This is a genomic window from Methylobacterium phyllostachyos, assembly GCF_900103445.1.
Classification (GTDB): Bacteria; Pseudomonadota; Alphaproteobacteria; order Rhizobiales; family Beijerinckiaceae; genus Methylobacterium; species Methylobacterium phyllostachyos.
The window spans coordinates 168,039-279,430 of the sequence record NZ_FNHS01000008.1; the positions used below are offsets into that span (position 1 = coordinate 168,039).

At 69.8% G+C, this 111,392-nt stretch carries 101 protein-coding genes (2 of these 101 cut by a window edge); 55 read left to right on the forward strand and 46 right to left on the reverse strand.

Translation table 11 applies throughout. The features are described from left to right. Nucleotides 1-131 carry the end of a hypothetical protein gene (locus BLQ49_RS14565; protein WP_143012260.1) on the forward strand. 412 nt of this gene lie to the left of the window's left edge, so 131 of the gene's 543 nt are visible here — the last part of the coding sequence; its start codon lies off the left edge, out of view; it ends in the stop codon at nucleotides 129-131. A gap of 9 nt (nucleotides 132-140) precedes the next feature. Here BLQ49_RS14565 and BLQ49_RS14570 read toward each other — a convergent pair whose 3' ends face one another. From BLQ49_RS14570 to BLQ49_RS14580, 3 genes are all read right to left on the reverse strand, one after another. Then, complete coding sequence (locus BLQ49_RS14570) at nucleotides 141-3,614, reverse strand: PAS domain S-box protein (protein ID WP_091716786.1); 3,474 nt, start codon at nucleotides 3,612-3,614, stop codon at nucleotides 141-143. A gap of 156 nt (nucleotides 3,615-3,770) precedes the next feature. Next, nucleotides 3,771-4,430, reverse strand: coding sequence for a hypothetical protein (locus BLQ49_RS14575; protein ID WP_091716788.1), 660 nt, complete (start codon nucleotides 4,428-4,430; stop codon nucleotides 3,771-3,773). A 118-nt stretch (nucleotides 4,431-4,548) separates the two neighbouring features. Continuing rightward, a complete protein-coding gene (locus BLQ49_RS14580) occupies nucleotides 4,549-6,288 on the reverse strand; it encodes an outer membrane beta-barrel protein (RefSeq protein ID WP_091716790.1) in 1,740 nt (579 codons plus the stop codon). 517 nt (nucleotides 6,289-6,805) lie between these two features. Between BLQ49_RS14580 and BLQ49_RS14585 the strand changes: the two genes are divergently transcribed. Next, the gene (locus BLQ49_RS14585; protein ID WP_091716792.1) at nucleotides 6,806-7,066 is read left to right on the forward strand and encodes a hypothetical protein; all 261 of its coding nucleotides are present in this window, start codon (nucleotides 6,806-6,808) and stop codon (nucleotides 7,064-7,066) included. 91 nt (nucleotides 7,067-7,157) lie between these two features. Here the strand turns inward: BLQ49_RS14585 and BLQ49_RS14590 are convergent, their stop codons facing one another. Then, complete coding sequence (locus BLQ49_RS14590) at nucleotides 7,158-9,359, reverse strand: TonB-dependent receptor (RefSeq protein WP_244507598.1); 2,202 nt, start codon at nucleotides 9,357-9,359, stop codon at nucleotides 7,158-7,160. A gap of 484 nt (nucleotides 9,360-9,843) precedes the next feature. Here BLQ49_RS14590 and BLQ49_RS14595 point away from each other — a divergent pair, with 484 nt between their 5' ends. From BLQ49_RS14595 to BLQ49_RS14615, 5 genes are all read left to right on the forward strand, one after another. Continuing rightward, nucleotides 9,844-10,167 (forward strand): hypothetical protein, encoded by a 324-nt coding sequence (locus tag BLQ49_RS14595; protein WP_091716796.1) that lies wholly within the window; start codon nucleotides 9,844-9,846, stop codon nucleotides 10,165-10,167. 104 nt (nucleotides 10,168-10,271) lie between these two features. Continuing rightward, the gene (locus BLQ49_RS14600) at nucleotides 10,272-11,168 is read left to right on the forward strand and encodes a LysR family transcriptional regulator (RefSeq protein WP_091716798.1); all 897 of its coding nucleotides are present in this window, start codon (nucleotides 10,272-10,274) and stop codon (nucleotides 11,166-11,168) included. 112 nt (nucleotides 11,169-11,280) lie between these two features. Further along, complete coding sequence (locus BLQ49_RS14605; RefSeq protein ID WP_091716800.1) at nucleotides 11,281-12,051, forward strand: HpcH/HpaI aldolase family protein; 771 nt, start codon at nucleotides 11,281-11,283, stop codon at nucleotides 12,049-12,051. An 11-nt stretch (nucleotides 12,052-12,062) separates the two neighbouring features. After that, nucleotides 12,063-13,631 (forward strand): galactarate dehydratase, encoded by a 1,569-nt coding sequence (gene garD, locus BLQ49_RS14610; RefSeq protein ID WP_091716802.1) that lies wholly within the window; start codon nucleotides 12,063-12,065, stop codon nucleotides 13,629-13,631. A 77-nt stretch (nucleotides 13,632-13,708) separates the two neighbouring features. Beyond that, nucleotides 13,709-14,899, forward strand: coding sequence for a PepSY-associated TM helix domain-containing protein (locus tag BLQ49_RS14615; RefSeq protein WP_091716804.1), 1,191 nt, complete (start codon nucleotides 13,709-13,711; stop codon nucleotides 14,897-14,899). A gap of 116 nt (nucleotides 14,900-15,015) precedes the next feature. Here the strand turns inward: BLQ49_RS14615 and BLQ49_RS14620 are convergent, their stop codons facing one another. The 4 genes from BLQ49_RS14620 to BLQ49_RS14635 all read right to left on the reverse strand — a co-directional run bounded on the left by BLQ49_RS14620 (nucleotide 15,016) and on the right by BLQ49_RS14635 (nucleotide 22,270). Beyond that, on the reverse strand, nucleotides 15,016-17,196 hold the full coding sequence (locus tag BLQ49_RS14620) for a TonB-dependent siderophore receptor (protein ID WP_091716806.1): 2,181 nt from the start codon (nucleotides 17,194-17,196) through the stop codon (nucleotides 15,016-15,018). A gap of 644 nt (nucleotides 17,197-17,840) precedes the next feature. Then, nucleotides 17,841-19,691, reverse strand: a complete 1,851-nt coding sequence (locus BLQ49_RS14625; protein ID WP_091716808.1) for an NADPH-dependent assimilatory sulfite reductase hemoprotein subunit — start codon at nucleotides 19,689-19,691, stop codon at nucleotides 17,841-17,843. Between the two features lie 182 nt (nucleotides 19,692-19,873). After that, entirely contained in the window at nucleotides 19,874-21,643 is a 1,770-nt protein-coding gene (locus BLQ49_RS14630) for a diflavin oxidoreductase (RefSeq protein ID WP_091716809.1), read from the reverse strand. A 111-nt stretch (nucleotides 21,644-21,754) separates the two neighbouring features. Further along, nucleotides 21,755-22,270: an Lrp/AsnC family transcriptional regulator gene (locus BLQ49_RS14635; RefSeq protein ID WP_091716811.1), complete on the reverse strand. Its 516-nt coding sequence runs from the start codon at nucleotides 22,268-22,270 to the stop codon at nucleotides 21,755-21,757. 264 nt (nucleotides 22,271-22,534) lie between these two features. On the opposite strand from BLQ49_RS14635, the gene BLQ49_RS14640 reads away from it, so the two are divergent. Genes BLQ49_RS14640 through cysN form a run of 3 tightly spaced genes read left to right on the forward strand, consistent with a single transcriptional unit; the run spans nucleotide 22,535 to nucleotide 25,724 of the window. Continuing rightward, the gene (locus BLQ49_RS14640) at nucleotides 22,535-23,371 is read left to right on the forward strand and encodes a phosphoadenylyl-sulfate reductase (protein WP_091716813.1); all 837 of its coding nucleotides are present in this window, start codon (nucleotides 22,535-22,537) and stop codon (nucleotides 23,369-23,371) included. After that, nucleotides 23,368-24,318: a sulfate adenylyltransferase subunit CysD gene (gene cysD / locus BLQ49_RS14645; RefSeq protein WP_091716815.1), complete on the forward strand. Its 951-nt coding sequence runs from the start codon at nucleotides 23,368-23,370 to the stop codon at nucleotides 24,316-24,318. The genes BLQ49_RS14640 and cysD overlap by 4 nt, the downstream gene beginning before the upstream one ends. Next, on the forward strand, nucleotides 24,318-25,724 hold the full coding sequence (cysN, locus tag BLQ49_RS14650; protein WP_091716817.1) for a sulfate adenylyltransferase subunit CysN: 1,407 nt from the start codon (nucleotides 24,318-24,320) through the stop codon (nucleotides 25,722-25,724). Before cysD ends, cysN begins: the two co-directional genes overlap by 1 nt. 163 nt (nucleotides 25,725-25,887) lie before the next feature. Here the strand turns inward: cysN and BLQ49_RS14655 are convergent, their stop codons facing one another. The 3 genes from BLQ49_RS14655 to BLQ49_RS14665 all read right to left on the reverse strand — a co-directional run bounded on the left by BLQ49_RS14655 (nucleotide 25,888) and on the right by BLQ49_RS14665 (nucleotide 27,592). Beyond that, on the reverse strand, nucleotides 25,888-26,913 hold the full coding sequence (locus BLQ49_RS14655; RefSeq protein WP_091717030.1) for an LLM class flavin-dependent oxidoreductase: 1,026 nt from the start codon (nucleotides 26,911-26,913) through the stop codon (nucleotides 25,888-25,890). A 67-nt stretch (nucleotides 26,914-26,980) separates the two neighbouring features. Continuing rightward, the gene (locus tag BLQ49_RS14660) at nucleotides 26,981-27,253 is read right to left on the reverse strand and encodes a type II toxin-antitoxin system RelE/ParE family toxin (protein ID WP_342028185.1); all 273 of its coding nucleotides are present in this window, start codon (nucleotides 27,251-27,253) and stop codon (nucleotides 26,981-26,983) included. 54 nt (nucleotides 27,254-27,307) lie between these two features. Continuing rightward, entirely contained in the window at nucleotides 27,308-27,592 is a 285-nt protein-coding gene (locus BLQ49_RS14665; protein WP_091717035.1) for a ribbon-helix-helix domain-containing protein, read from the reverse strand. A 160-nt stretch (nucleotides 27,593-27,752) separates the two neighbouring features. Here BLQ49_RS14665 and BLQ49_RS14670 point away from each other — a divergent pair, with 160 nt between their 5' ends. Beyond that, complete coding sequence (locus BLQ49_RS14670; protein ID WP_091716819.1) at nucleotides 27,753-28,955, forward strand: pyridoxal phosphate-dependent aminotransferase; 1,203 nt, start codon at nucleotides 27,753-27,755, stop codon at nucleotides 28,953-28,955. Between the two features lie 168 nt (nucleotides 28,956-29,123). Here BLQ49_RS14670 and BLQ49_RS14675 read toward each other — a convergent pair whose 3' ends face one another. Next, nucleotides 29,124-29,363, reverse strand: coding sequence for a type II toxin-antitoxin system PemK/MazF family toxin (locus tag BLQ49_RS14675; RefSeq protein WP_342028186.1), 240 nt, complete (start codon nucleotides 29,361-29,363; stop codon nucleotides 29,124-29,126). Continuing rightward, nucleotides 29,360-29,581, reverse strand: coding sequence for an antitoxin MazE-like protein (locus tag BLQ49_RS14680; RefSeq protein ID WP_091716821.1), 222 nt, complete (start codon nucleotides 29,579-29,581; stop codon nucleotides 29,360-29,362). Before BLQ49_RS14680 ends, BLQ49_RS14675 begins: the two co-directional genes overlap by 4 nt. 88 nt (nucleotides 29,582-29,669) lie before the next feature. Here BLQ49_RS14680 and BLQ49_RS14685 point away from each other — a divergent pair, with 88 nt between their 5' ends. The 3 genes from BLQ49_RS14685 to BLQ49_RS14695 all read left to right on the forward strand — a co-directional run bounded on the left by BLQ49_RS14685 (nucleotide 29,670) and on the right by BLQ49_RS14695 (nucleotide 32,362). Next, on the forward strand, nucleotides 29,670-30,512 hold the full coding sequence (locus BLQ49_RS14685; protein WP_091716823.1) for an NAD(P)-dependent oxidoreductase: 843 nt from the start codon (nucleotides 29,670-29,672) through the stop codon (nucleotides 30,510-30,512). 426 nt (nucleotides 30,513-30,938) lie between these two features. After that, the gene (locus tag BLQ49_RS14690; RefSeq protein WP_091716825.1) at nucleotides 30,939-31,295 is read left to right on the forward strand and encodes a hypothetical protein; all 357 of its coding nucleotides are present in this window, start codon (nucleotides 30,939-30,941) and stop codon (nucleotides 31,293-31,295) included. Between the two features lie 119 nt (nucleotides 31,296-31,414). Beyond that, a complete protein-coding gene (locus BLQ49_RS14695) occupies nucleotides 31,415-32,362 on the forward strand; it encodes a DMT family transporter (RefSeq protein ID WP_091716827.1) in 948 nt (315 codons plus the stop codon). A gap of 19 nt (nucleotides 32,363-32,381) precedes the next feature. On the opposite strand, the gene BLQ49_RS14700 is transcribed toward BLQ49_RS14695, so the two are convergent. Next, nucleotides 32,382-32,651: a hypothetical protein gene (locus tag BLQ49_RS14700; protein WP_091716829.1), complete on the reverse strand. Its 270-nt coding sequence runs from the start codon at nucleotides 32,649-32,651 to the stop codon at nucleotides 32,382-32,384. 335 nt (nucleotides 32,652-32,986) lie between these two features. On the opposite strand from BLQ49_RS14700, the gene ileS reads away from it, so the two are divergent. The 9 genes from ileS (at nucleotide 32,987) to BLQ49_RS14745 (ending at nucleotide 43,173) form a co-directional block, all read left to right on the forward strand. Beyond that, nucleotides 32,987-35,953, forward strand: coding sequence for an isoleucine--tRNA ligase (gene ileS, locus BLQ49_RS14705; protein ID WP_091716830.1), 2,967 nt, complete (start codon nucleotides 32,987-32,989; stop codon nucleotides 35,951-35,953). A 208-nt stretch (nucleotides 35,954-36,161) separates the two neighbouring features. Further along, nucleotides 36,162-36,674: a signal peptidase II gene (gene lspA / locus BLQ49_RS14710; protein WP_091716832.1), complete on the forward strand. Its 513-nt coding sequence runs from the start codon at nucleotides 36,162-36,164 to the stop codon at nucleotides 36,672-36,674. A 160-nt stretch (nucleotides 36,675-36,834) separates the two neighbouring features. Beyond that, nucleotides 36,835-37,497 (forward strand): hypothetical protein, encoded by a 663-nt coding sequence (locus BLQ49_RS14715; protein WP_091716834.1) that lies wholly within the window; start codon nucleotides 36,835-36,837, stop codon nucleotides 37,495-37,497. Nucleotides 37,498-37,656: 159 nt separating this feature from the next. Next, the gene (locus BLQ49_RS14720; protein ID WP_091716836.1) at nucleotides 37,657-39,066 is read left to right on the forward strand and encodes a M16 family metallopeptidase; all 1,410 of its coding nucleotides are present in this window, start codon (nucleotides 37,657-37,659) and stop codon (nucleotides 39,064-39,066) included. 104 nt (nucleotides 39,067-39,170) lie between these two features. After that, nucleotides 39,171-40,463, forward strand: coding sequence for a M16 family metallopeptidase (locus tag BLQ49_RS14725; protein ID WP_091716838.1), 1,293 nt, complete (start codon nucleotides 39,171-39,173; stop codon nucleotides 40,461-40,463). A gap of 70 nt (nucleotides 40,464-40,533) precedes the next feature. Further along, complete coding sequence (locus BLQ49_RS14730; RefSeq protein ID WP_425283999.1) at nucleotides 40,534-40,737, forward strand: hypothetical protein; 204 nt, start codon at nucleotides 40,534-40,536, stop codon at nucleotides 40,735-40,737. Beyond that, a complete protein-coding gene (locus tag BLQ49_RS14735) occupies nucleotides 40,734-41,006 on the forward strand; it encodes a type II toxin-antitoxin system RelE/ParE family toxin (RefSeq protein WP_244507600.1) in 273 nt (90 codons plus the stop codon). Before BLQ49_RS14730 ends, BLQ49_RS14735 begins: the two co-directional genes overlap by 4 nt. A 167-nt stretch (nucleotides 41,007-41,173) precedes the next feature. Continuing rightward, nucleotides 41,174-42,124, forward strand: coding sequence for a ring-cleaving dioxygenase (locus BLQ49_RS14740; RefSeq protein WP_091716844.1), 951 nt, complete (start codon nucleotides 41,174-41,176; stop codon nucleotides 42,122-42,124). 275 nt (nucleotides 42,125-42,399) lie between these two features. Further along, complete coding sequence (locus tag BLQ49_RS14745) at nucleotides 42,400-43,173, forward strand: ferredoxin--NADP reductase (RefSeq protein ID WP_091716847.1); 774 nt, start codon at nucleotides 42,400-42,402, stop codon at nucleotides 43,171-43,173. 96 nt (nucleotides 43,174-43,269) lie between these two features. On the opposite strand, the gene BLQ49_RS14750 is transcribed toward BLQ49_RS14745, so the two are convergent. After that, complete coding sequence (locus tag BLQ49_RS14750; RefSeq protein WP_425284000.1) at nucleotides 43,270-46,713, reverse strand: YhdP family protein; 3,444 nt, start codon at nucleotides 46,711-46,713, stop codon at nucleotides 43,270-43,272. A gap of 183 nt (nucleotides 46,714-46,896) precedes the next feature. Here BLQ49_RS14750 and BLQ49_RS14755 point away from each other — a divergent pair, with 183 nt between their 5' ends. The 8 genes from BLQ49_RS14755 (at nucleotide 46,897) to BLQ49_RS14785 (ending at nucleotide 53,542) form a co-directional block, all read left to right on the forward strand. Further along, a complete protein-coding gene (locus tag BLQ49_RS14755; RefSeq protein ID WP_091716852.1) occupies nucleotides 46,897-47,364 on the forward strand; it encodes a peroxiredoxin in 468 nt (155 codons plus the stop codon). 85 nt (nucleotides 47,365-47,449) lie between these two features. Next, entirely contained in the window at nucleotides 47,450-48,634 is a 1,185-nt protein-coding gene (locus BLQ49_RS14760; protein WP_091716854.1) for a M23 family metallopeptidase, read from the forward strand. Nucleotides 48,635-48,691: 57 nt separating this feature from the next. After that, nucleotides 48,692-49,252, forward strand: a complete 561-nt coding sequence (locus BLQ49_RS14765) for a Uma2 family endonuclease (protein ID WP_091716856.1) — start codon at nucleotides 48,692-48,694, stop codon at nucleotides 49,250-49,252. 60 nt (nucleotides 49,253-49,312) lie between these two features. Then, on the forward strand, nucleotides 49,313-49,876 hold the full coding sequence (locus BLQ49_RS14770; RefSeq protein WP_091716858.1) for a Uma2 family endonuclease: 564 nt from the start codon (nucleotides 49,313-49,315) through the stop codon (nucleotides 49,874-49,876). Nucleotides 49,877-49,932: 56 nt separating this feature from the next. Beyond that, nucleotides 49,933-50,274 (forward strand): hypothetical protein, encoded by a 342-nt coding sequence (locus BLQ49_RS14775; RefSeq protein ID WP_012318792.1) that lies wholly within the window; start codon nucleotides 49,933-49,935, stop codon nucleotides 50,272-50,274. Between the two features lie 91 nt (nucleotides 50,275-50,365). Then, nucleotides 50,366-51,217 carry a DUF1206 domain-containing protein gene (locus tag BLQ49_RS14780; protein ID WP_091716860.1) on the forward strand — a complete coding sequence of 284 codons (852 nt, stop codon included), beginning with the start codon at nucleotides 50,366-50,368 and terminating at the stop codon, nucleotides 51,215-51,217. Nucleotides 51,218-51,323: 106 nt separating this feature from the next. Further along, nucleotides 51,324-51,482, forward strand: coding sequence for a hypothetical protein (locus BLQ49_RS29705; protein WP_167627708.1), 159 nt, complete (start codon nucleotides 51,324-51,326; stop codon nucleotides 51,480-51,482). Between the two features lie 101 nt (nucleotides 51,483-51,583). Beyond that, nucleotides 51,584-53,542, forward strand: a complete 1,959-nt coding sequence (locus BLQ49_RS14785) for an SDR family NAD(P)-dependent oxidoreductase (RefSeq protein WP_091716862.1) — start codon at nucleotides 51,584-51,586, stop codon at nucleotides 53,540-53,542. Between the two features lie 114 nt (nucleotides 53,543-53,656). Here the strand turns inward: BLQ49_RS14785 and BLQ49_RS14790 are convergent, their stop codons facing one another. From BLQ49_RS14790 to BLQ49_RS14800, 3 genes are read right to left on the reverse strand one after another with little or no spacing between them, the layout of a single operon-like run. Continuing rightward, nucleotides 53,657-54,577: an NAD-dependent epimerase/dehydratase family protein gene (locus BLQ49_RS14790; protein ID WP_091716864.1), complete on the reverse strand. Its 921-nt coding sequence runs from the start codon at nucleotides 54,575-54,577 to the stop codon at nucleotides 53,657-53,659. Then, on the reverse strand, nucleotides 54,574-55,620 hold the full coding sequence (locus BLQ49_RS14795; RefSeq protein ID WP_091716866.1) for an MraY family glycosyltransferase: 1,047 nt from the start codon (nucleotides 55,618-55,620) through the stop codon (nucleotides 54,574-54,576). Before BLQ49_RS14795 ends, BLQ49_RS14790 begins: the two co-directional genes overlap by 4 nt. Before the next feature lie 47 nt (nucleotides 55,621-55,667). After that, nucleotides 55,668-57,710, reverse strand: a complete 2,043-nt coding sequence (locus BLQ49_RS14800; RefSeq protein ID WP_091716868.1) for a protein meaA — start codon at nucleotides 57,708-57,710, stop codon at nucleotides 55,668-55,670. A 450-nt stretch (nucleotides 57,711-58,160) separates the two neighbouring features. On the opposite strand from BLQ49_RS14800, the gene ccrA reads away from it, so the two are divergent. Both ccrA and BLQ49_RS14810 read left to right on the forward strand, forming a co-directional pair. Further along, entirely contained in the window at nucleotides 58,161-59,447 is a 1,287-nt protein-coding gene (ccrA, locus tag BLQ49_RS14805) for a crotonyl-CoA carboxylase/reductase (protein ID WP_091716870.1), read from the forward strand. Between the two features lie 127 nt (nucleotides 59,448-59,574). Beyond that, nucleotides 59,575-59,910: an alkylphosphonate utilization protein gene (locus tag BLQ49_RS14810; RefSeq protein WP_425284001.1), complete on the forward strand. Its 336-nt coding sequence runs from the start codon at nucleotides 59,575-59,577 to the stop codon at nucleotides 59,908-59,910. A gap of 21 nt (nucleotides 59,911-59,931) precedes the next feature. Here the strand turns inward: BLQ49_RS14810 and BLQ49_RS29710 are convergent, their stop codons facing one another. Then, entirely contained in the window at nucleotides 59,932-60,108 is a 177-nt protein-coding gene (locus tag BLQ49_RS29710; RefSeq protein ID WP_167627709.1) for a hypothetical protein, read from the reverse strand. A gap of 197 nt (nucleotides 60,109-60,305) precedes the next feature. Here BLQ49_RS29710 and BLQ49_RS14820 point away from each other — a divergent pair, with 197 nt between their 5' ends. Further along, nucleotides 60,306-61,721, forward strand: coding sequence for a serine protease (locus BLQ49_RS14820; protein ID WP_425284002.1), 1,416 nt, complete (start codon nucleotides 60,306-60,308; stop codon nucleotides 61,719-61,721). Between the two features lie 124 nt (nucleotides 61,722-61,845). Here the strand turns inward: BLQ49_RS14820 and BLQ49_RS14825 are convergent, their stop codons facing one another. From BLQ49_RS14825 to BLQ49_RS14835, 3 genes are all read right to left on the reverse strand, one after another. After that, nucleotides 61,846-62,001 carry a DUF3309 domain-containing protein gene (locus BLQ49_RS14825; RefSeq protein WP_091716874.1) on the reverse strand — a complete coding sequence of 52 codons (156 nt, stop codon included), beginning with the start codon at nucleotides 61,999-62,001 and terminating at the stop codon, nucleotides 61,846-61,848. A gap of 121 nt (nucleotides 62,002-62,122) precedes the next feature. After that, entirely contained in the window at nucleotides 62,123-63,172 is a 1,050-nt protein-coding gene (locus tag BLQ49_RS14830; RefSeq protein ID WP_091716876.1) for a cysteine synthase A, read from the reverse strand. A 29-nt stretch (nucleotides 63,173-63,201) separates the two neighbouring features. Next, nucleotides 63,202-63,930 carry an FMN-dependent NADH-azoreductase gene (locus BLQ49_RS14835; protein ID WP_091716878.1) on the reverse strand — a complete coding sequence of 243 codons (729 nt, stop codon included), beginning with the start codon at nucleotides 63,928-63,930 and terminating at the stop codon, nucleotides 63,202-63,204. 107 nt (nucleotides 63,931-64,037) lie between these two features. Here BLQ49_RS14835 and BLQ49_RS14840 point away from each other — a divergent pair, with 107 nt between their 5' ends. Then, the gene (locus BLQ49_RS14840) at nucleotides 64,038-64,925 is read left to right on the forward strand and encodes a LysR substrate-binding domain-containing protein (protein WP_244507602.1); all 888 of its coding nucleotides are present in this window, start codon (nucleotides 64,038-64,040) and stop codon (nucleotides 64,923-64,925) included. Between the two features lie 47 nt (nucleotides 64,926-64,972). On the opposite strand, the gene BLQ49_RS14845 is transcribed toward BLQ49_RS14840, so the two are convergent. The 5 genes from BLQ49_RS14845 to BLQ49_RS14865 form a co-directional block, all read right to left on the reverse strand. Continuing rightward, complete coding sequence (locus BLQ49_RS14845) at nucleotides 64,973-66,043, reverse strand: sulfate/molybdate ABC transporter ATP-binding protein (protein WP_244507603.1); 1,071 nt, start codon at nucleotides 66,041-66,043, stop codon at nucleotides 64,973-64,975. After that, entirely contained in the window at nucleotides 66,015-66,896 is an 882-nt protein-coding gene (gene cysW / locus BLQ49_RS14850; RefSeq protein ID WP_091716882.1) for a sulfate ABC transporter permease subunit CysW, read from the reverse strand. The genes BLQ49_RS14845 and cysW overlap by 29 nt, the downstream gene beginning before the upstream one ends. Then, nucleotides 66,889-67,755: a sulfate ABC transporter permease subunit CysT gene (gene cysT, locus BLQ49_RS14855; RefSeq protein WP_091716884.1), complete on the reverse strand. Its 867-nt coding sequence runs from the start codon at nucleotides 67,753-67,755 to the stop codon at nucleotides 66,889-66,891. Before cysT ends, cysW begins: the two co-directional genes overlap by 8 nt. Before the next feature lie 10 nt (nucleotides 67,756-67,765). Next, the gene (locus tag BLQ49_RS14860) at nucleotides 67,766-68,776 is read right to left on the reverse strand and encodes a sulfate ABC transporter substrate-binding protein (protein ID WP_091716886.1); all 1,011 of its coding nucleotides are present in this window, start codon (nucleotides 68,774-68,776) and stop codon (nucleotides 67,766-67,768) included. A 373-nt stretch (nucleotides 68,777-69,149) separates the two neighbouring features. Beyond that, nucleotides 69,150-69,335, reverse strand: coding sequence for a NepR family anti-sigma factor (locus BLQ49_RS14865; protein WP_091716888.1), 186 nt, complete (start codon nucleotides 69,333-69,335; stop codon nucleotides 69,150-69,152). Between the two features lie 183 nt (nucleotides 69,336-69,518). Here BLQ49_RS14865 and BLQ49_RS14870 point away from each other — a divergent pair, with 183 nt between their 5' ends. The 5 genes from BLQ49_RS14870 to fdhE all read left to right on the forward strand — a co-directional run bounded on the left by BLQ49_RS14870 (nucleotide 69,519) and on the right by fdhE (nucleotide 76,082). Then, on the forward strand, nucleotides 69,519-69,860 hold the full coding sequence (locus BLQ49_RS14870) for a hypothetical protein (RefSeq protein ID WP_091716890.1): 342 nt from the start codon (nucleotides 69,519-69,521) through the stop codon (nucleotides 69,858-69,860). 163 nt (nucleotides 69,861-70,023) lie between these two features. Beyond that, on the forward strand, nucleotides 70,024-73,104 hold the full coding sequence (fdnG, locus tag BLQ49_RS14880) for a formate dehydrogenase-N subunit alpha (protein ID WP_143012261.1): 3,081 nt from the start codon (nucleotides 70,024-70,026) through the stop codon (nucleotides 73,102-73,104). 15 nt (nucleotides 73,105-73,119) lie between these two features. Next, nucleotides 73,120-74,055, forward strand: coding sequence for a formate dehydrogenase subunit beta (gene fdxH / locus BLQ49_RS14885; protein WP_091716896.1), 936 nt, complete (start codon nucleotides 73,120-73,122; stop codon nucleotides 74,053-74,055). Nucleotides 74,056-74,360: 305 nt separating this feature from the next. Further along, a complete protein-coding gene (locus BLQ49_RS14890; protein ID WP_091716898.1) occupies nucleotides 74,361-75,083 on the forward strand; it encodes a formate dehydrogenase subunit gamma in 723 nt (240 codons plus the stop codon). Between the two features lie 3 nt (nucleotides 75,084-75,086). After that, nucleotides 75,087-76,082, forward strand: a complete 996-nt coding sequence (gene fdhE / locus BLQ49_RS14895) for a formate dehydrogenase accessory protein FdhE (RefSeq protein ID WP_091717041.1) — start codon at nucleotides 75,087-75,089, stop codon at nucleotides 76,080-76,082. A gap of 80 nt (nucleotides 76,083-76,162) precedes the next feature. On the opposite strand, the gene BLQ49_RS14900 is transcribed toward fdhE, so the two are convergent. From BLQ49_RS14900 to BLQ49_RS14910, 3 genes are all read right to left on the reverse strand, one after another. Beyond that, a complete protein-coding gene (locus BLQ49_RS14900; RefSeq protein WP_091716900.1) occupies nucleotides 76,163-76,507 on the reverse strand; it encodes a hypothetical protein in 345 nt (114 codons plus the stop codon). Nucleotides 76,508-76,691: 184 nt separating this feature from the next. Then, entirely contained in the window at nucleotides 76,692-77,177 is a 486-nt protein-coding gene (locus BLQ49_RS14905; protein WP_091716902.1) for an SRPBCC family protein, read from the reverse strand. A gap of 171 nt (nucleotides 77,178-77,348) precedes the next feature. After that, a complete protein-coding gene (locus BLQ49_RS14910) occupies nucleotides 77,349-77,972 on the reverse strand; it encodes a L,D-transpeptidase (RefSeq protein ID WP_091716904.1) in 624 nt (207 codons plus the stop codon). A 232-nt stretch (nucleotides 77,973-78,204) separates the two neighbouring features. On the opposite strand from BLQ49_RS14910, the gene BLQ49_RS14915 reads away from it, so the two are divergent. Beyond that, nucleotides 78,205-79,497, forward strand: coding sequence for an ArgE/DapE family deacylase (locus BLQ49_RS14915; protein ID WP_091716906.1), 1,293 nt, complete (start codon nucleotides 78,205-78,207; stop codon nucleotides 79,495-79,497). Nucleotides 79,498-79,590: 93 nt separating this feature from the next. Here BLQ49_RS14915 and BLQ49_RS14920 read toward each other — a convergent pair whose 3' ends face one another. Next, nucleotides 79,591-80,652 (reverse strand): SDR family oxidoreductase, encoded by a 1,062-nt coding sequence (locus tag BLQ49_RS14920; RefSeq protein WP_091716908.1) that lies wholly within the window; start codon nucleotides 80,650-80,652, stop codon nucleotides 79,591-79,593. A 224-nt stretch (nucleotides 80,653-80,876) separates the two neighbouring features. Beyond that, a complete protein-coding gene (aptA, locus tag BLQ49_RS14925) occupies nucleotides 80,877-82,211 on the reverse strand; it encodes an omega-aminotransferase AptA (RefSeq protein WP_091716910.1) in 1,335 nt (444 codons plus the stop codon). Between the two features lie 167 nt (nucleotides 82,212-82,378). Here aptA and BLQ49_RS14930 point away from each other — a divergent pair, with 167 nt between their 5' ends. Beyond that, complete coding sequence (locus BLQ49_RS14930) at nucleotides 82,379-82,939, forward strand: cupin domain-containing protein (protein WP_091716912.1); 561 nt, start codon at nucleotides 82,379-82,381, stop codon at nucleotides 82,937-82,939. 31 nt (nucleotides 82,940-82,970) lie between these two features. On the opposite strand, the gene BLQ49_RS14935 is transcribed toward BLQ49_RS14930, so the two are convergent. Further along, the gene (locus BLQ49_RS14935) at nucleotides 82,971-83,786 is read right to left on the reverse strand and encodes a trypsin-like serine peptidase (RefSeq protein ID WP_091716914.1); all 816 of its coding nucleotides are present in this window, start codon (nucleotides 83,784-83,786) and stop codon (nucleotides 82,971-82,973) included. Nucleotides 83,787-84,205: 419 nt separating this feature from the next. On the opposite strand from BLQ49_RS14935, the gene BLQ49_RS14940 reads away from it, so the two are divergent. Both BLQ49_RS14940 and BLQ49_RS14945 read left to right on the forward strand, forming a co-directional pair. Then, entirely contained in the window at nucleotides 84,206-85,525 is a 1,320-nt protein-coding gene (locus tag BLQ49_RS14940) for an MFS transporter (protein ID WP_091716916.1), read from the forward strand. A gap of 69 nt (nucleotides 85,526-85,594) precedes the next feature. Continuing rightward, entirely contained in the window at nucleotides 85,595-85,792 is a 198-nt protein-coding gene (locus BLQ49_RS14945) for a hypothetical protein (RefSeq protein ID WP_091716917.1), read from the forward strand. Nucleotides 85,793-85,833: 41 nt separating this feature from the next. Here BLQ49_RS14945 and BLQ49_RS14950 read toward each other — a convergent pair whose 3' ends face one another. The 3 genes from BLQ49_RS14950 to BLQ49_RS14960 all read right to left on the reverse strand — a co-directional run bounded on the left by BLQ49_RS14950 (nucleotide 85,834) and on the right by BLQ49_RS14960 (nucleotide 88,667). Then, the gene (locus BLQ49_RS14950; RefSeq protein WP_091716920.1) at nucleotides 85,834-86,703 is read right to left on the reverse strand and encodes an amidohydrolase family protein; all 870 of its coding nucleotides are present in this window, start codon (nucleotides 86,701-86,703) and stop codon (nucleotides 85,834-85,836) included. 2 nt (nucleotides 86,704-86,705) lie between these two features. Next, nucleotides 86,706-88,010: an MFS transporter gene (locus tag BLQ49_RS14955; RefSeq protein WP_091716922.1), complete on the reverse strand. Its 1,305-nt coding sequence runs from the start codon at nucleotides 88,008-88,010 to the stop codon at nucleotides 86,706-86,708. Nucleotides 88,011-88,142: 132 nt separating this feature from the next. After that, nucleotides 88,143-88,667 (reverse strand): hypothetical protein, encoded by a 525-nt coding sequence (locus tag BLQ49_RS14960; protein ID WP_091716924.1) that lies wholly within the window; start codon nucleotides 88,665-88,667, stop codon nucleotides 88,143-88,145. A 189-nt stretch (nucleotides 88,668-88,856) separates the two neighbouring features. On the opposite strand from BLQ49_RS14960, the gene BLQ49_RS14965 reads away from it, so the two are divergent. After that, entirely contained in the window at nucleotides 88,857-89,609 is a 753-nt protein-coding gene (locus BLQ49_RS14965; protein WP_091716926.1) for a phosphodiester glycosidase family protein, read from the forward strand. Between the two features lie 9 nt (nucleotides 89,610-89,618). On the opposite strand, the gene BLQ49_RS14970 is transcribed toward BLQ49_RS14965, so the two are convergent. Continuing rightward, nucleotides 89,619-90,737, reverse strand: coding sequence for an NADH:flavin oxidoreductase/NADH oxidase (locus BLQ49_RS14970; protein ID WP_091716927.1), 1,119 nt, complete (start codon nucleotides 90,735-90,737; stop codon nucleotides 89,619-89,621). 190 nt (nucleotides 90,738-90,927) lie between these two features. On the opposite strand from BLQ49_RS14970, the gene BLQ49_RS14975 reads away from it, so the two are divergent. Next, nucleotides 90,928-91,404, forward strand: coding sequence for a phospholipase A2 family protein (locus tag BLQ49_RS14975; RefSeq protein WP_244507604.1), 477 nt, complete (start codon nucleotides 90,928-90,930; stop codon nucleotides 91,402-91,404). Nucleotides 91,405-91,425: 21 nt separating this feature from the next. On the opposite strand, the gene BLQ49_RS14980 is transcribed toward BLQ49_RS14975, so the two are convergent. From BLQ49_RS14980 to BLQ49_RS14990, 3 genes are all read right to left on the reverse strand, one after another. Beyond that, a complete protein-coding gene (locus BLQ49_RS14980) occupies nucleotides 91,426-92,631 on the reverse strand; it encodes an extracellular catalytic domain type 1 short-chain-length polyhydroxyalkanoate depolymerase (protein WP_091716929.1) in 1,206 nt (401 codons plus the stop codon). Between the two features lie 72 nt (nucleotides 92,632-92,703). After that, nucleotides 92,704-93,123, reverse strand: coding sequence for a CopG family transcriptional regulator (locus BLQ49_RS14985; RefSeq protein WP_091716932.1), 420 nt, complete (start codon nucleotides 93,121-93,123; stop codon nucleotides 92,704-92,706). Between the two features lie 228 nt (nucleotides 93,124-93,351). Next, nucleotides 93,352-95,277, reverse strand: coding sequence for a propionyl-CoA synthetase (locus tag BLQ49_RS14990; RefSeq protein WP_091716934.1), 1,926 nt, complete (start codon nucleotides 95,275-95,277; stop codon nucleotides 93,352-93,354). Nucleotides 95,278-95,479: 202 nt separating this feature from the next. On the opposite strand from BLQ49_RS14990, the gene pip reads away from it, so the two are divergent. Further along, nucleotides 95,480-96,442, forward strand: a complete 963-nt coding sequence (gene pip, locus BLQ49_RS14995; protein WP_091716936.1) for a prolyl aminopeptidase — start codon at nucleotides 95,480-95,482, stop codon at nucleotides 96,440-96,442. A gap of 119 nt (nucleotides 96,443-96,561) precedes the next feature. Here pip and BLQ49_RS15000 read toward each other — a convergent pair whose 3' ends face one another. Next, nucleotides 96,562-96,744 carry a YdcH family protein gene (locus BLQ49_RS15000; protein WP_091716938.1) on the reverse strand — a complete coding sequence of 61 codons (183 nt, stop codon included), beginning with the start codon at nucleotides 96,742-96,744 and terminating at the stop codon, nucleotides 96,562-96,564. A 176-nt stretch (nucleotides 96,745-96,920) separates the two neighbouring features. On the opposite strand from BLQ49_RS15000, the gene BLQ49_RS15005 reads away from it, so the two are divergent. The 4 genes from BLQ49_RS15005 to BLQ49_RS15020 all read left to right on the forward strand — a co-directional run bounded on the left by BLQ49_RS15005 (nucleotide 96,921) and on the right by BLQ49_RS15020 (nucleotide 100,039). Then, nucleotides 96,921-97,139: a YdcH family protein gene (locus BLQ49_RS15005; protein WP_091716940.1), complete on the forward strand. Its 219-nt coding sequence runs from the start codon at nucleotides 96,921-96,923 to the stop codon at nucleotides 97,137-97,139. Between the two features lie 78 nt (nucleotides 97,140-97,217). Continuing rightward, complete coding sequence (purE, locus tag BLQ49_RS15010) at nucleotides 97,218-97,715, forward strand: 5-(carboxyamino)imidazole ribonucleotide mutase (protein ID WP_091716942.1); 498 nt, start codon at nucleotides 97,218-97,220, stop codon at nucleotides 97,713-97,715. 16 nt (nucleotides 97,716-97,731) lie between these two features. Continuing rightward, nucleotides 97,732-98,841, forward strand: coding sequence for a 5-(carboxyamino)imidazole ribonucleotide synthase (locus BLQ49_RS15015; protein ID WP_091716944.1), 1,110 nt, complete (start codon nucleotides 97,732-97,734; stop codon nucleotides 98,839-98,841). Between the two features lie 325 nt (nucleotides 98,842-99,166). Further along, nucleotides 99,167-100,039, forward strand: coding sequence for a tetratricopeptide repeat protein (locus BLQ49_RS15020; protein WP_091716946.1), 873 nt, complete (start codon nucleotides 99,167-99,169; stop codon nucleotides 100,037-100,039). A 178-nt stretch (nucleotides 100,040-100,217) separates the two neighbouring features. On the opposite strand, the gene BLQ49_RS15025 is transcribed toward BLQ49_RS15020, so the two are convergent. The 4 genes from BLQ49_RS15025 to BLQ49_RS15040 all read right to left on the reverse strand — a co-directional run bounded on the left by BLQ49_RS15025 (nucleotide 100,218) and on the right by BLQ49_RS15040 (nucleotide 106,064). Next, on the reverse strand, nucleotides 100,218-101,372 hold the full coding sequence (locus tag BLQ49_RS15025) for an acyl-CoA dehydrogenase family protein (RefSeq protein WP_091716948.1): 1,155 nt from the start codon (nucleotides 101,370-101,372) through the stop codon (nucleotides 100,218-100,220). A gap of 138 nt (nucleotides 101,373-101,510) precedes the next feature. Continuing rightward, on the reverse strand, nucleotides 101,511-102,707 hold the full coding sequence (locus BLQ49_RS15030) for an acyl-CoA dehydrogenase family protein (RefSeq protein WP_091716950.1): 1,197 nt from the start codon (nucleotides 102,705-102,707) through the stop codon (nucleotides 101,511-101,513). A 2-nt stretch (nucleotides 102,708-102,709) separates the two neighbouring features. Continuing rightward, the gene (locus BLQ49_RS15035; RefSeq protein ID WP_091716952.1) at nucleotides 102,710-103,894 is read right to left on the reverse strand and encodes an acetyl-CoA C-acyltransferase; all 1,185 of its coding nucleotides are present in this window, start codon (nucleotides 103,892-103,894) and stop codon (nucleotides 102,710-102,712) included. 100 nt (nucleotides 103,895-103,994) lie between these two features. Continuing rightward, entirely contained in the window at nucleotides 103,995-106,064 is a 2,070-nt protein-coding gene (locus tag BLQ49_RS15040; protein WP_091717043.1) for a 3-hydroxyacyl-CoA dehydrogenase NAD-binding domain-containing protein, read from the reverse strand. 323 nt (nucleotides 106,065-106,387) lie between these two features. On the opposite strand from BLQ49_RS15040, the gene BLQ49_RS15045 reads away from it, so the two are divergent. The 4 genes from BLQ49_RS15045 (at nucleotide 106,388) to BLQ49_RS15060 (ending at nucleotide 110,533) form a co-directional block, all read left to right on the forward strand. Beyond that, nucleotides 106,388-107,404 (forward strand): NAD(P)H-dependent flavin oxidoreductase, encoded by a 1,017-nt coding sequence (locus tag BLQ49_RS15045; RefSeq protein ID WP_208859062.1) that lies wholly within the window; start codon nucleotides 106,388-106,390, stop codon nucleotides 107,402-107,404. Between the two features lie 186 nt (nucleotides 107,405-107,590). After that, nucleotides 107,591-108,346 carry an enoyl-CoA hydratase-related protein gene (locus BLQ49_RS15050; protein ID WP_091716954.1) on the forward strand — a complete coding sequence of 252 codons (756 nt, stop codon included), beginning with the start codon at nucleotides 107,591-107,593 and terminating at the stop codon, nucleotides 108,344-108,346. Continuing rightward, complete coding sequence (locus BLQ49_RS15055) at nucleotides 108,343-109,158, forward strand: IclR family transcriptional regulator (protein ID WP_091716957.1); 816 nt, start codon at nucleotides 108,343-108,345, stop codon at nucleotides 109,156-109,158. The genes BLQ49_RS15050 and BLQ49_RS15055 overlap by 4 nt, the downstream gene beginning before the upstream one ends. 172 nt (nucleotides 109,159-109,330) lie before the next feature. Continuing rightward, on the forward strand, nucleotides 109,331-110,533 hold the full coding sequence (locus BLQ49_RS15060) for a CaiB/BaiF CoA transferase family protein (RefSeq protein WP_091716959.1): 1,203 nt from the start codon (nucleotides 109,331-109,333) through the stop codon (nucleotides 110,531-110,533). A gap of 9 nt (nucleotides 110,534-110,542) precedes the next feature. On the opposite strand, the gene BLQ49_RS15065 is transcribed toward BLQ49_RS15060, so the two are convergent. Continuing rightward, nucleotides 110,543-111,392, reverse strand: partial view of an NAD-dependent epimerase/dehydratase family protein gene (locus BLQ49_RS15065; RefSeq protein ID WP_091716961.1) — the 3' portion only. It continues 116 nt past the right edge of the window; 850 of the gene's 966 nt are visible here — the last part of the coding sequence; its start codon lies off the right edge, out of view; its stop codon occupies nucleotides 110,543-110,545.

Below are 111,392 nucleotides of genomic sequence, written 5' to 3' on the forward strand. Positions count from 1 at the left end.
ACCGGCACCACCACAGATCGCGCCTCTACGCCTATTACAGCCGGCTGCGCTATGCCGTCCTGAAATGGCGCCGGCATCACCCCCGCCGCCGGGTCCGCGCCGTCCAGCACGTCCCGGCATCGCCCGCGTAGGGAGAGGCATCAGGCCGCCCGAAGGGCCTCGATCTCGGCGATCGTGATCGCCGTGCGGTCCCGGAGCGTCCTGAGCATCGGGGCGACATCCGCCCCTGCCCGGCAGGCGGCCTCGACCGCCCGGCAGGTCTCGGCCAGAGCCCCGAAGCCGACCATGCTGGCCGCCGACACCATCGCGTGAGCGTCGAGCATCAGCCGGTCGCGGCTTGTCTCCGGCGCGGCAGGGCCGAACCGCTGGGTGAGTTCCTTCGCCAGCATGGCGAGCAGGTCGTTCATCCGCGCGCGGCCGATCATCTCGATCATCTCGTCGAGGACCGCACGGTCGATCGTGCCGGCGGGGCGCGGCGGCTCCGCGGGGGTGCCGGTCCAGCGGTCGATCACGGCGAGCAGGGCCTGGGCGCGGAACGGCTTGCCGACATGGTCGTCGAGGCCGGCGTCGCGGAGTTCGGCCACCTGCTCCGGCAGGACGTTCGCCGTCATCGCCACGATAGGCAGGCGGCCCCGTGGGTCGTCCAGCGCGCGGATCCGCCGGGTCGCCGCGATCCCGTCCATCACGGGCATCTGCACGTCCATCAGGACGAGGTCGTAGGCCCGGGTCTGGACGGCCGCCACGGCGGCGACCCCGTCGCCGACCACGTCCACCGCGTGGCCGGCCCGTTCGAGGATCGTTCGGGCGAGATCCTGGTTCAGCGGCACGTCCTCGGCGAGGAGCAGACGCTTGCCGGTCGCGCGGACCGTCGCGGCGGCGGGGACCGTGACGGCCGTCTCCGGCGCAGCCTCGGGCAAGGCGGCCTCGAACCAGAAGATCGAGCCGCACCCCACCGCGCTCGCGACGCCGATCGTTCCGCCCATCAGCTCGACCAGCGACTTCGAGATGGCGAGCCCCAGGCCCGTCCCACCGTATTCGCGGCTGATGGAGCCGTCCACCTGCGAGAACCGCCGGAACAGCCGGTCGCACTTGTCCGCCGGGATGCCGATCCCGGTATCGTGGATCTCGAAGCGCAGGGCTCGCGTCCGGACCCCGCCGGGGACGGGTAGGACCGTCAGGCCGATGCGTCCGGCCGGCGTGAACTTCACCGCGTTGGTGAGCAGGTTGAGGAGCACTTGACGGAGGCGGTCCTCGTCGCCCTCGATCCAGTCCGGCAGGTCCGCCCCGCGGGTGACGGCGAGCGCGAGACCCTTGCGTTCGGCCGAGGGGCGCACGATCGAGACCGCGTTGTCGATCAGCGCCTCCAGGGCGAAGGGCCGGGGCACGATCTCGACCTGCCCGGCCTCGACCTTCGAGAAGTCGAGGACGTCGTTGACCACCGTCAGGAGCGCCGCCCCGGCGGTGCGGATGCGGTCGGCGTGCCGGCGGGCCGCCGGCCCGAGATCGGGCTCGTCGAGGAGCAGGTCGGCGTAGCCGATCACCCCGTTGAGCGGCGTGCGGATCTCGTGGCTCATGGCGGCCAGGAACTCGCTCTTGGCCGCGCTCGCCCGCTCGGCCTCCAGCCGCGCCGCGTCCGCCACGGCCTTGGCGGCGCGGAGGTCCGCCTCGGCGGCCTTGCGGGCGGTGACGTCGATGTTGAGGCCGATGACCCGCCGCGACCGCCCGTCCGGTTCGGGGGCGGCGCGCCCGACGCCGTTGATCCAGCGCACGCCGCCCGCCGGATCCGGGACCCGGAACTCGATCGAGAAGGTCTCGCCCGTCTCGGCCGCCGCCGCGGCGGCTTCGAGGGCACGCGTGCCGTCCTCGCGGTCGATCAGGGTCAGCCAGGTCTGCGCATCGAGCTCGTATTCTCGATCGGTCCCGATTCCGTGCAGGCGCGCGCTCTCGGCCGACCACGTGATCCGGCCGCTGTCGAGGTCGAGGTGCCAGGTACCCGCCTTGGCGGCCTGCTGGGCGAGGCGCAGCAGGCCGCTCGCCTCCTCGACCGCGCGCCGGGCCGTCACGATCTCGTCGATGTCGAGGGCGGTGCCGAGCATCCCGACCATGGCGTCGCCCTGCCAGATCGGCAGGACCACGAGCTTGTGCCAGCGATAGGCGCCGTCGTGGCACCGCAGCCGCCCCTCGACCTCGTAGCCGGTCCGCTGCGCGCGCGCCGTGCGCCACAGCTGCTCCATCCGCTCCGCATCCTCCGGGTGGTTGCGGGCGAGGCGCGCGGCCCGGGACGGGCCGATCGGGCCGTAGTAATCCTCGAAGCGCCGGTTGACGTAAGTCGCCTCCCCGGTCTCCACGGAGGCGATCCAGACGAGCTGCGGCAGCGCATCCGCCAGCGCCCGGTAGCGCGCCTCGCTCAGGCGCAGGGCCTCCTCGGCCGCCTTGCGGGCGCTCACGTCGCGCAGGGTGGCGACGTAGCCGTCGGCCACCCCGGTCGACCGGTCGTGGGTCAGGCTGAAGGAGATTTCCAGCCAGACCCAATGGCCATCCCGGTGCCGGTAGCGCTGGCAGGTCAGGGCCTGCGCGGTGCGGCCGCTCGTCAGGTCCTCGAGAACGGCGCGATAGGCCGCTAGGTCGTCGGGATGGACGAAGTCGAGGGGCTGTGTGCCGATCAGGTCGTCCGGATCGTAGCCCAGGACGGCGCGCATGGCGGGCGAGACGTAGCGCCGGCAGGTCGTCAGGTCGGACCAGATGACGATGTCGGTGCTGTTCTCGGTGAGCAGCCGATAGCGGCGCTCGCTCTCCTCCACCGCCCGCTCGGCGATCCGGTTCTGCGTCACGTCGGTGACGGTCAGGATCGCGCCGCCATCCGCTAGGGGTGAGCGGCGAACCTCCAGGATGATCCCGGTGGGCAGGCGCCAGTCGAACAGGGGCGGAAGCGCCCCTGGGTCGCGGCCGGCAATCCCGAGCCGCAGGTCGGATTCGGCGGCCGCGAAGTCGCCCCGGGCGCGCTGGTAGGCGTGGATGTCCGGGAAGGCGACGCCCGCCCGCAGCACATCGTCCGGCAGATCGAGCAGCTCCGCGGCGCTGCGGTTGAATACGCGGACCCGTTGGGCGGCGTCGAGCACCACGAGGCCCTGGTCCATGCTGTCCAGCATCCCGCGCAGGAGCTGGTCGGTCTCGTGGGCCCGCCGCTCGGACCGGACGAGATCGCTCACGTCGAGGAGCATGCCGTGCAGGGCGACAAGCGCGCCGTCGGGCCCGAATTCCGGGACGCCCTGGATGATCGCGTCGAGGCCGGTGCCGTCCGGGCGCACGATGCGCGCCCGCCCCTGATAGGGGTCCGCCGGCCGGTCCCCGGACAGGATTCCCTCCACCCGCGCGGTCACGCCGGGGCGGTCGTCCGGATGATAGCAGGCGAAATGGTCCGCAAAGGCGAGGTCGCGCGCGTCCGGCGCCCCGAGGAGGCGTGCGAGCCCGGCCGAGCGGGTGACGCGGCGGGTCGACGGGTCGAGGCGCCACTGGCCGAAGCCGGCGGCGCCGTCCCAGCCCTCCGGAACGCCCACGGCCGCGGGAACGGCGGGGCTCGGCGGCGCGGCCGGGGGAGGCGCGTCTGTCTGCATCGGCGCGGGCGGATCCGTTCGACCGGCGCGAACCGCGCCCCGAAAGCACCAGCGGTGCTGTTGGATCGCAGCTTTCTCATCCGATGGTTGCGGATTCCTTGCCGCCCGCCTGCGGCATGGACGCCTCGGGTTACGACCGCCCGGCCATTCTCCGTGTTACTGCCGCGCCGTACACCGCCGCGTGCCGCTCCCCTCCACCTTGCGGGTCACGAACGTGAACACCGATCGCTCCTCAAGGGCGGCCGCGCCGGTGGTCTTCATGAAGCCAGCATAGCCCGGACAATTCTTGGGTGTCGGCTTGTCCTTGAGCTGCCGCCAGAAGGTGAGCTCCTTGTCGTCGAACCGGAACTCCTCGCTCTGGCAGCCGGAACTCGGGCCGCAGCCATCCTGCACCGAATAGCCGACATCGAGGAGCTTGCGGCCGGCCGGCACCTCGACGATCACGAGGTTCCGGTCCGGGCTGGTGCCCTCGTCGAGGATCAGGAGGTTCTTGACGAGGCCGACGACGGTGTAGGCGCTCCAGCCCTTCGCGTCGTTCGGGTCGTCCTCGCCCAGGACGCGGTCGCTCGGCCGCTGCTCCACGGCGCAGTCGGCCTTGAGGTCGGCGGTGGTCTTGCGCAGCAGGAGCTTGCTGCCGACGGAGTCGGTCTTCTCGGTCGCCAGCACCGTCGCGGCAGCGTTGCGGTAGCAGTGCCACGCCACCGTGGTGTCGGAGGCGGGCTCTGCCAGGGCCGGGGCAAGGCCTGCGATCAGGCCGAGCCCGATCACGATTGCGACAGGGGCGGCGCGCAGCCGCGACGGGCGGTGGAACGGCATCCTCGCCTCCTCGGATCGGGTCTCGGCGCGCTCACGCGCCGCGCCCCAGCGGTCGGGATCCTCCGAGCCGCCGGGATCAGGGGTCGGTGACCCGCAGGGGCCCCCGACCGGTGCGGCCTCAATCCTTGCGGATCAGGACCGGCTGGGTGCCCGCTTCGCCGAGGCCGAAATCCGCCAGCCTGTAGGAGAGCTGCACGAAGCCGCCGTAGCGGTTGGTCTCGAACTTGATCGGGCTCGGCGGCGACAATGGGAATGCCGCCTGCGCCTTGTCGGCCTGCATCCGCCAGTAGCGGCCACCGACGCCGACGCTCACGGACGGCGTCAGGTCGTAGGAGACGATGCCCTCCAGGAAGTAGCCGTCGCCCCGCCCGCCCTCCGGGCCCGGGTTGATGTGCGGCCGCAGCCAGTGGCGATCGACGCCGTCCACGGCCACGACCGGCAGGTAAGCACCTTCCAGGCTCAGCCGGACCCGGTCGAACCGCGCCTCGCCGATCAGGCCGACCCGCAGGGCGTTCCACTGCATGTTCTCGCCGAGGCCTTTGAGGTCGGCCGGGTATGTGGGGACGCAGAGCCCGCTCCCGGCGACCTGCCGGCAGCCATACCCGTTATACAGCTCGGAGAAGGACTGGTAGCCGAAGAAGCCCCCGAGCTTGAAACCGTCCCGGCGCAGCAGATCGTAGCCGAAATCGACGACTCCGTAGCTGATGTCGCCGTCCTTGATCGTCGAGAACGTCTTGGAATACGGATTGACAGCGGGCGGGAAATCCTCGTCCGAGAGCCGCCCGTCCGTGACGCCGCCCGTTCCGAGGAAGCCCTTGACGAACAGGCCCGTGGGATTGTGCTCCAGCCGGGCGAAGCTCTCGCCGGCATGGGCCTGCGCGCCGCCGTAGATCAGGCGGGAATTCACCTGCGTCGGCTGGTAGTTGCTGTTCAGCGTCTCACGCGGGCTGCCTGAGCTGTAGAAGTAGCGCAGCCCGCCCTCGAACGCCCAGGTGGCGGGGCCGACTGGACCTGCCGGCGGCAGGTCGGGCAGCCCGCCCCCGAACCGGTAGTTCAGGCCGACCCGGGTCAGGAAGCCGTCCGTCGTGACGCGGGTGCCGGCGCGATAGCCGGGCAGGAGGCCGGATGTCTGCTCGGGCACGACGGCCCGGGAGCCCAGATCGTAATACAGGCCCTCGACCTTCGCGGAGAGGTGTTCGTTCAAGGCATACGCGATGCCGGCACCGGCCACGTAGCCGAGGCGCACCGTGCCGCCGCGGCCATCGAATGTGGCCAACGGTGGATAATCACCCTGAAGGCTCAAGGACAGGTTGTTGTCGATCCGGACGTTGCCGACGGCCAAGCCCGCGGTCGCGTAGACGAAGGTCCGATCGATGGCGAAACCGAGCTTGCCGCGGACGGTCGTAAGGTCGTCCAGCCGCTGACCGAAATTGGCGACGCTGTTCGGAATGATGGAGCCGTCGATGGCCCGGAAGTCACCCTGCTGGCGGCCGTAGCCCCACAGACGGGTGAACTGGTAATCCACGGCGGCACCGGCCACGAGGCCGAAGGGCGCCTGCCAGTTGTAGCCGATCTCGCCGCCCCCGATGAAGCTGCCATCCGAAGCGCGTCGCGAGGGGAGAATCGGACAATCGTCACCGGCCCTTCCCGCCTGATCCGTGCAAATGAAGCGCGTGGCGCTGCCGAGCGCACCGTACCCGGCGAACAGGCCGGCATAGGCGCCCGACCACGTGAAGTGCGGCGGCAGGGCGAGGTCCGGCTTGACGGGATCGGGCCTGGACGCCCGAGGCAGATCCGCGGCGAGGGCGGTCTGCGACAGGAGAACAAGAAGAAGTCCCGAACTTACGGTGCGCCGCATATGATAAAGCCCCCATCGCATGTGATTTTCGCGTCGCGTCTCACTGTGCGCTACGGTTTCGTGGTAAACGATCGGTAAAAACCGTGTCGACGATTGAGTACGGTGCGTCCAATTTGGTACGAACGTGATTTGAATCGCTGTATTTCACTGAGGAGAATTTTTGTAAAGGAGTTCTTATATTGATAATCGCGCCAGTATCTTGAAATACATGATCGTTATCAATCGAAAAAATTGCATTGATTGGCTAAGATACCAATTTAATGATGCAAATTCTTGTTATTGAGGGAGGCCGTTACACCTTGCCGGCATCGGGCCTGGCTGTCGAACTCCATGACGGAGGCGGTGGGTGATGCAAGCCGGCATCATCGCCCGAAGCGAAATCGGCGCTCCTGGTTCAACCCTGGGAACCATTCTGGCCGCCTGCGGCTTCCTGGGCGGGCCTCGGATGGATCTTCTGCCGTCGTGGGTTCGTGGAGCATGTCCGTCCCCACTGGGGCGGCAAGAAAGGATTTTCCCCGTGCGTCATTCGATCCTCACCGCGGCGCTGCTCGCCGCCCTCGGCGGCACGCTGGCGCTCCCGGCCTCCGCCGCGCCGCTCGCGCCCGCTGCCGTCGCCGCGCCCGCCGACATGGTCTCGACCGTCCAGATGGACCGGATGGAGCGCCACATGATGCGTCGTCGCATGGAGCGCCATGCGGAGCGCCGGATGATGCGCCACCGGATGGAGCGTCATATGATGCGTCGCGAGATGCGCCACCGCATGATGCACCGGATGTAAGTCCGATCCGCCGCGGACCGGACGGATACCGGTCCCGCGGCGGCAGCCGGCCCGGACGGGTCTCGGCGGCCTAGCCCGTTGAAGCGGGGGCTCAGAAGTCTGCGCTCAGCGAGGCCAGGAATGTCCGCGGCGTGCCGTAGCTCAGAACCCCCGCCCCGGCCGACGCCCAGTAGCGTGCGCCGGCCGCATTCTCGACGTTGAAGCGCGCCGTCAGTGGCGTTCCATTCGCCACGAAGCTGTAGCGGATGCCGAGATCGAGACGGGTATAATCCGGGAGCTTCTGCCGGTTGGCCTGATCGTAATATTGCGGCGCCGTGTAGATCACGAGCCCGGTCAGCGTCACGCCCTTGGCGAGCCAGGGCGGGAGATCGAGTTCGCCGCCGAGATTAACCTGTGCGGCGGGCACGCCGGGGGCCACGTGGCCGTCGAAGGTGCCCCCGGCCGTCTTCGCGAGGCGCCCATCGATGAGCGTCAGGCCCGCCAGCACGCGGACGCCCTCCACCGGCGCGCCGAACACGTTGAGATCGAGCCCCTGATTGGTCTGCTCGCCGTTCAGGCCGAACACCCGGGTCCGGGGTTCGAGGGTGCCGAAGGGTTGCTTGATCTCGAAGAACGCGAGGGTCACCCCGACCGGATCGAGGTCGAGCTTCGCCCCCGTCTCGATCTGACTTGTCACCGCCGGCGGCAGCGTCGCGGAGGCGTTGATGGCTTGCGCGGGCGCGGACGGCCCGAAGCCGAACCCTTCCGCGTAGCTGGCATACAGGGACAGCCGGTCCCAGGGCTTGACGATCAGGGCCGCGACCGGGGTCGAGGCCGACTTGTCATAGCGCGACTGGAAGCCCCCCTGCGGCAAAGCGAGGTCGCGCTTGATCCCCTGGAAGCGGCCGCCGGCGATCACCTGGATACGGCCGTCGAGGATCGAGGCCGTGTCGGTGACGGCCACGCCGTCCAGGTCGGACCGGGTCGTGACCTCGAGGCGCCGGGCCGGGCGAGCGGGCGGCGGATACAGGACGGGCGCGTAGAGCGAGGATCGGAGCAGGCCGATTCCGGTGCGGTAGAAGGGCTCGTCGCTCTCGTAATGGGTGGCGACGACGGCCAGCCCGTGATCGACGGGGCCCGTCTGGAGATGCATGCGCAAGCCGGCCTCACCCGACCATTGCGTATACTCGCCCGCGAGCCGGCCGGTCTGCAGCTGCACGGCGCCGGCCCCGCTCGTGATCGTGCCGTTCGATCCGAAGAAGTCGCGATCCGCCCGCGATCCGCCGACGGCGCCGAACAGCGTCACGTCCGGCGTGAGGTCGTATTCCGCCCGCAGGACGCCGAAACCCTGGTCGATCTCGGCCCGTTCCCAGGGCTGCTGCACGTTCAGGCTGAGCCGGGGCGCCCTGGGGATCCGAAAACCCGGGAGAACGGTGAAGCCGTTGTTCTGGGCGTCGAAGTCGAGGTGCTGGTACCCGGCATCGAGGCTGAGCCGCAGAGCCTCGCCGCGGTAATCCAGGCCGAGCGTCAGGGCGCCCGCCCCCTGGTTCAGATGATCGATCGGCGTCGCCCCATCGCGATACGCACCGTTGATCCGGATCCCGACGGCGTTGCCGTCCCCGAACCGGCGGCCGATATCGAAGGACCCGCCGACCGTGCCGGCCGAGAGGAACTGAGCCTCCACGCGGGTGAGGGGCGCCTCGGCCGCCCGCTTCGGGACGAGGTTGACGACGCCCACGGCGCTCCCGGAGGGCGGGAAGCCGTACAGGAAGGCGCCGGGCCCGCTCAGCACCTCCACCCGCTCGATCCCCTCAAGCGCGGGCTGGTGGACGCTCACGATGCCGTACAGCCCGTCGAAGGCGAAGTCCTTCGCATTCACCGGAAAGCCGCGGACGATGATGTTCCGCTGGGCGCTGTAGGGCGGCTGCGTCTCCCGGACGGAGGCGTTGTTGGCCAGGACATCGCCCACCGACTGGGCCTGCTGATTGCGGATCAGCTCCGCGGTATAGTTGGCCTGCGTGAACGGCGTGTCGAACACGCTGCGGTTGCCGAGAAAACCGACGCGGCCGCCCCCCGCGACCTGGCCGCCTGCAAAGGCCGCCGGCGGCTGTCCGATCGTGCCGGTGGGCGGTGGAAGCCCCGGCTTCGCTGCGCCGCCTCGGGTTTCCACCGACAGCTCGTCGAGCGCCACCACGTCCGGTGGCGCGGAGCGTCGGGGCTGGGACGCGGCCGGATCGGCAGCCTCCGGTCGTGCGGCCAGAGCCTGTCCCGTTGCCGGGGCGTCCGTCACCGCGAGCGCCAGCGCGGCGAGCACGGCTCGCGATGCGGGTTGGCCTTTGGCAGATCTTCGCAGGAGATGGTGAAGGCTAAGTGGGCCATACCAAGTGTTCGAACGCATCGACCTGCCATATCTTCGAGCTGATGAGGCCGACTGCTAAGATCTACAAAAGCAACAAGTCAACAGATGTCTTCTTATGTTGCAATAATTATAATCCGATGTTCGTCTTATTGGCTCTGTTCAATGTGTGCGTGTTCGAATAAATTCCAATTTATAATTGAAGATCTTGGAATGTATAGTGTCGCGAACGGTCAGGCGCGGCGTATTGATGGTCCGCGCGCGGGGTGGCAGGGAGCCGGATGCCCTCTGGCTCGACGGGGCCTGATCAGTGAAGGTCGGCCCCGCACCCGAATCGCGCCCAGCATAAGTCGATCGCGCCGGGATCCCGCCGTACGGCCAAGCCAATCGAACCATTTGCGGCGCAGCGCGTTTCAGCCCACCGATAGAAGGATTTGGAACCATGAAGGCGCTTCTGACGGCGGCTGCGGTGAGCATCGGCATTCTGGGCGTGGTCGGCCCGGTCACGGCGCAGCCCCGCCCCTATGATGATGGTTACGGCTATCGCGACCGTGGCTACCGGGACCGCGACTACGATGACCGGGACCGCGGCTATCGCGATCGGGATGACTATCGTGGCGGGCGCGCTGCCTACGGGTTCGACGAGCGCGAGTATCTGCGCTGCAACCCGGATGTCCGCCGCGCCATCGCCAATGGCCAGATGGAATCCGGCGCCGCGCATTGGCGCGTGTTCGGCCGCAAGGAAGGCCGGCGGCTGAGCTGCTGATCTGGATTCAGGGCTGTGCCGCTCCGTTCGGGGGCGGCATACCTTGAGCGTGTGCGGTCGCGTCGGGCCTTATGGGCGGCGTCACCGCGCGCCACGGAGCGCCTATGTTCGACTTCAGCCAGCTCCGGTGCTTCGCGGCGGTCGCGGAGGAGCTGCATTTCGGGCGCGCAGCCGCCCGGCTGAACATGACGCAGCCACCCCTGTCGCGGCAGATCCAGGTGCTGGAGCGCGTCCTCGACGTGCAGCTCCTGGAGCGTAGCAGCCGCTCGGTCCGGCTGACCGCGGCCGGGCGCAGCTTCCTGCCCGAGGCCCAGCGAATCCTGCGGCTCGCCGAGAACGCGACCCACGTCACCCGGCAGGTCGCGGCGGGGCACGCCGGCATCCTGAAGCTCGGCTTCACGGCCGCCTCGGCCTACGACTTCCTGCCGCGCCTCGTCACCGCGCTCCGGCAGGCCCTGCCGGACGTCACCCTGTCGCTGCGCGAGATGGTGAGTCGGGATCAGATCGAGGCGCTGCGCGCCGGCAGCCTCGACGCCGCCCTGGTGCGGCCGCCCGTGACGCATCCGGATCTACGTTCCGTCCGGGCGCTCGCCGAACCCCTCGTCGTCGCCCTGCCCGCGGCCAATCCGCTGGCCCGGCGCGACCGCCTCGGACCCGGCGACCTCGGCGGCGAACCGTTCATCGCTTATGCGCCGAACGAAGCCCGTTACTTCCACGATCTCGTCCTCGGCCTGCTGACCGAGGCGGGGATCCAGCCCCGGATCGTCCAGCAGCTCACGCAGATCCACGCGATCCTGGCCCTCGTCCGCGCCGGATTGGGGATCGCCCTGGTTCCGGCCGCCGCCGAGTGCCTGCGCTTCGAGGGTGTCGCCTTCCGGCCCCTCGCCCTGCCGGCGCCGAGGCCGGTCGAGCTCGTCCTGGCGTGGCGGCGCGACGTGGACGATCCCCTCATCACCCAGCTAATCGCGATCCTGTCGGACGGGCTCGGACGCGTCGGTTGATGCAGCCGTTGTATCGATCGATCCAGCCTTTGGCTTTGACCTCCCGGTCAAAGGCTGCGCGTGATGGCGTGGACGGCGCGCAGACGCCCGGAGCCACAGGGAAGGACTCGCGATGGACAGCCTCACCAACCGGTTTAAGGCGGCGCTTGCCGAGGGGCGCCAGCAGATCGGCCTGTGGTGCAGCCTCGCGAGCCCGATCTCGACCGAGATCGTCGCCGGGGCCGGGTTCGACTGGATGCTCCTCGACATGGAGCACTCGGCCAACGACCTCCGGGACATCTACTTCCAGCTTCAGGCGATGATGGAGAACGCCACCAACCCGGTGGTGCGGGTGCCGAGCGACGATCCCATCACCATCAAGCGCATCCTGGATGCCGGCGCGCAGTCGCTGATGATCCCCAACATCGACGATGCCGCGCAGGCCGAGCGCGTGGTTGCGGCGACCCGCTACGCCCCCCGGGGCATCCGCGGCTTCTCGCAGGCCCCCCGGGCGGCCCGGTTCGGCCGCATCCGGGACTACCACACACGCTGCGAGTCCGAGATCTACGTGATCGTGCAGGTCGAGTCGCGCCGCGCCTTGGACAATCTGGACGCGATCGCTGCGGTGGAGGGCGTGGACGGCGTGTTCATCGGGCCCGGCGATCTCTCCACCAGCCTCGGCTATCTCGGCCAGCAGGGCCATCCCGAGGTCGTCCGCACCATCGAGGAGGCGGTGGGCCGGATCGTGAAGGCCGGCAAGCACGCCGGCATCCTGACGCCGAGCGAGGAGCTGGCCAAGCGCTACATCGCGGCCGGCACCCGGTTCACCGCCGTCGGCTCGGATCTGGGCCTGCTCGCCCGCAACGCCGAGGCGCTGGCCGGGCGTTTTCGGACGGCGCGCTGAGGAGTTTTGCGATGCAGGCCGAGATCGAAGCTCCGCCCCGTCTCCCGGCGACCGGTGACGTGCCGCGCACGATCCGCCTGAGCGAGACCGACAACGTCGCCATCGTGGTCAACGCCTTCGGCTTGCCGGCCGGCACGGTGTTCCCGGACGGGCTGGAACTCGTCGAGTTCGTGCCGCAGGGCCACAAGGTGGCGCTGACCGACATCCCGGAGGGCGGCGCGGTCCGCCGCTACGGCGAGGTGGTGGGCATCGCCACACAGGCCATCCCCCGCGGTGCCTGGGTGGAGGAATCCCGGGTCGCGACGCCAGTCGCCCCCGCCCTCGACGCCCTGGAGCTGGCCACCCGGGTGCCGGCCCCCCTGCCCCCGCTGGAGGGCTACACGTTCGAGGGCTACCGCAACCCGGACGGATCGGTCGGCACCAAGAACATCCTGGCGATCTCGATCAGCGTGCAATGCGTCGCCGGCACCCTCGACGTGGCGATCCGGCGGATCAAGCAAGAGCTGCTGCCGCGCTACCCCAACGTCGATGACGTGGTCGGCCTGACCCACGCCTATGGCTGCGGCGTCGCCATCAACGCCCCTGAGGCGGTGGTGCCGATCCGGACGCTCCAGAGCCTCGCCCAGAACCCGAATTTCGGCGGCGAGGTCATGGTCGTCGGCCTCGGCTGCGAGAAGCTCGTCTCGGAGCGCCTGCTGCCGGATGCCGGCGCGGCCGGCGACGGGGTGGTGCGGCTTCAGGATGAGCGTCACCGGGGCTTCTCCGCCATGATCGACAGCATCCTGGCGATGGCCGAAGCCCGGCTGGAGGTGCTGAACCGGCGGACCCGAGAGACCTGCCCGGCCTCCGATCTGGTGGTCGGCCTGCAATGCGGTGGCAGCGACGCCTTTTCGGGGGTGACTGCCAACCCGGCGCTCGGTTTCGCGGCCGACCTGCTGGTGCGCTGCGGCGCGACCGTACTATTCTCCGAGGTGACGGAGGTGCGCGACGCGATCCACCTCCTCACCCCGCGCGCCAAGTCCCCGGAGGTCGCCGAGGCCCTGATCCGCGAGATGGCGTGGTACGATGCCTACCTCGCCAAGGGCGAGGCCGACCGCCGCGCCAACCCCTCCCCGGGCAACAAGAAGGGCGGCCTCAACAACATCGTCGAGAAGGCTTTGGGCTCGGTCGCCAAATCGGGCGCCGGTGCGATCTCCGGGGTACTGGCCCCCGGCGAGCGCGTGCGCGAAAAAGGCCTGATCTTCGCCGCGACGCCGGCGAGCGATTTCGTTTGCGGCACGCTGCAGCTCGCCTCGGGGATCACGCTGCAGGTGTTCTCCACCGGCCGCGGCACGCCCTACGGTCTCGCCCAGGCGCCGGTGATCAAGGTCGCCACTCGGACCGAGCTCGCCGAGCGTTGGTCCGACCTAATCGACCTCGATGCCGGCCGGATCGCCACCGGTGCGGCGACGATCGAGGAGGTCGGTTGGGAGCTGTTCCACCTGATCCTCGATGTGGCGAGCGGGCGCAAGCGCCCCTGGTCGGACCAGTGGGGCCTGTTCAACGACCTGACCCTGTTCAACCCGGCGCCGATCACCTGAGACTGGCCGGTCGGACGGGGCATGCGCCCCGCGGCATCGTCAGCTTGGCCAGGTTCTGGTAGGCAGCCGCCACTGCCATGCCGTTCGTGATTCCCTCTCTTCGGACCGTCCTGTTCCGCCTGCACTGGGCGCTCGGCCTCACGGCCGGTCTCGTCCTTGCGCTGATGGGCCTGACCGGGGCGCTGATGAGCTACGAGGAGGCGGTCACCGCCCTCGCCAACCGTGACCGGCTCACGGTGACGGCCGGCGACCGGCAGGCGCTGCCGCCCTCCGCCCTGGCGGCGCGGATCGAGGCGCAGGCCGGCCTGAGGGTGAACGTCCTTACGCTGTCGGACGACCCGGCGGCGAGCGTCCCTGTCCGCTTCGCCCGGGACCCTGTGACCCGCGAGCGCCCGCCTGCGGTCTATGCCGACCCCTATGACGGTACGGTCCTCGGCCCGGTGCGGCTGGAGGGGGCGTTCACCACGGTGCGGGACCTGCACCGGTGGCTGCTCCTCCCCGGCGGCTCCAAGGGCTGGGGCCGGACCATCACGGGCGCCTGCGTGCTGGCGCTGCTCGTCTTCCTAGGGACCGGCCTCTACCTGCGCTGGCCCAAAATCCATCGCTGGCGGATCTGGCTGAAGCCCAGCCTGTCACGACCGGGCCGCATGCGCTGGTGGTCGCTTCACGCCGTGGCGGGGACGTGGCTCCTGCCCGTCTACCTCGTCATGGCGCTGACGGGGCTGACGTGGTCCTACCCGTCCTTCAAGGACGGCGCCACGCGGCTGCTGGTGGGCGACCGGGAGGCGGCGAAGCCGATGCGCGCCGGCCGCAGAGCCGCCTCCGAGGCGCCCGCCGATGCATCCGGACCGGCAGCCGTCGATCGGGCCTGGGCGGCGTTCCGGGCCGGCGAGGGACGCGAGGCCGGCACCGCGACCCTGACCCTGCCGGGCCTCGACACGAAGGCGATCCGGATCCGCTGGCTGCCGAAGGGTGTCGACAGCCTGAGCGCCCGCAACGAGGTCCGCTACGACGCCGCCACCGGCACGCTCCTGGCCTCCGAGCACGCCGCCGACCTGCCGCTGGGCCGGCGCCTCATGGACAACATCCTGGAGGTCCACCGCGGCCGCTTCTTCGGCGACCTGTTCGCCCTGTTGTTCTGCCTCGCGGCACTGGCCATGCCGGGCTTCGCCGCGACCGGCCTCACGCTCTACGTCCTGCGCCGCCGTGCGGCGACCCGGCGCCGGCCGGAGGCCAGAGCGGCGACCCTGCGCGAGGCCAATTCCTGAGCGCCACCCGCGACGGAGATCGTGGAGCCCGGGGGCATGGGATCCCAAAGGGCTGAGCCCTTTGGCGGGTCGCCAGGGCAGAGCCCTGGCCGATCAGGCGAAGCCCGACCACCCGCTCAGAGCCGCGCGGTAATCGTCGCCAGCACCGTGAAGGGCGCGCCGGGCGTGTTGTTGGTGGCGTTGGTCGGCGCCTCGATGTAGCGGGTGTTCGTCAGGTTCCGCATGTTGACCGACAGGCGCCAATGGGCGTCGAAATCGTAATACACCAGCGCGTCGAGGCGGTTGTAGGAACCGACCTTGAAGCTGTTGTCGAGGTCGCCGTAGCGCTGACCGACATGGGTGATGCCGAACCCGAGCCCAAGCCCGCGGAGCGCGCCCTGCTGGATCTCGTAGGTCGTCCAGAGGCTGCCGCTGAACACCGGCACACCTGCCAGCCGGTTGCCGACCGCGAACACTGCATCCTTGGTGATCCGCGCGTCGAGGAGGCCGACGCTGCCGATGATGTTCCAGCCGGGCAGGATCTCGCCCGCGAGATCGGCTTCGACACCCTGCGCCTGTTGCTGGCCGGTGATAACCGAGAAGCCGGGATTCTTGGGATCGGTGGCCGCGACGTTGTCGCGGATGATCCGGAAGGCGGCCGCGCTCAGGGTCAGGCCGGGGGTGAGATCGACGCGGGTGCCCGCCTCAACCTGCTCGCCCGCGCTGGGAACCGGGTTGGCCACGTTCAGGATGTTCGCCGTCTGCGGCAGGAAGGAGGTGGCATAGCTCGCGTAGAAGGTCACCGGCTCGAACGGCCGATAGATCAGACCGACCCGCGGCGAGGCGTTGAACAGGTCCCCTTCGGGGGGCTGGGTCTTCGAAGCCGGCACGCGGTTGAAATAGTACTGCGTGCCGATATCGAACCGCGCCCCAACGACGAGCTGCAATCCGGGGACCAGCTCGATCTGGTCCTGCGCGTAGAAGCCATACAGGTCGAGTTTCTGCTTCAAGTCGGCCTGAAACTTGAGGGGCTGGAAGGCCGCGCCGAAAGTCGGGTTCAGGAAGCTGACCGGGGCGAGATTCCCTGTCATCGACAAGGCGTGCCGGAATCCGTTGGAATACTCGATGCCGAGCAGCGCGGTGTGGGCGAGGCCGAAGGTCTCGAACTTCATCACCGCCTCGGACTGCGTGTCGACCGCGGCGAAGCGCGAATTGACCGTGGCCTCGCGCCGCGTCAGCAGCGTACCGGCATTGACGACATCCTGGGCACGGGCCGCGAAGACGTTGAACGTGCCCCATTGCCCGCTAACGACCTGTCGGAGCGTCAGGTTCTCGTTGACGTCGTGCTCGGCCCGCAGGGTGATCGTGTTGAATTCGCCGAAGTAGCGCGAGGACGGTTCGCCGTAATACCGGCTGATATTGTCGAGGGGTACGCGGCCCCCGAATGCCGTCAACCCTTCGTCGTACTGGGTGTGCTGGTTGGTGAAGCTTGAATTGACGTAGACCCGGGTGTCGGCGCTCGGTGTCCAGCTGACGGCCGGCGCCACGAAGACGCGCCGGTTGGTATCGCCGCCGAAGTTGCGGAAGGTCGGGTCTTCCTGCGCGGCGAAGCTGAGGCGAGCGGCGAGACCCTCGACGGCGGGCAACGCGCTCGACACGGTGCCCTCGAAGCGCCGGAAGCCGAAGCTGCCGCCCTGGACGCTCGCCTCCGCAGTGGGTTCCAGCGTCGGCCGGCGGGTCACGATGTTGATCACGCCCGCGGGATCGCCCCGGCCGAACAGCATGGAGGCCGGGCCCTTGATCACCTCGACGCGCTCGGCATCCACGAGGTCCCGCGTCACCGGGGCGAAGTTAATCGCCGGATCGACCAAGACGCCATCGACGGCGAAGATCTGCGTGTTGAATCCGCGGATGAGGAAGTTCTGCGACCGTCCCTGGACGGTGCTGCCGAGGGCGACGTTGCTGACATTGGTGACCGCATCGGTCAGGCGCGTGTCCCGTTGGTCCGTGATCACCGCGCGCGGCACGATATTGATCGATTGCGGCGAGTCGCGCACCGGCGTGTCGGTCTTGGTCGCGGTCGCCGAGCGCGTGGCGCGGTAGCCGACCACCGGGCCGTCCGCCCGCTCCACCGCCGGTCCCGTCCCGGTGACGCTCAGTTCCGAGAGGGCAACCTCGTTCTGAACGGCATCGGATTGTGCATGAACGACAGTCGTCGATGCCAGACACAGGATGATCGCCAGTCTGGACGACGTATTGATGAGAAGATTTCGGTCGGAATCTGTAGAATAGATCCGAGTCTTGCGGCCTTGCAGCATAGTTTTTAGTCGTTCTCAAGAATATCGTCGCCACGAGGCGCTTCGATCCTTGAGTACGATTGCGGGGGCGTTTCAATGCTCGATTGTATCTGCTGCACACATAGGCACGGGAACTCGGCAGACGTGACCGGTATGTCACATACTGTCATTGGAATAGATTTAAATCTGATCGAAAATACTACTTAAAATTGGTTTGATGCCGAAGGAGTGCATCCTGGCATAGGCCGAGCGATCCGCCATCGAAATCCGGGCCCTGTTGGAACGGCGGTTCCGATCGAATCAGGGAAACGATGAGGCGGGATTCAGCCGGCCGTGCCCGATCGTGTCGCCACCGGGCTCTGAGGCACTCAACCGCGGGTGGTGATCCGTGGCCTGGCGAGGGCGGCACGGGACAGGCAGCCGTCGAGGCCGGACTGCGGTTGAATGTAATGTTTCGCCAGCCGCGGGGCCAGGATCGTCATCCGGCGGGATCGCGCGGGCGATCGGGAACCCCTCCCTCAGCGGGGTGGTCCGCGCGACGATGGCCGGGTTTGCAGGTGGTCTCGGACCGGATCTCCGTGCGCCGCGACGGACCGGTCGCGCAGTCCCGAAAGGTTGTTCCTCCGGGACCGAGGACGGTGCCTCGGCCCCGGAATCGGATCGGTTCAGGCCTGGGCCGCCGGCTTGAGCGCCCCGGTCCGCTCGTGGAAATCCGGGCCGTTGGTGGTCCGCGCCACGTGCCCGGCCCGGATCAGGTAATCGCCGAAATGCTCGCCCGGCTGCCGGCCCTTCGCGTAATCGGCAAAGAGCGGGTCGAGGGTGTCGCGGATCTCGGAGGCCGCCACATCCTCCTTGTAGAGCTTGCTGAGCCGCGAGCCGTCATGGGCGGCGCCGAGATACAGGTGGTAGCGCTCGGGGCCGCGGCCCACGAGGCCGATCTCGGAGATGAACGGTCGGGCGCAGCCATTCGGGCAGCCGGTGGAGCGGATCGTGATCGGCTCCTCGGCGAGGCCGTGGGACGCGAGGCTCTCCTCCAGCTCGCTCATCAGGTCCGGCAGGTAGCGCTCGCTCTCGGCGAGCGCGAGGCCGCAGGTCGGCAGGGCCACGCAGGCGAGCGAGTTGCGCCGCAATGCGCTCGCGCCCCGGGTGAGGCCGTACTCATCGACCAGCGCGTCGATCTCGGCGCGCTTCTCGGCCGGGACGTTGGCGATGATGACGTTCTGGTTGCCGGTGAGGCGGAAATCGCCCTCATGGACCTCGGCAATGCGGCGCAGGCCGGAGAGGAATTGCGGCCCGTCCGCGATGTCCTTGATCCGGCCAGACGGCACGTAGAGGGTGAGGTGATAGCGGCCATCGTCGCCCTCGACCCAGCCGTAGCGGTCGCCGTTGTCGGTGAACGCGAAGGGCTTTGGCGCGCCGAGCGTCTTGCCGATCCGCTTCTCCACCTCGGCCCGGAAGGCGTCGAGGCCGTAGCGCTCGATCGTGTATTTGAGCCGGGCGTTCTTGCGGTTCTTGCGGTTGCCCCAGTCCCGCTGGACCGTCATCACCGCCTCGGCGACCTTCACGGCGTCCTCAGGCGCCACGAAGCCCATCACGTCGGCGGTGCGCGGGAAGGTGTCGGGCTCGCCATGGGTCATGCCCATGCCGCCGCCGACCGTCACGTTCCAGCCGGTGACCTGGTTTTTCTTGTCCAAGATCGCGATGAAGCCGAGATCGTGGGCGAAGATGTCGACCTCGTTGGAGGGCGGCACCGCGATGACGGTCTTGAACTTCCGCGGCAGGTAGGTGCGGCCGTAGACCGGCTCGACCTCGGCCTCCTCCTCGCCGCCGACCACGCGCTCACCGTCGAGCCAGATCTCCCGCCACGCGCTGGTCTTGGGCAGCAGCGAGTCGGAGATGTCCTTGGCGAGCTGGTATGCGGCCTTGTGGGCGCCGGCCTGGGCGGGGTTCGTGGCCGCCATGACGTTGCGGTTGACGTCGCCGCAGGCCGCGATCGTGTCGAGGAGCGCCGCGTCGATCGCCGCCATCGTGCGCTTCAGGTTCGACTTGATCACGCCGTGATACTGGAAGGTCTGGCGCGTCGTCGCCCGCAGGGCGCTGCCCGCATAGGTGACCGCGATATGGTCCAGCGCAAGCCACTGCTTCGGCGTGATGACGCCGCCCGCGATGCGCAGGCGGATCATGAAGCTGTAGGCCTTGTCGAGCTTCTTCTTGGTCCGCTCGGGGCGCAGGTCGCGGTCGTCCTGCATGTACATCCCGTGGAACTTCACGAGCTGCCCGTCATCCTCCGAGATCGCCCCGGTGGCGTGCTTCAGGAGCCCGTCCGCCAGCGTGCCGCGGAGATAGCCGCTGGCGATCTTGATGTGCTCGTTGGCCGCGAGTTTTTCCGCGCGCGCGGCCTCGGCGTCCGTGATCGGGCGGGAGGTCGGCGGGGTCTCGTAGACGCGTTTGGCCGGCGTGGCGGTCGGGCCGGGGGCCGGGGTCTCAACGGTGTCGCGGGGGCTGTGGTCGTCCATGGGGTGAATCCGTCTGTCTGAACGCGTCTCCCTCCCCACGGGGAAGGTGCCGGGCGGAGCGAAGCCGGTGCAGGACGTCAATGGGATCCGCGACAGGCCCCCTCTCCCGCACGGGAGAGGGGACCCGCGCCCCGTCCGGCTCCGCTGCAATCTCGATCCTGCGGCCTCGGAAGGCCGGTCCGTTAGTAAACGTCCTGCTGGTAGCGATGGCTGCGTTCCAAAGCCGCGACCTGCGCCTCGGCCTCGGCGGTGCTCAGGGATTTGACCGCCTCGTAGGCCTTCACCACCGCCGCGCGCACGTCCTTGGCCATGTTCTTGGCATCGCCGCACACGTAGAAATGGGCGCCGCCGTCCAGCCAGGAGACCAGTTCCTTGGCGTTGTGGACGATCCGATCCTGCACGTAGATCTTCTCCGGCTGGTCCCGCGAGAAGGCCACGTCGATCTTGGTGAGCGACCGGTCCTCCAGGGCCTCCTGCCATTCGAGCTGGTACAGGAAGTCGTGGAGGAAGTGGCGGTCGCCGAAGAACAGCCACGACCGGCCGGGGGCCTCGATCGCCCGGCGCTCCTGCACGAAGGCGCGGAACGGCGCGACGCCGGTGCCCGGCCCGACCATGATGATGTCGGTGGCCGGATCCTGCGGCAGGCGGAAATGCCGGTTCGGCTTCAGCCGCACCCGCAGCTTGGCGCCGTCGCGGATTCGGTCGGCGACGTGGACCGAGGCGACTCCTGAGCGGGCGCGGCCGTGGGTCTCGTAGCGCACCGCCGCGATGGCGAGGTGGACCTCGTCGCCCACCTCCTTGCGCGAGGAGGCGATCGAGTAGGCCCGGGGCGGCAGCGGCCGGGTGATGGTGCCGATATGCTCGGCCGTGAGCTTGGCCGGGTAGGTCGCCAGCAGGTCGATCAGGTGCCGGCCCTCGATCCAGGCCTTGGCCTCGCCGCTGTCGATGAGCTTCTGCGCATCCGTGTGGCCGGTGGCCTTCACGAAGCGCTCGATCGTGGCGGCCGAGAGCGTAGTGATATCCCGCTCGGCGAGCAGCGCCTTGCGCAGGGCCTCGTCGCCCGAAAGCCCGGCGGCGTTGAGGATCTCGTCCACGAGCTGCGGGTCGTTCTCGGGGAAGATCTCCAGCGAATCACCCGGCTCGTAGGCCGGCGCCCCGTCCTCGAAGGCGAGCGCGAGGTGGATCGTCTCCTTGTCGGAGCGCGACGAGTTGAGGTTCACGTGCTCGACGACCTCGACCACCAGGGGCTCGCGGCTCGGCTCGGCCTCGTCGTCCTCGCCCGCGGCAGCGCGGGCGAAATCCACCGCCACGACGTTGTCGGACGTGTCCGCCGGCGCCAGCGCCTTGAGCGTGCCCTTGATCCATTCGGCGGCGGGCGTCTCGAAATCGAGGTCAAGGTCGGCGCGCTCGGCGGCGCGCTTGCCGCCCAGGGCCTCGAAGCGCGCGTCGAGCGCCTTCCCGATGGCGCAGAACTCCGCGTAGGAGGTGTCACCGAGCGCCAGCACCGCGAACTCGACGCCGTCGAGGCGCGGGGCGCCCTCCCCCATCAGCTCGCCATAGGCCCGCACGGCCCGGGCCGGCGGCTCGCCCTCGCCCCAGGTCGCCGCGATGGCGATGAGCTTGCCGGCCGTCGGCAGGGTCGCGAGGTCGAGGTCGGCGAAATCCACGACCTTCGGCTTGAAGCCCTGCTTGCGCGCGAGCTTCGCGACGCTGCCGGCCAGCGCCTCGGAATTCCCCGATTCGCTGGCGTAGATCACGGTCAGCGGCGCGGCGGCCTTGGGCGGGGCGGCTGGGACCGCGGCCGGCTGGCCGCCCGCGGCGTCGAGGCCCGCCAGGAAGCCGGCGAGCCACGCGCGCTGCGTGGGACTCGCGGCACCGAGCACGGCGTCGAGGCTGGCGCGCTCGCCATCCCCAAACGGGGCGGTGCGCGGGAGGAGATTCTGGCGGGACATTAGGGGACCATGTCGGGGCCTGGACGGCCTGTGTCAATCGAAAGACGTTCGTTTTACAGAACGTCCAAAGTTTGGAACATCACGTTCGCTGCGCCGCGAAGAAAGAGAAAATCATTCTCCGACGACCGCGAGAACAGGGCCGGTCCCCGGCAGGTGCCGCCCGTTCTTCGGGGGCGCCGGCAGGGGCAGGGCCGTGGTGGACTTCACCTTCTCCATGGCGAAGCGCGAGGTGACGTTCTTCAAGGGCAGCACCGCGATCAGGTGCTTGTAGAAGCTGTCGTAGGCCTGCATGTCGGCGACCACGACGCGCAGCATGTAATCCACGTCACCGGCCATCCGATAGAATTCCAGCACTTCCGGCATGGCCGAAACAGTTGCGGCGAAGCGCTGCAGCCACTCCTGGGAGTGGTCGGCCGTCTCGATGGAGACGAAGACCGTCAGCCCGAGGCCGAGCTTCACCGGATCGAGCACCGCCACCCGCCGGTCGATCACGCCGTCGGCCTCCAGCTTCTGGATGCGCTTCCAGCAGGGCGTCTGGGACAGGCCCACGCGCTCGCCGATCGCCGCGATGGAGAGCGTCGCGTCCGTCTGCAGGAGGGCGAGAATCTTGAGATCGATCGCGTCCAAGACTGTCTCCGTAGGGTCCGACCGCGCGGCGCCGCCCGCGTCCGGGATAGGGTCTCTCACAGGGCGTTAAGAAGATTCTTTCTCCGGACGCCATCGAATCCCGCGAGGCGCTGTGTGCAACCGCACGCCGAACCCCGCGCCCAGACCCGACAAGCGAACCGAAGCGCCTTGACTTCGTTCGGTATAGCGAACATCTCGACCGTTCGACAACAGGGTCCGGCGCGCGCCGGCCCAGGATCCACGTTCAAACCCGGGACCGTCGCAATGACCCGTCCGGACCGACAGACGGCCGAAGCCCTCGCGGAGCGGCTGTCCGGGCTCGACCTGACCAGCCGCCTCCACCTGATCGCTGCCGAGATCCCCGGCCGGCTCGTGTTCACCACGAGCCTCGGCGTCGAGGATCAGGCGCTCACCCACGCCCTGGCAATGGCCAAGCTTGCCGCGGGGCAGGCCAACGGTCAGACCATGGGCCGCGTCGAGATCGTCACCCTCGATACCGGCCGCTTGTTCGCCGAGACCTACGACACCTGGACCGAGACCGAATCGGCCTACGGCATCCGAATCACCGCCTATGCGCCGGAGCGCGTGGCCGTGGAGGATTTCGTGCGGGACGAGGGCATCAACGGCTTCCGGCGTTCGGTGGCGGCCCGCCAGGCCTGCTGCGGCTTCCGCAAGGTCGAGCCGCTGGGCCGTGCCCTTGAGGGGGCGAGCGGCTGGCTCACCGGGCTGCGGGCCGGCCAGTCGGCCAATCGCGCCGAGACGCCGCTCGCGGAGCTCGATGCCGTGCGCGGCCTGATCAAGCTGAACCCGCTGGCCGACTGGACCCGGGCGCAGGTCGACAGCTTCGTGCGCGAGAACTTCGTCCCCTACAACGTTCTCCATGATCGCGGCTTCCCGTCGATCGGCTGCGCCCCCTGCACCCGGGCCGTGAAGCTCGGCGAGCCGGAGCGCGCCGGCCGCTGGTGGTGGGAGCAGGAAGACAAGAAGGAATGCGGCCTGCACGTCGGACGCCCCGGCGCATCGGTGCAGCCCGGCCAGGAGGCCGCCGCGTTCGAGACCATCCAGACCGAAACCCATCGCCAGCCGGAGTTCGCCCGATGAGCGCCGCCCTCGCCGCTGCCGTGCAGCCGAGCGCCCCTGCCCCCGCCGACCGCCTCAGCCACCTCAAGCGGCTGGAGGCCGAGGCCATCCACATCTTCCGGGAGACGGTCGCCGAGACCGAGAACCCGGTGATGCTCTACTCGATCGGCAAGGATTCTTCCGTCCTGCTGCATCTGGCGTTGAAGGCCTTCGCGCCGGGGCGGCTGCCGTTCCCGCTGCTCCACGTCGACACCACGTGGAAGTTCCGCGAGATGATCGCCTTCCGCGATGCCCGCGCCAAGGAACTCGGCCTCGACCTCCTGATCCATACCAACGCGGACGGGCTCGCCCGCGGGGTTGGCCCGGTGAGCCACGGCTCCGAGGTCCACACCGACGTGATGAAGACGCAGGCCCTGCGGCAAGCGCTCGACAAGCACAAGTTCGACGCGGCCTTCGGCGGCGCCCGGCGCGACGAGGAGGCGAGCCGCGCCAAGGAGCGGATCATCAGCTTGCGCACCGCGCAGCACCGCTGGGACCCGAAGCGCCAGCGCGCCGAGCCCTGGCACCTCTACAATCTCAAGAAGAAGCGCGGCGAGTCCCTGCGAGTCTTCCCGCTCTCGAACTGGACCGAGCTCGATATCTGGCTCTACATCGAGCAGGAAAACATTCCGATCGTGCCGCTCTACTTCGCCAAGGAGCGGCCCGTGGTGGAGCGCGACGGCCAGCTCATCATGGTCGATGACGAGCGGCTGCCGCTCGTCCCCGGCGAGACCCCGCAGCAGCGCCTCGTCCGTTTCCGCACACTCGGCTGCTACCCGCTGACCGGCGCGGTGGAGAGCGACGCGGCCACCTTGCCCGAGATCATCGGCGAGACGCTGGCGGCGCGCACCTCGGAGCGCCAGGGCCGGGTGATCGACAAGGACGGCGCGGGCGCCATGGAGCGCAAGAAGCAGGAAGGTTACTTCTGATGACGGTGCATCAGGCCCCCAACGCCTTCGGCGACCGCGCGGCCGGCTACGCGGCCTTCCTCACCGCCCATCGCAACAAGGCGGTGCTGCGCTTCATCGCCTGCGGCTCGGTGGATGATGGCAAGTCGACCCTGATCGGGCGGCTGCTGCACGACACCAAGCAGATCTTCGACGACCAGATCTCGGCGCTCCAGCGCGATTCGCGCAAGCACGGGACTCAGGGGCAGGAGGTTGATCTCGCGCTGCTGGTGGACGGCCTCCAGGCCGAGCGTGAGCAGGGCATCACCATCGACGTCGCCTACCGGTTCTTCTCCACCGACAAGCGCTCCTTCATCGTGGCCGACACGCCCGGCCACGAGCAGTACACCCGCAACATGGCCACCGGCGCCTCGACGGCCGACGTGGCGGTGATCCTGGTGGATGCCCGCCAGGGCCTGACCCGCCAGACCCGCCGCCACGCGCTGCTGGTCTCCAATCTCGGGATCCGCCGCGTCGTGCTGGCGGTGAACAAGATGGACCTCGTCGGCTGGGCGCAGGGCACCTTCGACGGCATCGTGGCGGGCTTTTCGGACTTTGCCCGCGGGCTGAATTTCTCCGAGGTCAAGGCGATCCCGCTCTCGGCCAAGAACGGCGACAACGTCGTCGAGCCGGGCATCGCGGCGCCCTGGTACACGGGCAGCACGCTGCTGAACTACCTGGAGACCGTGCCGGTCCATGCCGAGGCGCTCAACGCGCCGTTCCGGATGGCGGTGCAATGGGTCAACCGGCCGAATTCCGAGTTCCGCGGCTATAGCGGCCGGATCGCCAGCGGCCGCGTGCGCCCAGGCGATTCGGTGACGGTCCAGCCCTCCGGCCGGACCTCCACGGTGGCGCGGATCTACACTGCCGACGGCGACCTGCCCGAGGCCGGCGAGGATGAGTCGGTCACGCTGGTGCTGGCCGATCAGATCGACGTGTCCCGCGGGCAGGTGATCGCGGCCACCGACGCGCCGATGCGGGTCACCGAGACCCTCGACGCCCGCCTGTTCTGGACGGCCGAGACCGATCTCAACCCGGGCGCGAGCCTGTTCGCCAAGGTCGGCACCGCCACGGTCACCGCGACTGTGGAACGGATCGTCTCGCGCATCGACCCCGAGACCGGCAAGCCCGGCCCGGCCGAGCGCCTGTCGGCCAACGATATCGCGGACGTGGCGCTCCGCCTTGACCGGCCGGTGGCGGTGGATGCCTACGCGGCGAACCGCGAGACCGGCAGCCTGATCCTGATCGACCGCGAGACCACCGATACGGCGGCGCTCGGGCTGATCCTGGCGCCGAAGCCGGAGACCGCGAAGGCGGCGACGCCCGATGCGAAGCCTGCGGACGGGGGCGGCTTCCTCGCCCGGCTCGGCCGCCTGTTTGGACGCTAAAGTCTGGGTTTCAAAAGGGCGAGCCCTTTTGCGGGTGCAGGGCAGAGCCCTGCGGTACGGGTCTTCAGCCCCCTCAAGGGGGCTGAAGACCCGTTCGCCGGGGTTTCACCCCGACACCCCACCAAAGGGCTTGGCCCTTTGGGAACCCTGACATCTCCCGGTGTCAGGCCGCCTGCGACGTAGCGGCAAGACCCCAGGCCTGCGCCAGCAACGCGTAGGATTCGTGGCGCGCCGCCTGATCGGGGATCGCCGAGACGATCATCAGCTCGTCGGCCTGCGTGCGCGCGACCATGTCGGCGAGCCGGGCCCGCAGGGTCTCGGGGCTGCCCACGTGCAGGCGGTCGCGGCCGCGCTCAATCTGAATCCGTTCGCCGTCGGAATAGGGGTAGGCCAGGGCCTCGGCGAGGCTCGGCAGCGGCCGGTACTCGCCCCGCTCCCGCCGCAGCGTCGCCAAGCGGGCGCTGGACGCCAGCCGTTCGGCCTCCGCGTCCGTGGAAGCGCAGATCGCCGCCACCGCCAGGATCGCGTGGGGTTGCGTGCCGAGGCGCGTCGGCTGGAACCGGTTCCGATAGTCGAGCATCGGTGGCTCGGCCGGCATGCCGGAGAAGTGCTGCGCGAAGCCGAAACCGCAGCCGATCTCGGCCGCGAGCCGCGCACTGTAATCGGAGGAGCCGAGCAGGAAGAGCGGCGGCAGCGGAACCCCCGCCGGACTCGCCTCGATCCGGGTGAACGGGTGCCCCTCCGGGAAGCCGCCGTCCCAGAACAGCAATTCCTGCAGGCGGTCGAGGAAGTCGTCACCGCCGCCCTCCCCCGGAGCCTCCCGGCGGCGCAGCGCCCGCGCGGTGAGCCCGTCCGTTCCGGGCGCCCGCCCGAGGCCGAGATCGATCCGCCCTGGGAACAGCGCCTCCAGCACCCGAAAGCGCTCCGCCACCATCAGCGGTGCGTGGTTCGGTAGCATGATCCCGCCCGAGCCGACCCGGAGGTTCCGGGTCGCGGCGGCGATCTGGCCGATCATGATCTCGGGAGCCGGGCTCGCCACGTTGGGCAGGGCGTGGTGCTCGGCGAGCCAGTAGCGCCGGTAGCCGAGGCCATCGACGTGCCGGGCGAGCGCCAGGGTGTCGTGCAGCGCCTGCGCCGGGGTCGATTCGGCGCTGACGAAGGAGAGATCGAGGACGGAGAGCGGTGTCATGCTGGGAGAGATGGGGGCCTGGGCCGGCCGGCGCGAGGGCATGAGGGCCGGCGCTCGGCCACACGGGTCATGGTGCCGGCTCGTCGTCTGCGTGGGCAGCCTGAAACAGCGCCTCGAAGTCGCGACCGCCGTAGAACACGTTGGTGATCGTCACCGACTCGGCGCCGACCCGGTAGGCGATGACGGCGGATCTCTCGAACGGCACGGTTCTCAGGCCGGGTTCCAGATCATCGCGCGGGCGCCCACCATGGGGCGCATCGCCGATCCGACGGCAGCGCGCGATGATCCGCCGGATGAAGCCCTCGGCGACGTTTTGATCCTGGCTCGCGTAGAGCACCACGTGGAAGATGCCCCGAGGTCCGCCTCGGCCTCGCCCAGGAACACGACGGGCAGCCTACGCACGACGGCGCTCGTCCCGTGTCTGAGCGAACAGGGCTTCCATGTGCGCTTCGACTTCGTCGATGCTCAGCGGAGGCCGCGGATCGTCCAGGGACCGCCGGATGCGGGCGCGGATGTCATCGAGCCGCTCGGCATCCTCGCGCCGCTGGCGCTGCAGGGCATGCACGGCTTCATCGAGCAGCGCGTCCACCGAGGCGTACTCGCCGGCCTCGACGCTCTCCCGCACGGCCCGGAGCGTGTCCGGCGCCAGGGTGATGCTGATGGTCTCGCCCATCGGCAGGGCCTCTCGTTCCGTCCCGACTCCCACGATCATAGCAGAAACCGCGGTCCTGCGCGCCGCCGCGGCGTCTCACGCTTGCCGGCTCAGCGTCCCGGGCCTAGGGTCCGCCGCGCCGCAAAGCCGCGGCGCCCGAGCGCGACAATCCGGAGCACCGCACGCCATGGCCTTCCTCGCCGACGTCCTCTCGCGGGTGAAGCCGTCCGCGACCATCGTGATGACCCAGAAGGCGCGGGACCTGAAGGCGTCCGGCGTCGACGTCATCAGCCTGTCGGTGGGCGAACCGGATTTCGACACGCCCGAGCACATCAAGCAGGCGGCGATCGAGGCGATCCACCGCAACGAGACCCGCTACCCGCCGGTCTCCGGCATCGTACCCCTGCGCGAGGCGATCGTGCGCAAGTTCAAGCGCGAGAACGGGCTCGACTACAAGGTCTCGCAGACCATCGTGGGCACCGGCGGCAAGCAGGTGCTGTACAACGCCTTCCTCGCCACCCTGAACCCCGGCGACGAGGTGGTGATCCCCCGCCCCTACTGGGTGTCCTACCCGGAGATGGTCGGCCTGTGCGGCGGCACCCCGGTCTTCGCCGACGCCGACATGGCCAACGGCTTCAAGCTCCAGCCGGAGGAGCTCGACCGGGTGCTCACCCCGAAGACCAAGTGGATCGTCCTCAACTCGCCGTCGAACCCGTCGGGCGCCGCCTATTCCCGCGCCGAGATGAAGGCGCTCACCGACGTGCTGCTGCGCTATCCGGACGTCCACATCCTCACCGACGACATCTACGAGCACCTGACCTACGGCGATTTCGAGTTCGTCACCCCGGCGCAGGTCGAGCCGCAGCTGATCGAGCGGACGCTGACCATGAACGGCGTCTCGAAGGGCTACGCCATGACCGGCTGGCGCATCGGCTACGCGGCCGGGCCGGAGAAGCTCATCAAGGCGATGGACTTCGTCCAGGGCCAGCAGACCTCCGGCGCCAGCACGATCGCGCAATGGGCCGCGGTGGCTGCCCTCGACGGGCCGCAGGATCACCTCGCCAAGTTCCGCGCAGCCTTCCAGGGCCGGCGCGACCTCGTCGTGTCGATGCTCAACCAGACCAACGGCCTGACCTGCCCGACGCCCGAGGGCGCGTTCTACGTCTACCCGTCCTGCGCAGCGCTGATCGGCAAGAAGACGGAAGCCGGCAAGACGATCGAGACCGACGAGGACTTCGTCATGGAGCTGCTCCAGGCCGAGGGCGTGGCGGCAGTGCACGGCTCGGCCTTCGGGCTCGGGCCGAACCTGCGCATCTCCTACGCGACCTCGAACGCGGTGCTGGAGGAGGCCTGCCGGCGTATCCAGCGGTTCTGCGGCTCGCTGCGGTAGAGTTCGGAAGTCCGGCTGTCGGTCATCCCGCGGGGCCTCGGCAAGCCCGCGGGATGACGTGTGCGGAACCGTCTCGCTGCGTCAGTCGGCGAGGCCGAGCACGATGGCGAGCATCCGGTTCAGGGCTGCGAGCGTATCGCGTTCGAGGCGGCCGATGAGGGCGCCGCATTACGCCCGCGGCAGCGCGATGATCTTGTCGACCATGATCTGCGAGGTGCTTCGCAAGCCGTTGGTCGGGCTCGGCTCGACGGTTAACCGGAAGAGCGGTGCCTCGCGCAACGTGCTCGTGACGAGGCAGACGAGAACGCTGTCGGTCCCGGTGAGCCAGTCGGATTGTACGACGACGGCGGGACGCGGCTTGCCGTAGGCTCCTGGCGGCGAGACGGTGACGATATCACCGCGCGTCACGGTTCGGGCCAGTCGAACGCTGTTTCGATGACGTTGAGGGCTTCGGCTTCCTCAGGGGCTCCTCTCAGAATCGCGGCTTGCCGGGCGGCCTCCTCGATGAAGTCCGGCCTCGACGGATCAGGCACCCAGAGGCGTACGAGCTTCATGCCGTCGCGTTGCGGCACGCGATGATAGCGCAGGGCCTTCGGCGAGCCTTCCCTCGGCTTGGTCTGAGTCATGGGCGGAAGATCCGATCGCGGAGCATCCTAGGCTCGGCCGGCCTTGCTGACTACCATGGTGGGATCACGTGTCCCGGAAAGCCTCGTCATGCCCACAATCGCGGTGATCGCCCCCGGCGCCATGGGTAGCGCCATCGGGGCTCGGCTCGCTGAGCATGGCGCCCGTGTCTTGACTTCCCTCGATGGGCGCGGGGCCGCGAGCCGCGCCCGGGCCGCATCCGCCGGCATGGTGCATGCCGCGGACGCCGATCTCGCCGCCGCCGATATCCTGCTCTCGATCGTGCCGCCCGCCGACGCGGAGGCGCTGGCCCGCCGGCTCGCGCCTACCCTGACGGCATCTCCGAAAAAGCCGGTCTACATCGACGCCAATGCAGTCAGCCCGGAGACGGTCGGCCGCATCGCGGAGATCGTCGCAGCCACCGGCGCGCCGTTCCTCGACGGGGCGATCCTCGGTCTGCCGCCGAAGCCCGGCACGAAGGGGCCGCGCGTCTACGTCTCCGGGGCCGACACGGTGCCAACGCTGGTCCTGCGCGACCTCGGCCTCGACCTGCGCGTCTGCCCCGGCGGGATCGGAGCGGCCTCCAGCCTCAAGATGAGCTATGCTGGCCTCAACAAAGGCCTCACAGCGCTCGCCGCGATCATGATCCTGGCCGCCGAGCGCACCGGGGCCGGCGAGGCGCTGCTGGCCGAACTCGCCGAGAACGAGCCGTCACTCCTCGCCCGCTTCGCTAAGGGTCTTCCCGACATGGCGCCCAAGGCCTATCGCTGGGCGCCCGAGATGGAAGAGATCGCCGATTTCCTCGGGCCGGACGCGGCGGGCCGTCAGGTCTTCACCGGCTATGCCGCCCTCTACCGGCACCTCGCCGCGGAGGCGGGCGCGGCCGACATCGCCGCGCTGATACGCTTCGCCTCGGACGCCGCCACGCGCTGATCGCCGCGGGGCCGCCGAAACGGCTCCGCCTCTGTTGCCGGCTCGGCTGTCACCCTCTACACGGACTGTCCCCGGCCGCCGATGCGCCTGAAGGTTTCGCGAGCCCGCTCGGGCCTGCATGGTAGCGGGGCCGGCAGTGACGGGGCGGTCCGGACCAGTTCTCTGGGCCGTTCCTGTGAGGCTCAGTGGGCCGAGTCGCTGCAGGAGTGTCGGGCGCGCGGGGAACAGGAACCGCGGATCCGGCGCATGGCCCACACAATCTGTCCGCCCCATCTCTCTGCCACGCGGCCTCCAGCAGACTGGACCTGACCCGTTCCGGGACGGTGCCGCCCCGATCGATTGCGGGTTCATTCACGCTCCGGCGCGATGATGCGTCTGGGCCGGGGATCCGGTCCGGCGTAACCGCGTTCATTCGGGCCTGAGACCATGCGAGCCCTGCTCACCAGCGGCATCAAGGCGATCCTGGCGGTCGCCGCGCTCTCCACCGCCGCGCACTGGACCCTACGCGTGCAGCGGGAATCCGCTATCTCCGTCGCTGCGGCCGCCGTGCCCGATCCGGTCGCGACGGGATCGATCGCGCCGCGCCGGGTCGAGCCTCCCCTGGCGGCCGCGAGCCCGGCGCCCGCCCCGGCTGTGCCGGCGCCCAGCTCGGCTTCGGGGCTCGACCAGAGCCATCTCGCTGCCCTGATGGCGGGTGCGGCGCCGCCCCGGAAGGCCGCCAAGCCCGTGACAAAGCCCGCCACCAAGACGGCCTCGGTCGAGAAGGCAGCGGTCAGGCGCTGAGCCGCGGGCCGATCCGCTCCGGGAGACCGTGCCGGCTGCATGGTTCCCCTGCGTGCCGGCCGATACCCGGGCGCGCGTGAGCGTGGCAGGATTCTCGGCCTCCACGAGGTTTGGCAGCGATGAGCACGCGGGTCGCGACATCCGTCACCGATGACAGTGCGCGCGCCGCCCCGGAGGCTGATCTTGCGGGGCGCCGCCGGCTGATCGGCATCGCGCTGATGTGCGGGGCGGTGGCGTTCTTTGCTGGGCTCGATGCCTGCGCCAAGACCCTGGCGCGGGGCGGCGTCGATCCGCTGGTCACCACCTTCATGCGCTACGCGGCGAGCGTCGCCATGATTTCGGTGTTCATCAATCCGGTGCGCACCCCGGGCGTGGTCAAGAGCCGGCGCCTGCCGCTGCAGATCATCCGCTCGCTCCTGCTATTCGCTTCCACAGCCCTGAACTTCCTGGCCCTGCGCTACCTGCAGATGGCCGAGACGATCTCGATTCAGTTCGCCGCGCCGCTCACCGTGGCTTTGCTCGCCGGGCCGCTGCTCGGCGAGTGGTCCTCGCGGGCGCGGCTCATGGCGATCGGCGTCGGATTTCTCGGTGTGCTGGTGATCGTGCGGCCGGGCGTCGGCGGGATGCATCCGGCCGCTTTGCTCTGTGTCGCCAACGTGATCGTCTACGCCTTCTACGCGATCATCACGCGTAAGCTCGCGGCCTACGATTCGACCGCCACGACCATGTTCTACACGGGGCTCGCGGGCCTCGGGCTGATGGCCCCGCTCCTGCCCTGGATCTGGACGAACCCGACGAACCTGACCCATTGGGCGTTGCTGATCGGGGTCGCGTTGTTCGGGACGCTCGGCCACTGGCTGCTGGTGCTGGCCCATGCCCGGGCGCCGGCCAACGTGCTGTCGCCGTTCATCTACACGCAGCTGCTCTGGTCGGTGACCTTCGGCTTCCTGCTGTTCGGCGATCTGCCGAGCCGCTGGACCGTGGCGGGCGCCATGATCGTGGTGGGCTCAGGCCTGTACCTCCTGGCGCAGGAGACGATCCGCCGGGAAGCGCGGCCGGCCGCCTGAGGCGACCGACCGAAGCCTCTTAGCGGCCGAGACGCTCCTGGCGCTCCATCCGCTCCTCGCGGCGGTCCTCGCGGGCGCGGCGGGCGGGATCCGGATCGGTGCCGAGCACGCCGCCGACCGTGCCGGTGGCCGCGCCGACCGCACCGCCGACGACACCGCCCACCGGGCCGGCTGCGGCCGCACCATCGTCGGCGCCGCGCTGGGCGCCCCGCACCGTCCCTTGCGCCTGCGCGGCGCCCGCGAAGGCGAGGGGCGCGAGGGCGAGGGTCGTGATCAGAAGCTTCTTCATGGGTCTCTCCCGGATCTGGATCTGGGTTGGCTCTGCACCGCCTCGGCGGGCAGAGGGTGTGTTGGTCAACGGTTCAGGCGCCGATTGGTCCCATCCAAAGTCACGGGCGCGTGATCCGCGCTGCCGCTGGCCTCGGGCCGGGGCGGCTGATAGAGAACGCGTCATGCCCGCTTCGTGCGCCCTGCGCGGCTTCAGCCGCCCGATTCGAATTACCGGCCCGGCCTCCGCCTGAGGGCCCGCTTCGGCGTGGCCGCGCGGAGGTCCGGGATCCTCCTGCCGCCTGACCCGAATTCGCCGGCCTTCCGCCGCCGGCCCGACCGCCGATGCGAGATCCGATGACCACCCCCGAGACCGCGCCCGCCCGCGACTATTCCAAAACCCTGTTCCTGCCGCAGACCGAATTCCCGATGCGCGCCGGCCTTCCGGTGCGCGAACCGCTGTTCCTCGAGCGCTGGAAGCAGATCGACCTCTACGGGAAGCTGCGCGCCCGCGGCCAGGGCCAGCCGAAATTCGTGCTCCACGACGGCCCGCCCTACGCCAACGGCAACATCCACATCGGCACCGCGCTCAACAAGATCCTCAAGGACGTGGTGGTGCGCAGCCAGGGCGCGCTCGGCTTCGACGCCAACTACGTCCCGGGCTGGGACTGTCACGGCCTGCCGATCGAGTGGAAGATCGAGGAGCAGTACCGCGCCAAGGGCCGCAACAAGGACGACGTGCCGGTGATCGAGTTCCGGCAGGAATGCCGGACCTTCGCGGCCCAGTGGCTCGACGTGCAGCGGGAAGAGTTCAAGCGCCTCGGCGTCACCGGCGATTGGGACCACCCCTACGCCACCATGGCCTACCCGGCCGAGGCCGTGATCGCCGACGAGCTGATGAAATTCTCGATGAGCGGCCAGCTCTATCGCGGCTCCAAGCCGGTGATGTGGTCGGTGGTCGAGAAGACCGCTCTGGCCGAGGCGGAGGTCGAGTACGAGGAGCACGTCAGCGACACGATTTTCTGTGCGTTTCCGATCGTTTCGGGCGCCGAGGGTGACCTCGCCCAGGCCCGGGTGGTGATCTGGACGACGACGCCCTGGACGATCCCCGGCAATCGCGCTGTCGCGTATTCCAAAAAGATCGCCTACGGCCTGTACCGGGTCACCGAGGCGCCGGCCGACAACTGGGCGACCCCCGGCCAGACCTACGTGCTCGCCGAAACCCTGGCGGCGACCGTGTTCAAGGCCGCCCGCGTCGAGGCGTTCGAGCGCGTCGGCGACGTGCGCCCCGAGGTGCTCGCCGGTCTCACCCTGGATCATCCGCTGGCGAAGCTCGGCTACGACTTCGCGGTGCCGATGCTCGACGGCGACCACGTGACCGACGAATCTGGCACGGGCTTCGTCCACACGGCCCCGGGCCACGGCCGCGAGGATTTCGAGCTCTGGATGGCGAGCGGCCGCCTGCTCGCCGAGCGCGGCATCGACCCCACCATCCCCTACACGGTGGATGCCGACGGTGCGCTGACCAAGGCCGCTCCGGGCTTCGAGGGCAAGCGCGTCCTCACCGACAAGGGCGAGAAGGGCGACGCCAATAAGGCGGTCATCGCCGCGCTGACCGAGGCCGGGGCCCTCGTCGCCCGCGGGGTACTGCGCCACCAGTACCCGCATTCCTGGCGCTCCAAGAAGCCGGTCATCTTCCGCAATACGCCGCAATGGTTCATCGCCATGGACAGGCCGGTGGATTCGCTCGGCAACCGGTCCCTGCGCGAGGTGGCGCTCCAGGGGATCGACGACACCCAGTGGGTGCCGACTCAAGGAAAGAACCGCATAACCGGCATGGTCGCCAACCGGCCGGACTGGGTGGTGTCGCGCCAGCGTGCCTGGGGCGTGCCGATCACCGTGTTCGTGCATCGGGAGACCGGCGAGATCCTGAAGGATGCGGCCGTCAACGCCCGCATCCGCGACGCGTTCGCGGCGGAGGGCGCCGATGCGTGGTTCCGGGACGATGCCGCGCAGCGCTTCCTCGCGCCCGAGCACGACCCGGCCGCCTACGAGAAGGTCACCGACGTCCTCGACGTCTGGTTCGATTCGGGCTCGACCCACGCCTTCGTGTTGGACGATCCAGAAGCTTTTCCGGGTCTCGCCGGCGTCACGCGCATCCGCGACGGCGGGCGGGACCGGGTGATGTATCTCGAGGGGTCGGACCAGCATCGCGGCTGGTTCCAGTCCTCGCTGCTCGAATCCTCCGGCACCCGCGGCCGGGCGCCCTACGACATCGTCCTGACCCACGGCTTCGTGCTCGACGGCAAGGGCCTGAAGATGTCGAAGTCGAAGGGCAACGTCGTCGCGCCGCAGAGCGTCATCAAGGATTCGGGCGCCGACATCCTGCGCCTGTGGGTCGCGGCTTCCGACTATACCGACGACCTGCGCATCGGCCCGGAGATCATCAAGACGTTCGCCGAGACCTACCGGAAGCTGCGCAACAGCTTGCGCTGGATGCTGGGCTCCCTCGCCCACCGGGTCCCGGGCGACGATGTGGCGTATAAAGACATGCCGGAGCTGGAGCGGTTGATCCTGCACCGGCTGGCCGAGCTCGACGGCGAGATCCGCGAGGCCTACGCCACCTTCGACACCAAGCGGGTGGTGGCGTTGCTCAACGGCTTCATGACCGGCGACCTGTCGTCCTTCTACTTCGACGTGCGCAAGGACGCCCTGTACTGCGATCCGATCTCCTCGGTCCGCCGCCGGGCGGCCCTGCAGGTGATCGACGAGGCCTTCCGGCGGGCGGCGATCTGGCTCGCCCCGGTGCTGGCCTTCACGGCCGAGGAAGCATGGCTCGAGCGCTACCCGTCCGAGGATGGGTCGGTGCATCTCCAGACCCTGCCGGAGACCCCGGCCTCTTGGCTCGACCCCGCCCTCGCGGAGCGCTGGCAAAAAATCCGGCGGGTGCGGCGGGTGGTGACCGGTGCCCTAGAGATCGAGCGTGCGGCCAAGCGCATCGGCGCGAGCCTGGAGGCGGCCCCGCAAGTCTACGTGGCCGATCCGGAGCTGCTCACGGCGCTGGAGGGCTGCGACTTCGCCGATACCTGCATCACCTCGGACATTACCGTGGTGGCGGGGGAGGGTCCGGCGGACGCGTTCCGGCTCGACGAGGTGCGCGGCGTCGCCGTGGTGCCGAGCCCGGCCGAGGGCCGCAAATGCGCCCGTTCCTGGCGAGTCAGCCCCGAGGTGGGCGGCGATCCGGACTACCCGGACGTGACGCCCCGCGACGCCCAGGCCCTGCGCGAGTGGGACGCGGCGCATCCGGAGGCGAGCGCGGCGTGATCACACCCGCGACATCACCCTCCCCCCTCTGCGGGGGAGGGTGGCCCCCGAAGGGGGTCGGGAGAGGGGAACCCGGCTTCCGGAAGGGGCGGAGCCTTCGTGAGGGACGCAGCCTCTTCCTGCGCCGTCGCTCCCCTCTCCCCCCCTGCTCCGCAGGGTACCCTCCCCCGCAGAGGGGGGAGGGAGACGCGCGTTTGGTTGGCCGCTCATGACTCCCTTCCGCGCCGGCCTCACGGCCCTCCTCCTCACCCTCCTCCTCGACCAAGCCTCCAAGCTCGGCCTCTATGTCGGCACCGACCTCGTCCTAACCCAGCCCTGGCGGCTCGCCCCCTTCGCCGACTTCGTGGTGGTCTGGAACCGGGGCGTCTCCTACGGCCTGTTCCAGCAGGAGGGCGGGTTCGGGCGCTGGTTGCTCGTCGCCCTGTCGCTCGCCGCCGCTTTGGGTCTCGGGCTCTGGATGCGCCGGGCCGGCTCGCGGCTATTGGCCGTCGCCCTTGGGCTGATCGTCGGCGGGGCGCTCGGCAACGCCATCGACCGGGCGGTCTACGGGGCGGTGTTCGACTTCGTGCACCTGCATGCGGGCCGATGGTCCTGGTACGTCTTCAACATCGCCGACGCGGCGATCGTGGCCGGCGTGATCGGTCTGATCCTCGACAGTTTGGTCCCGGCCGGTCGGCGCCCGGGGGAAACCACACCCGGCGACACGGCGACGCGCCTGTGATGCGCGCAGCACAGCAACCGGGCGACAGCCCCACGCGAGCAGGGCGTGGTCAAGGCGCCATACGATCGCCGGAAACCGGTCTCAGGCCGGGACCTGTTGGATCAGGCCGCGTCGCGGCCATCCCCGAGCCGGACGCCCCGGCCGGAACCCGTGAGGCAGCATGACCGGGCATCGCAGGCTTCGACTCCTCCTCCCCGCCGCTTTCGCCCTGACGCCGCTGCTCTCGGTCGGCGCCCAGGCGCAGGAGCGCGGCGAGTTCATGCGCGACGCCTTGTCGGGCATCGGCCTTCTGGAGAAGCGCCAGGATCCGATCGATTATCATGAGCGCCCGCCCCTGGTGATGCCGCCCAAGCTCGACGGCAAGGCCCTGCCCCAGCCCCGGGCCCGCTCCACCAGCACCGCGTGGCCGAAGGACCCCGAGATTGCCGAGCGCGAGCGTGCCGCCAAGGAGCGGCGCAACCCCAAGGGCGCCCAAGCCCAGGGCCGCTACGACGACAACAACGCCACGCTTTCCGTGGACGAGATGCGCAACGGCCGCCGCGCCGGCGCGAGCCTGACCACGGAGGCCGAGCGCAAGCCCGGCGACAACAACCGCGACGACAGCCTGCTCAGCCCGTTCGACCTGCTCAAGGGCAAGAGCGCCAACGCCGAGCCCTCCGACGTGGAGCCGAACCGCGACGTGCTGACGGATCCGCCCACCGGCTACCGGCAGTCTCCGAAGAAGCTGGCGCGCCCGCCGTCGAACGACCCAATCAACAATGCCAGCCGCGAGAAGGAGGAGTCCGATCCCGGGGCCTACCTCCGACAGCGCGCGCAGCAGTAACCGGAACGCCGTGTCGCTGTTGCAACGGCGCCACGGCATGGCAACATGACATGATCGTCCCGGTGCGGTTCTTGCGCGCCGGCGACCAGGACGGCCCCGATCCGCACAGGCGTTCCGACGCGCGGCGTCGGGTGACGGGGCCGGCAGAAGGAAAGCGGAATGCACCTGTTCAGGACGGCGACGCCCCCCCTCTTCCCGCGGCGTCCGGGCTCGGCCTTCGGCGCCAGCGCCGGCCGGGGTGATGCCGCGCCGTTCGGGCGGTCCGAGGCGGGCGGGCCCGAGGTGACGGCCTTCACCCTCGACAACGGCCTCGACGTGGTGGTGGTGCCCGACCATCGCGCGCCCGTGGCGACCCACATGATCTGGTACCGCAACGGCTCGGCCGATGATCCGCTCGGCCAGTCGGGCATCGCCCACTTCCTCGAGCACCTGATGTTCAAGGGCACCGAGAACCACCCGGTTGGCGCCTTCTCGAAGGCGGTGTCGGGCCTCGGCGGCCAGGAGAACGCCTTCACCAGCTACGATTACACCGCCTATTTCCAGCGGGTCGCCCGGGATCACCTCGGCACCATGATGGAATTCGAGGCCGACCGGATGGGCGGCCTCGTCCTCGACGACGCCGTGGTGGCGCCCGAGCGCGACGTGGTGCTGGAGGAGCGGCGCATGCGGGTCGAGACCGACCCCTCCGCCCAGCTCTCCGAGGCGATGGCGGCCGGCCTGTTCGTGCATCACCCCTACGGGATCCCGATCATCGGCTGGATGCACGAGATCGAGGGGCTGAACCGCGAGCACGCGCTGGCCTATTACAAGCGCTTCTATACGCCGGAGAACGCCATCCTGGTCGTGGCCGGCGACGTCACGCCGGACGAGGTTCGACGTCTCGCCGAGACCACCTACGGCCGTGTGACACCCCAGGGCGCCCGGCCCGAGCGTGTCCGGGCGCGGGAGCCGGAGCCAAAGGCGCTCCGCCGCGTCGCGGTGGCCGATCCGAAGGTCGAGCAGCCGACCCTGCAGCGGCTCTACCTGACCCCCTCCTGCATCACCGCCCGGGACGGCGGCTGCCACGACCTCGAGCTGCTGGCCGAGGTGCTGGGCGGTGGTTCGACTTCCTACCTCTACCGCAAGCTGGTCATGGAGACCGGCCTCGCGGTGAATGCCGGCGCTTGGTACATGGGCTCGGCAATCGACGACACCCGCTTCTCCGTCTACGCGGTGCCCGCCGAGGGCGTGCCCCTGGAGAAGCTGGAGGAGGCGGTCGACAAGGTGCTGCGCCGCGCGCCCGCGGAAGCCCTGGACGCCGAGGCGATCGAGCGGGCCAAGACCCGCCTCGTGGCTGAGACGGTCTACTCTTCCGACAGCCAGTCGTCGCTCGCCCGCATCTATGGCTCGGCGCTGGCGATCGGCGAGACCATCGAGGAGGTCCGCCGGTGGCCGACCGACATTGAGGCGGTGACGCAGGACCGCCTGAAGAACGCCGCCGAGCGCTGGCTGACCCCGGCCCGCTCGATCACCGGCTACCTGACGAAGGCGCAGGATCCCGACGCCCCGGTCGCGATGGCCGCCGAGTAACCCCTGCGACGTCCCGGCGGCCCTGTTCGGGGCCGCGCCGGGGCGTGCCGTCCGGGAGCCTTGGCCCGCTCCGCCGTCGCCCGAGATAGAGATACGAGGTTCCCATGAGCTTGACCGAGACCCTGGTCGAGACCGCAACCCCCGCCAGCTCGCCCACCACGGCGCTGCCGGTCGTGACCGCCCCCGGCATCGAGGCGTGGCACGTCGAATCCCCCGTCGTGCCGCTGATCGCCCTGGCCTTCACCTTCGAGGGCGGTGCGGCGCAGGATCCGGCCGGCAAGTCGGGCTGCGCGCAGATGCTGGCGCGGCTCCTCGATGAGGGGGCGGGCGACCTCACATCCGACCAGTTCCAGGAGCGGCTGGCCGCCCGGGCGATCGAGCTCTCCTTCCATGCCGGGCCGGACGCGATCGGCGGCTCGCTGAAGATGCTGGTCAAGCACGCCGACGAGGCGATCGGGCTCCTCGCCCTGGCCTTGGCCAAGCCGCGCCTCGACCCGGACGCGATCGAGCGCGTGCGCGGCCAGGTCATCGCCGGCCTGCGCTACCAGCAGAACGATCCGGGGGTTCTGGCCTCCCGCCGCTTCTTCAAGGAGGCCTTTGCCGGCCACCCCTACGCCCGTCCCTCCTCGGGCACGGTCGAGAGCGTCACCGCGATCACCCGGGACGACCTGCTGGCGATGCATGCCCGCATCATCGGGCGCGGCCGGGTGAAGGTGGCGGCCGTCGGCGCGATCGGCGCCGAGCAACTCGCCGAGGGGCTCAATCGTGCCTTCGGGGCGCTGCCGGAGGCCGGTGAGCTGAAGGCGGTGCCGCGCACCGAGGTGCAGGATCTCGGCCGCCGCATCGTGGTCGATCTCGACGTGCCGCAATCGGTGATCCGCTTCGGCATGGCCGGCGTGCCCTGGCGCGACCCGGACTTCATCCCGGCCTACGTGCTGAACCACATCCTGGGCGGCGGCGCCTTCACGTCCCGCCTGTTCCAGGAGGTGCGCGAGAAGCGTGGGCTGGCCTATTCGGTCGGCACCTCGCTGGTCAGCCACCGCTCGGCCGCGATGACCTGGGGCTACACCGCCACCAAGAACGAGCGCGTCGGCGAGGCGCTCTCGGTGATCGGCGACGAGATCGGCCGGCTGATCACGGACGGGCCGGACGACGACGAGTTGCAGAAGGCCAAGGATTACCTGACCGGCTCCTACGCGCTCGGCTTCGACACCTCGACCAAGATCGCGCACCAGCTGGTGCAGATCGCCTTCGAGGAACTGGGCATGGACTACATCGCCCGGCGCAACGCGATGGTGGCGGCCGTGACGCAGGCCGACATCCGCCGGGCCGCCGCGCGGACCTTCGCGGACGGCAAGATGCTGGTGGTGGCCGCGGGGCGTCCGGTCGGGCTCTGAGGACTGGGCCGCTTTTCTCGGCCGGTGATCGGTGCATACTAAAGGCATGACCGACCTCTTGGATCGGGCGATGAAAACCGCCCGCGCGCTGTCGCCTGAGATGCAGGATGAGGTTGCGCGCCTCGTGCTGGCCTATGCAGGCCGGGACGAGGCGGTGATCGAACTCACGGCCGATGAAGTTGCCGGTCTCGTCGAGGCGCAGGCTGAGAGGATGCGCGGGGACTTCGCAACGGCGGCCGAAGTCGAGGCCGTCCTGTCCAAATATCGCCTTTGAAGCTGCAAGTTCAGCGGCGCGCCTTGCAGCAGATCGACCGCGCCTTGAGCCACATCGCGACGCAGTCCCCGCAAGGCGCGGCTAAAGTCGAAGCCCGGCTGACAGCGCTCATCGCAGTCGTGCGGGATCATCCTTACGTGGGGGCGCGGACGTCGATGCTCGGCGTGCGGCGCCTCTTCCTCACGCCCTATCCTTACCACATCGACCATTTCGTCGGTGACGACGAGATCGTGGTGCAGCGTGTTCGCCATACGGCTCGCAAACCGTGACTGGGCGCGGATAATTGATGATGACGGGCGCAAAGATCCATCACGCCCTGATGTGAGCTCAGTGAGCGCAGTCTGAGGTCTGCTGAAGCGGTCCCTGGACCGCCTGCCCTCGCAACCCGGGCTCCAATCCCCACCTGAGCCGGATCGCCGCCAACCCCCGGACCCCCATGCAGCTCACCGGCATCCACCACCTCACCGCGGTGACCGCCCGCGCGGCGGAGAACGTCGCGTTCTACACGGGCACGCTGGGCCTGCGCCTCGTCAAGAAGACCGTGAACCAGGACGACGTCTCGGCCTACCACCTGTTCTACGCAGACGGTCTGGCGAGCCCCGGGACCGACATCACCTTCTTCGACTGGCCGGCGCCCCGGGAGCGGCGGGGCTCGAACAGCATCATCCGGACACATCTGCGCGTCCCGGGCGAAGGCGCCGTGGCTTGGTGGCATGCGCGCCTGCGCGAGGCCAGGATCGTGGAGGCCGAGCCCGTCCTACGCGACGGGCGCCTCACCCTGGATTTCGAGGATCCCGAGGGGCAACGCCTCGCCCTGGTCGATGATGGCGGGACCGGGCCGGAGCATCCCTGGGCAGGCTCACCGGTGCCGGCCGCCTACCAGATCCGCGGCCTCGGGCCGATCCGGCTCGCGGTGCCGGATCTCGGGCGCACCGCCGCGGTGCTGACCCAAGTGCTGGGCCTCCGGCGGGACCGGGCGTTCCAGACGGAGGACGGACCGGTCGAGGTCTACGCCATGGGCCCCGGTGGCCCGGCCGCCGAGATCCAGCTCCTGGCTGATCCGTCCGCGCCGGCGCGACAGGGCGCCGGGGCGGTGCATCACGTCGCCTTCCGCATCCCGGATGCGGATTACGACGCCTGGGCCGACCGGCTCCGGGCCGCCCGGGTGCCGAGCAGCGGGCCGGTCGACCGCTACTATTTCCGCAGCCTCTACTTCCGGGAGCCGAACGGCATCCTGTTCGAGATCGCCACGGACGGGCCTGGCTTCACGGCCGACGAGCCGCTGGAGACCCTCGGCGAGCGCCTCGCTCTGCCGCCGTTCCTGGAACCGCGCCGGGCGGAGATCGAGGCCGGCCTGAAGCCGCTACGCCCCGGTCCCGTCGCCTGAACGCCGCGGCCGGCGGCAACCCTCCCATGTCCGCGGCGCGGCTGTAGCCAGTCCGCAAGGATGTTAAATATTCGAACGATTCCAGGCCGTTCACTTCTTTCGCGAGTGTGATCCCGGCGCGCCTTGACGCGCGTGCTGCAACTGCGAAAGAAGCAGCGCGCATATGTTTGACATCCGGATCCCGGCGGGCCGTCTCGCATGGATCCGCCCCCGTCCGATGGGACGGCGAGGATCTGCCGCACCGGGCATCAGAGGATTCGAGGACTGATCCGTCGATGAGCAAGTTCTACGAGGAGCGCGTCCTGTCGGTCCACCACTGGACCGACAACCTGTTCTCGTTCCGCACCACCCGTGATCCGGCGTTCCGCTTCCGCAACGGCGAGTTCACCATGATCGGCCTGGAAATCGAGGGCCGGCCGCTGCTGCGCGCCTACTCGGTGGTCTCGGCCAATTACGAGGAGGAACTGGAGTTCTTCTCGATCAAGGTCCAGGACGGGCCGCTGACCTCCAAGCTCCAGCACCTCAAGGTCGGCGATCCGATCATCGTCGGCAAGAAGCCCACCGGCACGCTGGTGCTCGACAACCTCCTGCCCGGCCGGCACCTCTACCTGCTCGGCACTGGAACGGGGCTGGCGCCGTTCCTGTCGATCATCAAGGATCCGGAGACCTACGACCGGTTCGAGAAGGTCGTTCTGGTCCACGGCTGCCGGCAGGTGCAGGAACTCGCCTACGGCGAGACCATCACGGAGACGCTGCCCAAGCACGAGTTCCTGGGCGAGATGATCTCGAACCAGCTGATCTACTACCCGACCGTGACCCGCGAGCCGTTCCGCAACCGCGGCCGGATCACCGACCTGATGGTCTCGGCCAAGCTCTTTTCCGACATCGGCCTGCCGGAGATGTCGATCGAGAACGATCGCTTCATGCTCTGCGGCAGCCCCGACATGATCCGCGATACCCGGGAACTCCTGACTTCCCGCGGCTACGAGGAGGGCAACCACGGCGAGGCGGCCCACTACGTGATCGAGAAAGCCTTCGTCGAGAAGTAGTTCTTTTGGGACTGGCTCCGGCCCGGTGCGGTTTGCCGCGCCGGGCTTTTTTGTTGCGCGCAGCAAACCCGGCGGCGCGCTCGAGCCCGCAGTGCTCTATTGCGGCACCGGCATCCCGTCCGCGAACGGCCCGCCCCCGGCGCTGAACAGCTTCCTCAGGAAACCCGGGGCGATGGCCGAGAGCGGGTTAACGCTCACATCCGGCGAGGCCAGCTTGCCCGAGACGCGGAAATTGACCGCGAACAGCCCCTCGTTGTGGCCGCCGCCCAGCAGCGGGCCGAGCAGGGGCAATTGCGACGCGACGTTGTTCAGCCCGTAGAGTGGCACGAAAGTGCCGTCGATCAGGGTGCGCTCGCGGCCGGTATCGAGCCAGCCCGACAGGGTGAAGCCCATGGCGGCATTCGAGATCGCGGCGTCGCTGAAATCGACCCGGCTGCCGGTGCGGACGAAGTTGGCGCGCATCCGGTCGAAGGTGACGTCCCCGGCCGCCCGGCCCGGGGCGACCCGGCGGCCGCGGGCGGCGTCCGTGTCAGTCGGCTCCGGACCCTGCGCGATGATGCTCGACAGGGCGGGTTCGTTGCGCAGGGTGAAATCACGGATCTGCACGACGCCGGCCTGCGGGCCGTCGTTGAGGCCGATCCCGGCATTGAGTCGCCCGCCATACATCCGCCGGTAGATGTCGACGAAGCGCAAAGTTGCGCCGGCATCGGCCGAGTCCACCGCCAGCGTCGGCACGCCGCGCTCGCCCCGGGTGACGGTGGCGGCGAAGGGCGCCGCGCGGAAGCGTCCCGTGATGGTGGCGGCCCGCAGGGTCTTGCCGTGCAGCGACAGCCGCAGGTTGGCGCCGGTCAGCGCCTCCTCGTTGAAGCCCGTGACGATCGGCACCTGGATGTCGGCGTCGATGTCCTTGGGGTTCGCATCCTTCGCGTCCCGGCCGCCCTTCCCGTCCGGTCCGCCGAGCGACTTCAGGAACGGGCGCGCATCCACCACCGCACCCCGGACCACGACCTTGTAGCCGCTGCCGGTCCGGTCTAGGCTGACCCGCAGGTCGTCGCCGGGCGAGAGCTTGACGTTCGTCAGATCGGCCCGTTCCAGGGTCCCCTCGGGCGTGATCGTGACGATACCGCGGGCCTGCGCCGGCGCTGCGTCGAGGGCGAAGTCGCGCAGTTCGAGGCCCTGCCCGCCATCCACCAGGGTGAAGGTCAGCCGTCCCGGCTTGCCGACGGGCTTCGTCAGTCCCGGCAGCAGCCCATCGATCCCGACCTTGGCGAGATCCGCCTCGACCCGGATCGGCGGCTTGCCGGTTCCGGGCCGGCCGATCGGCACCACCGCCCGGACCGGGATCGTGCCGGTGAGCTGTGGCGCGGTCGGTAGGCCCTTCCGGCCCCGTACCGCATCGTCCAGGGCGACGTTGACGACTGCCTCGCCCGGCTGGCCGACCTTCGGCTGGCGCAGGTCCACGGAGATGGGCGCGCCCGCGACCCGGCCGTCGCCCTTCAGGCTGAAGGCGCCGCGATCGTACGCCAGGGAGAACTTGCCCGCCTCCAGCCGGTCCTTGCCCATGACCTTGTCGACCGAAAGGTCGGCCAGCGTGCCGGTCAGGGTCACCGGCAGGTCGGGCAAATCGGGGATGTGCTTGAGGTCGAGGGGGAAATCGACCCGCAGGTCGGCGCTGCCCTTGATCGTGGCGGGGTCGAGATCGACGCTCATGACGCTCTTGAACAGCTTCGCCTGGAGCACGGAGGCCATCCCGTCGGCGCCCCCGGAGAGGCGCATGCCGATCTGCGCCACCACGCGCTCTGGGGTGATCTGCGGGATCACGAAGCTGCCATCCGTGATCGCGAGGCCGCGCCCGTCCGGCCCGTGGACCTCCGCGGTCACGTTGCGCACGTTGGTTGAGCGCCCCGTGATGGTCCCGACGACGTTGCCCTTGGTCACGGGCGGCGCATCGGCGGTGACGTCGATCGCCGCATCCGAGACGTGGAAGTCGATATGGACCGCGTCGTCCGGCGCCGGCTCGCCCCGCGTGGCGGCGGCTAGCACCGACCCGGACATCTTCACCCGGATGTCGACCGAGTCGACGCGGCCACGCCGGAGTTGGTCCACCAGATAGGTCCGGGCCGGCGGCGCGATATGCTCGGGCCAGAGACGCAGGCCCGTCCGGACCTCGCCGTCATGGCCGACGATGTGGAGGTTGAGACCGCCGTCGTCGGCCGTGGTGCCGATCGTCCCGGTGATCGTCCCGGTCACGCCCGGCGCGGCGAGGGTGAGCGCGTCGATGGCGATGCCGCCGTCGCGGCCGGAGAGCTGCGCGTCCAGCGCGTCGATCTTCACCGGGGCGTCCTTCGGCGTCGCGCCGCGCAGGGTCGCGTCCCGGCTCGTGAGGGTCGCGGTCCAGGCCGTGGTGGCGTCCGCCGGGCTGCCGGCCCACGCGCCGGTCAGGTGCACGGCGTTGCCGGCTCCGCGATAGTCCAGGCCGGTGAGCGCCATCACGCGGCCGGCCTCGTCCCAGTTCAGATTCGCGTCGAGGCTTTCGACCGTGACGGGGTTGAAGTCCTTCTCCTCGATCAGGAAGGTGCCGTCGCCGGTATGAACCTTGGCGGACATCGTCTTGATGCGCCCGGCCGCGAGGCTCACGTCGGCGCGGGCCGAGACCTTCAGGTCGGTGGTCAGCGGCAGGCCGGACTGGCCCGAGAGCAGCAGCAGATCGGTCACCGGCAGGTCGTCGAGGGTGATGACGCCCGAGCGCTCCTGCCCGTCTCCGCCGTCGCGCAGGGCGCCGCCGAAGCGCCACTCGCCGTGCGGTCCGTCGAGGCGCAGCTCGAAGGTGCGTGTGCCGTTTGCAGGATCGCGCCCGAACAGGCCGTTCACCCGGGCGAAGACAGCGCGCTCACGGCCGTCGTCATCGATGAGGCGCAGGCGCGCATCGGTGATCCGGGCCCGGTCGAGGGCGCCGACGACGCCGCTCGAATCGAGCACGACCCCGAAGATCGACGTGATGGCGGCCGAAAGCGGCGACACGCTGCCCCGGACCGCGTCCACGCTCGGCGGCGTATGCGGCTGGATGTCGACCGGGTGGTTGGCCTCCGAGGCCGCGAAGGCGATGGAGCCGTCCCGGTGCAGCAGGGCGGTGGTCTGCGTCTCGCGGAACTCGATGGAGCGCGGCTGCAGGTTGAGCCGCAGCAGACCCCAGAGGTCGAGGCTGACCAGCGCCAGGGGCGCGCGCACCACGAGGTCGCCCTGCGGGTTGCGGATGTCGAGCCCGGAGAAGCGCAGGCTCAGGGCGTTCTCGCGGTCGATCTCAAGGCTGCTGCCGCGGATGCCGATGCTCCAGCCCGGGCCGATCCGCTCGGCCACGGCGGCGGCGACGCGGCGCGACAGGCCGTCGATCTGCAGCGGCCCGTTCGACAGACGCAGGGCCACGAGGCCGATCCCGGCGCCGAGAACCAGCACCAGGGCGAGCGCGCTCACGAGACAGAACCCGCCTACGCGCCGTGCCCTCCCCCGGGGCTTGCATGCCGAGGTCGTCTCGTCCGCCATCGGGACCCTTGTTCTGGGGATTCTGACCGCAGAGCCCGCTGGCTCCGCGGCCGGTGGATCGAACCGCCTCCGCGCTTTACAGCGGCTGCGACTCCGGTTTTGGCTCGGGCGTGCGCGGCGCGTCTGCGTGGTGCCGGGCACGGGATCGGTTGCACATCATCATTCGGCCGAAAGGAAGGCACGATGCCGCTGTCAGAGGGTGATCCGGCCCCGGATTTCGACCTGCCCGCCTCTGCGGGCGGCCGGATCGCGCTGTCCGCGCTCAAGGGTCACAAAGTCGTGCTCTACTTCTACCCGAAGGACGACACGAGCGGCTGCACCCTGGAGGCGCAGGACTTCAACCGCCTGCTGCCGGATTTCACGGAGGCCGATGCGAAGATCGTCGGCCTCTCGCCGGATCCGGTGAAGAGCCACGACAAGTTCTGCGGCAAGTACGGGCTCACCTTCCCGCTCGCCTCGGACGAGGACAAGGGCGTGCTCGAAGCCTACGGCGTCTGGGTCCAGAAGAGCATGTACGGGCGCACCTATATGGGCGTCGAGCGCACCACCGTGCTGGTCGACCGCAAGGGGCGGATCGCGAAGATCTGGCCGAAGGTGAAGGTTCCGGGCCACGCCGAGGCGGTGCTGGAGGCCGCTCGGGCGCTTTCTTGAGGCAAGACGAGCGGCGCCGATACAGCCCTCGACGGATCCTTAACCTTACTCAGACTTGAATGACGGCTCTCGCGGGGCCGTCCCGATGCCTGTTTCCAAGATCTCATCGCGTCTTCCACCCCGGGCTACGCCGTGGCTGGCGGCGGGTCTCGCGCTCGCGCTCCTCTGGGCGCTGGGCGCGACCTACCTAATCGTCTTCCACGACGAGGTGCTGGCCGGTTTCGTGGCCCGGCAGGCGGCGCTGCGCGACGCCTATGAGGCGCAGCTCGCCGAACTCCGCGACCACATCGACCGCGACCGACGTGACCAGGCCGGTACGGAGACCGGGCTGGCGGACCGCGTCGCAGCGGCGCTCGAACGGCAGGCCGAGCTGGAGCGGCGCGCCGCCGCCCTGGCCGAGCTCACGCGGCAGACGCTCCCCGACCCGATCGCCACCGGTGCGCTGGCCCCGCGCCCCGGTCCGAACCGCGCACCGGTCGACGATGAGCCTGATCTGCGCACCGACGACGAGGCCGAGTCCGCCCGCACCCTGCCGCGCCGGAGCGCCCTCGACGTCGAGACCGGGCTGATCCGCCTGGAGGCCCGCCTCGAAGGCCTGCAGGCGGCCCAGGGCGAGCGCCTCGCCGGCCTGGCCGCGCGGGCCGGCGACGAGGTCCGGCGGCTGCACGGCCTGATCCGCCGGACCGGTCTCGATCCCGCGCGCTTCGACGCGCCGTCCGCGGGCGTCGGCGGCCCGCTGGTCCCCCTCGACAGCCGCGTCCTGGACGGCGCCGGCTTCGAGGCAAGCCTCGCTTTGGCCCGCCGGACCCTGGCGGATGGCGAGCGCCTGCGCCGGACCACCGCCGGCCTGCCCCTGGGCCGGCCGATCCGGGGCGCGGCCACCGTGTCGAGCCCGTTCGGAACCCGGCTCGACCCGTTCACACGCGGCCTCGCGCTCCACACCGGGCTCGATCTCAAGGCAGACTACGGCGAGCCCGCCCGCGCCACCGCCCCCGGCCGGGTGATCGCCGCCGAGGCCGCGGGCGGTTACGGCAACATGGTGGAGATCGATCACGGCCACGGCCTGACCACCCGGTTCGGCCATCTCGCTCGCATCGCGGTCTATCCCGGGCAGCGGGTCGCCGCGGGTGACACGATCGGCTCCGTCGGCTCGACCGGGCGCTCCACCGGGGCGCACCTGCACTACGAGACCCGCATCGACGGCGTGCCGGTCGATCCGCAGCGCTTCCTGATCGCCGGTGCGACGCGCGCCCAGCAATACGCCGACTGACTCTGTCGTCGCGCAGGCCGCCCCGTGCTAACCTCCGAGTCGCGATCGGAGGCCGGCATGGCACTGGCTGTGAAGCGCGAGGCGCGCATGAACGTCGCCGCATACAGGCGCTGGGTGGAGCCCCGCCCGGACGAGGAGCGCTGGGAACTGCTCGACGGCGAGCCGGTGCTGATGGCGCCCCCGAGCGCCCGGCACCAGCGCATCGTCACGAACCTCGTCAAGCGTCTCGATTCTTTGGCCGAAGCGCGCGGTTGCGGCGCCTATCCGGGTCTGGCGATCCTCAGCGCGGCCATGGACGATTACGCACCCTACCCGGATGTTGTGGTCCATTGCGGGCCGATGCCGCCCACCGGCTTCGTCGAAGATCCTCTGGTGATCGTCGAGGTGCTCTCGCCCGGCACCATGACCAACGATCGGGGCCGCAAGCTCGCCTTCTACGCCACCGTGCCGAGTCTGCAGTCCCTGCTGATCGTCTACCAGAACGAGGCCCGGATCGAGGTCTGGCGCCGCGATGCAGACTGGATCATGCGGGTGGTCGGGCCGGAGGATGTCGTGGACCTGCCGGAACTGGGCGGCACCCTGCCGGTGGCCGAGATCTACGACCGCGTGACCTTTTGAACCGGCGCTGGTGCGGGCCGCCGCGCCGGTGCTACCCTCGAAGCGGATCGGAGGTCGGCGATGGCTCTGGCCGTGAAGCGCGATGCAGGAATGGATGTGCCGACGTTCCGGCGCTGGGTGGAGGCCCGCCCGGAGCACGAGCGCTGGGAGTTGCTCGACGGCGAGCCGGTGCTGATGGCGCCACCGGGCGAGCGGCATCAGCGCATTGTCATGAATCTGGCAGGACGCCTCGATGCGCTGGCGGAGCCCCGTGGCTGCCGCGCCATGCCGGGCCTGGCGATCCTGCGCGACGCGATGGACGATTTCGCGCCGATCCCCGACGTGGTGGTGCGCTGCGGCCCGCCCCTGCCGGACGGTTATGCCGCGGATCCGCTCCTCGTCGCCGAGGTGCTGTCCCCCTCGACCGTGAGCCTGGATCGCGGGCGCAAGTTCGACTTCTACCGGACGGTCCCGAGCCTCAAGGTCCTGCTGATCGTCTATTCCGACGAGGCCCGGGTCGAGGTCTGGCGGCGGGGGGCCGAGGATTGGGGCGGCACGGCTTTCGGGCTCGACGGCACCGTGGCGCTGCCGGAGCTTGATGGCGCCGTGCCGGTGCGCGACATCTATCGCGGGCTCACCTCCTGAGCCCCACCCGACGCAAGGGCCGGCTCCCCGGCCCGGCAGAGCACCAAGGCACCGACTTGCCCCATTTCGAAGACTTCTACGCAGCCAAGCTGCGCGGCTCCCTCGGTGTGACGGACGCGGAATCGGTGCTCGACCTGCGCGGCACCAACCGGGCGACCGCCGAGGCCTCCCTGAAGGACATGCTGGAGCGCAGCCGCTTCGCCAAGGGCAAGACCGTGGCGATCCGGCTCGATCCACCCCCGGAGGGCGGCGGCGAGACCCTGTTCCAGCCGGCGGGGCGCCTGCTCCTCGATGCGAAGCGCCGCGGCCTGATCGAGCGCCTGCAAACCCTGCCGGCCCAGGACGGGCTCGGCTTCTACGTGGCGCTGACCGGCCGGGCCGAACGCACGCCGATGTAGCGCCGCGCAGGTCCCTGTGCCGGCAACGGATCGGGCACGCGCCGCCGGGCGTTGATCGGGTCCGCATCCGACGAGCATCCCAGATCCCGGCATGAGCACCCTCCCCGGCGGCCGCAACACGATCGAGCGCGTCGCCCGCTTCGGCTACGGCGCCCGCGGCGTTGTCTACCTCGTGGTCGGCGGCCTCGCCCTGCTGGCGGCGCTCGGGCAGGGCGGGCGGGCCGGCGACAGCAAGGATGCGCTGCGCACCGTGCTGGCCGGACCCTTCGGCGCGGCGATCGTCGGCCTGATCGCCCTGGGGCTCGCCGGTTTCGCGCTCTGGCGCCTCGTCGAGGCCGTCACGGATGCCGACCGGCGGGGCACCGGGATGAAGGGTCTGGCGGTGCGCGGCGCGCATCTCATCAGCGCCGCGCTCTATGTCGGCCTCGCCGCCAGCGCCGCGTCGCTGAGCCTCGGGCTCGGCCTGAGCGGCGGCGACGGCATGCACGACGGCACCGCGTGGCTGCTCGCCAAGCCGTTCGGCCGCTGGCTCGTGGCGCTCGCCGGCCTTGCGGTGGTCGGCGGCGGCTTCGGCTTCCTCGGGAAGGCGTGGCGTGGGGACGTCACCGACCGGCTCGCCCTCGACGCCCAGGCCCGTGCGCGCTGGGCCGGGCCGATCGGGCGCTTCGGTTACGCGGCGCGGGGCTTGGCCTTCCTGATCATCGGCGGATTCCTCGTCGCGGCGGCATGGCACCAGCGCTCCTCCGACGCCAAGGGGCTCGGCGAGGCCTTCGCGCTGCTGCGCGCCCAGCCCTACGGCTCGATCCTGCTAGGGCTCGTGGCGGCGGGCCATGCCGCCTTCGGGGCCTTCGGGCTGATCCAGGCCCGCTACCGGCACATCGACGCCCCGGACATCGACCGGGTCGACGATGCCGCCGGGGAAGCGGCCCGAGCCCTGACCTGATTGACCCGGTTTGTTACCCGTTACAATTGTAATCGCCTACCCGCATCCCAAGTCTAAACAACCCTCCGCGCGATCCTGTGCCCTGGGCGACGATGCGGAGGCGATGATGGCCAGAACCCTGATCACCGGTCGAGCACAGACCGTGACCACCGAAGACTTCAACGAGCGTGTCCGATTGCTTCTCGTCGACAAGCTCGATCCGATCAAGGGCCGGATTTACCAGAAGAGTTTCAAGACCGGCTTTTCCGGCGGGTTCGTCAAGTAGACCACCGGACGGTCGCGCGTCCGTTCGGCGCGCTCCGGCTGCGGTGCGTTGACAGGACGGGGGCCGCAGCGGATACCCCGCGGCACCCCATCCGGCTTCCGATGCAGCAGCGCTTCTACAAGACCGCGGTGATGGTGGCCCACGACCTCGCGGCGACCGCCGCCGCCGTGGTGCTCACCTTCCTGTTCCGCTTCCAGGGTGGGATGCTGGACGAGCGCCTGCACGCCCTGCCCCTGCTGCTGCCGCCGTTCCTGGCCTTCGCGGGCCTGGTCTACGCGCGCTTCCGGCTCTACCGGACCAAGTGGCGCTTCGCCTCGCTGCAGGATCTCGCCGGCATCGTCCGGGCGGCGAGCGTGCTGGCGCTGGCCCTGCTGGTGACCGACTGGGTCCTCGTCTCGGCCGATCTCTACGGCTTCTACTTCTTCGGCAAGATCGCGATCCTGCTCTACTGGGTCCTGCAGATCTTCTTCCTCGGGGGCGCGCGGCTCGCGTTCCGCTACCTCAAGGACACCCGATCCCGGCAGTCGAGCGCCCGGGCCGCCACCGTCCCGACCCTGCTCCTCGGGCGCGGGGCCGATATCGACGTGCTGATCCGGGCGATCGAGGCGGGCTCGGTGAAGAAGCTCGCGCCCCGCGGCATCCTCTCCCCCCGGGCGGACGAGCGCGGCCAGTTCATGCGCGGCGTGGCCGTGCTCGGCGGCTTCCCCGATCTCGAACGCGTGGTGGCCGATCTCGCCGCCCGGGGCGAACCGGTGCGGCGCCTCGTGGCGACGCCGAGCGCCCTCGTGCCGGAGGCTTCGCCCGACGACCTGATCGCCCGCGCCCGCCGGCTCGGCCTGCCGCTCGCCCGGGTGGCCGGCCTCGGCGAGGGCGCGCAGGGACCGGAACTGGCGCCGCTGGAGATCGAGGACCTGCTCCTGCGCCCGACCGTGCCGATCGACCGCGCACGCCTGGAGGCATTCCTCACCGGCCGCCGGGTTGTAGTGACGGGGGGCGGCGGCTCGATCGGCTCCGAGATCTGCCTGCGCGCCGTGGCGTTCGGGGCGGCGGCGGTGCTGGTGCTCGACGCGTCCGAGCCGGCTCTGCACGGCATCCTCACCCACCCGGCGATCCTGGCCGCCGAGGCCATGGTGACGGGGGTCCTCGCCGACATCCGCGACCGGGAGCGGACGCACCAGGTGATCGCAGACTTCCGGCCGGATTACGTGCTCCACGCCGCCGCCCTGAAGCAGGTGCCTTACCTGGAGCGGGATTGGCAGGAGGGCATCAAGACCAACGTGTTTGGCTCGATCAACGTCGCCGAGGCCGCGGTGGCGGCCGGCGCCCGGGCGCTCGTGATGATCTCCACCGACAAGGCGATCGAACCGGTCTCGCAGCTCGGCGTCACCAAGCGCTTCGCCGAGATGGTCGCCCAGGCGCTGGACGCCGAGCAATCCGCCCGACCCGGTCACCCCACGCGGCTGATCGCCGTGCGGTTCGGCAACGTCCTGGGCTCGGCCGGCTCGGTGGTGCCGGTGTTCAAGGCGCAGATCGCCCGGGGCGGCCCTGTGACGGTGACCGATCCCGAGATGGTCCGCTACTTCATGACCGTGCGCGAGGCCTGCGACCTCGTCCTGACGGCCGCCTCCCACGCGGATGCCGAGGCCCGCACCGCGCCGGACTCCGAGCGCGCTGCCGTCTACGTGCTCAAGATGGGCCAGCCGGTGCGCATCGCCGACCTCGCCGAGCGGATGATCCGGCTGGCGGGCTTCGAGCCCGGCGCGGAGATCGAGATCGCCTTCACGGGAGCGCGGCCCGGCGAGCGCCTGAACGAGATCCTGTTCGCCCGGGATGAGCCCCGCGTGGCGCTTGCGGGGATCGACGGGGTGATGGCGGCACGTCCGATCTTCGCCGACCGGGCGCGGCTCGACACCTGGGTGGCCGCGCTGCGCGCCGCTGTGGCGGCCGGCGACCGGGCTGCCGCTGAAGCGGTGTTCGAGGCGGCGGTGCCGCATTTCCGCGAGCGCCATGCGCAGCAGGTAGCGCGCAGCGCGCCGGCTGCCGCGATGAGCGCAGCGTAGCCGGGTTTCGAAAGGGATCATCCCTTTCGTGGGTCCAGGGCAAAGCCCTGGAAAGTCCGTCGGGCTCTGCCCGACGCCCGCCAAAGGGAAGATCCCTTTGGAATCCCGGGATCTTCAGCCGCCCGCCCGTGCCAGCCGCGCCAGCCCATCCCGGGTCGAGCCCGCCGGTTGCCAGCCCAGACCGGCCAGGCCGTCGGCGCGGGCCACCAGCCCCTCGGCGATGCGAGCGAATTGTTCATCTCGGCCGGTCATCCGGCAGGCCAGCTTGAGGAGGCCGGCCGGCACTGGGACGAGCCCGGGGCCACGCCCGAGGCCCACACGGAGCGCCGCGATCATCTCGGGCAGGCTGAGCGGATCCGGATCGGCCGCGATCAGGGCCGCCTGCACGGGGCTGGGCGCCCGCAGGACCGTGTCGACGGCCCCCGACAGGCTCTCCAAGGAGATTAGCGAGCGCCGGGCCGCGAGGCTGCCGAGCGGCAGCCAGTAGGGGCTGCGGGCGAGCCGCAGGAGCGCGGCCATGTTGCCCTTCACGCCCGCGCCGTAGACGAGGACCGGGCGCAGGGCGGCCCAGTCGAGACCGGTCTCGGCCAGTGCCCGCTCGGCCTCCAGCTTGGAGCGGCCGTAGGCGTCGGTGGGTGCTGCGGGATCGCCCTCCCCGACCACGTTCGGTGCGCTCGGGCCAACCTGGGCGCGGATCGAGGACAGGAACACGAACCGGCGCACCTTTGCGCGCGCCGCCGCCTCCGCGAGCTTGCGCGTCGCCTCGGTGTTGAGCGTGCGGTAATCGTCCTCCGGGGCGCCCGACATGGCGTGCGCGAGGCCCGCCGAATGCACCACCGCGTCGACGCCGGCGAGCGCCGCGGCCATGTTGATCGGGCGCGTCAGGTCACCCACCACGGCGCTCGCGGCGCCCTCCGGCAGGGCGGTCGGCCGGCGCAGCAGCACCCGCACCCGGTAGCCGCGGGCGGTGAGGTCGGCGAGCAGATGGCGGCCGATGAAGCCGGTCGCCCCGGTGAGCGCGATCAGTCCGGTCACGGGTGGGCGGCACCTTCGGAGGCCGGCGCCGGAGCGCGGGCGAAGCGGCGGAGCAGGGCCGCGACCAGGGCGAGCCCGGCCGCAAGTGCCGCGAGGGTGACCGGCCAGGACGGCCAAAACAAGGTCGCGGCTGCGAGCGCCGCGAGCGCGAGATTGATCGCGAAGACCCGCCCCACCACGCCCGGGACGCTGAGGCCGTTCACGGTGGCCTGCTGGTAGAAGTGGCTCCGGTGCGCCTCCCAGATCCGCTCCCTCCGGCGGGCCCGGGCGGCGAGCGTCAGGCTGGCATCGGCGAGAAAGATGAGCGGCAGCAACAGGGCCGCCGCGAGACCGCCCGCCGAGTCGTTCGCCACGGCGAGATGCCAGAGCAGCCACGCGGTGACGAGCCCGATCGGCAGCGCACCGACATCCCCGAGGAAGAGTTTTGCCACCGGCCGGTTGAACGGCGCGAAGCCCAGTAGCGCACCCAGCAGACAGGCCGCCATCAAAGTCGGCAGCGGCGGCAGGAGACCGGCGAGGCCGAACAGCAGCAGCGCGCCGGAGACCGGGACGAACTCCGCCACGATCATCCAGTCGAGCCCGTCCATGAAGTTCGTCAGGTTCACGAACCACAGGCCTGCGACGAGGGCGAGGCCGCGTTCGAGCCCGAGGGGCAGATCGGACAGCAGCCTTCCGTCCAGGTGCCAGACCAGCAGGCCGACTGCGACGGCCTGCGCGACGAGCCGAAGGCCGGCCGGCAGCGGACGCACGTCGTCCACGGCCCCCAGGACCGCCAGGGCGAGGGTGCAGCCGGCCAGCCAGATCCAGTCGGGCCGGCCGCCGATCTCCGGCGCCGCGATCAGCAGGCCCGAGATCGTGACCAGCGCGGTCACCACGGCGATCCCACCCCCCTGCGGCGTCGGCACGGTGTGGCTGGAGCGGGCGTTCGGCCGCGCCAGGGCGTAGCGCTGCAGCAGCGGGAACAGGCGCAGGATCAGCCCGGCCGAGAGGGCAGCGGCCAGAGGGACGGCGAGGAGGAGGATCGTGGGCAGGGCGGACGGCATGGCGCCGTCCTACGCGATCCCGGACGCGACCGTGAGAGGGCGGCGCCTCAGTAGACCTGGGCCTCGGCGCGCGGCTTGTTCGATGGGCTGTCCCGCCGCTCCAGGCTCGTCTCGACCACCTTGGCCAGCCCGACCATGATCTGGTCGATGGCGTAATCCTTCGGTGTGTAGACGGCGCGCACGCCCATGTTCTTGAGGACCAACTCGTCCTCCGGCGAGATGATGCCGCCGACCACCACCGGGATGTGATCGAGCCCCGCCTCGCGCATCTTGGCCCGGACCTCGCGCACCAGCGGCACGTGGCTCCCCGACAGGATCGACAGGCCGACCACGTGGGCGCCGGTCTCCTTCGCCTTGGCGACGATCTCGGCCGGCGTCTGGCGGATGCCGTCGTAGGTGACGTCGAAGCCGACATCCCGGGCGCGCAAAGCGATCTGCTCGGCGCCGTTGGAATGCCCGTCGAGGCCGGGCTTGCCGACCACGAGCTTCGGCGTCTCGCCGAGCCGCTCGCCGAGGTCGGCGATCAGGAGCTTGGCCTCCTCGGCGGCGCCGGACGAGACCGTCTCGAGGGTCACGCCCGTGGGCGCCCGGTACTCGCCGAACACCGCCCGCAAGCGCGCGCCCCACTCGCCGGTGGTGACGCCGGCCTTTGCGGCCTCGATCGAGGGCGGCATGATGTTGGCGCCCGAGCGCGCCGCCTGCTCCAGGGCGTCGAGGGCCTGTTCCACCGCCCGCGCGTCGCGGCGGCCGCGCCATTCGCGGATGCGGCCCTGCGCCTCCATCTCGACGGTCTCGGAAACGGAGAAGATCGCCCCCTCCCCGGCGGTGAGCGGCGAGGGCTCGCCCTGCTGCCACTTGTTGACGCCGACCACGATCTGCTCGCCGGCCTCGATGGCCGAGATCCGGCGGGCGTTCGATTCCACCAGCGCGCGCTTCAGCGCCCCGGTCTCCACCGCCGCGACCGCGCCGCCGATGCCGCCGATCCGCTCCAGCTCGGCCCGGGTCTCGACCTTCAGCGCCTCGACCTTGGCCTCGATCACGTGGCTGCCGTCGAAGATGTCGTCGTATTCGAGAAGGTCGGTCTCGAAGGCCAGGATCTGCTGCATCCGCATGGACCATTGCTGGTCCCAGGGCCGCGGCAGGCCTAGGGCCTCGTTCCAGGCCGGCAACTGCACGGCGCGGGCGCGGGCGCGCTTCGAGAGCGTCACCGCCAGCATCTCGATCAGGATGCGGTGGACGTTGTTCTCGGGCTGCTGCTCGGTGAGCCCCAGGGAGTTCACCTGCACGCCGTAGCGGAAGATGCGCTTCTTCGGGTCGTCGATGCCGTAGCGCTCCTGGGCGATCTCGTCCCAGAGTTCCGAGAACGCCCGCATCTTGCAGATCTCGGTGACGAACCGCAGCCCCGCATTCACGAAGAACGAGATCCGCCCGAACACCTCGGGGAAGCTCGCGGCGTCGAATTCGGGATCGTCCCGCACCGTGTCGAGCACCGCGATCGCGATGGCCAGCGCGTAGGACAGCTCCTGGACCGGCGTCGCCCCCGCCTCCTGCAGATGGTAGGAGCAGACGTTCATCGGGTTCCACTTCGGGACGTTCTTCGTGGTGAAGAGGATCACGTCCTTGGTGAGCCGGAGCGACGGCGCGGGCGGGAACACGTAGGTGCCGCGCGACAGGTACTCCTTGATGATGTCGTTCTGGGTCGTGCCCTGGAGGGCGGCGAGCGGCGCGCCCTGCTCCTCGGCCACCGCCAGATAGAGCGCCAGCAGCCAGGGGGCCGTGGCGTTGATCGTCATGGAGGTGTTCATCTGGGCGAGCGGGATGTCCTGGAACAGGGTCCGCATGTCGCCGAGATGCGCGATCGAGACGCCGACCTTGCCGACCTCGCCGCGCGCCAATTCATGGTCGGGGTCGTAACCGGTCTGGGTCGGCAGATCGAAGGCCACCGACAGGCCGGTCTGGCCCTTGGCGAGGTTGCCGCGATAGAGCTTGTTCGACTCCGCCGCGGTGGAGTGGCCCGCATAGGTGCGGATGATCCAGGGCTTGTCGCGGCTGGACTTGTCGACGCCGGTCTCCGCGATACGCGCGCCCATCCTCGCCTCCGTTTGATCTTTCTATCCGCGCCTGAGGCGCAGCCTTGCCGGCACCGTAGCGAAGGCTTGGGCACGCGTCATCCGCGACGGAAGTGCAAGACGCCCCCGCGGAAGGCCGTGGGGCTTTAAAAAACTTCTGCGCCTGGACAGCGGGATTTGAGGGCCCCGACCGGGGAGCGACCGATCGCTGGTATGAAGTCTACCTGGAGGGTGGCCGCAGCGTCGCGCAAGGTCTCGCGGCTGCTGCCGGCCCCGGGCGCGCGGAATAATACTTGGTCTCCCCGAAAGCCGAATTTGAATACGTGGGTGCCGCCCCTGTGCCGACGGCTTCTTTACGACGAAAAGCTCTGGGTTTGGACTTTCGACCCACTTGGAGGCCTTTCGCATCGCCGCTATAGCGCGAGGGAGAACCGCGGCCGTGAGCAACACGCGGGACGAGAGGAGAGCGAGATGGCGGCGAGCGCTGCGGTCAGTCCGACGGGCGGGGAGGTCAAGGACCTCTACGAGATGGGTGAGATCCCGCCGCTCGGTCACGTGCCGGCCAAGATGTATGCCTGGGCGATCCGGCGCGAGCGCCACGGGCCCCCGGAGCAGTCCCACCAGCTCGAAGTGCTGCCGGTCTGGGAGATCGGCGACGACGAGGTGCTGGTCTACGTCATGGCCGCCGGCGTCAACTATAACGGCGTCTGGGCCGGCCTCGGCGAGCCGATCTCGCCCTTCGACGTCCACAAGGGCGAGTACCACATCGCGGGCTCCGACGCCTCCGGCATCGTCTGGAAGGTCGGTGCCAAGGTGAAGCGCTGGAAGGTCGGCGATGAGGTCATCGTCCACTGCAACCAGGACGATGGCGACGACGAGGAGTGCAACGGCGGCGACCCGATGTTCTCGCCAACGCAGCGGATCTGGGGCTACGAGACCGGGGACGGCTCCTTTGCGCAGTTCTGCCGGGTGCAGTCACGCCAGCTGATGCACCGGCCGAAGCACCTCACCTGGGAGGAGGCCGCCTGCTACACGCTGACTCTCGCCACCGCCTACCGCATGCTGTTCGGCCATGCCCCGCACACGGTCCGGCCGGGCCAGAACGTGCTGATCTGGGGTGCTTCGGGCGGTCTCGGCGTGTTCGGCGTCCAGCTCTGTGCGGCCTCGGGCGCCAACGCGATCGCGGTGATCTCGGACGAGTCGAAGCGCGACTACGTGATGAGCCTCGGCGCCAAGGGCGTCATCAACCGCAAGGATTTCGACTGCTGGGGCCAGTTGCCGAAGGTGAACAGCCCCGAGTTCCACGCCTGGACCAAGGAAGCGCGGAAGTTCGGCAAGGCGATCTGGGACATCACCGGCAAGCAGGATGTCGACATCGTGTTCGAGCATCCGGGCGAGGCGACCTTCCCGGTCTCGGCGCTGGTGGTGAAGCGCGGCGGCATGGTGGTGTTCTGCGCCGGCACGACCGGCTTCAACATCACCTTCGACGCCCGCTACGTCTGGATGCGGCAGAAGCGGATCCAGGGCTCGCACTTCGCCCACCTCAAGCAGGCATCCTCGGCCAACCAGTTCGTGCTCGACCGGCGGATCGACCCATGCATGAGCGAGGTCTTCCCCTGGGACAAGATCCCCCAGGCCCACACCAAGATGTGGAAGAACCAGCACCCGCCGGGCAACATGGCCTGCTTGGTCAACTCGCCCCGCGCCGGGCTGCGGACCGTCGAGGACGTGATCGAGGCCGGGCCGCTCAAGCGGTAAAGACCCCTCCCCGGCCCCGCCGCCCTCGCGCGGGGCCGGCCCGATCGGCTAAGCTCATCCGTCCCCCGCCGAATCGATTGTCGGTTCGGTGAGGCGGGATGTGCGGATGCGGGCCTGAGAGATCCTGATGGACCCGGCCCGATCCGAACCGGGGGTTTGGGATTTGACGGGCGACGACGAAACTTACGTGTACGACGAGGCCACCGGCGAGTGGCTTCCGCCCGGTCAGGCAGCCGCGGCGCCGGCCCGGGCCGAGGTCCGCGACGCGTCGGGCAACCTCCTCGCCGACGGCGATTCGGTGACGCTGATCAAGGACCTGAAGGTCAAGGGTGCGAACCAGACCCTGAAGCAGGGCACGGTCATCCGGTCGATCCGCCTGACGGACGATCCCGAGGAGATCGACTGCCGCCACGACACCATCAAGGGCTTGGTCCTGCGCACGGAATTCGTGCGCAAGCGCTGATCCCGGGCCGCGCTGCCCCTTCTACCGCCGCCGTGATTCGTCCTGCGGCAGGTGGCGGCCATAGGCCTCCTGCTTCTCGGCACGCTCCCGGATCAGGTCGGCATAGGCCTGCCGCATCTCGGGGGAGACGCTGACGCTCTTGCCCTTGGCGGGCTTGCGCTTGGGCGCCTTCTTGAAGGTGTTGTTCGTGTCGGTCATGCCGGGCTCCGCGTCGAACCGTGGCGGCATCGCGCGGCCGGAGGGCCGACGGGCTTGTCCGGCCGCCGCCCCGGTCCGGACCTCCGCCCTGTAGCGCATCGCGGTGGCGGGCGCACGACGGCCTGATAGCGCGCCGACGGTCTGGCCCACCCGAAACGCCTCTGCCAGGATCGGAGCGATTCGGATCGGGGACGGTCATGGGGTCGGATGTGACGCGGTGGGGCCGAGTTCCGGAATCAACGGGGGTGCACCGCGGGCCCGCATGGCTGCTGCTCGCGATGGTGCTCGCCTGCGGATCCGCCGGCGCGCAGGACCGGCCGGGGCCGCCCCGGGTGGGGCCAAAGGCGCCGAACGCCGGAATGCCGGCCGATCCGGCCTTCGAGGCCGCCAAGGCGACGTTCGAGGCCCTGCCGGAGGCGGACCGCAAGGCGATCCAGGAGGCCCTGGTCTGGACCGGCGATTTCAACGCCGTGATCTCGGGTGGGTTCGGGCGCCGGACCTTCGAGGCGCTGAACGCCTACCGAGCCCGCGCCGGCGGGGCCGAGCCCCTCGATCCGCGCGGGCGGGTGGCTCTGCTGGCGGCCGGCGCGGCAGCCCGGACGGCGGCCCGCTTCCGGGTCGCCGTGGATCCCGGCAGCGGCGCCGTGATCGGCGTGCCCGAGCGCCTGCTGGCGAAGCGCACCACCCTCCCCTCCGGTACCCGCTGGCAGAGCCAGGACGGCCGCGTGACCCTGGAAACCCGCGCCTACGCGCCGGGGGCCGAGACGCTCGATACCCTGTTCGGGAAGGCCACCGCGCCGCTGCCGAACCGTAAGGTCACGTACAAGCTGCGGCGGCCGGATGCCGTGGTGGTGACCGCCGAGACCGGGACCGGCCGATCCTATGTCCGCTACGCCGCCGGGCCACAGGGTGTGCGCGGTTTCCTGTTCGGCTACGATCAGGCTCTCGCGCCCGAGGTCGACCGCCTCGTGATCGCGGTGGCGAATGCCTTCGTGCCGTTCCCGGAACCGTCAGCTCGGCCGAAAAACACGGCCGCGATCCGGCCGACTCCCGACAGGCCCGAGACCGGCCCAGACCCTGCCGCCGCGGGCGCCGGCCTCACGGTGGCGCCGGGCCGGGTGCTCACGGCTTCCGCAGTGCTGGACGAGTGTCCCGCACCCCACATCGGTTCGGCGCCGGCCCGGAAGCTCGGCGACGATCCGTCCGGTCTCGCGCTGCTCGACGCGCCCGGGGCCCCCGGGCCGGTCCGGCCGGCATCGCGTGTGGAGCCGGTCGGCGCCGAGGACAACCTCATCGCCCTGGCGCCGAGCCCCGACGGGGTCGTGGCGGCCCCCGGCACTGCAGTCGCGGGCGACGTCATCGCGGCGCTCCAGCCGGGCTCGGCCGGCGCGCCGGTGCTCGACCGGTCCGGGCACCTCGTCGGGCTGGTGGCCCGCTATCCGGCGGCGCCGCGACGGGTCGCCGGAATCGTGCCGCCCGCGCGCCTGCCGCTGGTACCGGTGCGGGCGATCACAGCCTTCCTGGCGGCTCACGGCATCACCGAGCCGCAAGCGCAGCGGGATGGCGGCCCCGGCGTGGTCGTCCCTGCCCTGGTGGCGATCACCTGCCGGTAGGACCGCGTCCCGAGGAGCGTTGCCGGGGCGCGGATCGGCATCGAGGCCGAGCCCGCCCCTTGGCGGGCGGGCACGGCACTCACGTCTCGACGGGATGCGCCCCTGTGCCGAGCCGGAACCGGGATTACAGCCGGCCGGTGACCAGCAGAACGATCAGCACGATGAGCAGGATGCCGCCCAGGCCGAAGCCGGGTCCCCGGTAGGCGCCGCCGCCCAGGAAGCCGCCGCCGCCGAAGGCCAGGATGATGAGGATGATGAGGATGATGGTAACGAGGGACATCTGGCGAGCACTCCGAACGGTCGCGCTGGTGCGAGCGTGACCGTTCAAACGCTGCGACAATCCGTTCCGTTCAATGTCCGCCCAGGGTTTTCTTAGAAAAGTGCGGATGACCCCCGGCCGATCAGGCGTGCCAGTCCGGCAACGGGTCAGCCGGCGCCTCAAGCCAGCCCGGCACCGGCAGGCCGCGCTCCGTGAGGAAGGCCGGGTTGAACAGCTTCGAGGCGTAGCGCGCCGCCCCGTCGCACAGGATCGTCACGATGGTGTGGCCCGGCCCGAGTTCCCGGGCCAGCCGGATCGCCCCGGCGACGTTGATCCCCGACGAGCCGCCGAGCGACAGCCCCTCCTCCCGCATCAGGCCGAAGACGAGGTCGAGGGCCTCGCGGTCCGGGATGCGGAAGGCGTGATCCGGGGTGAAGCCGTCGAGATTCTTGGTGATCCGCCCCTGGCCGATCCCCTCGGTGATGGAGGATCCCTCGGCTTTCAGGGTGCCGGTGGTGTAGTGCGCGTAGAGCGCTGAGCCCTCCGGGTCCGAGAGCGCGATCGTCACCTGCGGATTGCGGGCGCGCAGGGCCTCGGCGGTGCCAGCCAGCGTGCCGCCGGTCCCGGCCGCGCAGACGAAGCCGTCGACCCGGCCGCCGGTCTGGTCCCAGATCTCGGGGCCGGTGCCTTCGATATGCGCCTGCCGGTTGGCGACGTTGTCGAACTGGTCGGCGAAGAAGGCGCCCGCCGGCTCCGTGGCGGCGAGCTTTTCGGCGAGCCGCCGGGCCACGTGGACGTAGTTGTTCGGGTTGGCGAAGGGCACGGCCGGCACCTCGACGAGGCGCGCGCCCGCGAGCCGCAGGGTCTGCTTCTTCTCCTCGGACTGCGTGACCGGGATGACGATCAGCGTCCGGTAGCCGCGCACGGAGGCCACCAGTGCGAGGCCGATGCCGGTATTGCCGGCGGTGCCCTCCACGATGGTGCCGCCCGGCCGGATCAGGCCCTTGGCCTCGGCATCCCGCACGATCGAGAGTGCCGCGCGGTCCTTCACCGACAGGCCGGGATTGAGGAACTCGGCCTTGCCGTAGATGGCGCAACCGGTCTCCTCGGAGGCCCGGCGCAGGCGGATCAGCGGTGTCTGGCCGATGGCGGCGAGGACATCGGGGGCGGGTTCGCGACTCGGTGTAGTCATGAGCGCGAGCGTATGAGAAGCCGCCGGATTCAGGAAGACGGTTCCGGGGCCGCCGCGGCAGCTCTCCAGTCTCCAAGATCAGCGCTCAGCCGCTCCACCAACCGATCGACGGCCTCCTCCGCCCGCGCGATGGAGGCGCTCAGCCGCGCATCGGCGAACTCGTCGTACTCGACGGCCACGGTGTCACTGTCGGCGAGCCCGATATAGGCGAGCGGCACCGTCAAACCGGCCTCGACAAGGTTGATGGCGGCGAGGCGGCCGCCCGGATCGTAGCCGAAATCGCCCCGAGCCGTCAGGATGACCAGCCGCTTGCCCGGCGCCAGAAGCGGCCAGTAGGGCTCGCCCGCACGCGCCCGATCGAAGCCGAAGGTCACGCCGACCCGCACGATGTTGTCGATCCACGCTTTGAGCGGGGCCGGCAGGCCGAAATTGTACATCGGCGCGCCGATGACGAGAAGATCGGCCGCCATCAACTCGGCGATCAACTGGTCGCTCTCCGCCAGCACCGCGCGCTGCGCGTCGTCACGCTGGTCCGGCGGGCAGAACGCCGCGGCGATCCAGGCCGCCGAGACCGGGCTCGGCGGCGCGGCTCCGACGTCCCGGTAAGTCACCACATCTCTGGGCCGGAGGGCGGACCAGCGGTCGACGAACCGGCGGCTCAGCCGCCGCGTGTGCGAGCCGTGCCGGTCGCGGCCGGAGAGACCCGGGCGGGCGCTGGAATCGATATGCAGGAGGCGCAGGGGCGCGGGGAGTGACATAGGGAAGTCAGCCTCGTCGGCTCTGTTGCTGGCGACCGGACCATCGTCCATCAAAGCCCTGCTGACGAACGCGAATTGCTCACCCGATGGCTGAGATTCCTTCATCCATGCGCCGCCGCCGGCTGCCGCCCCTGGCGGCCCTGAGGGCCTTCGAGGCGGCCGCGCGCCATCTCAGCTTCCGCCGGGCCGCCGCCGAACTCGGGGTGACGCCGACCGCGATCAGCCACCAGATCCGGCTTCTCGAAGCGAGCCTGGGCCTGGCCCTGTTCGTCCGCGAGGTCCGGCGCGTCGCCCTGACCGCGGCCGGCCAGCGACTCTACCCGGCCCTGCGGGACGGCTTCGACGCCTTTGAACGCGGCCTCGCCGACGTGTCCCGGCAGACGGGACGCAAGGCGGTGACGCTGACCGCCACGACCCTGTTCACGGCGCGCCGGCTGCTACCGGCGCTGGGTGCGTTCCGCGCGCAGCATCCGAGCTTCGATCTGCGGCTGCACGCTTCGGACGATCTGGTCGATCTCGCCGCGGGCCTAGCCGATATCGCGGTCCGCTACGGATCCGGACCCTTCGCCGGATTGGTCACCGAGCCGCTCCTGTCCGAGCGGTTCGGCGTCCTGTGCAATCCGAGCCTCGGCCTATCTGCCCACGAGGATCTGAAACGGGTCCCACTCCTGCACGTCGAGTGGAAACGGCCCGACATGGCACCGGACTGGCGCCGATGGGCACGCTTGGCCGGCCTCACCGCCCTGGCGGTCGATGCGGGGCCGCGTCTCACGGATGACGGATACGCGCTTCAGGCCGCCGTCGCCGGTCATGGCGTGGTCGTTGCCAGCCTCGTGCTCGCGAAGCCCGAACTCGAGGCCGGCCTCCTCGTCCATCCGTTCGGACCGGAGATCGCGGGCGAGGCGTACCACGTGGTCGCGACGCCCGAGAACATGGCGGGCGCCGACGTGATTGCCGTTCGGGATTGGCTCAGGGCCGTCGTTCGCGGAGCGTAGGTCTCGACAAGGCGAACCCGTCGCCTGCAAGGCTCCCCGGGCGAGCCTCACCCGAACACATGCCCCCCATTGATCCGCAGCCCCACCGGGTGCCCGGCCGCGTAACGGACGCCGTCGGAATCCTCCACGGCCAGCAGGCGGCCCTCGGCATCGGCCACCTCGATCCGCTGGCGCCCCTGCGTCCGGTAGGAGCTGCGCACGGTGCCGGACAGGTGCGCCGATTCAGGCTCGGCGAGCTGCAGCTGCCACGGCCGCACATAGAGCTTGACCGGACCGATGGTGCCGGCCGGCGCCACCACCGGCGTCTCCCTCCCGCGCACCAGCACCCGGCCGCCCTCGGCGATCGCCTCGACCTCGACGGAATCGCCCAGAAACTTCATCACGGTGGCGGAGGCCGGGTTCTCCTGCACCTCGTCCGGCGTGCCGACCTGTTCCAGCCGGCCGCGGTCGAGCACCGCCACGCGGTCGGATAGCTCCAGCGCCTCGTCCTGGTCGTGGGTCACGAAGATCGTGGTCTGGCCGGTGCGGTCGTGGATCTCGCGCAGCCAGCGGCGCAGGTCTTTTCGGACCTGGGCGTCGAGGGCGCCGAAGGGCTCGTCGAGCAACAGCACCCGCGGCTCCACCGCGAGCGCCCGGGCGAGCGCGACGCGCTGGCGCTGGCCGCCGGAGAGCTGGGACGGGTAGCGGTCGCCGAAACCCGAGAGCCGGATTAGGTCGAGCAGGTCGCCGACCCGGCGCTTGATCTCGGCCTTGGCCGGACGGTCGGCGCGGCGGCGCGCGTTCAGCCCGTAGGCGATGTTGTCGGCCACGCTCATATGCTTGAACAGGGCGTAGTGCTGGAACACGAAGCCCACCGCCCGCTCCTGCACAGCGAGCCCGGTGGCGTCGTCATCCCCGAACAGGATCCGGCCCCGGTCCGGCGCGTCGAGCCCGGCGATGATGCGCAGCAGCGTCGTCTTGCCGGAGCCCGAGGGACCCAGCAGCCCAATCAGCTCGCCCGCCCGGACGTCGAGGGACAGGTCGTGCAGCACCGCCGCCGTGTCGAAGGTCTTCGAGACGTCCTCGACCCGGATCGCCGTGGACGGGCGATCAGTGCGCCCGGCCGTGCGCGAGCTCACCGGCGAAGCGCCATTCGAGGAAGGATTTGAGGACGAGGGTGATGAGGGCGAGGGCGGCAAGGAGCGAAGCGACGGCGAATGCGGCGACGAAGTTGTACTCATTGTAGAGGATCTCCACGTGGAGTGGGATAGTGTTGGTCAGGCCGCGGATGTGGCCCGACACCACCGACACCGCTCCGAATTCGCCCATCGCCCGGGCATTGCAGAGGAGCACGCTGTAGAGCAGGCCCCAGCGGATATTGGGCAGCGTCACCGTTCGGAACGCGTGCAGGCCCGAGGCGCCGAGCGTCAGCGCCGCCTCCTCCTCGGCGGTGCCCTGCTCCTGCATCAGCGGGATCAACTCGCGAGCGACGAACGGGAAGGTGACGAACACCGTCGCGAGCACGATGCCCGGCAGCGCGAACAGGATCTGGATGCCGTGATCGATCAGCCAGGAGCCGAACAGGCCCTGGGATCCGAACAGCAGCACGTAGATCATCCCCGAGACCACCGGCGAGACCGAGAACGGCAGGTCGATCAAGGTGATCAGGAGCGACTTGCCGGGGAACTCGAACTTGGCGATCGCCCAGGAGGCGGCCAGCCCGAACACCACGTTGAACGGCACCGCGATCGCCGCCACGGTCAGGGTCAGGCGGATCGCGCTCCAGGCGTCGGGCTCGCGGAACGCGTCCAGGAAGGCGCCGATCCCCTTCGAGAGGGCCTGCGTGAACACTGCGAAGAGTGGCAGCACCAGGAACAAAGCCAGGAACGCCACCGCGATCCCGATGAGGACCGCACGCGTGATGGCGCCCTCGGAGGCGACCTGGGCCGGCTTGGTGGCCGGCACAGCGACCGGGGAGAAGATCTCAGACATAGCCGAACCGCCGCCGTGACCAGGCCTGGATGAGGTTGATGGCGAGCAGCGTCAGGAACGAGATCCCGAGCATGATCGTCGCGATGGCCGCCGCACCGCCATAGTCGAACTCGGAGAGCTTGATGACGATCAGCAGCGGCGCGATTTCCGACACGTAAGGCAGGTTGCCGGCGATGAAGATGATCGAGCCGTACTCGCCGACCCCCCGGGCGAAGGCGAGGGCGAAGCCGGTGAGCACTGCGGGAATCAGCGGCGGCAGCACCACCTTGGTGAGGGTGGCGAGCCGCGTGGCACCCAGCGTCGCGGAGGCCTCCTCGATCTCCTTGTCGATCTCGGCGATCAGCGGCTGCACGGTCCGCACCGCGAAGGGCAGGCCGATGAACACCATGGCGATGAAGATGCCGACCGGCGTGTAGGCCGCCTGGATGCCGAGCCGGGCGAGGGCTGAGCCGAGCAGGCCGTCCGGCGCGTAGAGCGAGGCGAGCGCGATGCCGGCCACCGCGGTCGGCAGGGCGAAGGGCAGGTCGACGGCCGCATCGACGAGCTTGCGGCCCGGGAAGCGGTAGCGGGTCAGCACCCAGGCCACCAGGAAGCCGAAGGCCGAGGCCACCAGCGCCGCGAGCGCCGAGACGCCGAAGCTGATCCGCAGGGCGCTCGCCACCCGCGGATCGGTGGCGACCTCCCAGATTCCCGAAAGCCCGAGACCCGAGGCCTTCACCACGAGGCCAGCGAGCGGCAGCAGGACGATCAGGCCGAGGCAGGTCAGCGTGTAGCCGAAGCTGATCCCGAAACCGGGGATCACGCTCGGCCGGCGGAAGCTGCGCAGAAGGGGCGACTTGGGACGGGGCGTCTCGACCATGGTGCGAGTCTCAGCGGCCAGCCCGGCTCAACCGGTCGAACAGGCCGCCGGCGTCGAAGTTCCGCTTCTGGATCTCGTCCCAGGAGCCCTGCAGATCCTCGATCTTGAACAGCTTGATCTCGGGGAGCTGCGCAAGGTCGGCCTGCGCCGCCGCCTCGCGCTTGATCGGCCGGTAATGGTGCTTGGCGAAGATCGCCTGTGCGCGGTCGGTGTAGAGGAAGTCGAGATAGGCCTGCGCGGCCTTCGTCGTCCCCTTACGCTCGGCATTGGCCGCCACGAGGGCCACCGGCGGTTCGGCGTAGATCGAGCTCGGCGGCGAGACGATGTCGAACTTGTCCGCGCCGAATTCCTGGAGGACCAGGTAGGCCTCGTTCTCCCAGGTGGGCAGCACGTCGCCGAGCCCGCGCTGCGCGAAGGTCACGGTGGAGCCGCGGGCGCCCGTGTCGAGCACCGGCACGTTCTTGTAGACCTGCCCCACGAAGGCGTCGGCCTTGGCGGCATCCTTGTCCTGATTGTAGGCGTAGCCCCAGGCGGCGAGGAAGTTCCAGCGCCCGCCCGCCGAGGTCTTCGGATTCGGGGTGATGACCTTCACGTCGGGCTTCACGAGGTCGGCCCAGTCCTTGACGCCCTTCGGGTTGCCCTTGCGGACGAGGAACACCACCGTCGAGGTGTAGGGTGTCGCCGTGTTCGGCAGCTTGCTGCGCCAATCCTCCGGGATCTTGTGCGTGAGCTTGGCGATCGCATCGATGTCGGAGGGGATGCCGAGTGTCACGACGTCGGCGTCGACCCCGTCGATCACCGTGCGCGCCTGCGCGCCCGATCCACCGTGCGAGGCCCGCACCGTGATCGCCTCGCCGGTCTTGGCCTTCCACTCCTCCGCGAAGGCGGCGTTGATGTCCCGATAGAGTTCGCGCGTCGGATCGTAGGAGACGTTGAGGAGCGCGGTCTCGGCCGCGGCCGGCAGGGCGCAAGCCAGAAGACCGGCGCCCACCCACAGGGACAGCCCGACCGCACGGACCATCCGGCCCCGTCCTGCAGCACTCGTCATCACGTGCGATCCCCGGCCATTCGCGCTTGCGCGACGCAGGGTGAAGCCCCGGCGTATCTTGGAAATCGTTCTTTTTAACGAACGAAGTCAAGCCGTGGACGAAGCGTTGCCCGGCTTTTCGACAGCGACTAGATCGGCGGACGCAGCGGAAAAGCAAGCGGTGTCAGGGGCGTAGAGAGCCGGAATGTATGGATCTTCTCCCCGGTGCGCTGTCCGGAGAAGAAAATCAGCCTCTTGGGCGGTTTCGCAGAACGAACGATCTTCTGTGTGCTGGCGCACATGAGCGCGGCGATCGACATCGCGCGTCCGGCCGTTCAGCGCCGCGATCAAGCGGTTGCGCGGCCGATCAGCGTTTCGTCTTGTCGAGTTGTGCGATGAGGGCTTCGAGCCGCGCGTTGACCGGGGCCTCGAGCGAATCGGCGTATTGCGCGCGCAGGTTCTGGCCGAGATGACGGCGAATCCCGGCGGGCAGGTTCGGCGCCTCGGCGGCCGGCTGCTGCGGGGTCGCTCGCTCAGGATGCGGCTTCGACATGATAATGGCATCCTCAGCAGCGGCCGGACTTGAGAGTGGCTCGGCTTGGTTAAGGACTCGTCACCACGTCCCTGACGGCGCGGCCTGCCGGACCCGCCGCGCCGGGGCTGTCGCGGGGCGGAACTGGCAACCGCAGGGATACGTTGCCCGCCTTTGAGACAACCCTTCCGCCCGGAGCCTGCCGTGTCCCGCCCGATCCCCTTGACGATGTTGGTGTTGCTCGCGTCCGCCCTGGCGAGCTCACCGAGCCTCGCTCAGACGAAGCCGGGTGAGATCAAGGGTGTCGACGCGATGGGCGATAAATCCCGGAGTGCCCAGGATGGCTGGAGTCAAGCTCCGGTTCCGCGGGAACAGTCGGCGGCCAAGGATGCGCCGAATCCCGGCGGCCAGTCGATCAAGGAGAATGCCGACCGTCCGGTGCCTAATGCGAACACCGGCGGCTCGTCCGCGACCGAGCCTCAGGCGCCCCTCGATCACCGTACGGCAAGCCCATCCGGGACGAATCCGGCGGCGCCGAGCAAGTAAAAAAGTCATTTCCTAAAAGGATGATAACACGTCGGGCGAACGTACTGCGTCGCCCGCAACACCGTATCCAACGTGTCACGTCTGTGTCACGCAACCGCACTTGCCTCGCGCACGCTTTTTTGGGACACCCTGGAATTATACCAGATCTCTTTATGGAGCGGAGATGACGGTCCAGGTCTCAAGGCGTGGCCTGCTCAAGGGGGCCGGTGCCGGCCTCGCGGGCGGCACGCTGGGCGCACTCGGATTTGGCGGGCTCGAGCCCGCCATGGCCGCTGCGGTGCGGCCCTTCAAGCTCGCGCAGATGCGCGAGACGCGCAACACGTGCCCGTACTGCTCGGTCGCGTGCGGCGTCATCCTCTACAGCCTCGGCGACCGTTCGAAGAACGCGCGCTCCTCGGTGATGCATATCGAGGGCGATCCCGATCACCCGATCAACCGCGGCACGCTCTGCCCGAAGGGCTCGGCGCTGCTCGACTTCGTCCACGCCGAGACCCGCACCAAGTACCCGCTTCACCGGGCGCCGGGCTCCTCCGAGTTCAAGCGCGTGTCCTGGGACTTCGCCCTGGACCGGATCGCGCAGCTCCTGAAGGAGGACCGGGACAAGAACTTCGTGGCCAAGAACGGCGACCTCACGGTCAACCGCTGGACCACGATGGGCTTCCTCGGCGCCTCGGCCACCACCAACGAGACGGCCTGGCTGACCTACAAGACAGTCCGAAGCATGGGGGCCCTGGTCTTCGATAATCAGGCCAGAGTTTGACACGGTCCGTCGGTCGCCAGTTTGGCGCCCTCCTTCGGACGCGGTGCGATGACCAACCTCTGGATGGACATCAAGCACGCGGACGTGATCACCGTGATGGGCGGCAATGCCGCCGAGGCTCATCCCTGCGGCTTCAAGTGGGTCGTCGAGGCGAAAGCCCATAACAATGCCAAGCTGATCGTCGTCGATCCGCGCTTCACCCGCACGGCGTCGGTGGCCGATCTCTACTGCCCGATCCGGCAGGGGACCGACATCGCGTTCCTGTCGGGCGTGGCCAAGTACCTGCTCGACAACGACAAGCTGCAGCACCGCTACGTCTCCGCCTACACCAACGCCGGGTACGTGGTCCGCGAGGGCTACGACTTCCAGGACGGGCTGTTCACGGGCTACGACGCGGACAAGCGCGACTACGACAAGACCACCTGGGACTACGAGATCGGCCCCGACGGCTACGCCGTGGTCGACGAGACGATGCAGCACCCGCGCTGCGTCATGCAGCTCCTCAAGAAGCATCTCGCGATCTACACGCCCGAGATGGTCGAGAGGATCTGCGGCTCGCCCAAGGAGACCTTCCTGAAGGTCTGCGAGATGATGGCGACGACGGCTTCCCCCGAGAAGTCGATGGCCTCGCTCTACGCGCTCGGCTGGACCCATCACTCCAAGGGCTCGCAGAACATCCGCTCGATGTGCATCGTGCAGACCCTGCTCGGGAACATCGGCGTGCTCGGCGGTGGGATGCAGGCCCTGCGCGGTCACTCCAACATCCAGGGGCTGACCGATATCGGCCTGATGTCGAACCTGATCCCCGGATATCTCAACATCCCGGTGGAGAAGGAGCCCGACTACGCGAGCTACATGGCCAAGCGGCAGTTCAAGCCGCTGCGTCCGGGGCAGACGAGCTACTGGCAGAACTACAACAAGTTCTTCGTCTCGTTCCAGAAGGCGATGTGGGGCGACAAGGCGACGAAGGAGAACGACTGGGCGTACGATTACCTGCCCAAGCTCGACGTGCCGACCTACGACGTGCTGCGTGGGTTCGAGCTCGCCAAGCAGGGCAAGATGACCGGCTACGTCATCCAGGGCTTCAACCCCCTGCTGTCGTTCCCGAATCGGGCCAAGATGACGGAAGCCTTCTCCAAGATGAAGTTCATCGTGGTGATGGACCCGCTCAAGACGGAGACGGCCCGGTTCTGGGAGAACCACGGCGAGTACAACGACGTCGATCCGACCAAGATCCAGACCGAGGTGTTCGAGCTTCCAACCACCTTGTTCGTGGAGGAGGAAGGCTCGCTGTCGAACTCCAGCCGCTGGCTGCAGTGGCACTGGCAGGCGCAGGAGGCGCCGGGCGAGTGCCGCTCCGACATCGAGATCATGTCGGAGATCTTCCTGCGCGTCCGCAACGCCTACAAGAAGGATGGCGGGGCCTTCCCGGACGCGATCGTCAATCTGAAGTGGGACTACGCGATCGCCGAGTCGCCCACGCCGACGGAGCTCGCCCGCGAGCTCAACGGCTACACGCTGGCGCCGACGCCGGACCTCAACGGGACGATCATCCCGGCGGGCAAGCAGGTGGACGGCTTCGCCCAGCTCAAGGACGACGGCACCACGGCGTGCGGCTGCTGGATCTATTCCGGCTGCTACACCGAGAAGGGCAACATGATGGCCCGCCGGGACAATACCGATCCCGGCGATCGCGGCATCGCGCCCAACTGGGCCTTCGCGTGGCCGGCCAACCGGCGCGTGCTCTACAACCGCGCCTCGTGCGACCCCGAGGGGCGCCCGTGGTCGGAGAAGAAGAAGCTCATCGAGTGGAACGGCAAGCAGTGGATCGGCTTCGACGTGCCGGACTACGGCGTCACCGTCGCCCCCGATAAGGGCGTCGGCCCGTTCATCCTGAACCAGGAGGGCGTCGCCCGCCTGTGGACCCGGGGTCTCATGCGCGACGGGCCGTTCCCGGCGCATTACGAGCCCTTCGAGTCCCCGATGGCCAACCTCGCCTTCCCGCGGATCAAGGGCGCGCCCGCGTCCCGGATCTTCAAGGACGATTTGGCCGATCTCGGCGACGCGAAGGAGTTCCCCTACGCGGCGACGAGCTACCGCCTGACCGAGCACTTCCACGGGTGGACCAAGCACGCCCGGATCAACGCGATCCTCCAGCCGGAGGCCTTCGTGGAGATCTCGGAGGAACTCGCCAAGGAGAAGGGCATCGCCAAGGGCTCCTGGGTCCGCGTCTGGTCGAAGCGCGGCTCGCTCAAGGCCAAGGCCCTGGTGACCAAGCGCATCAAGCCGCTGATCTGCGACGGCAAGCCCGTCCACGTCGTCGGCATCCCGCAGCACTGGGGCTTCATGGGCCTGACCAAGAAAGGATGGCACCCGAACTCGCTGACGCCCGTCGTCGGCGACGCGAACACCGAGACGCCGGAGTTCAAGGCTTGGCTCGTGAATATCGAGCCGACCACGCCTCCGTCGGACGCGGTCGCGTAAGGGGGAGCGGCAGACATGGCTGACTACAGCTCCCTCGACATCCGCCAGCGCTCCGCCTCGACGGAGACGCCGCCGGAGATCCGCCGTCAGGTGGAGGTCGCCAAGCTCATCGACGTGTCGAAGTGCATCGGCTGCAAGGCCTGCCAATCGGCCTGCGAGGAGTGGAACGACCTGCGCGACGACATCGGTGTCAACACGGGCACCTACCAGAACCCCCACGACCTCACGCCGAAGTCGTGGACCCTGATGCGGTTCACCGAGTACGAGAACCCGGAGACCAACCACCTCGAATGGCTGATCCGCAAGGACGGCTGCATGCACTGCACCGAGCCGGGCTGCCTGAAGGCCTGCCCGTCCCCCGGCGCGATCGTGCAGTACTCCAACGGCATCGTCGACTTCATCGAGGAGAACTGCATCGGCTGCGGCTACTGCGTGAAGGGCTGCCCCTTCAACATCCCGCGCATCAGCCAGACCGATCACAAGGCGTACAAGTGCACCCTGTGCTCGGATCGGGTGGCGGTGGGGCAGGCTCCAGCCTGCGCCAAGGCCTGCCCGACCGGCTCGATCATGTTCGGCACCAAGCAGGCCATGATCGAGCAGGCTGAGACCCGCGTCGAGGATCTGAAGTCGCGCGGCTTCGCGCATGCCGGCCTCTACGACCCGGCCGGCGTCGGCGGCACGCACGTCATGTACGTGCTGCACCATGCCGACCAGCCGAGCCTCTATGCCGGCCTGCCGAACGATCCGAAGATCTCGCCGCTGGTGGCCTTCTGGAAGGGTGGCGCCAAGGTGTTCGGCCTCGCCGCGATGGGCTTTGCGGCGGTGGCGGGCTTCTTCCACTACGTGACGGCCGGCCCGAACGAGGTCGTGCCCGAGGAAGAGGAAGAGGCGGTCGAGTACGACGAGGCCAAGCGCCGGGAGACCGGCAGCGACGAAGCGCGGCCGCACTGAACCGCGACGGTCTCCCTCCCCCCTCTGCGGGGGAGGGTGGCCCCCGAAGGGGGTCGGGAGAGGGGAGCGACGGTGCAGGATCGCCTGTGCCCGTCGTGCCGGTCTCGTGACCTTTCCCGAACCCGGGTTCCCCTCTCCCGACCCCTGCTGAAGCAGGGACCACCCTCCCCCGCAGAGGGGGAGGGAGAGTTGCGGAGCCGCAAGCGACAGGATGGAGACGGCGCAGCTGCTCCACCCTATCTTGAATTTCAGAGCCACCTCCGCCGTGATGCGGGGCCGGCACCGCATCAGGCGCGAGAAGGCCGATGACGATCCAGAGCGACATCCGGGACGGCGACTCCCGCCCCCTGCACCACGCCAAGTCCGAAGCGCCGGAGGTGATGTACGTCCCGCGCTACACCGGCGTGCAGCGCGTGAACCACTGGATCACCGCGATCCTGTTTACCCTGCTGACCCTCTCGGGTCTGGCGATGTTCACGCCCTACCTGTTCTCGCTCACGGGCCTGTTCGGCGGCGGGCAGGCGACGCGGGCGATCCACCCGTGGTTCGGCGTGGCGCTGGCGGTCAGCTTCCTCTTCCTGTTCGTGCGCTTCTGGAAGCTCAACATCCCCAACAAGGACGATGTCGAGTGGAGCAAGCACATCGGCGACGTGGTCACCAACCGCGACGACCGGCTGCCGGAACTCGGCAAGTACAATGCCGGCCAGAAGGGCGTGTTCTGGGGCCAGACCGCGCTGATCGGCGTGATGTTCGTGACCGGCCTCGTGATCTGGAACACCTATTTCGGCGGCCTCACCTCGATCGAGACCCAGCGCTGGGCGCTGCTCGCCCACTCGCTCGCCGCCGTGATCGCCATCGCGATCATCGTGGTCCACATCTACGCCGGCATCTGGGTGCGCGGCACCGGGCGGGCGATGGTCCGCGGCACGGTGACGGGTGGCTGGGCCTACCGGCATCACCGCAAGTGGTTCCGGCAGATCGCCGGCGGCAAGGCGCGCCACGGCTCGGTGGACAAGCGCGGATCCTGATTGGTGGCCAATTTCTTCAGGCGCAAACCTGCGGTCCCGGCCGCGGACAAGACCCCGACGCAAGCGGAGGCGCCTAAGCCCCGCCGCCGGGATTTCCATGAGCTGAAGCCCGATCCCGACAAGATCGGGATCTCCGGCTCGGTGCCGTTCGTGCGCCTGCCGGATCCCACGACCCTGTTCGCCGACCGCGCGGCCCGCCTGACCGAGGCCGCCCCCGGGCACCCGCTGGAGGCCTATCTCCGGTTTGTGGCGGAGGTCGCCCGGGCCCAGGATGCGATCCAGGCCAAGGTGGCGCTCCCGCCGCCACCGGACGGCGCCGATCTGGCCCTGCGGAGCGAGCACGGCATGCCGCCCCTGTCGCGGCACAGCCTGGAGGCTGACACGGGCTTCGATGACAGCCTGCTGGCGCTGCTCGACGCACTCGATCTCAGCACGGCACCCGAGGCTTCCGCGGCGGCGCGCGAGAGCCTGCGGGCAGCCTCCCGGGAAGACCGCCTCGACCTCGCCCTTCAGGTGTTCGAGGGCGCGCTGCCGGTGGACCGGATTGCCGAATGCGTGTTCGTCTCGGCGGCCCTGCAGGTCCGTCTCGCCGAGCAGGCGGTGCGGCTCGACACGAAGGCGTTGAAGCCGGTGGCGGACGGTGTCTGCCCGTGCTGCGGCGGCGCGCCGGTGGCGAGCGTCGTGGTCGGCTGGACCCCGGCCGACAAGGCGCGCTATCTCAGCTGCTCGCTGTGCGGTACCTACTGGAACCACGTCCGGATCCGCTGCACCGCCTGCGGCTCCGGCGAGGGCATCAGTTATTACGGGCTCGACGAGGTGTCGAAGGACGTCCAGGTCGAGACCTGTACGACCTGCCACAGCTATATCAAGCACCTGCACCAGCACCGGGCCCCGACGCTCGACCCGGTGGCGGACGACATCGCGTCCTACGGGCTCGACCTCAAGATCGCCGAGGAAGGGTTCCGGCGCGCCGGGCTGAACCTGCTGTTCGTGATCTGAACGGCTGGACCGGCTTCAGTCGCGCCGGCGCCGTTCAGACCACGGGTCGTGTCGTAGGCTGGCGCGCCCATGGCCTCCGTTCAGCGGTAGCCGTAGTGGCTCTTGGCGGCGGCGAGCAGGTGCAGGGCTTCACCCGACTTGCCGGCCGCGCATTCCGCGGCGGCGTGGGCAAGATCGGCGTTGAAGCGGTCGCCCACGGGCTTGTTGAGGTTGCCGGTCGCCACGTCGCTGTCGACGATCGCCTTGGTGCGGGCGATCTCGGGACCGCAGCCGCTGCCGGTGGGCAGGGCTACTGGGGCCGGGATGACGGGCGAAGGCTCCATGACCGCCGGGGCGGTCCGCTGCTGGCAGGCCGCCAGCGCCGCGACGGCGAGGGCAGCGAGGCTGAGGCGCATCGGGAGACGGGACGCGGGCACGGCGATCATCCTGTTGCGGCGCGGGGCTGCGCCGCCCGGGTTGTGAGCCGAGCTTGGCCGTGGGTCAATCGCCGCCACGACACGCCCTGCCCGGGCGCTGGGCATTGGTCATACAGGATTCTGCTGTCATCAGAGCGGGTTGGCGCGCACTGCCATCATCTCGCTTCAACAGCGCACGCCGGATCGTGAGCGCCTACTTCGCCTTGTCGGCGAGCGCCTTCAGGCCAGAATCGTAGATGCCCTGGATCGCATCGACCGCGACCGTGTCGGGGGCACCCTTGGCGTTGAAGGTGCCGGTCCACGTCACCTTTGAGCCGGAGCCCTCGGGGGCGACCGAGAGGGTCGACTTGTAGTCCGAGACCGGCAGCGGGCTCTCCAGGATCGTGTAGGTGTAGCTCATCACCTTGTCGTCCCGGGAGACCTGCTCCTCCTTGATGGTGCCGCCGCCCTTCAGGCTCAGCGTGCGGACCTTCATGCCGTCCTTGTCGGACAGGGCGCATTTCTCGATGGCCGGATGCCAGTCGCCGATGCCGCAGAAATCGCCGATCGTCTGCCAGACCTTGGCCGGGGGCGCGGCGATGTCGGCCGTGCGCGTCACGTCCAGGGCGTAGCCCGGCACGGTGGCCGCGGCGAGCGCCAGGGCGGCAAGGGGAAGGGACCGGCAGAAAGCGAAAGGCATCTCGGGGGTGTCTCCGTCCGATTAAGGTCGCGGCAGGGGCCGCGCGAGCTCTGTGGCCGCCGGGGAGCTAGGCCTGGATCACGCCCGGGGCAATGGGCGGCGGCCCAGCGCGCCTGACGTTTCCGACGGGCGAGGGCAGAACCTTCAGTGCGACCGGCGCAGGCGGCGGGCCTACCAGCCGTCCATCTCGTCCGTATCGGCCGGGTAGCCGTAGGCGGGGGCAGGCACATAGGCCGGGCGGTACGTGACCGACTGCGACCGGCGGCCCATCTGGTCGCCATCCGCCTGCAGCGCCTCCCCATAGGGACTGCGCTGCCGGGCGATGCGGATCCCGCGCGGCCCGGCCTCGGCCACCGGCATGTCGGCGCCCTCGATCACCACCCGGGTGCGGCCCATGCCCTCGGCCTTTACCAGGTTGAACAGAGTCGCGGCATTGCGCACCGACAGGCGCACGCAGCCGTGCGAGGCCGCCCGCCCGAGATTGCGGACATGGTTGGTGCCGTGGATGGCATGGCCCTGATTGGTGAAGAACATCGCGAAGGGCATCGGCGCGTCGTCCCACTCCTTCGAGAAGTGCGTGCGCTCCATCCGGAATGGGCGGTAGGAGCCGGAGGGGGTATCGTGGCTCTCGACCCCCGTGGAGACGGGCCAGGAATAGCGCGGCTGCCCGTCGACCGTGACCTCCATGCGCTGCGCGCTCTTGTCGACGTTGATCAGCACGTCCGCGGAGGCCGAAGCCGGGACGGCGGCCCACAGGAGCAGGCCGGACAGGACCGAGACCAGACCGATACGCATGCGAGCCTCCGAACGGGAAACCGCGACGGTTTGCCGACACGCTAAGCCTTTGGCAACGCCAAGGTTCCGGCGAGTCCCGGCCCTGCGCAGTCACGCTCTGCTGAGCGCCCCCCCGCCGTCGCCTTGATCCAGGATCGGGCGGCCCGGCATGAACCGTGCTGTCGCCAACCGCCGGTTGACAGCGGCCCGGGCCCGGGCGCCTCCTCCGGCTCAAGATTGGTTCGGAGTTCCCATGGCCCTCGACCCCACCCTCGCCGCCGAGATCGAAGCCTCCGTGGCGGAGGGGTTTGCCGATCAGGTCGCCCACACGCAGGCCCTGGTCCGGTTCGCCTCCCTGCGGGGTGAAGAGCATGCCTGCCAGGATTACGTGTTCGACCAGTTCCGCGCCCGGGGCTACGCGACCGAGCGCTTCGCCATGGACCGGGACGCCATCGCGGCCCATCCCGGCGGCTCGAAGATCGATGAGGCCCATCATTCGGACGCGCCGATCGTCGTCTGCCATCACCGGCCGAACACCGAGACCGGGCGTTCGCTGATCCTGCAGGCCCATGTCGACGTGGTGCCGCCCGGCCCCCTCGACCTCTGGACCCATCGGCCCTTCGATCCGGTGATCCAGGGCGACTGGATGTATGGCCGCGGCGCCGGCGACATGAAGGCGGGGCACGCCGCCAACCTGTTCGCCCTCGACGCCCTCGCCCGGCTCGGCCTCCAGCCGGCGGCCGCCGTGACGGTGCAGTCGGTGGTCGAGGAGGAATCCACCGGCAACGGTGCCCTGATGACCCACCTGCGCGGCTACCGGGCCGACGCCGTGCTGATCCCCGAGCCCGAGGATGAGAAGCTCGTGCGCGCCAATACCGGCGTGCTGTGGTTCACCGTCGAGGTCCGGGGGGTGCCGGTCCATGTCCGCGAGATGGGCGCGGGTGCCAACGCCATCGACGCCACCTACCGGGTGATCGGCGCGCTGCGCGCCGTCGAGGCCCGCTGGAACGCCGAGAAGGCGTCGCATCCGCATTTCGAGACCGAGGACCACCCGATCAACCTGAACATCGGCAAGATCGAGGGCGGTGACTGGGCCTCCTCGGTGCCAGCCTGGTGCCGGATCCACTGCCGGGTGGCGCTCTATCCGGGCGTGACCGCCGCGCAGGCCGCCGCCGAGATCGAAGCCGCGGTGGCCAGCTTCTCCCGCATGGATCCGTTCCTGGCCAACAGCCCGCCGCGGGTGGTCTTCAACGGCTTCTTCGCCGAGGGCTATGTGCTGGAGGAAGGCTCGGAGGCCGAGGCGGTGCTCGGCCGCGCCCACGAGCGGGCGATCGGCGCACCGCTCCAGAGCTTCATGACGGCGGGCTACCTCGATACCCGGGTCCACGCCCTCTACGACCGGGTGCCGGCCCTCTGCTACGGCCCGACCTCCCAGAACATCCACGGCTTCGACGAGCGCGTGAGCCTCGCCTCTGTGAAGCGGATCACGACCACTATGGCGCTGTTCGTGGCCGAGTGGTGCGGGACGGAGCGCAAGGCCGGGTGAGCCACCGCCGTCTTTGCGAGCGGAGCGAAGCAATCCAGGGTCGCGCTGCCCTGGGTCGCTTCGCTGCGCTCGCGATGACGGCGGTGATCCCCATCACGGAATCAGCCGGTCCGCGCGGAGCTGAGCGAACAGATCGTAGAACGCGTCGTCGGTCGGCTGATAGGCCGTGAAGCCCAGCCGCCGGCTCTTGCTCATGTCGGTGACGACCTCGATCGGCCGGCCGAGATCGGCATCCGTATGCCAGGGGGAGGCCAGCTTCTCGAGGTTCGGCTCGGCCAAGCCGTAGCGCTGCGCGATCTCGGCCCAGGCCGGGCCATCCTGCGCCATCCGGGGCTCGAGCGGCCGGTGCGTGCCATCGAACGGCACCGCCTCGATCCCGAACCACGCGGCGATCCGGCCCCACATCCAGCTCCAGCGGAAGACATCGCCGTCAACGACGTTGAACGCCTCGTTGGCGGCCTTGGGCTCCGTCGACGCCCAGAGCAGCTGACGGGCGAGCAGCCGCGCGTCGGTCATGTCGGTGAGGCCGTTCCACTGGGCGGCCGAGCCCGGGAAGATGAACGGGCGCCCCAGCTCCCGGCACAGCGTGGCGTAGCAGGCGAGCGTCGTGCCCATGTTCATGGCGTTGCCCACCGCCTTGCCGATGATCGTGTGCGGGCGGTGCACGCTCCAGGTGAAGCCGTCGCGCTCGGCGGCCGCGAACACGGCATCCTCTTGAGCATAATAAAAATTCTCGATGTCGAGCCGACCCTGGTCCTCGCGGAACGGCGTCTGCGGCAGGGTGCCTTTGCCGTAGGCCTCGAATGGGCCGAGATAGTGCTTGAGCCCGGTCACCAGGGCGACGTGGCGGACGCTCTTCTTCGGCTGGAGCGCGTCGAGCAGGTTCTCGATCATCGCCCGGTTGACGCGGATCATCTCCGCCTCGGTCGGGCGCCGCTGCCAGGTCGCCAGGAACACGTGGGACGGGGCGAGGTCGGCGAGCGCCCGCTCCAGCGAGGCCGGGTCCTGCAGGTCGCCGGCCACCGGCTCGACGCCGTCCTGCTGCACCGGGTGGCGCGCGAGGCCCGCGACCCGCCAGCCCTCCTGGCTGAGCAGCGCCGCGGTGGCGCTGCCGACGATCCCGCTGGCGCCGACGATCAGGGCGGTGTTCGACATAAAAACCCTCGTGCCCGGCCAAAATCCGGGTCCGGGGCAGATGGGCACGGGTGGTGTCGCGACAACCCCGCTGCGCGGCGGGGGCGCCTGTGCGGCGCGCAAGGGTTGTGTGATCGCGTCACCGTCTCCGTCATCGCGAGCGCAGCGACCCAGGGTGGCGGGACGTTTGGAACCATAGCGCGACCCTGGATTGCTTCGCTCCGCTCGCAAAGACGAGAGTGTTCTCAGGCGACCCGGTCGATCGCGGCGCCCAGGATGTCCACGATCTCGCCGATCTGGCCGCGCTCGATGATCAGCGGTGGCGACAGCGCGATGATGTCGCCGGTCACCCGGGTGAGCAGGCCGCGCTCGAAGCAATCCACGAACACGTCGTAGGCCCGCTTGCCCGGCGCGTCCGGACGCGGCGCCAGCTCAATGCCGGCCACGAGACCGATGGTGCGGATGTCGATGACGCCCTTGCGCCCGCGCAGGTCGTGCATCGCCGCCGCCCAGTCGTCGGCGATGTCGGCGACGCGGGTGAGGAGACCCTCTTCCCGGTAGATGTCCAGAGTCGCGATCCCGGCCGCGCAGGCGATCGGGTGCCCGGAATAGGTGTAGCCGTGGAACAGCTCGATCCCGTCCGGACCCTGCATCAGCGCGTCGTGGACCGCGCGGCTCGCGAAGACTGCGCCCATTGGCACCGTGCCGTTGGTCAGGCCCTTGGCGCTGGTCACGAGGTCCGGGACGACGCCGAAGAAGTCGGTCGCAAACGGCGCGCCGAGGCGGCCGAACCCGGAAATGACCTCGTCGAAGATCAGCAGGATGCCGTGCTTGGTGCAGATCTCGCGCAGGCGTTCCAGGTAGCCCTTCGGCGGCACCAGCACGCCGGTCGAGCCTGCCACCGGCTCGACGATGCAGGCCGCGATGGTCTCGGCCCCGTGGAGCGCCACCAGCCGCTCCAGATCCTCGGCGAGCTCGGCCCCGTGCTCGGGCTGGCCCTTCACGAAGGCGTTGCGGGCTGGGTCGTGGGTGTGGCGCAGGTGGTCGGTGCCGTTGAGCTGCGGGAAGACCCGCCGGTTCGACACGATGCCGCCGACCGACAGGCCGCCGAAGCCGACGCCGTGATAGCCGCGCTCGCGGCCGATCAGCCGGGTCCGGGTCCCCTGCCCGATCGCCCGCTGGTAGGCGAGCGCGATCTTGAGGGCGGTGTCGACCGATTCGGAGCCGGAATTGGTGAAGAACACCCGGTCGAGGCGCTTGTCCGGTCCGCCCGGGGCGATCTCGGCGAGGCGCTCGGCGAATTCGAAGGCGATGGGGTGGCCCATCTGGAAGGTCGGGGCGAAGTCGAGGGTCGCGAGCTGGCGCTCCACGGCCGCCGCGATGCCCCGGCGTCCGTGCCCGGCGTTGACGCACCAGAGGCCCGCGGAGCCGTCGAGGATCCTGCGGCCGTCATCGGCGGTGTAGTGCATGCCCTCGGCCGACACGAGCAGGCGCGGCGCCGCCTTGAACTGGCGGTTGGCCGTGAACGGCATCCAGAAGGCGTCCATCGCGGGCGTGTTGCGGAGCGGATGGTCGGTCATGGGGCGGTTCTCCGGAGCGGGCGGCACGGATCGGGCAGCGGGACCAGGGGACACCTTCGCGGATCGGGCAACAAGTCCTTTTCTGGCCGCCGCCAAGCCCTTGCAGGAACGGGGCCGCGGGTGGCACCGTTGCGGGATCCGCAACACCTGAAACGGGCCATAGCCGAATGAGCATCGATGTCGGCGCGCGGCTGCGCTTCGTGCGTGCCCGCCACGGCCTGTCGCAGCGGACGCTCGCCAAGCGCGCCGGGGTGACGAATTCCGCGATCTCGCTGATCGAGGCGAATCGCGTGAACCCGTCGGTGGGCGCCCTGAAGCGGATCCTCGACGGGGTGCCGATCGGCATGGCCGAGTTCTTCGCCCTGGAGCCGGAACCGGAGCGCAAGGCGTTCTTCGCCGCCGAAGAGCTGACCGAGATTGGCCGGAAGGCCGACAAGGGGGCGATCTCGTACCGGCAGGTCGGCGACAGCCTGTTCGGGCGCAAGCTCCAGATCCTGAAGGAGCGCTACGAGCCGGGCGCCGATACCGGCCGGGTGCCGCTCTCCCACGAAGGCGAGGAGGGCGGCATCGTGCTCTCCGGCCGGCTGGAGGTGACGGTGGATGCCGAGCGCCGGATCCTCGGCCCCGGCGACGCCTACAGCTTCGACAGCCGCCGCCCGCACCGGTTCCGCTGCGTCGGGCCGAACGCGTGCGAGGTGGTGAGCGCCTGCACACCGCCGAGTTTTTAGATGGCCGTTGTCTCTGGCCGTCCCCGCCGGATCAGGACGGGTTGCCCAGACGCTCCCTGATCCAAGCAATGCCGTCCCGATCGAGGCGGGTGATCCAGAGCGTGTTCCCGCAGAACCGGTTGCCGGTCCTGAAGTCATCTTCGCCCGCGCTGGCGAAGCCGATGAGATTCTTGGTGCCGTTGATCTCGGCGAATACGGCAGAGCCCGAGTCGCCCTGGCACACGGATTCGTCTTCGGGTACCGGCAGCGAGTCGGCCGGAGCACGCACAAGGTGTCCATCGTCGTCGAGGACGACATCGCGGGGCAGGCCGGACGGGACACGAAGGACGAACTTGAGACGCGTCTCCATTTTCCCCCGGTAGGTCAACCCAAGCACGCGTCTCCGCGTGAAGGGGGGACCCTGCTGATCGGTAAAGGGGCCGCTTCGCTGCTCCAGATAGGCGTTTTCCGCATGTCCAAGATGCGTGACGATGGGATGTTCGCTCAGGCTCAGGATCCCATCCGCATCGAGCGCGAGGTCTTGCTCGATCCGGACCGCGCCGAGATCCAGTTCTGACCCGGACCCGCTCCTGCGCGACGGGAACTGGAAGGCGGCGGCGGCGAGATCCACGCGCTTTATGGCGCCCTGCGACAGATAGAGGATACTCATCTGTGCCGGGCCCTTCTTCAGGCAATGCGCGGCGGTGAAGAGCGTTCTGTCGATCATGATGCCGTGGCAGAACGGTCTTTGGCCAGATACCAGAATGAGGTCTGCGTAAGGAACAAGGTCAACGGCGCGCGCGGCGCCGGTGGAGCCTATCATCGACACGATGACGGGCAAGATCAGATTTGCGATGGTCCTGACCATTGGAGTGCTGGTAAATTAACGCAGAGTCCTCAATTATCAGCCTTTGAATCGTAGAGTAATCGCCTGTATCCTGCGCGATCTCGCGAATCTTCGAAATTTGACCCATCCTAATCAACGCTTCGGTCTCATAAAGCAACGATAAGTAGGAGCGCCGATCCTACAACCGCGTACCAACAGATCTGTCGTCCTTATCACCGGCCGGCGCCCTCAAGGGTGCTGTTGGCGCGTGCCCGGAGCCGTGAGCCGTGACGTTGCGTCCGTTCGGCCACGATCGTTGGCGCTCGCGGTTTTTGCTGCCGGTCGGTTCGGAGAGGCATCGACCGTAAGGCGCCCGCCCTCGCGGGCCCTTTACGTCACTCTGGTCCTGGCGCATGCGAGGGGCGCTTCTGAATTCAAAATACCGACGCGCGCGAGGATCGATGGCCGTCACCACCGCAGCCCCGGCCGCTGGGCCTGGACAAAACCAGTCCGCCCGGGCGGCGCTCGCGGCCTTCGTGGGCACCACGATCGAGTGGTACGACTTCTTCATCTACGGCACCGCCGCGGCCCTGGTGTTCGGCCCGCTCTTCTTCACAACAGAATCGCCCTACATCGCGACGCTCTCGGCCTTCGGCACCTTCGCGGTGGGCTTCCTGGCCCGGCCGCTCGGCGGCCTGATCTTCGGGCATCTCGGCGACCGGTTCGGGCGCAAGCGCGCCCTGGTGGCGACGCTCGTGATGATGGGCATCGCCACCTCGGGGATCGGCCTGCTGCCGACCTACGCGTCGGTCGGCCTCTGGGCGCCGGTGATGCTGGTCGTCCTGCGGCTGATCCAGGGGCTCGCGGTCGGCGGCGAGTGGGGCGGGGCGGTGCTGATGGCCGCCGAGCATGCGCCGGCCGGGCGCAACACCTTCTTCGCCTCCTTCGCGCAGCTCGGCAGCCCCGCCGGGCAGATCCTGTCGCTCCTGGCCTTCCGCCTCGCCGGCCTCCTCGACAAGGAGAGTTTCCTGAGCTGGGGCTGGCGGGTGCCCTTCCTGGTGAGCATCCTGCTGCTCGCAGTGGGGCTCGCGATCCGTCTCGGCGTCGCGGAATCGCCGGCCTTCGAGAAGACCCAGGCCGCGGGCGGACCGCCGCCGGCCCCCGTGCGCGAGGTGCTGACCGGCTACCTCAAGCCGGTCCTGCTGGCGGCTGGGGCCAACACCTTCGCGATCGCCTCGGTCTACCTGTTCAACACCTTCATGATCGCGTTCACCACGCAGTATCTCGGTATCGCCCGGGCCACGATCCTCGACGCCCTGCTGATCGGCGCCGTGGTGCAGCTGGTGATGACACCGGTGGGCGCCCGGATCGCGGAGCTGATCCGCAACGAGCGGCTGTTCCTGCAGGGTACGCTGATCTGGGCGATGCTGGCGCCCTATCCCCTGTTCTGGCTGGTGGAGACCAAGTCGGTGCCGCTGATCGTGCTGGGCCTCGCCCTGAACGTGATCGGCAGCGCGACCTTCTACGCGGTGATCGCCGGCTACCTCGCGGGCGCCTTCCCGGCCCGGGTGCGCTACTCGGCGATCTCGATCGCCTACCAGTTCTGCGGGGCGCTCGCCGGCGGCCTGACCCCCCTCGTCGGAACGGTGCTGGCCGAGCGCTTCCAGGGCCATTGGTGGCCGATCGCCGTGTTCGGCACGGTGCTGGCGGGCGTGTCCTTCGTCTGCGTGACGCTGATCGGCGGCTACCGGGCGCGCCAGCGCGGCTTCCTCGACGGGTGATCCCCGTTCGCTCAAAGGCTCCGAATTCGGATAACCGCGGATTCAGACCGGCGGTCTAGGCTCGGCGCCATGGATTCGATCGCCGCAGCCGCCGTCCAGATGCTGGGTTCGTCCCAGAACCAGCAGATCGGCATTGCCGTCGCCAAGCAGCAGCTCTCGGCCGACAAGGCTGTCGCCGGGCTCGTGGCAGACAGTGCCGCTCAAGCGGCGAGCGCCGGTCCGCCCGCGCCGGCCGGACAGGGGTTGAGCGTCGATCTGCGGGTCTGACGGGGGCGCCCTGCGCGTCCGCGGCGGCGGTCGGCCTGTCCCTACCCGAAGCCGTAGAGCCGCCGTGGGTTGTCGACGAAGACCAGCCTGCGCCGGCCTTCGTCCGGCACCCAGTCGGCCATCAGGTCGAGGAGGGTCGTCGTCCGCGGTGGCCCGTCCCAGGCGGCGACGTGGGGCCAGTCCGAGCCCCAGAGGCAGCGCTCCGGCGCGGCCTCGTTGAGGGCGCGGGCGAAGGGGATCGTGTCGGCGTAGGGCGGCCCGGTGACGGAATCCCGGAAGGCGCCCGAGAGCTTGACCCAGTTCCCGTCGGCGACGAGCCCGAGCAGGGCCTGGAAGCCTGGATGCTCCACCCCCGCCGAGGTCGGCATGTGGCCCATATGGTCGAAGACCAAGGGCACGGGCAGCCGCGACAGGCGGCCGGCGATCGGCGGCAGCTCCCGGGCGTCGAGCAGGAACTGGAGATGCCAGCCCATCTCCCGGGCGAGCGCCCCGTAGGACTCGACCGCGTCGAGCCCGACCCCGCCGCCGAACAGCACGTTGAGGCGCAGGCCCACCACGCCGGATTCCTTGAGGGCGGCGAGCTCCGCGTCGGGCAGGCCGAGGGGGATCACCGCGATGCCGCGCAGGCGCTGCCGGTGGGCGCGCAGGGTCTCGACCATCAGCCGATTGTCGGTGCCGTGGACGCTGACTTGGACCAGCACGCCGTTGGCCATACCGGTCGCACCGAGCATCGCGAGATAGGCCTCCGCCGGGGCCGCCGGGGGCGTGTAGCTGCGGTCCGGCACCAGCGGATAGGCGGGCGGCAGGCCGATGACGTGGGCGTGGGTGTCGACCGCCCCCGCCGGCACGACGTAGCGGGTCGGGCCGCCCGGATGCGGGTCCGGGGCGGGGCAGTCTCGGATCTCGGGCATGATCAGCTATCCGCGTGCAGGACCTTGCCGCGCGTCTCGGGCAGCGCGTAGGCGGCCAGGAAGAACACCCCGTAGGCGGCGGCCGCGAAGATCGCGATCGCCGAGGCGAGGCCGACGCGCTCCGACAGGTAGCCGACCAGCGCCGGGAACAGCGCCCCGATGCCCCGGCCGAAATTGTAGCAGAACCCCTGCCCCGAGCCGCGCAGCCGCGTCGGGTACAGTTCGGTCAGGAAGGCGCCCATCCCGGAGAAGTAGCCGGAGGCGAAGAAGCCGAGCGGAAAGCCCAGCACCCAGAGCACGCCGTTCGACAGCGGAATCTGCGTGTAGGCGACGATTACGGCGATCGCGCCCAGCGAGAAGATCAGGAACAGCGGCCGCCGCCCCAGCCGGTCGGCGAGCCACGCACCGACCAAGTAGCCGGTGAACGAGCCGACGATCAGCGCCGAGAGGTAGCCGGTGGAGGAGACGATCGACAGGTGGCGCTCGGTGGTGAGGAAGCGCGGCACCCAGGTGGTGATCGCGTAATAGCCGCCCTGGCAGCCCGCCGCCGCCAGGGAGGCGAGCAGCGTCGTCTTGAGGATCGGCCCGGAAAAGATCTCCCAGATCCGCGGCCGGTCGCCGGCCGCCGCTGCCCGGGCGCGGGTCTCGGCGGCGACCTGCGGCTCCTCGACGTAGCGGCGCAGATAGAAGATCAGCAGAGCTGGCAGCGCGCCGACCGCGAACATCCAGCGCCACGCGGTCTCGGGCGGCAGGAGCGAGAACAGCACCGCCTGCGACAGGACCGCGAGGCCCCAGCCGATCGCCCAGCCGGACTGCACGGAGCCGACGGCCCGGCCGCGATACTCGGCCCGGATCGTCTCGCCGATCAATACGGCGCCCGCCGCCCACTCGCCGCCGAAGCCGAGGCCGAGGATCGCCCGGGCGATCAGCAACTGGTCGAAACTCTGCACGAAGGCGCAGAGCAGCGAGAACACCGAGAACCACAGGATCGTGATCTGCAGGGTGAGGACCCGGCCGATCCGGTCGGCAACGTAGCCCGCGAGCCAGCCGCCGAGTGCCGAGGCCAGCAGCGTCACCGTGGCGGCGAGCCCGGCCGTACCGGAATCGACGTGCCACAGGCTCATGATCGTCCCGATCACCAGCGGGTAGATCATGAAATCCATGCCGTCGAGGCACCAGCCGGCGGCGCACGCCCAGAAGGTGTGCCGCTCCGTGGGCGTCATCGAGCGATAGAAGGCCCCAAGGCTGGCGTCGTGGATCTCGACCGCGTCCACGCCGCCCGTGCCCTGTCCGGTTGCCGTACTCATGCGCCCTCTCCCGCCGTGCGATACCAGTATCGGCGTGCCAAGCGGTGCTGTCCAACGCCGTGGTGAGGGCCCGGCAAAGAAAAGGCCGCCCGAAGGCGGCCTGTCCCAGTCGTCTCGCTTGCGGAGCGCCGCTCAGTAGCAGCGCTCGATCAGAACCCGGCGGTAGCCGTAGGGGGTCCAGCGCACCCGCGGGACCGTGTAGCAGCCGCCGCCGTAGCCGTAATCGCCACCATACCCGTAGCCGACCGGCGCGTAGCCGCCGTACCCGTAGCCGTAGCCCGGGTAGCCGTAGCCACCGTAACCGCCATAGCCACCGTAGAGGCCGCCGGCTGCCAGACCCAGGCCGACGCCGAGACCCAGTCCGCCGAGGCCGTAGCCGTAGCCGCCGCGGTAGCCGTACCCGCGACCGTAGAATCCGCGCCCGTAACCGCCGCGATAGCCGAACCCGCCGCCCCGGAAGCCGGCGCCCCGGAAGCCGCCGAAGCCGCCCCGGAACCCGCCGCCGCGGAAGCCGCCGAAGCCGCCGCCGTGGAAGCCGCCGCCGAAACCGCCGCCATGGAACCCACCGCCGCCGAAGCCGCGCGCATCCGCGCTGGCAGGTGCGAGCGCCAGAGCGCCAGCCGCCAGCAGGGTCGAGCAGAGCACTGCACCCTTCATCACGTCATCTCCGTCGAAAACCGCCCTCTGGTGCAAGAAACGTCGGACAATACAAAACAGTTCAGGTGAAGACCGCGACGTGCCGCCGCTGTTTGATCGGCAAGCTCTGAGACGGATTCGGACTCGAAAATCGCCGCTTTCGGGGGCGACAGGCCCTGCGAACGCTTCCCGAGCAGCCTGGAACGAGTCATGACGCTACGCCCGGCTCACGCCCTGTTGATCGCGCTCCTCGCGCTGACCGCGCCCAACCGCGCCCCGGCCGCGCCCGCGGTCTCCGAACCCTGCCGGCCCTTGGAGGCGCAGGGTGAGACCTTCACGGTCTGCACGATCGACCTGCGGCGGCAGCGGCTGAAGCTCTTCTGGCTCCAGCCGGACGGACGGCCCTACGGGTCGCTCGGCACGCTGGCCGAGGCGCAGGGCCGGCGCCTCGACTTCGCGATGAATGCCGGCATGTACGATAAGGACCAGGCGCCGGTGGGCCTTTATGTCGAGGATGGGCGCGAGATGAAGCGCGTCTCCACCGCGGACGGGCCGGGCAACTTCCACCTCAAGCCGAACGGCGTGTTCTGGGTGAAGGGGGAGCGCGCGGGGGTGCTCGATACCCCGCATTACCTGCGCGCCAAGATCCGCCCGGACTACGCCACGCAATCCGGGCCCATGCTGGTGATCGACGGCCAGATCCACCCCAAGATCTCCGCCGACGGGCCGAGCCAGAAGATCCGCAACGGCGTCGGCGTGGTCGAGGACGGGCACGTGGCGATCTTCGCGATCTCCGAGCGGCCGGTGACCTTCGGGGCGTTCGCACGGCTGTTCAAGGACGACCTCGGCTGCCGCAACGCCCTGTTCCTCGATGGCACGGTGTCGAGCCTCCACGCACCGAATCTCGGTCGGACCGATATCAGCCGGCCGCTCGGGCCGTTGGTCGGGGCGGCGCCGCGGTGAGGAAAAGCCTCACCGCTGGCCGAACGCCGTATCCTTGAACAGATCCTTGTATTCCCGCGGCTGCGAGCGCCAGTACTGCTTGGGCGCCCGCACCCGGGCGCCGAGTTCGGCCGCCGCGTGCCAGGGCCAGCGCGGATCGTAGAGCATGGCGCGGGCCAGCGAGATCGCGTCCGCCCGGCCCTCCTGCAGGATCGCCTCGGCCTGCTGGGCTTCGGTGATCAGCCCCACCGCGATGGTGGTCAGCCCGGTCTCGGCCTTGATCCGCTCGGCATAGGGCACCTGATAGCCCGGCCCGAGCTTGATCGCCTGCTTGGGCGAGACGCCCCCCGTGGAGACGTGGAGCGCCGGCGAGCCCGCGCGCTTCAACGCCTTGGCCAATTCCACGGTCTCGTCGATGTCCCAGCCGTCCTCGACCCAATCGGTGGCCGAGACGCGCAGCCAGACCGGGCTGCCCGCCGGCACGACGTCGCGCACCGCGTCGTAGACCTCCAGCGGGAAGCGCATCCGGTTCTCCAGGCTGCCGCCGTACTGGTCGGTGCGCTTGTTGGCGATGGGCGACAGGAACTGGTGCAGCAGGTAGCCATGGGCCCCGTGCAACTCCACGGCCTCGATGCCGAGCCGCACGGCGCGCTTGGCGGTGGCCACGAACTGGTCGCGGACGCGGCGGAGGTCGGCGGCGTCGAGGGCGTGGGGCGGCACCTCGCCCTCCCCGTGCGCCAGCGCCGAGGGCGCCTCGGTGCGCCAGCCATACGCGTGCTCGGGCGGGATCTGCTGGCCGCCGTCCCAGGGCGCCGCGCTCGACGCCTTGCGGCCGGCATGGGCGATCTGGATGCAGACTGGGATCGGCGCGTATTCGCGGATCGCGTCGAGCACGCGGCCGAGCGCGCGCTCGCAACCGTCGTTGTAGAGGCCGAGGTCCCAGGCGGTGATCCGCGCCTCGGGCGAGACCGCGGTGGCCTCCAGGGTCAGCAGACCGGCCCCCGACATGGCGAGCTGGCCCAGATGCATCATGTGCCAATCTGTGGCCTCGCCATCCCGGGCCGAATATTGGCACATCGGCGCGATCAGGATGCGGTTCTCGAGGGTGAGCGCGTCGAGCGTCAGCGGTTCGAACAGGCGAGCGGTCATCGGCAACTCCCAGTGGAGGCCCCACTCTGGCGCAGGACGGGCGCGGGAGCCAGTGCGGTGCGGCAGAGCACCCCTGCCCTGTGCCAGTTCGGGAACTTGCGGAGATCGCCGGCCGTTTTTTGGCCTGTTGCCGCACCACGGCAACCGATGCGAACCGCCTGAGGGGGCGAGATCGCTAGAGGTCCCTACGATGCTCACGAAACTTGCCGCCCCGCTCCTTCTGGCTGCCGGCTACGCCGCCCTCGCGGTGCCGTCGCAGGCCCAGCCCGCCGCCTTCGGTGGTCCCAAGATCCTGATCCACGGCAATTATTGCGGGCCGGGCAACAACGCCCCGCTGCCGCCGATCGATGCCCTCGATGCGGCCTGCGCCCGGCACGACGCCTGCACGCCGCAGGGTGGCCTGCCGACGGAGGCTTGCAACCTGCGCCTGCAGCAGGATGCGGCGCTGATCGCCCGCGACCCGCGCCAGCCCGAGAAGCTCCGCTCGATGGCGGGACTGATCGCCGCGACCGCGACCCTGATCCCGTCCGAGTCGGGCCCGCAGCGGATGCCGGCTGCGTTCGCCAACGGGGCGGGGCCGGGCGCCTATGCGTCGAGCCTGCCCGCGCACGCTCCGGATGCCGGCGTCGCGCAGGACGACGACGGGGACGATGCTGACGCCGACTGAGCGGCGGCGCCGCGCCCGGGGTCAGGCCCCGGCGCGCGGTTCCAGCGTGTGGGACAGGAAGAAGCGCAGCATCGCCCGGCTCGCATCCGGTCCCCGCGGCTCCGTATAGGATCCGGCCGGGCTGCCCCCCGACCACGCGTGCCCGGCCCCGTGCAGGAGCCAGTGCTCCTGAACCGGCCGACCCGATGCGTCGCTCCGGACCGTGCGGGTATAGGCGATGCCCCCCGGGCTCGTGTCCCGCGTGACCGTCTCGGTGAGGCCCGGGGCGGCTCCGGCCTGGGCCAGCACCTGATCGCCGTTGGCGGGATGAACGGTGCGGTCGCCATCGCCGTGGAACACGATGGTGGGCACCGCCCGGGGATTGGTCCGGGTGGGCCCGGCCTGCCCCTTCATCGCCGCCAGCGCGCTCGGCAGGTCGCGGGCGGCGCCGCAGGCCAGCCCGGAATGGATCCCGACGGCGGCGAACAGGTCCGGATAGGTCGCCGCCAGAATCGCCGCCGCGGCGCCGCCGGCCGAGAGCCCCGCCGCATAGACCCGGGTCGGATCGGCCGAGAACTCCGCGATCACGGCCCGGGCGATGCCGGCGATGAGTTCCGGTTCGCCGCCCTCGCGCGCCTGATCGCCGGCCGCGTACCAGTTCCAGCACCGCTGCATATGGGCCGATTGCGCCTGCGCCGGATAGGCGACCAGGAAGGTCTGCTCCTCGGCCAGCGCGTTCATCTGTGTGCCCGCGGCGAAATCGTCCGGGTCCTGGGTGCAGCCGTGCAGCATCACCACGAGGGGCAGGGCTCGGCCCGCATAGCCGCTCGGCACGTAGACCTTGTAGCGCCGGCTGCCGGCGGTCCCCGTGAACGCCCGCTCCTCGAACCGCGCGCCGGGGGGGACCGGAACCGGTGACCGGCCCCGGGAGGCCGGGCGTCCCTCACGCAGCCCCCGCATCAGCGCCGACGGGTCGAACTCCGGCTGCGCCGCCCTGCCCTGCCCCGGCCGCGGGGCCGTCCAGGCGCCGCCGGGAGCTCCGGGGGCCTCCATGTCAAGGATCGTGTCGCCGCCGGCTGCCGGGCCGGAGGGATCGCCCGGCCGACCGTAGGTCTGCGCCCATTTGGCAAAGGCCGCCTCCTGGGTGCGCTGGAACCGGACCATCCGCTCCGAGAGGCGGTCGGTGCCGGCGCTCCCGTGCGGGGGCAGGTCGAATTTGGACAGATCGATCTTCGGAAAGCGGAACATGGGCCGATCCTTCGGGATGGAGTTCGGATACGGCCGGACGGTTCACCCGCCTCTGCGACCGGCTGCAGGAGGTCAGGCGATCCGGTCGGCCAGGGCGGCCTTCACGGCAGGGCTTGCCTGGAAGGTGCCGAGAACCTCGACGGAGGCGATGGCGGCGCGAGCCAACTCCGGCGTGACGTCGCCCGCGACGGTGGCGAGGCCCAGCACCTGGATGTGCAGGAGCCGCCCGGAATCGCGCGCTGCTTCGAGTTCGGCCCGCCCGTAATGCGCGATCCCGAGGCGGAGCTGGCGCCGGGCCACGGATTGGCGAACCGCGTCGTCGTGCCGGTCGAGCTGGTTGCGTACGGCGGTGCGGATGAAGTCGGCCCGGTTGGCGTAGAAGCCGTCCCGGACCATCAGGTCGATGCGGCCGAGATCGACGAAGCCGAGATTGACCGTGATTTTCTCGCTGTCCGGCACCTTCGGCCGGGGGTCGGGTATGGGGTTACTCATCGCCTCGCCATCTCTGGACCATCCCAGTGGATGGTCCAGAGATGGCGACGGGCTGGCAAGGTGCAATGCCCACCATCCCGAAAAGTCATGGTTTCGAAAGGGCGAGCCCTTTCGCGGGTGCAGGGCGGAGCCCTGCATACGGGTTCGGTGCCCCCCACCAGGGGCACCGAACCCGTGCGTCGGGGTTTCACCCCGACACCCCACCAAAGGGCTTGCCCTTTGGGATCCCTAGGTTTCGCCGATGCCCCGTCCTTTCAGGGTGTCGCCGATCTCGTCGAGGGCGGTGGCGTCGTCGATCGTGGCGGGCATCGTCCACGGTTCGTGGTCGGCGATGCGCTTCATGGTGGCCCGCAGGATCTTGCCTGACCGGGTCTTGGGCAGCCGCGGTACGGTGAGCGCCAGCTTGAAGGCAGCCACCGGGCCGATCTCGTCGCGCACCTTGGCGACGAGTTCCCGCTCGATCGCCTCGGTCGACCGGTCGACGCCGGCCTTCAGCACCACGAAGCCGCAGGGCACCTCCCCCTTCAGGGAGTCGCGGATGCCGATCACCGCGCATTCGGCCACGTCCGGATGGCCGGCCAGCACCGCCTCCATGCCGCCGGTGGAGAGCCGGTGGCCCGCCACGTTGATGATGTCGTCGGTCCGCCCCAGGACCGTGATGTAGCCGTCGCCGTCGATCACCCCGGCATCCGAGGTGTCGTAATAGCCCGGGAAGGTGGCGAGATAGCTCGACCGCATCCGCTCGTCCGAGCCCCAGAGGGTCGGCAGGCAACCGGGCGGCAGCGGCAGGCGGATCGCGATCGTGCCCATCGTGTCGGCCGGGACGGGCTTGCCGCCCTCGTCCAAGACCTCGACTCGGTAGCCCGGCATCGGCACGCAGGTGCTGCCGTGCTTCACCGGCAGCAGGCCGAGGCCCATCGGGTTGCCGGCGATCGGCCAGCCGGTCTCGGTCTGCCACCAATGGTCGATCACCGGCCGGTTCAGCACCCGTTCGGCCCAGGCGACCGAATCCGGGTCCGCGCGCTCGCCGGCCAGGAACAGGCTGCGGAAGGCCGAGAGGTCATAATCGGCGATCCGGGCGCCGGCGGAATCCTCCTTCTTGATGGCGCGGAGCGCCGTCGGCGCCGTGAACAGGCACACGACCCCGTACTCGGCAACCACCCGCCAGAAGGCGCCGGCATCGGGGGTACCCACCGGCTTACCCTCGTACAGCACCGTGGTGCAGCCATGCAGGAGCGGCGCGTAGACGATATAGGAATGCCCGACGACCCAGCCGATGTCGGAGGCGCAGAAATAGGTCTCGCCGGGCTGCACCCCGTAGAGATTGGGCATCGACCACGCGAGCGCCACGAGGTAGCCGCCCGTGTCGCGCACCACGCCCTTGGGCTTCCCGGTCGTGCCGGAGGTGTAGAGGATGTAGAGTGGGTCGGTGGCGGCGACCGGCACGCACGCCGCTCGCTTTCCTGCGGCGGCGGCTTCCGCCACGGCCTCGGCCCAGTCGCTGTCCCGCCCCGGCGCGAGCGTTGCCGCGCATTGGGGGCGCTGGAGGATCAGGCAGGCCTCCGGCTTGTGGCGCGAGGCGTCGATCGCCGCGTCGAGGAGCGGCTTGTAGGCGACCACGCGATTCGGCTCGATCCCGCAGGAGGCCGCCAGCACCACCTTGGGCGCCGCATCCTCAATCCGCACCGCCAGCTCGTTCGCCGCGAATCCGCCGAACACCACCGAGTGGACCGCTCCGAGCCGCGCGCAGGCCAGCATGCCGAACAGGGCCTCGGGCACCATCGGCATGTAGAGAATCACCCGATCGCCCTGGCCAACCCCGAGCCCGGCCAACACCGCGGCCAGCGTCGAGACCTCCTCGCGCAAGTCTCGGTAGGTGATGCTGCGCTTCGTGCCAGTGACGGGGGAATCGTAGCGGATCGCCACCTGCCCGGCCCGCGGCCCGTCGGCGTGCCGGTCGACGGCGTTGTGGCAGGCGTTGAGCGAACCGTCCGGAAACCAGCGGCCATAGGGGCCGGATTCCGGCGCGAAAGCTTGGGTGGGCGCCTGCGCCCAGTCGATCGCGCGGGCCGCGTCGAGCCAGAACGCCTCCGGGTCGCGCAGGGCCGCGTTGTAGATTTCCGGATAGCGGCCCGGAAGGCTGTCGGTCGTCATCGGTCGGCGTTCCCCGTGCCGCTCTCCGGCGGCGGGGGCAGAGTAGCGCATTCTCGTGCGGGGGCGAGACAGGGCGTGAGCACTGTGAGGGCAGGGCGCCTCGACCGTCGCGATGTCAGCGCACTTTGAAGCTTGGTGGATGTAACGGAATCCTGTCGCCGCGCCGCGCGTGGGCGTGCTCCTGGGTCGGTGGGATGGTGCGATGACGCTTGCATCGGATGAGCCGCGAATCGCTGGCTTTGAGGCGGGGCATCTCAGCGTTGCCGGCGGACACCTCATCTACTGGGAGGTCTCGGGCCATCCGGATGGCAAGCCTGCGCTGTTCCTCCATGGCGGACCCGGCTCCCCGGCGCGTTCGGGTGGCTACCGGCGGCTGTTCGATCCGGCGCGGTATCGGCTCGTCTCCATCGATCAACGGGGCTGCGGGCGCAGCAGCCCCCTCGTCGTGGAGGCCCTGGAGCGCCTCCACGAGAACACGACGCCGGCCCTGATCGGCGATCTCGAGGCGGTTCGAGAGCACCTCGGCATATCCCGGTGGCTAGTCGCGGGCACATCCTGGGGCACCACCTTGGCGCTCGCCTACGCGCAGGCACATCCCGAAATCGTCACCGCGTTGGTGCTGGGCGCCGTTACCACCACGAGTCGCGCGGAGGTGGACTGGATCACCGAAGAAATCGGCCGGGTCTTCCCCGACGCGTGGCATCGCTTCGCGGCCGCTTCAGGCCGCCGCGAAGGCGAACGGATCGTTGAGGCCTATGCGCGGCGCTTGGCGGGCGACGATCCGGAGGATCGCGCGCAGGCCACCGCTGCCTGGTGTGCCTGGGAGAATATTCATGTCTCCCTCAGCCCCGGCTTCAAGCCGCTCGACTTCCCCGATCCCGTATCTGCGGCGGTCTTCGCGACGCTCGTGACCCATTACTGGGTGAACGACGCCTTCCTGTCCGGAGAGGCCAGGATCCTCGATCGTATGGACCGGATCCAGGACATCCCGGGTGTCCTGATCCACGGCCGACGCGATATCAGCAGTCCGAGCATGACGCCCTGGCGGCTGCATCGGCTCTGGCCGGCGAGCTGGCTGCACATCGTGGAGACCGAGGGGCATGGCGGTCCGGAGATGAGTGCCGAGATGCGGCGTGCCCTCGATGCTTTCGCGAGCGGCCGGTGAGGTTCGCAGCCCATGTCCCGGAACGCGAGGTCGCGCAACGCAGAACCGCCGCACCGGGGCTCCCGATGCGGCGGCGTCTGTGGTGCTGGGTCTATGAACTGTGAAGACGGATCAGTGGCTCAGTGCAGGGTGTCGCCGGCCCCCCGGAGCCGGTTGATCTCGTCCTTGAGGAGGAGTTTCCGTCGCTTCAGTTCGGCGATGTGGAGGTCGTTCGCCGAAGGCCTGTGGATCGCTTCCTGAATCTCGCGCTCGAGGGCTTCGTGCTTCCGGGCGAGTTGGCTCAGATGCGTCTGCAGCGACATGAGTCGAATCTCCTGTCATCGTTTCGACACGCCAAGACTGACACAGGATGCCGCACCTGTTGAAGCGTTTTCTCCGGCTAAGCTTGGTGAAGGCTTGCCGGCATGGCTTGTCCCAGGGAAGGGCGTGACGCATGCTCTCATCGGGTGATGAGCGATCCTTTGGCCCGCAGGTGCAGATGGCGGACGAGTCGGGTGAGAACGCGCAGACGGACCTCCAGGCCGAGCTGGCCCGGTTGCGCGAGGAGCACCGGGATCTCGACAGCGCCATCGAGGCGCTGGAGCGCAGCGTCGCCGGGGATCAACTCCAGATCCAGCGCCTGAAGAAGCGCAAGCTGACCCTGCGCGACCGGATCTTCCATATCGAGGACGCGATCACGCCGGATATCATCGCCTGATACCGGTGGACGCCCCCGGGCGCCGTCTTGCCGCAGGGCCGCCGCGCCTGTAAGCGCCCTCTTTTGCCGGGATCAACGATGGCGTCGCCTCCGGTCGCGATCATCATGGGCAGCCAGTCCGACTGGGCGACCATGCGGCATGCCGCCGAGACGCTCGACGCGCTGGCCGTGCCCTACGACGCCCGGATCGTCTCGGCCCACCGCACCCCCGACCGGCTCGTCGCCTTCGCCAAGGGGGCGGTCGCGGCCGGCCTCAAGGTCGTGATCGCGGGGGCAGGCGGCGCCGCGCACCTGCCCGGCATGGCCGCCGCCATGACCCGCCTGCCGGTCTTCGGCGTGCCGGTGGAATCGAAGGCGCTCTCGGGGCAGGACAGCCTGCTCTCCATCGTCCAAATGCCGGCCGGCATCCCGGTTGGGACGCTGGCGATCGGCCGGGCCGGGGCGGTCAACGCGGCGTTGCTCGCCGCATCGGTGCTGGCGCTCTCCGATCCGGATCTGGCGGAGCGTCTGGAAGCGTGGCGCGCGGCTCAGACCGCGTCGGTGGCCGAGCGGCCGGAGACGGAAGCACAATCGTGACGGATGGGTTTCTCGCGTGACGGACAGGACCCTCGGCCCCGGCTCCACCCTCGGCATCGTCGGTGGCGGGCAGCTCGGGCGCATGATCGCGCTCGCGGCGGCGAATTACGGCCTCAAGGTGCACGTCTACGCCCCCGACCGCGACAGCCCCGCCTTCGATGTCGCCGCCCGCACCACCTGCGCGGCCTACGACGATCCCCAGGCGCTGGCCGACTTCGCGCAGAGCGTCGACGTCGTCACCTACGAGTTCGAGAACATCCCCCACGCCACCGCCGACATCCTGGCCCGGCACGCCCCCCTGCACCCAAACGCCCGGGCGCTCTCGACCACACAGGACCGCCTGTCGGAAAAAGAATTCATCAACGGGCTCGGCATCCCGACCGCGCCGTTCCAGGCGGTCGATACACCGGACGACCTCGACCGGGCGATCGCGGCGATCGGCCTGCCGGCGGTGCTCAAGACGCGCCGGTTCGGCTACGACGGCAAGGGCCAGCGCATCCTGCGGGAGCGGGCGGAGGGCGACCGCAACGCTCTGTTCGCCGAGTTCGGCGGCGCGCCGCTGATCCTCGAAGGCTTCGTGCCGTTCGAGCGCGAGGTCTCGGTGGTGGGCGCCCGCGCCCGCGACGGCAGCTTCGCGGCCTTCGACCTGTGCGAGAACGAGCACCGCGACCACATCCTGGCCCTGACCCGGGTGCCCGCCCCCGGCCTGGCGCCTGAGACCGGCCGCGCCGCCCTCGACATCGCCAAGCGCATCGCCGACGCGCTCGATTATGTCGGTGTGCTCGCCGTGGAGATGTTCCTGGTGCGGGAGGACGGGGCGGAACGGCTCGTGGTCAACGAAATCGCGCCGCGGGTCCACAATTCCGGCCACTGGACCATCGAGGGCGCGCTGACCTCGCAATTCGCCCAGCACGTCCGGGCGGTCTGCGGCTGGCCGCTCGGCGATCCGGCCCGGACTGGCGGCCTGCCGGTGGAGATGCGCAACCTGATCGGCGCCCAGGCCGACGACTGGCACGCGCTGCTGGCCGAGCCCGGCGCCCATCTGCACCTCTACGGCAAGGGCGAGGCCCGGCCCGGCCGGAAGATGGGGCATGTCACCCGGCTGGGATCCGAACCGGTCGGCTGAGGCCTCAAAGGCACACCCGTACCGTTGCGTGCCGGCCTGGGCGTCTGACGCGATGCCGGCGCGCGCGCGGGCCATACCTTCGCCACATCCCGCCGCTTCCACCACGGCGTGGTCGGTGCCGAATGCTGCCGGTCGATTCCCCGACGCCGTCCTGTCCGGACGGGCGACGGGATGAATCACCAGGGGCGCATCTTAAGCCGACCTTCACCGTGATGCGCGACGGTGCCCCGGATCGGGTGTGCCCGGCGCGCGGCGCGGGCTTGAGAACGGCGAGGGGCGGGGCGGGCGCGCGGGATGCGGGCCGCGCCTCGGGGAGAGTGGGGCGATGATCGTACGCAATGGGCTGGCACGGAAGACGGCGCTGATCGGCGCGGCCCTGGTCTCGGCCGGGGCGCTCGCGGGCTGCGAGACCGTCGGGAGCGCCGCCGGACCGCGCCAATACGCGGTGTTGGAGACGGACACGACCGGCGCCACCACGGTCAACATCGCCTCGCTGTCCGAGGTGATCCAGCGTAATCCGAACGACGCGGCCGCCTACACCACGCGCGGCGCCGCCTATGCCCGCGCCGGCCAGTTCAACGACGCCATCGCGGACTTCACGAAGGCGATCCAGCTCGATCCGAACTCGGTCTCGGCCTACAACAACCGGGCGTTGGCCAGCCGCCAGATCGGCCGTGACGCCGCCGCGCTGCAGGATTTCAGCAAGGCGATCAGCGTCGATCCGAATTACGGCCCGGCCTATATCGGCCGCGCCAATGTCGAGCGCGCCCAGGGCAACCTCGATGCGGCACTGAACGACCTCAACGTCGCGATCCGGCTGATGCCGGAATCGGCCGAGGCCTACCATGCCCGCGGCCTCGTGCGGCAGAAGCAGGGTCAGGAGACCCAGGCGATCGCCGATTTCGACGCCGCCATCGACCGCAACCCCTTCGTCGCTGCCCCCTACGCGGCGCGCGGCCAGAGCCTGATCGCCACCAACCAGTACGGCAAGGCGATCGAGGACTACAACGCGGCGCTCAACGTCAACAACAAGGACGCCACCTCCTGGGCGTATCGCGGCCTCGCTTACGAGAAGCAGGGGCAACGCAAGGAGGCGATGGAGAATTACCAGCGCGCCTCGACCATCGACCCGAACAATGCCGTCGCCCGCGCCGGCCTCGGCCGGGTCCAGGGCGGGGTCGGCTCGCTGTTCAACTGAACCGCACGACGGTCTGAAGACGGTTTCAAAAGGTCGAGACCTTTTGCGGGTGCCGGGGCAGAGCCCTGCAGTACGGGTCTTCAACCCCCTCCGAGGGGGTTGAAGACCCGTTCGTCGGGGGTTCACCCCAACACCCCACCAAAGGGCTCGCCCTTTGGAAACCCCTTGTTCGCCGGGGTTACGCCGCCAGCAGCCCGTTCTCGTCCTGCGTGATCCGGCGCAGGTGGTGGGCGGTGTCGCCGAGCTGGTACTCGATCATGGCGAGCCGCTTGAAGTGGTGGGCGCCGATGTACTCCAGCGTCATGCCGATGCCGCCGTGGAGCTGGACCGCCTCCTGGCCGACATAGCGGCAGGCCTTGTTGATCTGGACCTTCACGGCTGACAGGGCCGCGGCCCGCGCTTTGGCGTCGGCCGTGTCCACCATCATGGCGGCGTACAGCGCCATCGAGCGGGCCTGCTCCAGCTGGATCAGCATGTCCACGGCCCGGTGCTGCAGGGCCTGGAACGAGCCGACGCTGACGCCGAACTGCTTGCGGGTCTTGAGGTATTCCACCGTCAGCTTGTGGAGCGCGTCCATGGAGCCGACCGCCTCGGCGGCGAGCGCCGCGATGCCGTGCTCCACCACCCGCTCCAGGAGCGGCAGGCCGCCTTCCGGATCGCCGAGCGCCGCGTCGGCCGGCAGCGTGACATCCGAGAACGAGACCTCGGCGGCCCGGCCCCCATCCTGGGTCGGATAGGCCTCGATGGCGACGCCCGCGGCATCGGTCGGGACCAGGAACAGGCCGATCCCGTGCGGGTCGCGCCGCTCGCCCGAGACCCGGGCCGAGACCACCATCAGCCCGGCCGCGTCGGCATTCGGCACGACGCTCTTGGCGCCGCTCAGCACGAAGCCGTCGCCGCTGCGCCGGGCCGTGGTGGCGACGTCCGCGAGATCGTAGCGGGACTGGCGCTCGGTGTGGGCGAGGGTCAGGCGTAGGTCGCCCGCGACGAGGCCGGGGACGAGGCGTTCCTTCTGCGCCGCGCTGCCGCCGAGCCGCAGGGCCGTCGAGCCGAGGACGAGGCTCGCCAGCAGCGGCTCGACCACGAGGTTGCGGCCGACCGCCTCCATGACCAGCAGGGTCTCGACCGGGCCGCCGCCGAGCCCGCCCTCCTCCTCCGAGAACGGCAGGCCCGTGACGCCGAGTTCGGACAACGCCGTCCAGCCCTCCGCGGGGAAACCCAGCGGCGCCTTCAGCCGCGCCTGCCGGCTCTCCAGGGACGGGTACAGATCGGCGGCCAGCCGCTCGACGCTGTCGCGCAGGAGCGACTGGTCCTCGTTCAGGTCGAAATCCATGGTGGTGTCCTCTGCCCCCTCTCCTCCCCCTTGTGGGGAGGAGCCGGAGGTGGGGGTGGTGCAGACGGCACCATCACGCTCGATCCTGAGCCACCCCCACCCCTGAACCCTCCCCACAAGGGGGAGGGGAAATCCTGCTCACAACCCCAGAATGCCCTTGGCAATGACGTTGTGCTGGATCTCGTTCGAGCCGCCGTAGATCGAGACCTTGCGGTTGTTGAAGTAGCTCGGCGCCGCCGCGTCGACCCAGTCGAAGCCCCCGGGCAGGTTGTTGGCCCCGGCCCCACGCGCGGGCGCCGCGAGGGCGAAGGGGCCGGCGAGCTCCACCAGCAGCTCGGTTGCCGCCTGCTGGAGCTGCGAGCCGCGGATCTTCAGGAGCGAGGAGGCGGGGTCCGGCTCGACCGAATCCGCCCTGCCCTGCTTGGCCGCCACCCGCATCTGGGTGATCTCCAGCGCCTTCAGCTCGACCTCGACCTCCGCGACGCGGGTCCGGAAGGCAGGATCGTCCCACATGGTGCCCGAGCCGGCCGGCATCTCCCGGGCGAGACGCTTGATCCGGGCGATCCGCTCCTTGGTCAGTCCGATCCGGGCGATGCCGGTGCGCTCGTTGGCGAGCAGGAATTTCGCGTAATCCCAGCCCTTGTTCTCCTCGCCCACGAGATTCTCGACCGGCACGCGGACAGAGTCGAAAAAAACCTCGTTGACCTCGTGCCGGCCCTCCAGGGTGAGGATCGGGCGCACGGTGATGCCGGGGCTCTTCATGTCGATGAGCAGGAAGGAGATGCCCCGCTGCTTCTTGGCCTCGAAATCGGTGCGGACGAGGCAGAAGATCCAGTCGGCGTGCTGGCCGAGCGTGGTCCAGGTCTTCTGGCCGTCGACGACGTAGTGGTCGCCGTCGCGCACCGCCTTGGTCTTCAGCGAGGCGAGGTCGGAGCCGGCGCCGGGCTCGGAGAAGCCCTGGCACCACCAATCGTCGAGATTGGCGGCGCGCGGCAGGAAGCGCGCCTTCTGGTCCTGCCGCCCGAAGGTCGCCAGCACCGGGCCGAACATGTAGCAGTTGAACTGCTGCGGCAGCGGCACCGCCGCCTGGAACAGCTCTTCCGTGTAGATGTAGCGCTGGATCGAGGTCCAATCCCGGCCGCCCCATTCCTGCGGCCAGTGCGGCACCGCCCAGCCCTTGGCGTTGAGGATTCGCTGGCTGGTGACGTAATCCGCCTTCGAGAGGCTGCGCCCCTCCGAGACCTTCTTGCGGATCTCGGCCGGAATCTCCGTCCGGCAGAAGGTCCGGACCTCGTCGCGGAACGCGATCTCTTCCGGCGTGAAGCGGAGATCCATCGTCAGCCCCCGATCTCGAACAGGCCGGCGCAGCCCTGGCCGCCGGCGACGCACATGGTCACGACGGCGTAGCGCGCCCCGCGGCGGCGGCCCTCCAGCAGGGCGTGGCCGACGAGCCGCGCCCCCGACATGCCGAACGGGTGGCCGACCGATATGGCGCCGCCGTTGACGTTGACCTTCTCGGGGTCGATCCCGAGCGTGTCGCGGCAATAGACCGACTGCGACGCGAAGGCCTCGTTCAGCTCCCACAGGTCGATGTCGGCGACGCGGAGGCCCTGCCGCTCGAGGAGCCGCGGCACAGCGAAGACCGGACCGATGCCCATCTCGTCCGGCCCGCAGCCCGCCGAGGCGAAGCCCCGGAACGTGCCGAGCGGCGTGAGGCCCCGGCGCGCCGCCTCGTCGGCCGACATCAGCACCGAGGCCGAGGCGCCGTCCGAGAGCTGGCTGGCATTGCCCGCCGTGATGAAGGCCCCCTCCCCGCGCACGGGCTTGAGCTTGGCGAGACCCTCCAGATTCGTGTCCGGCCGGTTGCCCTCGTCCTTGGCAAGCCGCGTCTCGACCTCCCGGGTCTCGCCGGTGGCCTTGTCGGTCACCGCCATCACGGCGGATATTGGGACGATCTCATCGTCGAACAGCCCGCGCGCCTGCGCGTCGGCCGTGCGGCGCTGGCTCTCCAGGGCGAATTGGTCCTGCGCTTCCCGGGAGATGCCATAGCGCTCCGCGACGATATCGGCGGTCTCGATCATCGGCATGTAGATCGCCGGCAGGTGGGCCTCCAGCCACGCGTTGCGGGTCAGCTCCCGCTGCACCTTCGGCTGGACGAGGCTGATCGACTCGACGCCCCCCGCCACAGCGACCGGCACGCCATCGAGGATGATGCGGCGGGCCGCGCTGGCGACCGCCTCCAAGCCCGAGGCGCAGAAGCGCGAGACCGTGACGCCGGCTGACGCGACCGGGATCCCCGCCACCAGGGCCGCGTGGCGGGCGACGTTGCCGCCCGTGGCGTTCTCCGGATAGCCGCAGCCGAGCACCACCTCCTCGACCGCCTCGGGCTCCAGCCGCGCCCGGTCCAGGGCGCCGCGGATCGCGTGGGCCGCGAGGTCGGCGCCGCGGGTGAGGTTCAGCGCGCCGCGATGGGCCTTGCCGATGGGCGTGCGGGCGGTCGCGACGATCACCGCGTCGGTCATGCCGAAATCCTCCGGGGTTTCCAAAGGGCGTCACGCCCTTTGGTGGGGTGTCGGGGCGAAGCCCCGACGGATCGGGCCTCGGCCGCCAACCGACACGGCATCAGGCCGCCTTCCAGTCGGCGAAGCGGCCGCCGTCTTCGGCGAGCTTCTTCAGGAGCGGCGCCGGCTCCTGGCTGTCATCGCCGGTCTCGGCCGCGAAGCGGGACAACGCCTCGGCGACGGTCTTCAGCCCGACCGTGTCGGCCCAGTGCATCGGGCCGCCCCGCCAGGCGGGCCAGTTGTAGCCGTTGATCCAGATTGTATCGATGTCGCTCGGCCGGGCCGCGATGCCCTCCTCCAGGATCCGCGCGCCTTCGTTGACCATCGGGTACATCAGCCGCGCCACGATGTCGTCCGGACTGAAGCTGCGGCGCGCGATGCCGTGCTCGGCGGCGACGCGCGCGATCAGCGCCTCGACCTCCGGATCGCGGGTGCCGGTGCGGGCGCCGTCCGGGTAGAGGTAGAAGCCGCGGCCGGTCTTCTGGCCGTAGCGGCCCATTTCGGCGAGGGAATCCGCCACCGGCGCCCGGCCGCCGAAATCCTTGCGCGAGCGCCAGCCGATATCGAGCCCCGCGAGGTCGCTCATGGCGAAGGGCCCCATCCGGAAGCCGAACCCGGTCACCGCCGCATCGACCTCGTGGGGCAGCGCGCCTTCGAGCAGCAGGCGCTCGCCGGCGCGGCTGCGGCGCTCCAGCATGCGGTTGCCGACGAAGCCGAAGCAGACCCCCACCGTCACCGGCAGCTTGTTGAGGCGCTTGCCGAGATCGAGGGCGGTGGCCAGCACGTCCGGCGCGGTTTTTTCCGCACGGACTACCTCCACCAAGCGCATCACGTTGGCCGGGCTGAAGAAGTGCAGGCCGAGCACGTCCTGCGGGCGGTTCGTCACCGCCGCGATGGCGTTGACGTCGAGATAGGAGGTGTTGCTGGCCAGGATGGCGCCCGGCTTGGCGATGCCATCGAGCTTGGAAAAGATTTCGCGCTTGACGCCCATATCCTCGAAGGCCGCCTCGATGACGATGTCGGCCTGCGCGGCGTGCTCCAGGCCGATCGCCCCGGTGATCCGGCCGATCCGCTCGTCGCGCTGGGCTTCGGTGATCGAGCCGCGCTTAGCCGAGCCAGCATAGAGGCCCTTCACCCGGTCGAGGCCGCGGGTCAGAGCGCCCGCCTCCGTCTCGATCACCATCACGGGGATGCCCGCATTGGCGAAGCACATGGCGATGCCGCCGCCCATCGTGCCGGCGCCGATCACCGCGGCCGCGTGGATCGGGCGCCGGGGCGTATCCTTCGGCAGGCCTGGAACCCGGGCCGCCTCCCGCTCGGCGAAGAAGGCGTAGCGCAGGGCCTTCGAGCGCGGATCCTCCACCAGCGTGCGGAACTCGGCCCGCTCTACCGCGACAGCGGCATCAAAGTCCTGCTCCAGACCGGCACGCACCGCCCGCGCCAGGGCGTGGACGTTGGTGGCGTCGGGGTCGCGCTTCACCGCCTCGGCGGCCAGGGCCTCGAATTTTTCGCGTGCTTCCGGAGTCAGCTTCTCGGCCCGGTCACGGACCCGCGGAAGCGCACCCGAATCGGCGATCTCCAGGGCGCGGGTGCGGGCCGCCGCCACGAGATCGCCGAGCACCACGGCATCGACGATGCCGAGCGCAGCCGCTGTCTCGGCCGAGACCTGCTCGCCGGTGAGCATCATCGGGAAGGCAGCATCGGGCCCGATCAGGCGCGGCAGGCGCTGCGTACCCCCCGCCCCCGGGATGATCCCGAGCTTGATCTCCGGCAGGCCGAGCTTGGCGGCGGGCGCGGAGACGCGGCCGTGGCAGGCCATGGCCAGTTCGAGGCCGCCGCCGAGCGCCACGCCATTGATCGCGGCAACCACTGGCTTCGGGCTGGCATCGAGGCGGTCCAGGATGTCGGGCAGGCTCGGCGGCTGCTGCAACTTGCCAAACTCGGTGATGTCGGCCCCACCCACGAAGACTTTGCCCTCGGCGGCCAGCACGATGGCACGCACCGAATCGTCCGCGATGGCCTGTGCCAGGGCCCCGTCGAGGGCCGCCCGCAACGCGGCGCCGAGTGCGTTGACCGGCGGGTTGGCGAGCGTGAGCACGGCCACGCCGCCATCGACCTCCTGACGAACCACGCGGAACTCCAAAAATGTTCTGCAATGCAGAATAGATGACTGCAATTCGGCGGGATGTTGGTCTGGGGGCCGCGCTGCGTCAAGGCAGATTTGCTTGACTGCGAGAACACGCCGTCACGTTCTGCAATGCAGAAAGACCGTGGCGAGATTGGTTTGACCGCTGCCCCTGGGCCATGCCATCAAAACGGTTCCGGGCAAGACTCCGGCGCCGCCGAGCGACCAAAGACCCGTCTTGCCGGAACCCGGGGGAGAACCGCTGTGCGCAGCATCGATCGGTGTGAAAGCGCCCGTCCGGCGCGGGATCAGTCGGTAGGGCTCGCGCCGTGAGCGACGGCCCCGAGCAGCCCTCCGCTGGGCGCCTGCCCGAGAGCCTGCGCGGGCGGCTCGCCCTGCCGGTGATCTGTGCGCCGATGTTCATCGTCTCCGGCCCGGAGCTGGTGATCGCCCAATGTCTGTCGGGTGTGGTCGGCTCCTTCCCAGCACTGAACGCCCGCCCGGCCGAGCTGCTGGACGAATGGCTTACCCGGATCACCCGCACCCTCGCGGAGGCCCGAGCCGTCGATCCGTCAAAGAAAATCGCACCCTTCGCGGTGAACCAGATCGTCCACGCCTCGAACGACCGGCTGGCGCAGGATGTCGAGGCCTGCGTCCGGCACCGGGTGCCGATCATCATCACCTCCCTGCGGGCGCCGGACGCGGTGATCCGCCCGGTCCACGCCTATGGCGGGGTGGTGTTCCACGACGTCACCAATGTCCGCCATGCCGAGAAGGCACTGGAGGCTGGCGTCGATGGGCTGATCCTGGTCTGCGCCGGGGCGGGCGGGCACGCGGGGACGCTGAGCCCCTTCGCGTTGGTCGGCGAGATCCGGCGGTTCTACGACGGTCCGCTGATCCTGTCGGGGGCGATCACCTCGGGCGCTTCGATCCTGGCGGCCCAGGCCATGGGCGCCGACCTCGCCTATATGGGCACCCGCTTCATCGCCACCCGGGAGGCGAACGCGGTCCCCGCCTACAAGGACATGATCACCGGCAGCGCGGCGTCCGACATCCTCTACACCCCCTATTTCACGGGCGTCCCGGGCAACTACCTGACGCCAAGCATCCGCGCCTCGGGGCTCGATCCCGACGCGTTGCCGGTGCGCGACAAGACCGCGATGAATTTCGGCAGCGCCAGCGTGAAGGCGTGGCGGGACGTCTGGGGTGCCGGCCAGGGCGTCGGCACCATCGCGGACGCGCCGGCCACGGCCGATCTCGTCGCGCGGCTCGCCCGGGAATACGCGGCGGCGCGGGCGCGAATGGCCGGGGTGTCGGCGGAGTACACGGGGGAGGCTGCGCCGTGAGCGTCAGGACGCGCCGGCCCATCGCAGAGCACGCGGCTCTCTCCTCCCCCTTGTGGGGAGGAGTTGGAGGTGGGGGTGGTGCAGAAGGCACCAGAACGCTCGATCCTGAACCACCCCCACCCCTAGCCCCTCCCCACAAGGGGGAGGGGAAAAGCGTTCCGCTCCAGAGCACCGTCGGCCCGACCGATGCCTGAATCCGCCCCCTCAACCATCCGCCTCGCCGATCCGGAGCCCGGGATCCGGCTGGTCACTATCGACCGGCCGGAGCGGCGCAACGCCCTCGATCGCGCCGCCTATGCGGGGCTGACCGAAGCTTTCCGGGCGGTGGCGGAGGATGAGGGCGTGGCCGCCGTGGTGCTCACGGGCGCGGGCGGCTGCTTCACCGCCGGCAACGATCTCAAGGATTTCCAGGATGTCGAGACCGGGGGCGACAGCCCCGGCTTGACCTTCCTGAAGGCCCTGCGGGCCTGCCCGAAGCCGGTCGTGGCGGCGGTGGAGGGGCACGCGGTCGGCATCGGCACGACGCTGCTGCTCCATTGCGATCTCGCCTATGCAGGGGATAGCGCCCGGTTCCGTCTGCCGTTCACGGCTCTGGGCCTCAGCCCCGAGGGCGGATCGAGTTACCTGCTGCCCCTGGTGGCCGGATCGAAGCGGGCCGCCGAGCTGCTGATGCTCGGCGAGCCGTTCACGGCCGCGGAGGCCGTATCGGCTGGCCTCGTCAACGCCGCCGCGCCCGAGGGGACGGCCCTGGAGGTGGCCCTCGCCAAGGCGCGGTCGCTCGCCGCCCTGCCCCGAACCTCGATTGCCGCCACCAAGCAGGCCCTGCGCCGCGGCCAGGGCGAGTCCGTCGCCCGCGCGCTCGCCGAGGAGGCGGAGGTGTTCCACGCGCTGCGCCGCGGTCCGGAGGCGCAGGCGGCCTTCGCGGCGTTCCTGCGCCGATGACCGCCGGAGAGACCCTGCTCGCCGAGCCCGATGCCGCCGGGTCCGGCCCCAAGGAGGACCGCCACTTCGTCACGGCTTTGGCCCGGGGTCTTTCGGTGCTCGCCTGTTTCGGCCCGGGCCGGACGAGCCTCGCCAATCACGACATCGCCGAGGCCTGTGGCCTGCCGCGCTCCACCGTGTCGCGGCTCACCTACACGCTGACCAAGCTCGGCTATCTCCAGCACGAGCCCGAGCTCGGCCGCTACCGGCTCGGCACCGCGACCATCGCGCTGAGTTCCGCGGCGCTCGGCGGGCTCGACGTGCGGGCCATCGCCCGGCCGGTCCTGCGGGCGGTGGCGGAGGCGGCCAACGCCTCGGTGGGGCTCGGCGTGCGCGACCGGCTCAGCATGCGCTACGTCGAGTGCCAGCGCGGCCCAGCGGCGATCTCGCTCAACCTCGATACCGGCTCGCGCATCTCGCTCGCCCGCAGCGCCATGGGCCGGGCCTACGTGGCGGTCTGCCCCGACCGGGAGCGCGCGGGCATCTACGAGGATCTGGAGGCCCTGGACCCGGTGGCGTGGCCCGCGCTCCGCGCCGGCCTCGACCGGGCGGTGGAGGAGCACCGGGAGATCGGTTGCTGCACCTCCTTCGGCGAGTGGCAGGAGACGGTCTGTGCCATCGCGGTCGGATTTCATCCCGGCGGCGGCCTGCCGCCCATGGCGGTCAATTGCGGTGCCCCCACCGTCATCACCGATGCGCGCTTCCTCCTGGACGTGGCGCGCCCGAAGCTGATCGAGGCCGTGCGCAGCCTCGACGGTGTCATGGGAGCTTGAGCCGTGAAGACGAGGTTTCCAAAGGGCGAGCCCTTTGGCGGGGTGTCGGGGCGGAGCCCGACGATCGGGCGAAGCCCGGCACCAGGGCTCTGCCCTGGACCCGCAAAAGGTCGAAGACCTTTTGAAACCAGGACTTTCTCGAGCCAAGACCCCCGTACCGAGGACCCCTCTGATGGATGCTGATCCGGCTCACGATCTGCCGCTTGCCGGGATCCGGGTGCTCGACCTGTCCCGGGTGCTCGCGGGTCCCTGGTGCGCGCAGGTGCTCGGCGACCTCGGCGCCGACGTGATCAAGGTCGAGCACCCCGAGCGCGGCGACGACACCCGCGACTGGGGCGTGCCGACCAGCCCCGGCAACACCTCGTATTTCGACAGCGTGAACCGCAACAAGCGCTCGATCGGCGTCGATCTCGCCACGCCGGAGGGGCTGGCAATCGTGAAGGCGCTCGCCCGCGAGAGCGACGTGCTCGTGCAGAACTTCAAGACCGGCGGGGCCGACAAACTCGGCCTCGGCTACGCGGCGCTGTCGGCGGAGAATTCCGGGCTGATCTACTGTTCCATCGCCGGCTATGCATCCGACGGCTCGGAGGCGGGCCGGCCCGGCTACGACCTCGTGGTGCAGGGGGAATCCGGCGTGATGGCGCTGAACGGCGAGGCCGGGGGGCCGCCCCTGAAGTTCGGGGTCGCGGCGGTGGACCTGTTCACCGGCCAGTTCGCCGCCCAGGCCGTGCTCGCGGCCCTGTTCCAGCGGGAGCGGACCGGGCGCGGCAAGGCGATCGACCTCGCCCTGTTCGATTGCGGTGTGGCGCTGACCTCCTATTACGGCCTGGAGGCGCTGGCTCGGGGCATCGACCCGCCGCGCTACGGCAACGCCCATCCCTCGATCGTGCCCTACGGGGTGTTCGAGGCGGCGGACGGACCCGTGGTGATCACGGTGGGTAACAACGGCCAGTACCGGCGCTTCTGCGAGCAGGTGCTGGAGCGGCCGGATCTCGTCGCCGATCCGCGCTTCGCCACCAACCTCGACCGCTCGAAGAACCGCGCCGCCTTCATCCCGGTGCTGGAGGCCGCGCTCGCCCAGTGGCAGCGCGGCCCGCTGATCGCCAAGCTGCGGGCGGCCGGCATCCCCTGCGGCGAGGTGATGGGCCTGCGGGAAGCCTTGACCTGCGACCGGGCCCGGGAGGCCGGCCTCGTGGTCGGCGGCGCCGACAACGCCCACGTGATCGCCCCGCCCTACCGGCTCGACGGGCAGCGCCTGCCGGTGCGCCGAATGCCGCCCGGGCTCGGGGCTTCGAGCGCGGAGATCCTGGCGGAGCAGCTGGACTATCCGGCGGAGGCGCAGGAGGCGCTCAAGGCGAAGGGGGTGGTGCGGTAGGCGCGCGCCTCATCCTCCGCTGCGCGCCGCCGCCAGCCGCGCCCGGGCATCGTCCAGCACCCGGTTCAGGGCCGCGTCCCAGGCGACCCGCGGCCGCCAGCCGGTCATGGCGCGCAGCAGCCCGGCATCGCCGGCCGCCATCGGGATCTCGGCCGGGCGCACCCGCTCCGGCGCGACCCGGATCTCGAAGGGCACCCGGGCGCGGGTGCGCAGATCTTCGAGCACGCTGGCGATCGTGCGCGGCTGCCCGGAGCTGATGTTGAACACGCTGCCATCCGCCAGGGTCTCCGCCCGGCCGATCAGGTCGACATAGGCCTGCGCCACGTCCGCCACGTCGAGGAAGTCGCGGTAGGAGGAGAGATTGCCGACCTCCAGGCAGGGCGGCACCAGCCCGGCCTCGATCCGGGCGATCTGGCCCGCGAAGGAGGCCACCACGAAGCGCTCGTCCTGGCCGGGTCCGATGTGGTTGAACGGCCGCAGCACCACGAATTTCACGCCGATCCGGGGCAGCAGATCGCGCAGCAATTGCTCGCCGACCCATTTCGACCGGGCGTAGGTGTTGCGCGGCAGCGGCTCGGCCGCCTCGGTCAGCGCATGGCCGGCCAGGAAGGCGCCGCCGTAGACCTCGCCCGAGCTGACATCGAAGAACGTGCAGCCCGGCACGGCCTCGACGGCAGCGACGAGGTTCATCAGCCCGTTGACGTTCACCCGCCAGGTCTGCCCGGGCCCACTCGTGGAGTCCGCCACCGAGGCGAGGCCCGCCAGGTGCAGGATCTCGGTCGGCCGGAAGCGTGCGACGAAGCCGCGGAGCGCCGCTTCGTCGAGGAGATCGATGGTCTCGTAGGTCACGCCCTCCGGC

What these genes read in the sequence shown, in the direction of transcription:
- garD (WP_091716802.1), top strand. Translation starts at nt 12,063, where the DNA reads ATGCAGGCCGAGATCGAAGCTCCGCCCCGTCTCCCGGCGACCGGTGAC.
- BLQ49_RS14860 (WP_091716886.1), bottom strand. Translation starts at nt 68,776, where the DNA reads ATGGTCCGTGCGGTCGGGCTGTCCCTGTGGGTGGGCGCCGGTCTTCTG.
- BLQ49_RS14760 (WP_091716854.1), top strand. Translation starts at nt 47,450, where the DNA reads ATGCCTGTTTCCAAGATCTCATCGCGTCTTCCACCCCGGGCTACGCCG.
- BLQ49_RS14605 (WP_091716800.1), top strand. Translation starts at nt 11,281, where the DNA reads ATGGACAGCCTCACCAACCGGTTTAAGGCGGCGCTTGCCGAGGGGCGC.
- fdxH (WP_091716896.1), top strand. Translation starts at nt 73,120, where the DNA reads ATGGCTGACTACAGCTCCCTCGACATCCGCCAGCGCTCCGCCTCGACG.
- ileS (WP_091716830.1), top strand. Translation starts at nt 32,987, where the DNA reads ATGACCACCCCCGAGACCGCGCCCGCCCGCGACTATTCCAAAACCCTG.
- BLQ49_RS14765 (WP_091716856.1), top strand. Translation starts at nt 48,692, where the DNA reads ATGGCACTGGCTGTGAAGCGCGAGGCGCGCATGAACGTCGCCGCATAC.
- BLQ49_RS15050 (WP_091716954.1), top strand. Translation starts at nt 107,591, where the DNA reads ATGCCTGAATCCGCCCCCTCAACCATCCGCCTCGCCGATCCGGAGCCC.
- BLQ49_RS14905 (WP_091716902.1), bottom strand. Translation starts at nt 77,177, where the DNA reads ATGCCTTTCGCTTTCTGCCGGTCCCTTCCCCTTGCCGCCCTGGCGCTC.
- lspA (WP_091716832.1), top strand. Translation starts at nt 36,162, where the DNA reads ATGACTCCCTTCCGCGCCGGCCTCACGGCCCTCCTCCTCACCCTCCTC.
- BLQ49_RS14900 (WP_091716900.1), bottom strand. Translation starts at nt 76,507, where the DNA reads ATGATCGCCGTGCCCGCGTCCCGTCTCCCGATGCGCCTCAGCCTCGCT.
- BLQ49_RS14695 (WP_091716827.1), top strand. Translation starts at nt 31,415, where the DNA reads ATGAGCACGCGGGTCGCGACATCCGTCACCGATGACAGTGCGCGCGCC.
- BLQ49_RS14945 (WP_091716917.1), top strand. Translation starts at nt 85,595, where the DNA reads ATGGATTCGATCGCCGCAGCCGCCGTCCAGATGCTGGGTTCGTCCCAG.
- BLQ49_RS14615 (WP_091716804.1), top strand. Translation starts at nt 13,709, where the DNA reads ATGCCGTTCGTGATTCCCTCTCTTCGGACCGTCCTGTTCCGCCTGCAC.
- BLQ49_RS14680 (WP_091716821.1), bottom strand. Translation starts at nt 29,581, where the DNA reads ATGACTCAGACCAAGCCGAGGGAAGGCTCGCCGAAGGCCCTGCGCTAT.
- BLQ49_RS14830 (WP_091716876.1), bottom strand. Translation starts at nt 63,172, where the DNA reads ATGACTACACCGAGTCGCGAACCCGCCCCCGATGTCCTCGCCGCCATC.
- BLQ49_RS29705 (WP_167627708.1), top strand. Translation starts at nt 51,324, where the DNA reads ATGGCCAGAACCCTGATCACCGGTCGAGCACAGACCGTGACCACCGAA.
- BLQ49_RS14745 (WP_091716847.1), top strand. Translation starts at nt 42,400, where the DNA reads ATGAGCAAGTTCTACGAGGAGCGCGTCCTGTCGGTCCACCACTGGACC.
- BLQ49_RS14685 (WP_091716823.1), top strand. Translation starts at nt 29,670, where the DNA reads ATGCCCACAATCGCGGTGATCGCCCCCGGCGCCATGGGTAGCGCCATC.
- BLQ49_RS14640 (WP_091716813.1), top strand. Translation starts at nt 22,535, where the DNA reads ATGACCCGTCCGGACCGACAGACGGCCGAAGCCCTCGCGGAGCGGCTG.
- BLQ49_RS14920 (WP_091716908.1), bottom strand. Translation starts at nt 80,652, where the DNA reads ATGTCGAACACCGCCCTGATCGTCGGCGCCAGCGGGATCGTCGGCAGC.
- BLQ49_RS14755 (WP_091716852.1), top strand. Translation starts at nt 46,897, where the DNA reads ATGCCGCTGTCAGAGGGTGATCCGGCCCCGGATTTCGACCTGCCCGCC.
- BLQ49_RS14690 (WP_091716825.1), top strand. Translation starts at nt 30,939, where the DNA reads ATGCGAGCCCTGCTCACCAGCGGCATCAAGGCGATCCTGGCGGTCGCC.
- BLQ49_RS15035 (WP_091716952.1), bottom strand. Translation starts at nt 103,894, where the DNA reads ATGACCGACGCGGTGATCGTCGCGACCGCCCGCACGCCCATCGGCAAG.
- BLQ49_RS14785 (WP_091716862.1), top strand. Translation starts at nt 51,584, where the DNA reads ATGCAGCAGCGCTTCTACAAGACCGCGGTGATGGTGGCCCACGACCTC.
- BLQ49_RS14840 (WP_244507602.1), top strand. Translation starts at nt 64,038, where the DNA reads ATGCGCCGCCGCCGGCTGCCGCCCCTGGCGGCCCTGAGGGCCTTCGAG.
- BLQ49_RS14570 (WP_091716786.1), bottom strand. Translation starts at nt 3,614, where the DNA reads ATGCAGACAGACGCGCCTCCCCCGGCCGCGCCGCCGAGCCCCGCCGTT.
- BLQ49_RS14825 (WP_091716874.1), bottom strand. Translation starts at nt 62,001, where the DNA reads ATGTCCCTCGTTACCATCATCCTCATCATCCTCATCATCCTGGCCTTC.
- BLQ49_RS29710 (WP_167627709.1), bottom strand. Translation starts at nt 60,108, where the DNA reads ATGACCGACACGAACAACACCTTCAAGAAGGCGCCCAAGCGCAAGCCC.
- BLQ49_RS14670 (WP_091716819.1), top strand. Translation starts at nt 27,753, where the DNA reads ATGGCCTTCCTCGCCGACGTCCTCTCGCGGGTGAAGCCGTCCGCGACC.
- BLQ49_RS14970 (WP_091716927.1), bottom strand. Translation starts at nt 90,737, where the DNA reads ATGACCGCTCGCCTGTTCGAACCGCTGACGCTCGACGCGCTCACCCTC.
- purE (WP_091716942.1), top strand. Translation starts at nt 97,218, where the DNA reads ATGGCGTCGCCTCCGGTCGCGATCATCATGGGCAGCCAGTCCGACTGG.
- BLQ49_RS14800 (WP_091716868.1), bottom strand. Translation starts at nt 57,710, where the DNA reads ATGGGCGCGCGTATCGCGGAGACCGGCGTCGACAAGTCCAGCCGCGAC.
- BLQ49_RS14985 (WP_091716932.1), bottom strand. Translation starts at nt 93,123, where the DNA reads ATGAGTAACCCCATACCCGACCCCCGGCCGAAGGTGCCGGACAGCGAG.
- BLQ49_RS14770 (WP_091716858.1), top strand. Translation starts at nt 49,313, where the DNA reads ATGGCTCTGGCCGTGAAGCGCGATGCAGGAATGGATGTGCCGACGTTC.
- BLQ49_RS15005 (WP_091716940.1), top strand. Translation starts at nt 96,921, where the DNA reads ATGGCGGACGAGTCGGGTGAGAACGCGCAGACGGACCTCCAGGCCGAG.
- BLQ49_RS14730 (WP_425283999.1), top strand. Translation starts at nt 40,534, where the DNA reads ATGAAAACCGCCCGCGCGCTGTCGCCTGAGATGCAGGATGAGGTTGCG.
- BLQ49_RS15060 (WP_091716959.1), top strand. Translation starts at nt 109,331, where the DNA reads ATGGATGCTGATCCGGCTCACGATCTGCCGCTTGCCGGGATCCGGGTG.
- BLQ49_RS14910 (WP_091716904.1), bottom strand. Translation starts at nt 77,972, where the DNA reads ATGCGTATCGGTCTGGTCTCGGTCCTGTCCGGCCTGCTCCTGTGGGCC.
- BLQ49_RS14915 (WP_091716906.1), top strand. Translation starts at nt 78,205, where the DNA reads ATGGCCCTCGACCCCACCCTCGCCGCCGAGATCGAAGCCTCCGTGGCG.
- BLQ49_RS14625 (WP_091716808.1), bottom strand. Translation starts at nt 19,691, where the DNA reads ATGGACGACCACAGCCCCCGCGACACCGTTGAGACCCCGGCCCCCGGC.
- BLQ49_RS14865 (WP_091716888.1), bottom strand. Translation starts at nt 69,335, where the DNA reads ATGTCGAAGCCGCATCCTGAGCGAGCGACCCCGCAGCAGCCGGCCGCC.
- BLQ49_RS14990 (WP_091716934.1), bottom strand. Translation starts at nt 95,277, where the DNA reads ATGACGACCGACAGCCTTCCGGGCCGCTATCCGGAAATCTACAACGCG.
- BLQ49_RS14780 (WP_091716860.1), top strand. Translation starts at nt 50,366, where the DNA reads ATGAGCACCCTCCCCGGCGGCCGCAACACGATCGAGCGCGTCGCCCGC.
- BLQ49_RS14835 (WP_091716878.1), bottom strand. Translation starts at nt 63,930, where the DNA reads ATGTCACTCCCCGCGCCCCTGCGCCTCCTGCATATCGATTCCAGCGCC.
- aptA (WP_091716910.1), bottom strand. Translation starts at nt 82,211, where the DNA reads ATGACCGACCATCCGCTCCGCAACACGCCCGCGATGGACGCCTTCTGG.
- BLQ49_RS14935 (WP_091716914.1), bottom strand. Translation starts at nt 83,786, where the DNA reads ATGGTCAGGACCATCGCAAATCTGATCTTGCCCGTCATCGTGTCGATG.
- BLQ49_RS15000 (WP_091716938.1), bottom strand. Translation starts at nt 96,744, where the DNA reads ATGTCGCTGCAGACGCATCTGAGCCAACTCGCCCGGAAGCACGAAGCC.
- BLQ49_RS14715 (WP_091716834.1), top strand. Translation starts at nt 36,835, where the DNA reads ATGACCGGGCATCGCAGGCTTCGACTCCTCCTCCCCGCCGCTTTCGCC.
- BLQ49_RS15020 (WP_091716946.1), top strand. Translation starts at nt 99,167, where the DNA reads ATGATCGTACGCAATGGGCTGGCACGGAAGACGGCGCTGATCGGCGCG.
- BLQ49_RS14810 (WP_425284001.1), top strand. Translation starts at nt 59,575, where the DNA reads ATGGACCCGGCCCGATCCGAACCGGGGGTTTGGGATTTGACGGGCGAC.
- BLQ49_RS14580 (WP_091716790.1), bottom strand. Translation starts at nt 6,288, where the DNA reads ATGCGGCGCACCGTAAGTTCGGGACTTCTTCTTGTTCTCCTGTCGCAG.
- BLQ49_RS14820 (WP_425284002.1), top strand. Translation starts at nt 60,306, where the DNA reads ATGGGGTCGGATGTGACGCGGTGGGGCCGAGTTCCGGAATCAACGGGG.
- cysD (WP_091716815.1), top strand. Translation starts at nt 23,368, where the DNA reads ATGAGCGCCGCCCTCGCCGCTGCCGTGCAGCCGAGCGCCCCTGCCCCC.
- ccrA (WP_091716870.1), top strand. Translation starts at nt 58,161, where the DNA reads ATGGCGGCGAGCGCTGCGGTCAGTCCGACGGGCGGGGAGGTCAAGGAC.
- BLQ49_RS14975 (WP_244507604.1), top strand. Translation starts at nt 90,928, where the DNA reads ATGCTCACGAAACTTGCCGCCCCGCTCCTTCTGGCTGCCGGCTACGCC.
- BLQ49_RS14575 (WP_091716788.1), bottom strand. Translation starts at nt 4,430, where the DNA reads ATGCCGTTCCACCGCCCGTCGCGGCTGCGCGCCGCCCCTGTCGCAATC.
- BLQ49_RS14750 (WP_425284000.1), bottom strand. Translation starts at nt 46,713, where the DNA reads ATGGCGGACGAGACGACCTCGGCATGCAAGCCCCGGGGGAGGGCACGG.
- BLQ49_RS14960 (WP_091716924.1), bottom strand. Translation starts at nt 88,667, where the DNA reads ATGAAGGGTGCAGTGCTCTGCTCGACCCTGCTGGCGGCTGGCGCTCTG.
- BLQ49_RS14940 (WP_091716916.1), top strand. Translation starts at nt 84,206, where the DNA reads ATGGCCGTCACCACCGCAGCCCCGGCCGCTGGGCCTGGACAAAACCAG.
- BLQ49_RS14620 (WP_091716806.1), bottom strand. Translation starts at nt 17,196, where the DNA reads ATGCTGCAAGGCCGCAAGACTCGGATCTATTCTACAGATTCCGACCGA.
- BLQ49_RS14630 (WP_091716809.1), bottom strand. Translation starts at nt 21,643, where the DNA reads ATGTCCCGCCAGAATCTCCTCCCGCGCACCGCCCCGTTTGGGGATGGC.
- BLQ49_RS14725 (WP_091716838.1), top strand. Translation starts at nt 39,171, where the DNA reads ATGAGCTTGACCGAGACCCTGGTCGAGACCGCAACCCCCGCCAGCTCG.
- BLQ49_RS14655 (WP_091717030.1), bottom strand. Translation starts at nt 26,913, where the DNA reads ATGACACCGCTCTCCGTCCTCGATCTCTCCTTCGTCAGCGCCGAATCG.
- BLQ49_RS14720 (WP_091716836.1), top strand. Translation starts at nt 37,657, where the DNA reads ATGCACCTGTTCAGGACGGCGACGCCCCCCCTCTTCCCGCGGCGTCCG.
- pip (WP_091716936.1), top strand. Translation starts at nt 95,480, where the DNA reads ATGACGCTTGCATCGGATGAGCCGCGAATCGCTGGCTTTGAGGCGGGG.
- BLQ49_RS14965 (WP_091716926.1), top strand. Translation starts at nt 88,857, where the DNA reads ATGACGCTACGCCCGGCTCACGCCCTGTTGATCGCGCTCCTCGCGCTG.
- BLQ49_RS14740 (WP_091716844.1), top strand. Translation starts at nt 41,174, where the DNA reads ATGCAGCTCACCGGCATCCACCACCTCACCGCGGTGACCGCCCGCGCG.
- BLQ49_RS14890 (WP_091716898.1), top strand. Translation starts at nt 74,361, where the DNA reads ATGACGATCCAGAGCGACATCCGGGACGGCGACTCCCGCCCCCTGCAC.
- cysN (WP_091716817.1), top strand. Translation starts at nt 24,318, where the DNA reads ATGACGGTGCATCAGGCCCCCAACGCCTTCGGCGACCGCGCGGCCGGC.
- BLQ49_RS14795 (WP_091716866.1), bottom strand. Translation starts at nt 55,620, where the DNA reads ATGCCGTCCGCCCTGCCCACGATCCTCCTCCTCGCCGTCCCTCTGGCC.
- BLQ49_RS14595 (WP_091716796.1), top strand. Translation starts at nt 9,844, where the DNA reads ATGAAGGCGCTTCTGACGGCGGCTGCGGTGAGCATCGGCATTCTGGGC.
- BLQ49_RS15025 (WP_091716948.1), bottom strand. Translation starts at nt 101,372, where the DNA reads ATGGATTTCGACCTGAACGAGGACCAGTCGCTCCTGCGCGACAGCGTC.
- BLQ49_RS14600 (WP_091716798.1), top strand. Translation starts at nt 10,272, where the DNA reads ATGTTCGACTTCAGCCAGCTCCGGTGCTTCGCGGCGGTCGCGGAGGAG.
- BLQ49_RS14930 (WP_091716912.1), top strand. Translation starts at nt 82,379, where the DNA reads ATGAGCATCGATGTCGGCGCGCGGCTGCGCTTCGTGCGTGCCCGCCAC.
- cysW (WP_091716882.1), bottom strand. Translation starts at nt 66,896, where the DNA reads ATGTCTGAGATCTTCTCCCCGGTCGCTGTGCCGGCCACCAAGCCGGCC.
- BLQ49_RS14980 (WP_091716929.1), bottom strand. Translation starts at nt 92,631, where the DNA reads ATGTTCCGCTTTCCGAAGATCGATCTGTCCAAATTCGACCTGCCCCCG.
- cysT (WP_091716884.1), bottom strand. Translation starts at nt 67,755, where the DNA reads ATGGTCGAGACGCCCCGTCCCAAGTCGCCCCTTCTGCGCAGCTTCCGC.
- BLQ49_RS15055 (WP_091716957.1), top strand. Translation starts at nt 108,343, where the DNA reads ATGACCGCCGGAGAGACCCTGCTCGCCGAGCCCGATGCCGCCGGGTCC.
- BLQ49_RS15030 (WP_091716950.1), bottom strand. Translation starts at nt 102,707, where the DNA reads ATGGATCTCCGCTTCACGCCGGAAGAGATCGCGTTCCGCGACGAGGTC.
- BLQ49_RS14955 (WP_091716922.1), bottom strand. Translation starts at nt 88,010, where the DNA reads ATGAGTACGGCAACCGGACAGGGCACGGGCGGCGTGGACGCGGTCGAG.
- BLQ49_RS14950 (WP_091716920.1), bottom strand. Translation starts at nt 86,703, where the DNA reads ATGCCCGAGATCCGAGACTGCCCCGCCCCGGACCCGCATCCGGGCGGC.
- BLQ49_RS14700 (WP_091716829.1), bottom strand. Translation starts at nt 32,651, where the DNA reads ATGAAGAAGCTTCTGATCACGACCCTCGCCCTCGCGCCCCTCGCCTTC.